This is a genomic window from Pseudomonas sp. TE50-2 (assembly GCF_040813665.1).
Taxonomy (GTDB): Bacteria; Pseudomonadota; Gammaproteobacteria; order Pseudomonadales; family Pseudomonadaceae; genus Aquipseudomonas; species Aquipseudomonas soli.
Window position 1 is genome coordinate 2285001 of sequence record NZ_JBFNXN010000001.1, and the last position, 112446, is coordinate 2397446.

A 112446-nucleotide genomic window follows, 5' to 3' on the forward strand; every position below is an offset into this window, starting at 1 on the left:
ATGAAGCGCCCGCTGCGCATCAGGCCGAGGTCGACCATCGGCCGCGCCTGGCTGCGCTCGACCATCACGAACAGGCCAAGCAGGAACGCGGCGATCAGCAGACGCCCCAACGTGGGGGCGCTGTCCCAACCGACCCGATTGGCGTCGATCAAGGCCCAGATCAGGTAGCCCAGGCCACCGGCGAAAGTCAGGCTGCCCAGTGGATCGAACCGCGCCGCCGAACCGTCACGGGACTCCTCGATACTGCGTACGACCATGAACGCCAGCACGATCACCAGCGGCAGGTTGATATAGAAGATCCAGCGCCAGCCCAAGCTACTGGCGATCAGCCCACCGAGCAGCGGCGCGAAGGTGATGGTCGCGCCCATGCAGGCGCCCCAGAAGGCCCAGGCCCGCATGCGTTCCTGCGGCGTATGGAAGCGGTGGCCGATGGCGGCCAGCGCGGCAGTCAGCAACAACGCGGCACCGATGCCCTTGGCTGCGCGGGCCAGATCAAGGAACAACAGGCTCGGCGCGGCGCCGCACGCCAGCGAGGCTGCGCCGAACAGCGCCAGGCCGAGCAGCAGCATGCGCCGCCTGCCGAAGCGGTCGGCCAGGCTGCCTGCGGGTAGCAGGCAGGCAGCGAACGCCAGCAAGTACGCACTGACCACCCATTCGATGTCGCTGAACGAGCCGGACAGATCGCGGGCAATGCTGGGCAGGCTGACCGCGACGATGTTGGTGTCGAGGATGATCACGGCGCACACCGCCGAGGCGGTGAACAGGGTGAAGCGTGGTGAGGCGGCTGCAGGCATGGCAAGGCTCCGTTATAGAGAGCAGGCAGGTCGTCGCCGCTTTACCGCCACGACGCCAGCCTTGTAGTGTTGCCTCAACCATAACGCCGCAGGGCGCCCGGCTTGTTAGCCAGCACGTCCCGCGTCATTAGCGCCTGGCTAACGAGGCCCCATGGAGATACGTCACTTCCGCTACTTCCTTGCCGTCGCCCGCCACGGCCACTTCACCCGCGCCGCCGAGCAACTGGGGATCGCCCCGCCGACCCTGAGCCGGCAGATCCAGGACATGGAGCGTGAGCTGGGCGTGCGGCTGTTCGAGCGCAGCCAGCGCGAGGTAAGCCTCACCGCCGCCGGCCAGGCCTTGCTCACCGAGGCCGAACAGGCGGTGCAGCAGTTCGACGCCGCGCAGTTGGGTGCACAGCGTGCCGGTCGCGGCGACAGTGGGCGGATCGAACTCGGCTACGTTGCCTCGGCGGCTTACTCCGGCACCCTACAGCAACAGGTCAGTCGGTTTGCCCAGGCTTATCCCGGCATACAGCTGAACATTCGCGAAGTGCCCATGCTCGAGCTCCCCTCTCTTGTCGACGAGGGCCAACTCGACCTCGCCTACTTGCGCTCGCCGATGGAGCTGCCGCAGACCCTGAATGCCATCGCCCTGCATCAGGAAGGTTTCGTCCTGGCGCTACCGGCCAGCTCGCGCCTCAACGAACTGAAGACCATCCCGGCCTCACGCCTGGCCGACGAAACCTTCATCTTGCCCGAGCAGATCTCCGGCACCCTGGCAATTGCCAGCCAGGGCAGTTTCACCCCGCGCCTGGGGCCGCAACCGGGCAGCCTGGTGGCGGTGCTCACCCTGGTGTCACTGGGCCAGGGCGTGGCCGTGGTACCGGCGTCGGTGGTCCAGCGCATCAGTTTGCCCCAGGTCAACTACCGGCCCATCGCCGACGCCCAGGCAAGTTCATGGCTGAGCCTGGTGCACCGCCGCTTCGAAAAGTCGCCCGCAGTGCTGCGCTATATAGAAGGAGTGCGCCAAGGTGCCGAATGATCATCGGGCTCTGCTGGCACTGCTGGCATTGCTCGCCTGCCTGGCCTGGCCCTCGAGGGCCGGCGACGCCATGCAGACGATGGCGCTGGGCAAGCCTGTGCCCTACTCTTTCTTCACCTATGCCAATGCCAGGCTCGATACCCGCCTGCCGGTCCAACACGCAGTGATCGTGCTCCATGGCGTACACCGTGATGCCGACCACTACTATCGCAGCGGCCTGACCCTGCTCGGCAATGCGGGACTCACCCAGGACGACACGCTGCTGCTGGCCCCCCGCTTCTTCAGCGAAGACGATCCCCAGGCAACACCCACTCCGCCCTTATGGGTGAAGAGCCAATGGCTGCAGGGCCACGAGTCCGTGGCTGGACGTTCCGGCATCTCAGCATTTGCCGTGCTCGACGACCTTCTCGCCTACCTTGCCGATCGTCATCGATTTCCACACCTCGGAGACATCACCTTGATCGGCCATTCCGCCGGCGGCCAACTGTTGCAGCGCTACACGCTGCTCGGCACGGGCGACCAGGCGTTGCGCGCCCTCGGCATCCATGTGCGCTACATTGTCGCCAGCCCCTCCACCTACCTGTACCTGGATGCCAACCGCCCCCTTGGCGAAGGCTTCGCCCCTTTACCTGCCGCGCAGTGCGCCGACTACGACCGTTACCGCTATGGCCTGCCAGGCGCACCGGACTACTTCGTCACGCAGCATCTCGATGCCCGCCAGGTGCTCAGCCGCTACGCCGCACGCGACGTGACCTACCTGGTCGGCGAGCGCGACCGCCACCCCCACAGCCGGATCATGGACCGCAGCTGTGCAGCCCAGGCCCAGGGCAGTGACCGGGTCGAGCGGCAACTCAACTACCTGCGCTACGAGGCTTTTCTGGCCCAGCGCTGGTCGATTACGCTCGCGCATCGTCAGTACGTACTGCCGGGCATCGGCCATGACCCCGCCCGCCTGCTGACCGATCCAGGTGTTGCCCAGCTGCTGTTCCCCAGCCACTGACATTCCACCACGCCGCGCAGTACACTCGGGCCCTCCCCCTTTCGGAGACGTCCAAGGTGCATCACGCAGGAAGCGATGAACATCCACCGGCACGTGCCCGAGCTGGCGCAGTCATCTGGCTTACCGGACTCTCAGGCGCGGGAAAGTCGACACTGGCCCAGGCCCTGGCCCGAGAGCTCCATGAGCTTGGACATGGCTGCTACGTGCTCGACGGTGATGTACTGCGCACAGGGCTGAATGCCGACTTGGGTTTCTCGCCCGAGGATCGCCACGAAAACATCCGCCGCACAGCCGAGGTGGCGGCGCTGTTTGCCGATGCCGGGCTGATCTGCATTGCCGCGTTGATCTCGCCCTATCGCGCCGGACGCGCCACCGCGCGCCAAGCCTGCAAGGCGGGCTTCCACGAAGTGCACGTCAAGGCTGATCTGGCCACCTGCGAGGCCCGCGACCCCAAGGGCCTGTATCGCCGTGCCCGGGCGGGAGAGCTGCCGGCCTTCACCGGGATCGATGCGCCCTACGAAGTGCCGGAGCGACCGGAGCTGGTGGTGGAGACGGCACAAGTGCCGCTGCCGATAGCCACGGCGCAACTGTTGGCGTACGTACAGCAGCGGGTACTGCACCAAGCGCAGTAGGCGCGGACTGACCCCGCGCCTGCTGGTTGCACTCAACTGCCCGGGGCGATATCGCCACGCTGCCAGCGTGCCTCGTTGTTGCCCAGGGCCTGGGCAATGTCGGCGAGCTCGCCGGACGGCAGGGTCTGCGGCAGCGGGTCGAGCCCGGCGCTGGCGAACACCTGGCCATAGCTGTTGCGCAGCTCGGCATAGGCCAGGTCGCGGCGCAGATCGGCCTGCAGCGCATTCAGTTCCCCCTGGATCAGCTCCAGCTCGCCAATGCCCTGCGCCTGGTGGCGATTGCGCAGTTGCTCGACGATCTGCTGGTCGAGGGCGACCAGTTGCTGGCTGGTGGCGAACTGGCGGCGAGCTTCGTTGTAATTGGCATTGGCCACGTAGAGCTGGGCCAGGATGGCCATCGACATCGCCTGGCGACGCGCCTCGACCACCTGTTCGCCAGCCTTGGCGACCTCGATGGACGCCGGCCCCGACAGCACGTTGAACAGGTTCCAGGTGACCTTGACGCCATAATCGGCCCAGTGCTGGTTGGTCAGGAAGCTGTTGCTGTCGTAGTGCCCGCCCGCCGAGAACTCCAGCCCCGGCAGCATGCGCAGCATCGACTTGCGTACCTCGGCGGCGCTGATGCGCGCCTGGTAGTCCTGTTCGCGCAACTCGGGGCGCGTGGCCAGGGCCTGCTGCTCCAGCGTTTCGAGGCCTACCTTGAGCTCCGGCACGCTGTAGTCGTCGGTGGCGGCGAGGGTCAGCTCGCTCCCCGGCGGCAGGTTGATCAGCGCCCCCAGTTCAGTCTTGGCCAGCGACAGCGCACGGCGCTGTTCCTCCAACTGGCGGGTAGCCTCGATCAACGAGCGCTGGTAGTTGAGCGCCTGGATCGGGTCGCCAATGCGCTGGTCACCCATGCGCTGGCTGTTGTCCCGCGCCTGCTCGACCCGCACCATCAGCGCGTCGATCTGCTTGAGCAGGCGCTCGGCGGCGACCGCCCGCCAGTAGGCCGAGCGCACGTCCTGGATGATGGTCTGCACCACCTTGCGCCGGCGTTCCTGGACGATCAGGCGCTGATCGCCCTGTTGCTTGGCGCTGACATAGCTGACACCGAAGTCGAGCACGTTCCACACCATGGTCAGGTCGGCCACGTCGCGGTCGCGGTCCTGGGAGGTCGATGGCTCCAGGGACTGGGTATTGGTCAGCACGCTCTGGCTGCTCGAAGCACTGACATTGCTGCGCCCGGCGTAACCGGCCGACAGGGCCATGCGCGGCAGCATGTCGAAGGTGGCCAGGTCGACCTGGCGCTGGGCCAGGGCTTCTTCCATGATCTTGAGGCGTGCCTCCAGGTTGTACTTGACCGCACGGGCCATGGCCTGGTGCAGGGTCAGCGGCCCTTGCAAGGCCTCCTGGCCCTTGAACATGCTGGCAAGGTCCGCCCGCGCCCGCTGCTCGCTGACGCTGCGGTCGATGGGCTGGGTCTTGACCGCGCACCCTGTTACCGCCAGTGCCAGTACGCTTACCGCAAAAATCCTCGATGCTCTGCTCATCCCTGTCCGCCCCCTTGGTACGGCACTGCTTTTCTTCTAATTGGATTGCTCGCGTGCGCCGGCTCAGGCCTGCGGCACGGGTACCTCGACCTGCCCCAACGCCTGCGCCAGTTGCCTGGCCTGGTGTTGCTCCCCCTCCCGGAAGGCCTGCAACTGCTGCCCAAGGGTCGGCGCCCCGGTCAGGCCCTTGCCCGCCCCCGCCTCTGCCCCCTGGCGGAATGGTTTGCCTCCGCTCAGTTCATACTGGCCACCGTCATCCGGCAGCGTCTTGTCGAAGATGTTGGCCAGGCTGCTGGCCCCGAAGACATTGGCGTCACCGCCACCAAAGCCGAGGAAACCGGCCCCCGAACCATTGCCGATACCGCTGTCGGCGTGCTGGCCGGCGAATACCTGGGCCAGGTAGCTGGGCGCCAGCGCACCGTTCTGGATGAACAGATTGCCCAAGGTCGGCAGCCCGCCGCCAACTGTCGGCACTTCGAACAACGGCTGTGGCAGCAGCGGCGACTGGAACGGCGCCGTTACCGGCAACGGTGCGATCACCACTGGCGTGCCTGGGCTGGCCTGGCCCGGGCGCGCCGGTGGGTAGGCGCGGAATTCCGGATCACCGTCGGTCGACTGCAATGTCACGCTTTGCCCGGCGAAGCCGCCGACCAGGGCGTTGCCTGCGCCATCGCGAATGCCCGTGCCACTGGCCTTGAGCCCAAGGGCCAGGCCACCACTGCCCGCCACCCCTGCAACATTGACCTGCCAGGTATGGCCGTCAAGGCGTACCAGCGACTGCAGCGTGCCGCTGGCGTTGCCACTGGCCAGCAGTTCGAAGTCGCCCAGGTCCACACCACTGACGTCCTCGCTGAAGGTCACGGTGAAGGACTGGCTGCCCGGCGTCGGCGACGGATTCGCCACGATCGAGACCACGCCGGGTGGCGTGCTGTCGACAATGACCCCGTGGCTGTCGCCAATATTGTTCAGCCCCGGTGTCAGTTGATTGCCGGCCGCATCGTGCAGGCTCGCGCCATTGGCCGACAGGCCGAGCACCTGGATGCCGTCGGCATCGTTGTCGCCGGCCTGGATCTGGTACTGGAACACCAGCGTCGGCGTGCCTGAGCCGGCGACGAAATCGGCGTAAACCGTGCGCCCGCCGACATCCAGGGCAAGCCGCGGCACGCCGTCGACCAGCACCGCTTCGCTGGTATTGACCACGAAGGTGAGCACATCGCCCGTGTTATAGGGGACGCCGACCGGCACGCCGACACTGCTCACCGTGGGGGCGTCGCGGTCGATGTTGTATGTGGCGCCGGTCAGGCCACCGACCAGTGCGTTACCGGCCACATCAGTGATACCCGTGGCACTGCCATTGAGGTTCAGGCCCAGAGTGCCGGTGCCGTGCACGCCACTGACGGTGATGATATAGACTCCACCGCCCAGCGCTTGCAGGCCGCTGAGCGTGCCGCTGGCCGAGCCGGTGCCGACCAGGCTGAAATCGCTGAGGTCGACGCCATTGACCTGCTCGTTGAAGGTCACGGTGAAGCGCACGCTCTGGGCGTTGCTCGGCGACGGGTCGAGGGTGACGATGCCGACCGCGCTCGGCGCCTGGGTATCGACCAGCACCTGGTGGGTATCGGCCACGCCATTCAGGGTCAGGTCCATGGCGTTGCCAGCAGCGTCGACAAGGGTCGCGCCATTGCCGGCAAGGCCGGTCACGGTGATGCCGTCAGCGTCGTTGTCACCGGCCTGGACGATGTACTGGAACACCAGGGTCGAGGTGCCGGCGCCCGCCACCAGTTCGGCAAACACCGTGTGCCCACCGATGTCCAGGGCCAGGCGCGGCGCCCCGGTGACCTGGACCGCTTCGCTGGCGTTGACCACGAACACCAGCGCGTCGCCGGCATTGTAGGAAACCCCCGCTGGGCCACCAACGCTGGTCACGCTGGGAACGCGGGTGTCGATGGCATAGTTGTTGGAGTCGGTACTGCCCACGCCGGCGTTGCCGGAAGACGCCGCGACCACGCCGCTGTTGTCCAGGGTGATCAGGTTGCTGGTGTCCTCGACCCCATTGCCGGGTGTCAGGGTCGCGGTCCAGGTGATGCCGCCATCGCTGCTGCTCAATCCGCTCAAGGTGCCGTTGGCCACCGTCAGGTCGGCCAGGGTGAAGCCGCTCACCGCCTCGCTGAAAGTGATGGTCACCAGGCTCGACTCGCCCGCGCGCAGGGCCGTATCGGCAACCACGACGGTGGCGGTGGGGACGACGGTGTTGACCGTGTAGTTGGCCGATGAAGTGGTACCGGTTCCGCTGTTGCCGGCCAGGTCGGTGTAGCCCGTGTTGTTCAGTACGATCAGGTTGGTGCCATCCTGCACACCGTTGCTCGGTGTGAACACGGCGGTCCAGGTGATACCGCCGTCGGCGCTGGAGAGCGCGCTCAAGGTGCCGTTGGCCACGGTCAGGTCGGCGTTGCTGAAGCCGCTCACCGCCTCGCTGAACGTGATGGTCACCAACGAGGTTTCACCGACACGCAGATCGCTGTCGGCCATGACGATGGTGGCGGTTGGCCGCTGACTGTCGACGGCGTAGTTGTTCGAGTCGGTGGTGCCGGAACCGGCGTTGCCGGCGGCGTCCATCACCCCGCTGTTGTCCAGGGTGATCACGTTGGAGGTGTCGGTGATGCCGGCGGTCGGCGTCAGGGTCGCGGTCCAGGTGATACCACCGTCGCTGCTGCTCAGCCCGCTCAGGGTGCCGTTGGCCACGGTCAGGTCGGCGGTGGTGAAACCGCTTACCGCCTCGCTGAAGGTGATGGTCACCAGCGACGTCTCGCCAATCGCGAGGCTGCTGTCGGCCACCACGATGGTTGCGGTCGGGCGTTGGGTATCGATGGCGTAGTTGTTCGAGTCGGTGGTGCCGACCCCGGCATTGCCACTGCTCGCGCCGACCACGCCGCTGTTGTCGAGGGTGATCAGGTTGCTGCTGTCGGTGATGTTGCTGGTGGGGGTGAAGGTCGCGGTCCAGGTGATGCCGCCATCGCTGCTGGAGACAGCGCTCAAGGTGCCATTGGCCAAGGTCAGGTCGGCATTGCTGAAGCCAGTCACCGCCTCGCTGAAGGTGATGGTCACCAGCGACGTTTCGCCGACCCGCAAGGCGCTGTCGGCGACCACGATGGTGGCCGTGGGGACCACGGTGTCGACCGTGTAGTTGGCCGACGAGGTGGTGCCGACGCCAGCGTTGCCGGCCAGATCGCTGATACCGGTGTTGTTCAAGGTGATCAGGTTGCTGAGGTCGCGCACCCCGGCGTTCGGGGTGAAGGTCGCGGTCCAGGTGATGCCGCCGTCGCTGCTGCTCACGGCGCTCAGGGTGCCGTTGGCAATGGTCAGGTCGGCGTTGCTGAAACCGGTCACCGCCTCGCTGAAGGTGAAGGTCACCGTGGTGGTTTCGCCCGCGGTCAGGGTGGGGTCGGCAATCACGATGGTGGCGGTCGGGCGCTGGCTGTCGATGGCGTAGTTGTTCGAGTCGGTGCTGCCAGTGCCGGCGTTGCCCGCGCTGTCCGTCACGCCGCTGTTGTCGAGGGTGATCAGGTTGCTGGTGTCGGTGATGCCGGCGGTCGGGGTCAGGGTCGCGGTCCAGGTGATACCACCATCGCTGCTGCTTACCGCACTCAGGGTGCCATTGGCGATGGTCAGGTCGGCGTTGCTGAAGCCGGTCACCGCCTCGCTGAAAGTAATGGTCACCAGCGACGTCTGGCCGATGGCCAGGTTGCTGTCGGCCACCACGATGGTCGCGGTCGGGCGTTGGGTGTCGATGGCGTAGTTGTTCGAATCGGTGGTGCCGGAGCCGGCGTTGCCGCTGCTGGCCCCGACCACGCCACTGTTGTCCAGAGTGATCAGGTTGGTCGCATCCTGGATATTGCTGGTTGGCGTGAAGGTGGCCGTCCAGGTGATACCGCCGTCGGCGCTGGATACCGCGCTCAGGGTGCCGTTGGCCACCGTCAGGTCGGCATTGGTGAAACCGCTCACCGCCTCGCTGAACGTGATGGTCACCAGCGAGGTTTCACCGATACGCAGCGCCGCATCGCTTACCACCACGGTGGCCGTGGGTTGCAAGGTGCTGACGCCGTAGTTGTTGGAGTTGGTGGTACCGCTGCCGGCGTTGCCGGCCAGGTCGGTCACCCCAGTGTTGCTCAAGGTGATGACGTTGGTGGCGTCCTGCACGTTCACCGAAGGAGTGAAGGTCGCCGTCCAGGTGATGCCGCCGTCACTGCTGGAAAGCCCGCTCAAGTTACCGTTCGGCGCCGTCAGATCGGCCAGGGTGAAGCCGGTGACCGCCTCGCTGAAGGTAATGGTCACCGTGGTGGTCTCGCCGACGGTGAGATTGTTGTCGGCGACCACGATGGTGGCCGTCGGCCGCTGGGTGTCGATGGTGTAGTTGTTCGAGTCGGTGGTGCCGCTGCCGGCGTTGCCGGCCAGGTCGGCCACCCCGCTGTTGTCCAGGGTGATGAGGTTGCTGGTGTCGGTGATGTTGCTCGACGGGGTGAAGGTGGCCGTCCAGGTGATCCCGCCGTCGCTGCTGGACACCGCGCTCAAGTTGCCGTTGGCCACGGTCACGTCGGCATTGCTGAAGCCAATGACTGCCTCGCTGAAGGTGAAGGTCACCAGCGACGTCTGGCCGATGGCCAGGGTGGGGTTGGCCACCACGATGGTCGCGGTCGGGCGCACGGTGTCGATGGCGTAGTTGTTCGAGTTGGTGGTGCCGCTGCCGGCGTTGCCAGCGGCATCGCTCACCCCGGTGTTGTCCAGGGTGATGAGGTTGGTCGCATCGGTGATGGCGCTGTTCGGGGTGAACGTCGCGGTCCAGGTGATCCCGCCGTCGCTGCTGGAGACGGCGCTCAGGGTGCCGTTGGCCACCGTCAGGTCGGCATTGGTGAAGCCGGTCACGGCCTCGCTGAAGGTGATGGTCACCTGCGACGTTTCACCGATGCTCAGGTTACTGTCGGCCACCACGATGGTCGCGGTCGGGCGCTGGGTGTCGATGGCGTAGTTGTTCGAGTTGGTGGTGCCGCTGCCGGCGTTGCCAGCGGCATCGCTCACCCCGGTGTTGTCCAGGGTGATGAGGTTGGTCGCGTCGCTGATAGCGCTGGTCGGGGTGAACGTCGCGGTCCAGGTGATCCCGCCGTCGCTGCTGGAGACGGCGCTCAGGGTGCCGTTGGCCACCGTCAGGTCGGCATTGGTGAAGCCGGTCACGGCCTCGCTGAACGTGATGGTCACCTGGGACGTCTCACCGATGCTCAGGTTGCTGTCGGCCACTACGATGGTCGCCGTCGGGCGCTGTGTGTCGATGCTGTAGTTGGCCGAACTGGTGGTACCTGCGCCAGCGTTGCCGGCCAGGTCGGTGACGCCGGCGTTGTTCAGGGTGATGACGTTGCTGGCGCTGGTGATGTTGCTGGTCGGAGTGAAGGTGGCGGTCCAGGTCTTGCCGCCATCGCTGCTGGACACCGCGCTCAGGGTACCGTTGGTCACCGTCAGGTCGGCATTGGTGAAGCCGCTCACCACCTCGCTGAAGGTGATGGTCACCGTCGCCGTCTCGCCCACTTTCAGGGCCGTGTCGCTGAGGCTGATGGTGGCGGTGGGCGGCACGGTCTCGTGGATGGCCACCGTGACCGACGCCGCGCTGGAAGTGGCGCCGTCGCCATCGTTGATGGTGACCGACAGGGTACGGGTGGCCTGGCCGATGCTGTTGGCGGCATTGCTGTTGTCGTAGGTAAGGTTGCGCACCACCGCCTGGACCGCTGCGGCCGTGGCATTGCCGTTGAACGTCAGCACCAGGTTGGCGCCGCCCGTGCCGCCGGTGTAAGTGCCGATGGCCACTCCGCCATAGCTGACCGCATTGCCGCTGACGCCGATCTGCCCGGCGCCGGTGCCTTGGTTGCGGATACCCAGCAGATCTTCGCCGGCCACGCCGTTGCCGCTGACCGCCACGGTCAGGTTACCGCCGGCAAAGTCGGCCGAGTCGCTGTCGGTGACCGTGGCGTTGCTGCCGCTGTCGAGCAGCACGGCGCCACTGCCTTGGGTGAAGGTCTGGCTGTCGCCGTTGAGGTTGCCGATCACCGGCGCGGCATTGGGCGGCTGGACCACCACCGAGGCGGTGCGGGTGGTGCTGCCCATGTCGTCGTTGACGCTGACCGTGACATTGCGCGTGCCGCTGGTGTAGGCCCCGGTGCTGTTGCCGTAGGTCACCACGGCGAGGATCGAGCGGTACTGGGCCAGGGTGGCCACGCCGCTGAGCGACAGCACCGTGGTGCCGGAGCCGCTGATGGTAATGCCGTAGCTGGCCGCCGTGGCGATCTGCCCGGCGCTGAGCGAGAGGGTTTCATTGCCGCCGTCGAGCACGCCGCCCAGGGTGAGGGTAGCGCCGCTGACCTGGGTGTCGCCGTCGGTCTGAGTGAGGCTGATGTTCGGCACGATGGCCACCGGGCTGCCGGTGAAGTTGACCGTGCTGTCGTTGCCGCCGCTACCGGTATCCAGGTCGACCACTGGTGGCGCCGAATACAGCACCTCGTAGGCACCGATGTCGACACCGCCGCCACGGGGTCGGTCGAAGCCGCGCAGGTCAGTGGCCGGCGCACCGGTGAGGGTGCCCTGGTCAATGGCGTTGCTGGCGGTGCTGGCCAGGCGATAGTCGCCAGCGGCGGTGTTGACGAAGTTGACCGAGGCACCGATCAGGTTGGTGGTGCTGGTGTAGCCACCGCCGACGCCACCATTGGTGGCGGCATCGAGCTGGGTGCCGTTGACGGTGTTGCCAGTGAAGATGCTGTTCTGCACCGTCACTGTGCCGGCCTGGCCGCTGGCCCAGCCAAGGCCGCCCGAGGTGATGCTGCCGCTGCTGGTGTTGAGGAACACGTTGTTGGCCACAGTGCTGTTGGTGATGCGCACCGTGCCGCCGCTGTTGCCCAGCACGATGATAGCGCCGGCCGCCACCGTGCCGGTGGCGCCGTAGGTGCCGGTGTTGTTGTAGATCGCCACGTTTTCCAAAACATGGTTGTTGGCGCCGCCCAGACGCACCAGGGTCGACATGGAGGTGCCGCCGAGGATGCTGGCATTGTTGTCGTGGATCGTGGTGTTGCGCACCACCACGGTGGACCCCGCCGTGGTCGCTGAGTTGATCACCGTGCCGTAGTTCTCCTGGAAATTGGAGTCTTCGACCGTGATGGAACCGCCAAAGGCGCGGATCGTGCCACCGGCGATGTTGCTGGAGAAATAACGGAAATCCAGGTTGCGCACGGTCAGCACGCCACCACCATTGCTTTGCAGGCCCGACGCGTCCGCAGAGTCGCGTATGCCGTTGTCATTGGCGTCGCCACTGAAGATGATGTCGCCCTTGCCGTCACCGTCGACATCGCCATTGATGGTGATGTTGCTGGTCACGAGCAGCGCCGAGGACGTCGTCCAGCGGATGGTCTGGCCTTTCAGGCTCTGGTGGAACACGATGATGTCGGGGCCACTGCCCGCGGTGGAACCATCCACCGAGGTGTCGGTGTTCGCGGCCTGGATGGCTTCGGCCAGGGTCACCCCGCCATCGCCGGCCGAAATGAGCGAGGCGTCCTTGCTGGTGACGGTGATGGTCGCCAGCGAGGTACTGAACGCCGACAGGTCGCCACGCTGCACGCCCACGCCGCTGGCCACCACCCCGGAGACCGTCTCCAGCGCCCAGTCCTCGCCGGCGCGGTTGCCGGTCGAGTCGGAGGATGCCCCAACGTCGGCGCCGCTGAGCCGGGCCACCTCGTTGACAAACAGTTGGCCATCGCTGCCGGCGCCGGTGTTGCAGGCGAAGAAACGGATGTCACCACCCGGCGCCAGGCTCGCGCCGATGCGGGCGAGGTCCGCGCCATGGCTGGCCAGCTGGTTGGCCCAGATGGCGTTGCCGGCCAGGTAGACATAGCCCTGGTCGCCGTGGCTGATGATGTCGACCGAAGTAACGTCGCTGCGGCCGTTGAGATAATCGGCGATCTGCTTGAAACCGTCCTTGCCGTTCTCCAGCACCACCACCTCGACCCCGGCGGGTAAGCCCGCGATGAGTTTCTGGTAGTCGCTGACGGCCGAGTCGATGAACACCACTTCGTGGTTGCCCGAGGCTGCTGTGACCGACGCGGTGGCCGGTGCCGCCTCGTGGACCGGCTCGTGGCTGGCGCTGTCGCGGGTGCTGGCCGCATCACTGGCGGCGCCGGTGTCCTTGGCCACGGTGGCGGCAGCAGCAGCTTCGACCGCCTGGGCTCCCTGGTCGGCGACCACGCCTACCGAGGCGTCGAACATCATGCGCGGCTCCAGGGCCTGGATGAGGCTCGGGCGGCTCGTGGAAACGTATTGTTTATGGGTGTCCTTGCCGCGTTTCCAGAATGCCATGATGCCCTCGCTCAGCCCTGGGGCTGCTTGTGCGCGCCGTCCTTGCAAATGAGGAAGGCCTGTCCTTGTTGGGAAATCCTGAACGGACGACGGGGCGCCGATGTGCGCCCCGCTGCCCTGCCTGCTGGTTGCCCGGCCTCAGTTACGGGACGGGAAGACCCCTTCAAGCGCGATGATGAAGTTGATGCCCAGGTAAGGGCTCTGGTTCGAGAACGGCAGGTTGCTTCCCGAGGTCGTTGCCGTCTTGGCCGGGACCGTGATGTCGAACGGCTTGAGCGTGGTGTTGGTGGCCGTGGCGGTGTAGATCTTGATCTCAGGCCCCGAGCCTGTGGTGTCGACCGACTTGGCCAGCACCGCACCGGTCGAGGGCGTATCCAGCTCGGCGGTGCCAGTGGTGGCCGGGATGGCGACCGAAACCGTTGCGGCGGGGATGTTCACGACCTGGGGCACCATGTTCGAAAGCGTCAAGGTGGTCGATGTCGTTCCTCCCGCCTCGCCCAGCAAGATGTTGTTCGTCCCTGTCCCTTGCCCCGCATGAACGGGGGCACGGCCACGCAAATCAGGCAAGCCGAAGGTGCTCTGGCCATTACCTCCGTAGGTGGTGCCCAGGATCGCGAACAACGCAGCGTTCTGGTTGATACCTAGAATCTGCCCGTTGCACAAGGCCCAGCCCCGAGGGGCGAAGTTGCCTGCGAACAAGGTGATCTGTCCAATGAATGGCTCACTCATCTACGGCTCTCCTATGACAACACTGCAAGGGCGGGCCCTTTGGCCCGCGGGAAATGACGCGTGTGGCAGGCCCCTTCAGAGCGGCCGTTCGACGTGGAAAACAGCCTCCAGCACCGGTCGCCCCTCGGTATCGGGGCCCACCGGAGTCATCATCAGCAGCCAACCCTCTTTGCCCGGTGGCGACAGGCGGAACACCGCTTGCGGCAGGGCTGTGCCACTCGGCAGGGCGAACTCCGCCGCAAAGCGCTGGTGGCGCGGCGACATGGCCTGGCCCTCGGTCACGGCCAGCAGTTGCGCCTCGAGCGCCTGGTCGTCGCTGACCCACAGCTGGAAGTGGCTGCCGGTGGCCTGTTGCAGTTCGTCGAACGTAGGCATGGCATGCATGGGGCTGATCCTTCAGGCACGAATGGCGGTGGTGAGCGCCGCTCGGCGCATTTTCAGAGAGGGGCCGGTTTCGCCGACCACCTCGAACCCGAGGCGCTGGTAGAGCTGCAAGGCCGGGTTGTGAGGGGTGACATGCAGGCCGGCGCTGAGCCCATCGCCATCGGCTTGCGCCAGCCACTCGCCGATCAATCGGCTGCCGATGCCACGCCCGCACCAGGCGGGCAGCAGGGCCATGTCGATGAACTGCACGTGGCTGTCCGCCCAGTGCAGGTAGGCGCGGCCAATGGACTCGCCCGCTACTTCGATGACGAGGAAGTCGGCGCCGGCGAACTGGGCCTGGTAATAGTCGTGCTGTGCTTGGAACTGCTGGTCGAGGAAGGTATCGATGGCGGCCTGCGGCCACGGCAGCAGGGCCATTTCGGCGGCACGGGTGGTGCCATAGAGTGTGCGCAGGAACGCCCGGTCGGCGTCCACCGTGGGACGGAGGTTCACCTCGAGGATGGACATCGGGTCTGGCTTCCCTGCGTAAGGTTACCCCATGGTGAGGGGCGCACATCCAAGTGAATTGTCCTACACGATCATTCGCAGCGTAGCCGAAGAACAAGGCATATAGCCACTACCCGAGCGTGGTCTTTACGTTTATTTTCTCAAACACCCGTTCGAGGTACTTTGACGCCACTTTCTAGGCATTTCGCAACCGTATGGATTCCAAAGCGTTGTACGGCTGCAGGGCCCATCGGGCGACTGCCGCGCGCACCTCGTCGCTGGCCTCGTCACGCTTGCGCTGGCCATCGGCGCTGAAGTTCATGGCCGGCTGCTTGGCATCGAAGGCCGCGACCGCCTGCAAATCCGCTACTTCGCCTGGCAGGATGCCGAACAGTGGCCCCAGGCGCCCCCAGACAGCATTGGGCAACTCACTGTAGTTCACCACGATGGCGCCTTCGCGTTCGCACAACGCTAGGCCAGCCGCAAGGATCTCGCCAATCATCCGGCAGGTGTATTGCACCGCGCTCATGCCCTGGGCATCGGTCAGCACACTGTCGAGCCCAGAGCCGCCGAGCAGGCCCGGCACCCGGTGCATGCCCGGCTGGCGCAGTTGGGAAACGACGATCTCCAGCGGGTCACGGTAGAGGAACACCCGTGGCACCTGGGGATACAGCGCTGTCAGCAATGGCGCGTCGAAGATGTTCCAGGCATCGAGCTTGATCAGCAGTTGGCGCTCGTCGCCCCGACGACGCTGACCGTAGGCCGAGCACAGCGCCCGCAATGCATCGGCCTGCCAGGCGGCGGCGGACGGGTCCTGGCGCGCGGCGCGCAACAGGTTGTCCAACGGCGGCGGCTCGGACAGCACGATATTTCGCGCTTGGCTGGCCAGCAATTGGGCGATCAGCGTCGAACCACAGCGTGAAGCATGGAACACCAAGGCCGAGGGCGTCAGCCCCGGGCTACGGGCGTGCCAATCGAGCAAAGCCGAGACATCGGTGTCGCGGCGCATAGCCTGGTTGAACGGCAGGCGTAACGCCTGGTCGACGTCATCGCGGAAAAACGGCCGGGCCAGGCGCCTCTCGCCGAACCAGCACCAGTCCACCCGCCATCCGGCGTCGCCCTGCCAGAGACGGATGGGCAGCCAGCCGTGAAAATCCATCGGGGTATTCACACTCGCCATTGATCGCTCCATGCCTGCTTGCCCCGGCGCATGGCGCCCAGGACCTCTGCCTCGGAAAACGCCAGCCCTAGCTCGGCACCAAGGCGCACCGCCTCGGCCACGAAGGCCCGGGGATCCTCCAACGCCTGTAGTTGCGCGGCCAATGTCGGCGCCTCACTCACCTGCTGGCGAAACCGTTCGAATGCCTGCCCGGCCCTGCCAGGCTGCAATGCCGGCGTCTGCGCCAGGCCTTCGTCGATCAGCGCCAGCAGCCAAGGGTCGGCCGCGCAGTCGAGTACCAGGTGGATGCGCTCACCGGGCCCGGGGTTGTTGACCCGGTGGGGGCGCGACAGGTCGATGAACCAGCACTCGCCCGGGCGCATCGGCACTTGCAGGCCATCCACAAGGAACTCCACGCCCGGTGGGCTCAGCAGCGGTATGTGCAAACGCAGGCAGCCGCCTGGGCGCCCGAGGTCGGGGTCACGGTGCTCGTGAATCCTCGCCCCCGCCCCCAGGCGTAACAGGCGGGCGGCGCGCAGCGATGCCTGGAAGGGCGCAAGGGCTTGCTGCCAGGCCGGCTCGCCTTGCCACCAGGCCAGGCTTGTCGGCGCGCCTGTGCCTGGGGCCAGCGGCAACGGCGCGTCCTCCGCGGCGACCAGCGCCACACCGCTCCAGTCACCTTCGTGGTAGCCCCGGTTGAAGTGCGCCTGCCAGGCGTGAGTGTCCAGCCGGGTCAGGGCCTGCAGCAAGGCGGGCAGGTTCGTGGGCAAGGTAAGGCGGGAACACAGTGGCAGAGCAGTCTCGGTCATGCGGGCTCCTTGCGTTGGCATTGTCTTGAACGGTGTTCCTGGCGAAGACGACGGGTCCCTGGAGGGGAAAGGCCGCCTAAAACCCACTCTCACGAACCCCCAACGCCGCCAACCGTCGCCAGGCGGCCCCCAGCAACGACTCGCGCGCGCCGTCCAGTACCACCACCCCACGCAACGGCTGGGCCACATCGGGCACTTCGCCCAGCGGGCTCAAACGCACGCCGTACTGGGCCTGCACCGGCTCCGCACGCTGCTGGCCATCACGCCGCACGGCTACCGGGCCATGGCGGTCGGAGGCCAGCGCTTCGAGTTCCAGCACGGCAACGCCAGTGGCATCCACCTGCTCCACGCGCACCGGCAATGCCGGGCGCGCCGGGTCATCGGCGATGAAGCGCCCTTCGCTGCCGGCCGCCACCCGCCACAGGTCGGCCTCAGCCAGGTAGCCGCGCAAACGCAGCCCCGGCTCGACCACCCGACCCAAGGTCTGTGCCGGACTGACCCATTGCCCCGCTGCCAGGCCGGCCGGCAGGTCTCGCAGCACACCGTCGCGGGGCGCGCGCAGTTGCAGGCGCTCACGCTGGGCGGCAAGGCCGCGGTACTCGGCCACGGCTTCGGCCAGTTGCTGCTCTAGCACCCCAGCGTCCGCCGCCGTCTCGCTGCGCCCGGCCTGGCGGCGCAATAGCAGCTGCAGGATGTCGATCTCGCGGCGCACGATGGACTGGCGCGACGTCAGGTCGGGCGACTCCAGTTCCACCAGCAGCTCGCCCTGGCGAACCGCCTGCCCTTCGCCCACCGGCAAGCTTTTCACCCGTGCCGCCACCGGCGCATGCAGGGCGCTGACGCGGGACGCCTCGAGCATCGCCGGCACGTCCACCGCGCCACGCCAGGGCAGCACCAGCACGGCCAGCAACAAACCCAGCCCGGCCGCCACCCGCAAGGTCTTGCCCGGCGCCGCCTGACCACGGTGCAGCCACCATTGCCGCAACTCCTTGTACACCGGCAAACCGATGAACCAGGCCAGCTCCACCAGCATCAGGAAGATGCCCAGCACCTTGAAGAACAGGTGATATACCGCCAGGGCAATACCGAAGAACAGCACCGCGCGCCACAGCCAGGCGCCATAGCCCCACACCAGCAAACGGCGGCGCATGGTCGGCGACCAGGCTTCCGGGGCCGGCTCGCCATAGCCGAACAGCGCCTCGCGCAGTCGCCAGCGACACAGGGCAAAGGCGCGGTTCTGCAGGTTCTCGACCCGCCACAGGTCGCTGATCAGGAAGTAGCCGTCAAAACGCATGAAGGGGTTGAGATTGACCAGCAAGGTGGTGATCCAGGTGGCGCTGGCCAGCATGAACGCCGCCGTGCGCGCCGGGCCGTCAGGCAGCAGCGACCAGGCCAGCAGCGCCAGTACCGCCAGCAGCAGCTCGGCGAACACCCCACCGGCATCGATCAGCAACCGCGCACGGCGGTCGCTGACGCGCCAGGCATCGCTGACATCGGTGTAGAACATCGGCAACAGCACCATGAACGCCAGGCCCATGCTCTGCACTCGGCACCCGGCCCGCTTGGCCATGAAGGCGTGGCCGAACTCATGGCAGAGCTTGGCGAACCCCAGCGCCACGCCAAAGGCGAGGATGCCGCCGAGGCTGAACAGGTGCGGGAACGTGGCGATGAAGCGCGACCAGTCGCGGATCACCAGGAACACACCCAACGCCAGCACCAACGGCAGGGCGTAGCGCAAGATCCAGCCGCCATGGCGTTCGAGCACCGGCCATGCGCGGTTGAGGAAGGCATCCGGGCGCCACAGTGGAATCCGGAAGAACAGGTACTGGTGCAGCACACGGGTCCACAGGCTCTGCCGGGTGGCGGCGGCCTTGGTCGCATAGCTTTCGCGCTGGCGGGCATCTTCGGCGCCGATCAGGTCGTGCTGGCCGAGAAACAGCAAGAGCTCTTCCAATGCCTGCTCGTCGACGGCCAGGCCAGGCTCGGCATTGGCGGCAGCCAGCACACGTTGCGGGTCACCCAGGCGCCAGTGCTGCAGCAGTCGCACGGCGCCACCGCCCAGCTTGAAGTAACGCCCGCGCAGCGGGTCGGCCAGGGTCCACTGGGGTGCGCCGTCATGCCCGGCCGCCGCCGGCGACAGTTGCAGGTCGGCGCGCAACGCCGGCAGGGTCACAGCCCAAGCCCCTGACGCAACGCAGCCAGCGGGCGACGCAGCAGGTAGTAGACCAACGGAGCGCGCTCGCCATACACCTTGGCGGTACCACGCAAACCGATGCGCGGAGGTGCCTCGTCGAAACCGGCATCCAACCGATAGGCCAGTTGCCCGGCTGCGGTGGCCTGGGCCTCGTAGGCCGCGCGCTCCAGGCGGGCGCCATGGCGATGCAACGGGTCGCTGTCGAGGAACAACGCTACTTCGGCGCCAGGCTGCAAGGCGATGGCATCGCCCACCGGCAGCTCCAGGCGCAGTTCGGCCTGCTGCGGATCGGCCAGTTGCATCAGGCGCTCGCCGGTCTGCACCGGCTTGCCGGTCCAGCGCTCGGCGTCGGCGAACACCGCGATCCCCGCACGCTCGGCGCGAATTTCGCTGCGGCCGAGGAGCTGGCGGGCGTAGTCGAGTTCGGCGCGTTTCTGTTCCACGCGGGCGGCCAGCAGGTCGAGGCGGGCATTGGATTCGGCATCGCTGAAGGCGCGCTGGGTGCTGGCCTTGAGCTCGGCCTCGGCGACCCCGAGGGCGCGCTCGGCGACATCGACCTGGGCCTTGAGGGTGGTGGCGTCGAAGCGCACCAGCAGGTCACCGACGGCGACCGTCTGGTTGGGCTTGACCAGGAACTCGGCGATCACCCCGTCCAGCGGCGCGGCAACCACCCGCCCTGCCCGTGGCACGACCTCGGCCGGGGCCAGCACCGACTGGCGCACCGGCACCAGCAGCACCAATAGCGACAACCCCAAGGCCACCAGCAGGCGCCGCCGTGGCCAACGCAATCGCCAGGGTTTGGCCGGGCCCAAAGCCAGCCAGGCATGGGCGTAGGTCTCCCCCAACTGAGTGAGCAAGGCTTGCTCGGCGGGGTTGAACGCCTGGTCGCGGGCCAGCCACAGCCCGCCGAACACTTTGCCCTGGCGATCGAGCAAGGGCAGCCAGAATGCGTGAGCGGCGGATAACGAGCGCCAGTCTGCCTGGGCCTGGGTGTCCAGCGTCGTCGGATCCACGGCCCCGGCCTGGGCCGCGACGCCGGCAGCCTGGAGCGTGTGAGCGGCGCGTTCGACAAACGCCACGAACGGCGCATGGGCCTCGACCACACTGATGCCGGTCAGTGCCCGGACCTTGCCGGCGATCAGCAGGGCGGCATGGCGAAAACCGAACAAGGCCTGGCCATCGTTGACCATGCCATAGGCCAGCTGCTCGGGACCAGCCGCCTGGCGGGCCTGGCGCTGTAGGCCGAGAAACAGCGCGAAGGCATGCTCGGCCACACCCGTGGCGGCGGCCGTCATGGTTGCGCGGCGAAGTGGGCGGTACCGCTCATGCCGGCCAGTAGCCCCTGGCTGTCACGGGGCAGTTCGCCGATCAGCAGCAACGTCTGGCTGCCCTCGTCGATCCGGGCGCCGACGCGCTTGACCTGTGCCTGCAGCGGCTTGCCGGTTTCATCGGGAACGAACTCGAACGGCTGGCCTTGCTTGAGCTGCCCCAGCCACCGCGAGGGCACCAGCAAGTGGATCTCCAGCGAGCGGTTGTCCACCACCTCGAGCAGCGGCGAGCCACTGGCGACGCTTTCATGGGGCTGGGCCCGGCGCTGCACCACCCGGCCATCGAACGGCGCGCTGACCACGCAGCGCCGGACCTGCACCTGGTACACCTGGGCCTCGGCCTGGGCCTGGGCCTGCTTGGCCTCGGCCAGCGACACCTCGAACTGACCGACCGACTTCAGCGCGGCCAGTTGGCGGTTGTGGTTGAGTTCTTCGCGAGCAGCGCGAACGGCGGCCTGGGCGGCGTTGAGCTGGGCCTGGTAGGCGCTGCAATCGAAGCGCGCCAGGGTGCTGCCCTGCTTGAAGTCCTGGCCATCGGCATAGGGCATCTCGACGATGCGCCCGGCCAGCTCACTGGACAGCACGGCCTGGTCGCGGGCACGCAGTACGCCTCGGGGATTCTGTCCGGCGCTGGACGCTGCGGGAGTATCGAGCAAGGGGTCGGCGGGCGGGTCACCAGCCTGCGCCAGTGGCAGGTGCAACAGACCCAGGGTCAAAGCCAGACGGAAACCGCTAAGCATGTTGCGCACTCCCTTGCGAGCTGATGGCCGGAGTGTAAGACAAAAAATGATGGCACGGATATATCACGCCGATGAAGATCCGGGGACTTGCCGGAGCTCGCAAATCCTCCGGGAAACGTCATGGCAACTCGCAGGCGCGGGCTTGCCGCATTGCGGGCAAGCCCAGCTTCACCTCAACCCGCCGAGCGTGCTGCTGCGGCGCCCCGCACATGTCCTCGGGTGGTGATGATGCCGAGGAACGAGATCACGATCGCCAGGCTCAAGGTGGCGGTGACCTCGGCGCGGTGCTCCTCGGTGAACATCATCACGGTCAATGCGCCACTGATGAACAGGATCACCGCCCAGGTCAGCCAGGGGAACAACCACATGCGGAACTTGAGGTTGGCGTTCTCGCGCTCCAGCCGCCCACGCATGCGCAGTTGCGAAATGGCGATCACCAGGTACACCAGCAAGGCAATGGCGCCGGAGCTGGCCAGCAGGAACTCGAACACGCCCTTGGGTGCGAAGTAGTTGAGGATGGCGATGGCCGCGCCGATCAGGGTGCTGCCGAACACCGCCGCACGCGGCACGCCAACCCGTGAAGTATTCTTCAGCAGCGCCGGCGCATCGCCGCGCTTGGCCAGCGAGTACATCATCCGCGAGGCGATGTAGATCGACGAGTTCATGCAACTGGTCACCGCGATCAGCACCACGAAGTCCACCATCAGCGCGGCATTGGGGATGTTCATGATTTCCAGCGCGCGCTGGTAGGAGCCCACCACCGCCAACTGTGGGTCGTTCCAGGGCACCACCGAGATGATCACGAAGATCGACAGGATATAGAACGTACTGATGCGCCAGATCACCGAACGGGTGGCCTTGGCGATGTTGCGCGCCGGATCGCTGGACTCGGAGGCGGCGATAGTCACCGCCTCGGTGCCGATGAAACTGAACATCACGGTGATGAAGGCACCGACCACCGCCGACCAGCCCTTGGGAGCGAAGCCGCCATGCTCGTCGACCAGCGTGCTCAACCCGCTGACCTCGCGCTCCGGCAACCAGCCTGCCAGTGCGGCAAAACCCAGGCCGATGAAGCCGAGAATCGCGGTGACCTTGAGAATGGCGAACCAGAATTCGAACTCGCCGTACTTGGCCACGCTGAACAGGTTGGTGCAGGCCAGCAACAGCACCGAGGCCAGGGCGAAGATCCAGCTGTCTACCTGGGGGAACCAGGCGTTGAGCACATGCCCCGCGGCCAGCGCCTCGATGGGGATCACCAGTACCCAGAACCACCAGTACAGCCAGCCGATGGTGTAACCGGCCCAACGGCCGATGGCCTGGTCGGCATAGGTGGAGAACGAGCCAGTGTCGGGGTGAGCCACGGCCATTTCGCCGAGCATGCGCATGACCAGCACCACCAGGGTGCCGGCCACGAAATAGGACAGAATGGTGGCGGGCCCGGCAGCCGCGATGGCATGCCCGGAGCCGACGAAAAGTCCCGCGCCGATGATGCCAGCGATGGACAGCATCGTTACGTGACGTGGCTTGAAACCTTGAGCAAGGTTGCCATCAGTTCCCACGGTGTTCATTGGTCTTGTTCTCTTTTTACTGACACAAGGAAGGGACGGGCAGGCGTAGGCGAAACGGTCTCCTCGGCTAAGGGCGGAGTACGTTGCGCACGCTCTGTTACGGCCTTCTCATGCGCCCGGGGCAACGCACCATGGGGATGCGGGCTTCACTTTAAGCTGGGCGCGGCGCGAGCAAAATGCTCGAAAACGTCAGACAACTGTTCGATCACGACACCGCGTGCCCATGCACGTCAGTCAAGCCCCCGGACATGCCTGATTGCGTCAGTCGCGGTCACGCAGGTAATCCAAGTAGAAGTTCACCAACGCGAACACCACGATCACCGTGACGATCATCAGGCCGATCTGCAGATTGCTCATGGCGTTCTCCAATTGGCGATACCAGGGAAAGAAGGGGTCGGCCGCACATCGGGACGTTTGGGTTGCGCAGGCACCACCATGGGACGACGCCCCCGGGCCAGGCGCTTGAGCGCCAGCACCATGAGCACGCCCAGCAGCAGCATCGCCAGCACCAGCACGGCATAGGCCAGCCACCAGGGCACACCCGCGGTCATCATGCTGAACTCGGACATGCCGCCAATGCTGGCGATCAGGTTCAGTGGCAGGAACACTACGTTGATCAGGGTCAGCTTGCGCAGGGTCTCGTTCATCGCGTTGTTGGCCAGGTTGCCGCGAGCGTCCATCAAGCCGGCGAACACCGTCGAGTAGATCTCGGCCTGCTTGTGGCACTGGTTGTTCTCGATGACCAGGTCGTCGATCAGCGCCAGCACCTCAGGGTTGAAGTGGCGCTTCTCGCCATGGGCGCGCAAGCGCGAGAGCACCGCGCCATTGCTGTGGATGGCGTTGATGTAGTGGATCAGGCTCTCGCTGAGGTTGAACATCTGCATCAGGTGGTGGTTTTCCAGCGATTGCTCGAAGCGCTGCTGCAGTTCGCGGGCGACCATCTTGATCACCTTCAGGTGCCCCAGGTAGTGGTGCAGGTTGTCCAGCAGGATGGCCAGCAGCACATCCATCGGATCGTGCAGCGCATGGCGCTGCCCGAGGCCGTCGAGCAGGGAGGCGTCCGGGGCGATCAGCACCAGGTGGCCGTCGACCATCAACATGCCGAACGAGGACACCTGGAAGGCGAAACTGTCGCCCCCGGTGTAGCTCTCCGGGCGTTTCCAGATCAGGAACAGGCCATCGCGGTGCAGTTCGAGGCGCGACACCTCGTCCGGGTCGAGTGCCGAAGCCAGGGCATGGGCGTCCAGGTGGAACCACGCCTGCAACAGTTCACGCTCGGCGCTGTCCGGTTCAACGAACAGCAGCACCTCGCAATCGAGCCCCTTGCGCTTGCGCAACTGGCCATGGGTCAGGCTGTAGCTTTCGATCATGCCAGCACCTCGTTACCAGGCTTGCCCCCGGCGTTTCTGCTCCAGGCGGCGGATGAATTCCTCGAGCACCAGGGTGTAGAGGTCGTCGTGCAGGTAGGCATCCTCTATGCCAGCGTCGAGGTTGGGGTTGTCGTTGACCTCGATCACCACCACCCGGTCACCGACCTGCTTGAGGTCGACCCCGTACAGGCCATCGCCGATCAGGTTGGCCGCCTTCACCGCCAGCTCCACCACCGCCCGCGGCGCCTCGTGCACGGCCAGGGTGCGGCACTCGCCGTTGACCTCGTCGCGCTGGGCCTGGTGGTTGAAGATCTGCCAGTGGCCCTTGGACATGAAGTACTGGCAAGCGAAGATCGGCTTGCGGTTGAGCACGCCGATACGCCAGTCGTACTCGGTGTAGAGGTATTCCTGGGCGAGCAGCAGTACCGAATGCTCGAACAGTTCGGCGGTGGCGGCCTGGAGTTCGCCGGGGTCCTTGACCTTGATCACGCCCCGGGAGAAACAGCCGTCGGGAATCTTCAGCACCAGCGGAAAGCCCAACCGCTCGCCGATGCCTTCCAGGGCCTGAGGGTTGTCGCGATAGAGGATCTCGCTGGCCGGCATGGCCAGGCGATGGCTGCGCAACAGGTCGGTCAGGTAGACCTTGTTGGTGCAGCGCAGGATCGATGCCGGGTCGTCCATTACCACCAGCCCTTCGCTCTCGGCCTTCTTGGCGAAGCGGTAGGTGTGGTTATCGACGCTGGTGGTCTCGCGGATCAGCAACGCGTCGTATTCGGCCAGGCGGGCGTAGTCCTTCTTGCCGATCAGCTCGACGTCGACCCCCAACTGGCGCCCGGCGCGGATGAAGTGTTCCAGTGCCTTGGGGTTGGAAGGCGGCAGCGCTTCGTCAGGGTCATGGAGGATCGCCAGGTCGTAGCGCGCCACCCGGCGCGAGCGTGGCTGGCGCCAGATCCTGCGGCTGAAGCCATCGAGGGCGTTGGCAAACGGGTCCTGCTGGTCTTCACGCAACTTGTGCAGCGCACCAGTCTTGACCCCGGCGATATGCCAGGTACTGGTCTTGCGGAACTCCACCAGCAGGATCGGACACGGGAAACTTTCGAACAGCTGGCGAGCGATGTCCTGCAGCGGTTCCAGATCGGTACGGCCGAAATACAGGGTCAGGGTGAACCCTTCGGTTTCTCCGTAGGGGTGATTGGCCAAGGCACTCTCGAGGCTGCGCGCCATGTCGTCGAGGGCCAATCCGTATAACGACTTTCGGGTTAACTCACTGATACTTCTGACCGAGGGAATAACTTTATGCCCGCGCGCCTCGGCCAACAACGAACAATAGTAACCGTGACCTAGATACTTGTAATTACGGCATAAGTTAATCACTTGTACACGTTTGCCGCTGTCAGCCTCGCGCGGTTCTTCCAAGTACTCCTGGGCCGTCACGACGTCCTCGCTGGGCAGGTAGGAAGCCCAGTCTTCACGCCGCTCCACGATGATTACCAGCTGACTTGACTTGTTATCCAGGGTCAGAGGATAAATAACACCAGTTGTACTTGAGTGTGAACTTTCCCCGGGCCAGCCAGGTAAGGGTTCCTGAAACGATGACATTATTGAAGCCCTGTGTTGGGTAGACACGGTTTCTATTAAGCACGAAGTTTTTCGAATGTCCCGTTTCATTACGCAACTTTTACGGCGGCCCTATGCACATCGAATTTCGCCTGGCAACTGTTGACGACCTGCCGGCCCTGCTGGCGCTGGAGAACCAGTGCTTCGCCCTCGACCGGCTGACCCCGCGCAGCTTCCGCTGGATGCTGTCCCACGCCAACGCCAGCCTGCTGGTGGCGCAACGCGACGGCCAGCTGATGGGTTATGCGCTGTTACTCTTCCACCGCAGCACCTCGCTGGCCCGGCTGTATTCCATCGCCATTGCCGAACAGGCGCGTGGCCATGGCCTTGGCGCGCGCCTGCTGGAACAGGCCGAACGCTGCGCCCTGGAACACGAGCGCGCCTACCTGCGTCTTGAGGTGCGCACCGACAACCCCAAGGCCATCGCCCTGTACGAACGCCATGGCTACCGGCGCTTCGCCCAGGTCGACGACTATTACCAAGACCACACCAGCGCCCTGCGCTACGAAAAGCGCATCCTCCAGCACCCGACGGGCGAGACGCGACCGGTCCCCTACTATGCCCAGACCACCGACTTCACCTGCGGTCCGGCCTGCCTGCTGATGGCCATGGCCGCGCTGCGATCACAGCGCCCGCCGAGTCGCCGCGAGGAACTGCGCCTGTGGCGCGAGGCAACCACCGTGTTCATGACCTCCGGCCACGGCGGCTGCAGCCCCCACGGGCTGGCGCTGGCCGCGTGGCGTCGGGGCTTTCGCGTGCGCCTGCTGCTCAATACCGAAGGGCCGCTGTTTCTCGATGGTGTGCGCCAGCCCGGCAAGAAGGAGGTCATGCGCCTGGTTCATGAGGACTTCTGCGCCGAATTGCAGGACAGCGACGTGGTGATCGCCCGGCAGGCCCCCGACCTGCGCCGGGTACTGGCCGAAGGCGGCCTGGCGCTGGTGCTGATCAGCAACTACCGGCTGACCGGCAGCAAGGCGCCGCATTGGGTGCTGGTCACCGCCTGCGACGACGACTTCGTCTACCTGCACGACCCCGACACCGACCACGCTCGCCACCGGCAGGCCCTGGACTGCCAGCACCTGCCAGTCAGCCACCAGGAGTTCCAGCGCATGAGCCTGTTCGGCGGGCGCAAGTTGCGGGCGGCGGTGGTGGTGTACGCAACGGCGGCGTAAACGAAAAAAGCCCCGGCTGGCCGGGGCGGTGCTGCACAGGCGTCTGCCTACGCCCGACCGGCAACGCCGGTGGCAGCAGGAAATGTTTGCCGGTAAGTGTTTGATCAGCGCACCAGGCAAGGCCGCTTGTTATCGAAAGCCCACCCCGGGATCAGATACTGCATGGCCACGCTGTCATCCCGAGCCCCCAGGCCCATGTTGCGATAGCACTCATGGGCCTGGGCCAACTGGTCCTCGTCCAGCTCGACTCCGAGCCCAGGACGCTCCGGCACGCGCACATGACCATCAACGATGCGCAACGGTTCGCGGGTCAGGCGCTGGCCGTCCTGCCAGATCCAGTGGGTGTCGATCGCGGTGATCTCGCCGGGCGCGGCCGCCGCCACCTGGGTGAACATCGCCAGCGAAATATCGAAGTGATTGTTCGAGTGCGAGCCCCAGGTCAGCCCCCAGTCATGGCACATCTGCGCCACCCGAACCGATCCCTGCAAGGTCCAGAAATGCGGGTCGGCCAAAGGAATGTCCACCGCCTGTGACTGGATCGCATGGCCCATCTGCCGCCAGTCGGTGGCGATCATGTTGGTGGCGGTGGGCAGCCCGGTGGCACGACGGAACTCAGCCATGATCTCTCGCCCGGAATAGCCGTTCTCGGCTCCGCAAGGGTCTTCGGCATAGGCCAGCACGGCGTGCTTGTCGCGGCACAAGGCGATGGCCTCCTTGAGTGACCAGGCGCCATTGGGGTCGAGGGTGATGCGCGCCTCGGGGAAGCGCTCGGCCAGCGCCGTGACCGCCTCCATCTCCTCCTCGCCGCGCAGCACGCCGCCCTTGAGCTTGAAGTCGTTGAAGCCATAGCGGGCCTGGGCCGCCTCGGCCAGGCGCACCACTGCTTCCGGGGTCAGAGCCTGCTCATGGCGCAGCCGGAACCAGTTGTCGTCGGCATCGGCCTCGTTGCGATATGCAAGGTCGGTGCGACGACGATCACCGATGTAGAACAGGTAGCCCAGCATCTTGACCGCCTCGCGCTGTTGGCCCTCGCCCAACAGCGCGGCCATGGGCACGCCCAGGTACTGTCCGAGCAGGTCGAGCAGGGCCGACTCGATGGCAGTGACGGCGTGCACGGTGATGCGCAGGTCGAAGGTCTGCAACCCGCGCCCACCCGCATCACGGTTGGCAAAAGCCTGACGCATGGCGTTGAGCACGCGCTGGTAGTGCCCGATGGGCTGGCCGACCACCAGGGCGCGGGCGTCCTCGAGGGTCTGGCGAATCTTCTCGCCGCCGGGCACCTCGCCCAGGCCGGTGTTGCCGGCACTGTCGCGCAATACCACGACGTTGCGGGTGAAGAATGGGCCATGGGCGCCACTGAGGTTGAGCAGCATGCTGTCGTGTCCGGCCACCGGGATCACGCGCAGGTCGGTGACCACTGGCGTGCCGAGGTGAGCCTGCGGGGTTGTCTGCATGTTCATGAAATCTCTCTCGGGGTCAGTTGGCCGAAGCGGCCTTGAGGTCAGGGGAAGCCACGCCCTTGGGGCGCATGCGTACGAAGAACACCGCGATGGCGGCCAGCACCGAGGTCACCGCCAGGCCGTACAGGCCGCCCTGGATCGATCCGGTCTGTTGCTCGAGCAAACCGAAGGTGGTCGGCGCGACGAAGCCGCCGAGGTTGCCCACCGAGTTGATCAGGGCGATCACCGCCGCGGCGATGCGTGCATCCAGGTAGCCCTGAGGGATCGGCCAGAACAGCGACGACGCGGCCTTGAAACCGATGGCGGCGAAGCACACCGCGACGAAAGCGAACACCGGCCCGCCGGTGGTGGACATGAACATGCCGCAGGCGGCCACCAGCAATGCCGCGGCGACCCAGGCCTGCTGGAACCGCCAGCGCTTGGCGCAGGCGGCGAAGACATACATGGCGATGATCGAGATCAGCCAGGGAATCGAGTTGAAGAATCCGACCTGCAGGTCGCTCATCTCGCCCATGCGCTTGATGATGCTCGGCAGCCAGAAAGTGGCAGCATAGATGGTCAGCTGGATGCAGAAGTAGATCAGGCAGAACAGCACAATCTGCCGGTCCTTGAGCAGGCGCCAGGCCGAGACCTTGGCCACGCCGCCGGCCTCGCGTTCGCGCTGCTCCAGGTCGATGGCGGCCACCAGCGCGTCTTGCTCTTCGCGGCTCAGCCACTTGGCGTCGTGGGGTTTGGAGTCGAGCCAGAAGAACACGAAGAAGCACAGCATCACCGAGGCCATGCCCTCGATGAACAGCATCCATTGCCAGCCGTGCAGGCCCATGCCCTGGATCTGCATCAGCGCCCCGGCCAAAGGCCCGGAGATCAGCGAGGCGAAGGCCGAACCGCTGAGGAAGATGGCGATGGCCTTGCCACGCTCGGCGGCCGGCAGCCAGCGGGTGAAGTAGTAGATAACCCCGGGGAAGAAGCCGGCCTCGGCGACTCCGAGCAGAAAACGCAGCACGTAGAACTGGGTTTCGGTCTGCACGAAAGCCATGGCGGTGGCCACCAGCCCCCAGGTGAACATGATACGGGTCAGCCACAGGCGCGCGCCGACCCGCTGCAGGAGCATGTTCGACGGTACTTCGAACAGGGCATAGCCGATGAAGAACAGGCCGGCGCCGAAGCCATAGGCCGCCGCGCTGATGCCCAGGTCGCTCTCCAGGTGCGGGCGGACAAAGCCGATATTGACGCGGTCGAGGTAGTTGACGATGAACATGATGACGAACAGTGGCAGGACATGGCGCTTGACCTTGGCCACGGCGCTGGCGAGCGCGTGCGCAGACGGATCTGGGGTGTCGTTCATGGGGGGCTCCCACTCATTGTTTTTATTGGGGACTGGTGAAGGACAGAGAGTTGTCTGACCTCCAGGTGCGAAGAAGCATATTCCCGAGGCAGTTGTACGACAACGGCAATTTTTCTTATAAATCGCAAAATACAAGCTATTTACTGAATAAAATCGGCAAAAAACTCACAAACCAGGACTTTGAAGCTGGCAATAAGCAGCCAATTTCCAGATCAAAAAAATCTTTGCACGCAACTTGTCATACAAGTAGATTGACGGTGTTCGTGCAGTCTCAATGGCAATCGCCAGGCAAGCCCACATCACCTGAGAACCTCTGATGTCCCGCGCCCACGACCTGGTCTCTCGCCTGACCCAGCAGATCCTCCTCGGTACCTACGCACCAGGCGACCGGCTTCCCTCGGAAAATACCCTGGTGCGCGATCACGCCATCAGCCGCACCGTGGTCCGCGAGGCGCTGTCGAAACTCCAGGCCTCGGGCCTGGTGGAAACACGCCACGGTATCGGCACCTTCGTCATCGAACGCCAGGCCCAGTCAGGGCTGCGGGTGGCCCCGGAAAGCGCGGCCAGCGTGCGCGACCTGCTGGAGTTGCGCCTCGGCCTGGAGGGCCAGGCTGCCGCCCTCGCCGCCCTGCGCCGCGACGAGCGCCAGCTGGCGCAGATGCGCCAGGCGCTGGACGACTACCAGGACCTGGCCGCCGCCGGCGACAGCTGCATCGAAGCCGACCGGCGCTTTCACCTGCTGATCGCCGAGGCCACCGGGAACCTGTATTTCGGCGAGATGATGGCGCACCTGGGTAAGGCGCTGATCCCCCGCAATCGCATCGCCCAGGCCGAGCGTGCCGGGGCCAGGCTGGCCAGGCACGCGTACCTCGCGAACCTGGAACACGAGGCGATCCTCAATGCCATCCGCCGGCAAGACCCGGACGCGGCGCGGGCAGCCATGTGCCTGCATCTGTCCAACAGCCGGGATCGACTGGTGCCGGACTGACGCCAGGCACCTAAGGGGGTACAAACCCTTACAACTTTTCATCCACGCTACGGTTAACGTTCACCTTCACTTCACGGACAGGTATGGACGCCATGGCAATCATCCTCGACGACCCCGCGCTCGCGCAGGTCGAGCGCTACCACGACAACCCGCATCTGCGCGCCGAACTCAACGCCCTCACCCACCAGACCTATGGCTTCGACTTCGAAGCCTGGTACCAGGCCGGTTTCTGGCAAGCCGACAACCAGCCGTGCTCACTGGTTCGCTACGGAAAGATGCTGGCCAACGCCTCGGCCAACCTGCTCGACTTCACCCTCGGTGGCCAACATCTGCGCTGCGTTCAGATCGGCACGGTGATGACTACGCCCGAAGCACGGGGCCGTGGCTACAGCCGTTATCTGGTGGAAGTGCTGGTGGAGCGCTGGGCAGGCCAATGCGACCTGCTGTACCTGTTCGCCAACAGCACCGTACCCGATCTCTATCCCAAGTTCGGTTTTCGCCGAGTGGTCGAACACGAGTACTACCAACCCTGGGCTGCGCAGCCACGGGCCACGACCTTCCACCCGGTGAACATGGACGATGGCGAACAACGTCAACGCTTCATCGATGCGCTGGAAAAGAGTTGTCCACAGGCGCGATTGAGCCTGGTGCCGAATGTGCCGCTGACGATGTTCTATTGCGATGGGCCATACCGGGAGGCGGTGTTCCATTCCTCATTGCACGAGGCCTATGTGGTGATCGAACATGATGGCGAGCGGATGGTGCTGGTGGATGTGTTCTGCGAACGCGAACTGGTGCTGGCCGATGTGCTGGCTGAACTGGTCACGGCAACGACCCGGGAGGTGGTGCTGGGGTTTGCGCCGCTACATGGCGATGGCTTCGCTACTCGAGTTGTGGATAACGATGATGCGCTGTTCGTCTGGGGCGCGGCACCCACCAGTGTCGATGGACAGGCGCTGATGTTTCCACTGCTGTCCCATACCTGACTGGGTCCCCCGCCAAACAGCGCACCGTCTCTTCACAGGGCCCTCAGACCTTCACCAGGTCAGGCAGATCTTGCCGAAATGCCGGTTGCTCTCCTGGTACCGGAACGCCTCGACCATCTGCTCCAGTTCGAAATGCTTGTCCACCACCGGCCGCAGACCGTTGGCGTCGATGGCGCGGACCATCGCCTGCTGCTGGGCGCGGCTGCCCACCAGCACGCCCTGCAGGCGGATCTGCCGCACCAGCGCCTGCACCAACGGCAACTGCCCGGCCACGCCGGTGAGAATGCCGATCAACGACACGTGGCCACCGATGCGCGCAGCGATCATCGACTGCTCCAGGGTGGCCGGGCCGCCAACTTCGATCACATGGTCCACGCCACGGCCGCCGGTGAGTTCACGAACCTTTTCGCCCCAGGCAGGCGTGGCCTTGTAGTTGATCAGGTGATCCGCGCCCAGTGCCTTGAGGCGCTCGAGCTTGGCATCGCTGGACGAGGTGGCAATCACCGTGGCGCCGGCCAGCTTGGCGAACTGCAGGGCGAAGATCGAAACGCCACCGGTGCCCTGCACCAGCACGCTGTCACCGGGCTTGAGGTGGTCGTCGCTCATCAACGCGCGCCAGGCGGTGAGGCCGGCGGTGGTCAGCGTCGCCGACTCGGCATGGCTGTAGCCTTTGGGCGCAAGGGTGAAGGAGGTAGCCCGGGCGGTAACCTGTTCGCGGGCGTAGCCGTCGATGCCATCCCCCGGCACGCTGGCGAAGCCCTCGACCTGGGCCTGGCCGTCGAGCCAGTCGGGGAAGAACGTGCTGACCACGGCATCGCCAACCTGGAACTCACTGACCCCGGCCCCCACCGCGATCACTTCACCGGCGCCATCGGCCATCGGGATGCGCCGCTCGCTCGGCCCCCACATGCCACTGACCACGGCAAAGTCGTGGTAGTTGAGGGAGCTGGCGTGCAGGCGCACGGTGATCTCGCCGGCTGCGGGCGCGGCGGTTTCGCAGGTGCCGACCTGGACCTTGTCGTAGCCGCCGCCGGGCAGGACGTAGAGGGCCTTGGTGCTCATGGGATGGGTCTCCATCGTGGGAAAAGGTGCAGTGCAGCTTAGACAGGTCTGGACGATCGCGGGGCAGGCCCGCGACAGGGGCGTCAGCCGAGTAACGCCCTCAACGCCCGGCAATCGGCCGCGTGCCAGTCGGCCAATTGCGGCCAGGGATTGTCCGGCAAGTTGACCAGCACGGTGCGGGTGCCTGCGGCCCGGCCGCAGTCGAGGTCGAAGCGGTAGTCACCGACCATCACCATTGCACCGGGGCTCACACCCCAGGCCCGGGCGATCTGCAACAACCCGTCCGGGCTGGGCTTGGGGGCCGCCTCGTCGCGACCGAGGATATGCTCAACCGGGAAGCAGTCAGCCAGGCCGATGGCCTCGAGGGTCACGTGGGCAAGCTCGCGGGCATTGCGCGTGAGAATGGCCAGCCGGCAGTCGCGGCGAGCCAGTTCGCGCACCAGCTCCACGGCGCCGTCGGCGGCCTTGGAGGCGATTGCCAGGTCACGCTCATGCTCCAGCAGCCAGGCATGCTTGGCCGCCGCCTCCGCTGCCGGCAAGGCTGCCAGGTGGGTGAGGATGTCGTGCTCAGACGGGATATCGAGCGCTTCGCGGATGGCCGCGAAGTCATGCACAGCGACCGTGAGGGTGCCGTCCATGTCGAACACCCAGTGGCGGATGTCGCCCAGGCTCATGCCCAGTCCTTGCGATGGCGAATCAGACCTTCCTGGGTCGACGAGGCCACCAGTTGCCCGGCGCGGTTGAAGATGCTGCCCCGGCAGAAGCCACGGGCATTGCCGGCCCAGGGGCTGTCGGTGGCGTACAGCAGCCAGTCGTCGGCGCGCAGGTCACGGTGGAACCACAGCGAGTGGTCGAGGCTGGCGATCTGCATGTCCTTCTGCCACACCGACTTGCCATGGGGCAGCAAGGCCGTGGTCAGCAGGCCGAAGTCCGAGGCGTACGCCAGCAGGTACTTGTGCAGCGCCGGAATGTCCGGAAGGTTGCCGTCGGCACGGAACCAGGCGTACTTGACCGGATCGCCGGGCTTGGGATTGAACGGGTCGCGCTCGGTGACCGGGCGGATCTCGATGGGCTTGGCGCACAGCACCTTCTCGCGGATACGCTCGGGCAGCTTGTCAGCCATGGCGCTGGCCAGCTCGACCTCGCTGGGCAGGTTCTCCGGGCCGACCACATCGGGCATCTGCGCCTGGTGCACGAAGCCTTCCTCGTCGTACTGGAACGAGGCGCTGCAGGTGAAGATCGGCTGGCCCTTCTGGATCGCCGTGACCCGCCGGGTGCTGAAACTGCCGCCGTCACGCACGCGGTCCACCGAGTACACCACCGGCATGCTGGCATCACCCGGGCGCAGGAAGTAGCCATGCAGCGAATGCACATGGCGCGCGTCCTCGACCGTCTGGCTGGCCGCCGACAACGACTGGCCGAGTACCTGGCCACCGTACAGCTGGCGGAAGCCCAGGTCCTGGCTGCGTCCGCGGAACAGGTTCTCCTCGATGGACTCGAGGCTCAGCAAGTCGACCAGATCGTCGAGTACGTGGCTCATGGGGCTCTCCTGGCAAGGCAATACGGCGCTGTTATGGCGGTAAATGATACAGGGTTTGTCTGTAGTCCCGCCGTACGAATGGCCACCTATTCAGCCGCGCAGGTTCTGTTGCCAGCGGGCGCGGTCGATGCGGTAGAGCACATGAGGGCGCAGCGGATCACCCGGTGGCAGGCGCGGGTGCTCGAAGCTGCCCTCGGGGTCCTGGACCATGCCGATGGCCTGCATCACCTTCTGCGACGGCAAGTTGCCCTCGGTGGTGAACGACACCACCTCGTCCAGATGCAACTGGGCGAAGGCACAGCGCAGGCAGGCCCAGGCCGCCTCGCTGGCGAAGCCCAGCCCCCAGTGCCGGCGGGCCAGGCGCCAGCCGATTTCCACCGCCGGGCCGAAGGGCGCGTCGAAATTGACGTTGAGCAGGCCGGTCATGCCGATGAAGGCGCCGCTGTCCTTGCGCTCCAGGGCCCAGAGGCCGAAACCGTATTCGTTGAAATGACCGCGCACCCGGCCGATCAGCGCGGCCGCCTCGACCCGGGTCATCGGTGCGGGGAAGTAACGCATCACCTGTGGGTCGGCGCACAAGGCGGCGAACTCGCGCAGGTCGTCGTCCTGCCATTGGCGCAGCACCAGGCGCGGGCTTTCCAGTTCGAGGATGGGGGTCATCGGCGCGGCTCCGAAATCACGGTCTGCCAGTGTACAGCGTAGGCCGCGTGCATCGGCCAGCCGATGCTTTTTTCACATCGGCTTCACCGCCCCCCGACAGCCCCCTTCGCACAATGTCGGCACCTACCGCGCACGGCATTGGAGTGACGCATGCCCCCCAGCAACACCCTGCACAACCCGGCCCTGCTGGCCCGCCCCGAACGCCGCCGTTCACGCACCGCGCTCGGCGCCGCCCTAGGCCTGCTTCTGGCACTGGCCGGGGCCAGTACCTGGCTAGCGACGAGGACGCACATCGTGAACCTTGGCAACGAGCAACAACTGAGCGACAGCGGCCTGCTGCAGGACTGGAAGGAAGGCGCGGTGATCGTGATGATCCGCCACGCCGAACGCTGTGACAGCGCCCCGGGCCCCTGCCTGGACGATGCGACCGGCATCACCGTGGCCGGCAGCCAGGCGGCGCAGCGGGTCGGCCAGGGCCTGCGGCAACTGGGGCTGACAGGTGCCGATCTGCTCAGCAGCCCAAAGCTGCGAACCCGCCAGACCGCGCATTTCATCCTTGGCCAGGCCGTGTCCAGCGAAGACTGGCTGGAGCGCTGTGACCGTCCGTTCCCCACCGAGGCCATGGCCCGCAAGCGGCCCGGGCATAACCTGGTACTGGTGACCCACAATGGTTGCATCGATCACTTCGCCCGCCAGCAGCATGTGCCGGGCGGCGAGCGTGAGAGCGGCTACGCCAGTGCGCTGTTCGTGTCGGTGGATGGCAATGGCAAGGCACGGATTCTTGGGCGGATGAACGAGCCGGACTGGCAAAGGGTGCTGGCATCGGCAGGCCAATGAGCGCCACAAGATAACCGCAGCTCAGTGGGAGCGGGCTTGCTCCGCGATTGCGTTGGCGCCGGCGCCACCAATACTGGCAAGATCGGTGTTCGCCCCCAACGCGCCGACACCATGCCCCTGCCGCTGATCTACCACGACGACTACAGCCCCGAGTTCCCGCCGGACCATCGCTTCCCGATGGACAAGTTCCGCCTGCTGCGTGATCACCTGGTAGACAGCGGCCTGACCACCGACGCCGCCCTGCTGCGCCCTGAAATCTGCCCCAACGACATCCTCGCCCTAGCCCATGACCGCGCCTACATCGAGCGCTACATGAACGGCGAACTGTCCCGCGAGGACCAGCGCCGCCTGGGCCTGCCCTGGAGCGAAGCCCTGGCCAGGCGCACCGTGCGCGCCGTGGGCGGTTCACTGCTGGCCGCCGAGCAAGCGCTGCAGCATGGCATCGCCTGCCACCTGGCCGGCGGCACCCATCATGCCCACTACGATCACCCGGCCGGCTTCTGCATCTTCAACGACCTGGCAGTGATCAGCCGTTACCTGCTGGAAGCCGGACGCGTACACCGGGTGCTGATCTTCGACTGCGACGTGCACCAGGGCGACGGTACGGCGCGCATGCTCCACGACACGCCGGAGGCGATCACCGTGTCGCTGCACTGCGAGCAGAACTTCCCGGCGCGCAAGGCCCAGAGCGACTGGGACATCCCCCTGCCCCGCGGCATGCACGACAGCGCCTACCTCAAGGTGGTCGAGGATGCGCTGAACTACCTGCTGCCGTTGTACCAGCCAGACCTTGTGCTGTACGACGCCGGCGTCGATGTGCACAAGGACGACGCCCTGGGCTACCTGCAACTGACTGACGCAGGCCTCGCTGCCCGCGACGAGCATGTGCTGCGTCAATGCCTGGGCCGCGACATCCCGGTGGTGGGGGTGATCGGTGGCGGCTACAGCAAGGACCGCCAGGCCCTGGCCCGGCGCCACGGCATCCTCCACCACAGCGCGGCGCGGGTGCTCGGTTGTGCACAATGACTGTGGAACCGCCTGTGGATAACCTGCGGGAAAGCCGCTCCAGCCCTTTAACTGCCTGAGCTGCAAAGAGTTGGTTGTTTTTTGAGCAGTGCCGCGAGCCGTCCCGCTGGGGTAGAATGCGCGCTCTTTTCCACAGCCTGCCGCCCGCCATGAACGATCCTCGCCCCGCCTCCCGCCCCCTTGTCGCCGTGATCGGTGGCGGCCCTGCTGGCCTGATGGCCGCCGAAGCCCTGGCCAGGCGCGGGATGGCGGTTGAAGTGTTCGACGCCATGCCCTCGGTGGGCCGCAAGTTCCTGCTGGCCGGTGTCGGTGGCATGAACATCACCCATTCCGAGCCCTACCCAGCCTTCGTCGGCCGCTACGGTAAACGCTATGGCGAGATCGACACGCTGCTGCGCGACTTCGACGCCGATGCCCTGCGCCAGTGGATTCATGGCCTGGGCATCGAAACCTTCGTCGGCACCTCGGGTCGCGTATTTCCCCGCGACATGAAGGCCGCGCCGCTGCTGCGTGTCTGGCTCAAGCGCCTGCGCGAGGCCGGGGTGGTTATCCACACCCGCCACCGTTGGCTGGGCTGGACCGACGCTGGCGCCTTGCGGATCAGTTATCCACAGGGCGAACGACACGTGCAGGCAGACGCCGTGGTACTGGCGCTGGGTGGCGGTAGTTGGGCGCGCCTGGGTTCGGACGGCGCCTGGGTACCGCTGCTGGTCGAGCGGGGTGTGGATATCTCAGCGCTGCAACCGAGCAACTGCGGCTTCGAAGTCGAAAGCTGGAGCACGCTGCTCAAGGACAAGTTCGCCGGTGCCCCGCTGAAGAATATTGCCATGAGCGTCCCCGGCGCCGCGCCGCGCAAGGGCGAGTTCATCCTCACCGCTCAGGGAGTGGAGGGCAGCCTGGTGTATGCCTGGTCGGCGGCGCTGCGCGAGGCGATCAACCGCGACGGGCAGGCGACCCTGCTGCTGGACCTGCTGCCGGACCGGCCTGTGGACAAGATTGCCCAGGCCCTGGCCAGGCCGCGTGGATCGCGCTCGATGGCCAAGCATCTGCACGGTCAGCTGGGCATCGACGGGGTGAAAGCAGCGTTGCTGCGCGAACTGACCGACCAGGCGACCTTTGCCGACCCCGCGTGCCTGGCAGCGGCGATCAAGGCGCTGCCGATCGTGCTGGTGCGGACCCGGCCGCTGGACGAGGCGATCAGCAGTGCCGGCGGGGTGCGGTTCGAAGGGTTGGACGACGGACTGATGGTGCGCAACCTGCCTGGGGTGTTCTGCGCGGGGGAGATGCTGGATTGGGAAGCGCCGACGGGTGGGTACCTGCTGACGGCATGCTTCGCTAGTGGGTTGCGGGCGGGAAATGCGGCAGCTGATTGGCTGACGCGCCTGACCTGAGGAATGCCGGGGCTGCTAGGCAGCCCCGAGGATCTCAAGGCTTGGGCTTGCGCGGCTTGCCACCGAACGCCGGTACCTTGCGCACCGCCTTGACCGACGGTGCCGCAGCCCCCGCGCCCTCGCTGTCCATCCAGCGCCCCAGGCCTCGCTTGGCGCTGTTCTCCTTCGGCTTCTTGGGCTTCTTCGGTTTCTTCAGCACCTGGCCACTGGCATCGGTCACCGGCACCCGGTGATCGGGGATGAAATCCGGCTCCTCGTGCCGTGGCAACACCTGGCGGATCAGGGTCTCGATCGTGGCCAGCAATTGCACCTCGTCGGCACACACCAGCGAAATCGCCTCGCCCTTGTTCCCCGCGCGGCCGGTACGGCCTATGCGGTGCACGTAGTCTTCGGCGACGATTGGCAGGTCGAGGTTGACCACCAGCGGCAGGTCGTCGATGTCCAGGCCGCGAGCGGCCACATCGGTAGCCACCAATACCTGGATCTCACGGGTCTTGAAGCTGTCCAGGGCACGCTGGCGGGTGGCCTGCGGGCGGTCGCCGTGGATGCCGTCGGCATTCACGCCCTCGGCCAACAGGCGCTCGACCAGTTGATCGACACCGTTGCGAGTCTTGGCGAACACCAGCACCTGCTTCCAGCGCTGCTTGCGCATCAGGTGGATGAACAGGTCGGCCTTGCGCTTTTTATCCACAGGCACCAGCCACTGCTTGACCGTGGTCGCGGCGGCGTTGCGCGGGCTCACTTCGATGCTCAGCGGATCGTTCAGCGCCAGGCCCGCGAGCAGGCGAATCTGCTCGGAGAAGGTGGCGGAGAACAGCAGTGTCTGGCGCTTGCGCGGCAACGCCGCGTACACCGATTGCAGCTCCTCGGCAAAGCCCAGGTCGAGCATGCGATCGGCTTCGTCGAGCACCAGCGTCTGCACCTGGTTGAACTTCACTGCGTTCTGGCGGAAGAGATCGAGCAAGCGGCCTGGGGTCGCCACCAGCAGGTCGACGCCACGACGCAGGCGCATCATCTGCGGGTTGATGCTGACCCCGCCATACACCGCGTAAGTGCTCAGCGGCAGGTTTTCGGCGTACTCGCGCACGTTGTTGTGCACCTGCTCCGCCAGCTCGCGAGTCGGCACCAGCACCAGCGCGCGGATCGAGTTGCTGGCGACCTTCTCCCCCTCCAGGGCCAGGCGCTGCAGCACCGGCAGGGCGAAGCCGGCGGTCTTGCCAGTGCCGGTCTGGGCGGCGGCCATCAGGTCGCGACCGGCGAGCACGGCGGGGATGGCCTTGGCCTGGATCGGGGTGGGCGTGGTGTAGTCCAGCGTCTGCAAGGTGCGCAGCAGCGGTTCGATCAGGCCGAGTTGGGCGAAATTCATGGCAATACCGTCAGGGGGTTCAGCGAAGGCGGCAAGTTTACCGCAACGCCCTGCCCTACTTGCACATTTCGCCTTTCAGCGGCACTGGCTGCTGCGGCGCCTTGCGCCATTGCGGCAGGCCGATCAGCACCACCGCGCCAATGATCACCGCCATGGCCACGCACTCCTCGGCGCCGATCTGCTCGCCGGCGAAGACGATCCCCAATAGCACCGCCACCGCCGGGTTGACGTAGGCGTAGCTGGTCGCTGCCGCTGGACGCACGTGCTTGAGCAGGTACATGTAGGAACTGAACGCCAGGATCGAGCCGAAGAACACCAGGTAGGCCAGCGCCCCCCAACCGGCGGCCGTGGGCATCTCGGTCAGGCGCTCACCGCTCACGGCGCTGCCGATCAACAAGGCTGCGCCGCCCACCAGCATCTCCGCGGCACTGGCCATGGCGCCCTGGGGCAGCGGCAGGCTCTTGCTCCACACCGAGCCGAAGGCCCAGGCCGCCGCGGCGAACAGGATCAGCGCCGCGCCCATGGGGCTGGCCTGCAGGTTCGAGCCCAGGTTGAGCATGCCGATGCCGACCAGCCCGAGGACGATCCCCGCCCATTCCAGGCGCGAGTTGCGATGACCGAAGAACAGCCCGAACACCAGGGTGAACAGCGGCACCGTGGCCACCGCCAGCGCCGCCACGCCCGAGGCGACCCCGGCGTGTTCGGCCAGGGTCACGCCACCGTTGCCGCAACTGAGCAGGAGAAAGCCGATGGCGCCGGCGGCGCGCCACTGCGGCCAGGTCGGCGCCGGCGCGCCGCGCCAGCGCAGGAAGCCATACAGCAGGCTGCCGGCAATCACGAAACGCACCCCGGCCATCAGCATCGGCGGCCAGGACTCCACGCCAATACGAATGAACAGGTAGGTCGAGCCCCACACCAGGTACAAGGCAAGGAAGGCTCCGATGAGCAACAGCGGGAAGCGGCGGGCGGTGGACATGGCAGGGCTCGAAATCCGTTTACGGGTGGATTAGTTTAGAAAGGCCATCGCGCAAACTTAAGTTACAAAACACGTTTAAAACACCGAAACACTTTGCAATACACGGTTATGCAGACGCTTCACCGTCGATTGCAAGGTCACCTGGAATCGCCATGGACAAGTACGATCGCATGCTTCTCGCCGCGCTGCTGGAAAACGGCCGGGCCACCTACGCGCAGCTGGCGCGCCAGGTCAATCTCTCCGCCCCGGCGGTGGCCGAGCGGGTGGCCAAGCTGGAGGCCAGCGGTGTTATCAGCGGCTACACGGCCAAGGTCGACCTGGAAAAAATCGGCCTGCCGATCCAGTGCGTGATGGAACTGCGGCTGGCCAGCCATGGCAACCAGCAGGCCTACGAGGCCTTGGAGAAGATCCCTGAACTCACCGAATGCCACCGAGTGACCGGTGACCCGTGCGTGATCATGCAAGCGGCGGTCACGTCCATGGGCGAGTTGGAGGCGCTGATCAACCGCGTGTCGCAGCTGGGCTTCACCAAGACCTCGATCATCCTGTCCAGCGCGGTGGCGCGAAGGGTGCCGCTGGGGCATCTGGGGGGCAACGGCAAAAAAACCTGAGCCTGGGTTCAGTGACGCAGCAGCAGCCTGCCCTCGATCGGCACGTAGCGGCTTGCGGCGCGGATTACCGACAACGCCGTCAACCCCGGCACGCCGTACACGACGGTTTCCACGCCATGGCGTTGCATCGCCCGCTCCAGCAACAGGTCGAAATCACCGTCGCCAGAGGCCAGCACTACCTGGTCGACCCGTGCCGCCGCCTCGATCACATCGAGGGTGATGCCCACGTCCCAGTCACCCTTGGCCGAACCGTCGGCACGTTGGATGAACGGCTTGAGGCGCACCTCGAAACCGAGGTTGCGCAGGATCTGCTGGAACTGCTGCTGCTTGCTGTCGCCGCGGTCGATGGCATAGGCCACCGCTTCGACGATCTGGCCCTCGCGGCTGACGTCGGCCCACAGCGCGGCGTAGTTGAAATGGCAGCCATGGCCTTGGCGAACCGTGTAGTAGAGGTTCTGTACATCGGCGAACAGCGCGATTTTCTTCACCGGGAGCCTCTCTCTGGCGGTGGCAGACAATCGCGGGGCAAGCCCGCCCCCACGCTTCGGCAGGAGCGGGCTTGCCCCGCAATCAGACGCTGCAGTATGCCAGAGCCCTCAGACGTAGTCGTCGTCCGAGAAGAAGCCGCCATCGTCGCCGCCGCTGTAGTCGGTATCGGCGAACCCGCCCTGGTCATTGCCCCAGCCACCGTTGTCGGCCACCTGGCGCTGACTGTCCTGATCGTTCCAGCCGCCAGCGTCGCTGGCCGGCGCCGGCTCTTCCTTGATCACCTCGACGATTTCTTCAGGCTGCGAGTTGTGGTTGAACAGGCTGCTGATACCTTGGGCCAGCAGCACGCCACCAGCCACCCCCGCAGCAGTCTGCATTGCCCCGCCGAGGAAGCTGCTGGCACCGCTGCGCGCCGGAGCAGGCACCGCACCGAAACCCTGTTGCGATGGCGGCGGGGTGTAAGCCTGCGGCGCCGGCTCACGCCAGCCTCCCGTGGAAGTCGAAGCCGCTGCAACCGGCCGCTGCGGCTCCGGGCTGCGCGCTCCCGCGCCGAAGATGCTGGAAAGAAAACCGCCGCCGCTGCCACTGGGGCGGCTTGCCTCCAGTTGCGCCCGCGCTTGCTTGAGCTCGGCCTCGAGCTGCTTGTTCTGTTCGTCCAGGCGCTTGATCGCCGCTTCCTGCACCAGGATCGCCTGGGCCATGTAGTACGGCGCCGCCGGCTGCTGGCGCAGGTGCTCCTCGATGCGCGCCTGGGCCTGGACATCGCGCGGCTGGGCCGGGTCTTCGGCTTGCTTGAGACGGCCGAACAGGCCATCGATCAGGGTTTGTTCTTCAGTGTTCATCGGGACAACCTCGTGCGCTGAACAGGGCATCGGACAGCGTCAAAGATGGGGGGCCGGGCGCGACGATTCAATTGCCCCGGCCATGAAACTTTTTTCAGCAAGCGGGCGGTCTGGGCTAAAGTTACGCCCTGCTTTTTCCGCCATGCGATGTTGACCGATGAATCCGTTGAGCGTTCTGCGCGACTCCCTGTACTTCTTCCGCCGTCACCTGACGAGCATCCTCCAGCTGTGCCTGCCGTTGGTGGTACTCGAGGCCCTCGGCACCCAGCTGCTCTACAACCAGCTGGGCGAACAGGCCTCGCCGGCCTACGGCATGCTGGTCAGCCTGCTGTTCTATCCGCTGTACAGCGCCGCGCTGATCCTCTACCTCGACACCCGCAGCAATGGCCAGGACACCGCCAAGCGCGACCTGTTTGCCCGCGCCCTGCAGCTGTGGCCGATGCTGGCCCTGCTGATCGTGATCAGCTCGCTGCTGATCATGGCGGGCCTGGCGCTGTTCATCTTCCCCGGCGTGTGGATCATGGTGAACCTGGTGTTCGCCGAGTACCTGCTGGTGCTGCGCGGCCTGCCGGTGATCGAGGCGATGCGCACCAGCGCGCGCATGACCACCGGGCACTTCCTGCGCATCATGGTGTGCATGCTCTCGGTGCTGGCGCCGCTGTGGCTGATCGACGGCCTGCTGCTGCAGCTGTTCCCCAAGCCGCAGGCCGGAGTACAACTGGCGCTGGACAGCCTCAGCGGCTTCCTGCAGCTGTTCAGCACCGTGGTGCTGTACCGCTTGTTCATGCTGCTGGACAGTGAAACGGGCGCCTGACGCCAGCCAGGAACCCTTTCAATCTGCCCTTCTCGCCTGCGGATGCTTACCGTGAGTTGCGCCTCGTTACCGGAAGGCGCAACTCACTTTGCCTTCAGGAGAATGCCATGAGCGCAGATCAACCTGCCAAGCCGTGGGCAGACGGCCGATCATTTCTTGCAACAATCCACCTTCGGAAGAATGGAAGATGGGCACCTGTCCATATCCATGAAAACCACTACGATTTCAGCTTCGACGTGAATGTGCGAAATGACACAGGCTGGCTTCAAGTGGGTGGCGATGAACAGGCAGAAGTCTTTCTGTTCCGTTACCACTCCAAAGGCCCCAACCGCCTGCACTTCCTGATTTCATCGGCAATCAACAGCGCACGGCAGTTGGCTACCGACTCCAGTGGACATTTGGGCCTTTACACCAATACCTCTGCTGCAAACTTCTGGAAGCTGCAACCCTTGACGTGGAGCAGCGATCAAGTGCGCTGTCGGTTCCGTGACAACCTGGGCCACCAGGTCAAGACCGTGGCCAGTGACAAGTCCAGCAGTCTTTATCTGACAACTGGCGCCGGTGAAACACACGAGTACCTGATAGTGCGAGCAATCTAGGCTTTCCTGGGTTTGGCCCGCGCCGTAGCCTCGGCCACCAGCGGATCGTCCGGCCAGTAATGCTTGGGATAGCGCCCTTTCAAGTCTTTCTTCACCTCGGCGTAGGTGGTGCGCCAGAAGTTGGCCAGGTCCTGGGTCACTTGCACGGGCCGACGTGCTGGCGACAGCAGGTGCAGCTTGACCTGCTGCCGCCCATTGGCGATGCGCGGAGTATCGGCCAGGCCGAACAGCTCCTGCAGGCGCACGGCCAGGATCGGTGGTTGCTCGCTGTAGTCCAGGCGGATGCTTGAGCCCGAAGGCACGGCCAAGTGCGACGGCGCGAACTCGTCCAGACGCTGGGGCAGCGGCCAGGGCAGCAGGTTGCGCAGGATCGAGGACAGATCCAGGTTGGCGAAATGGCTCAGCCGCGACACCTTGCCCAGGTAGGGTTGCAGCCAGTCTTCCAGGCTGGCCAGCAAGGCGTCGTCGCCCAGATCGGGCCACTCGCTGTGGCCGTCCTTTTCCAGATCCAGCTGACGCAGCAGCGCGACGCGGGCCTGCCACTGGCGCAGTTCCGGGGTCCAGGTCAGCAGGTTCAGACCTTTGCGCCGAACCAGGCCGAGCAACGCCTTGGCCCGCGCCTCGTCGTCCAGCCCAGGCAACGGTTCACGGCTGAGCACCAGCTCGCCGACCTTGCGCTGGCGCTCGGCGCGCAACACCTGTTCGCGTTCGTCCCAGTCGAGCAGGTCGAGTTGCTCGACCTGCTCGGCCAGCACTCCGTCGAACAAAGCCGGGTCGAACTCTGCAGCCAGGTAGATGCGTTCCTCGCGCTGCCCCTGCCGGCTGCCCAGGTCGGCAATCACCAGCCAGGGGCTTTTCATCAGCACATCGGCTTCGGCGAACAGCGCCGCCCGGCCATTGGCCAGGCGGTATTCGCCGCCACCTTCGCGACGTTGTTGCGCCACCCGGTCGGGGTAGGCCAGCGCCAGCACCGCGCCCAGCCAGCGTGGATGGTCGGGGTCGGCGACCGGGCTGCGCGGTTTGCCACGCAGCTGGCCACGGTATTGCCGGGCCAACTGCCGCGCACGCTGCACACCACCCTGCCCACCTCGCGCGGCCCGGCTTTCACCGCTGAGCAAAGCCAGCCGGCTATGCAGGTCGGCACCACCACCACGCTGGATGTCGCGCTCGCCCAGCAACGCTGCGACATCGCACGCCAGCTCGGCCAACCCGAGATCCTGACCGCGCAGCAGCAAATGGGCGATGCGTGGATGCGCAGGCAGCTCGGCCATGGCCTGGCCATGGGCGCTCAGATTGTCGCGGCAACCTGGCTTGAAGGCGCCGAGCCGGGTCAGCAGGTCCTGGGCTTGACCATAGGCTGCGGCAGGTGGCTGGTCGAGCCAGCCGAGCTGCTCCGGCGGCACTCCCCAACGCGCCAGCTGCAGGGCCAGTCCGGCCAGATCGGCCTGGAGGATCTCGGCACTGCCGTGGGCCGCCAACTGGTCATGCTGCGCCTCGGACCACAGCCGATAGCACACGCCAGGCTCGAGGCGCCCGGCACGACCGGCGCGCTGGGTGGCGCTGGCCCGGGAGATGCGCTGGGTGTCCAGGCGGGTCATGCCGCTGCCGGGGTCGAAGCGTGGCACCCGCGCAAGCCCTGCGTCGATCACCACGCGCACACCGTCGATGGTCAGGCTGGTTTCGGCAATGTTGGTGGCCAGCACCACCTTGCGCTGGCCCTTGGGCGCCGGCTCGATGGCGGCGCGCTGGGCACTCAGCTCAAGCTCGCCGTGCAGCGGGCAGAGCAGGATCTGCGGACGCTCGCCCACGGCCTCCTGCAGAGCCTGGTACACGCGGCGGATCTCGGCCTGCCCGGGAAGGAATACCAACAGACTGCCGGATTCGTCGGCCAGGGCCTGGAGCACGCAGTCGACCACCCGCGGTTCGACGAACTCGCCAGGCTGGAACGGCCGGCCCCAGCGGATATCCACCGGGTGCATGCGTCCCTGACTGCTGATGATCGGTGCATCGTCGAGCAGGCGCGACAGGCGCTCACCCTCCAAGGTCGCCGACATGAGCAGAATCTTCAGCGGCGGCTCATCACGCAGCAGCGCCCGACCGTTGAGGCTCAGGGCCAGGGCCAGGTCGGCATCCAGGCTGCGCTCGTGGAACTCGTCGAAGATCACCAGGCCCACGCCTTCAAGCGCAGGATCGCTTTGCAGACGGCGGGTGAGAATGCCTTCGGTGACCACTTCGATGCGCGTGTTCGGGCCGACCTTGCTGTCGAGACGGATGCGATAACCCACGGTTTCGCCGACCTTCTCGCCCAGCTCGCAGGCCAAGCGTTCGGCGGCGGCGCGGGCGGCCAGGCGCCTGGGCTCGAGCATGAGGATGGTCTGCCCGGCCAGCCAGGGCTCGTCGAGCAGCGCCAGCGGTACGCGGGTGGTCTTGCCGGCGCCGGGTGGCGCCTCGAGCACCGCTTCGTCACGTTCGGCCAGGGCCTGGCGCAGGTCGGACAGTACGGCATCGATCGGTAATGAAATCATGGTGGTCCTCGGACAATCGTCCGAGTATAACGGCGAACCGAGGCAGCCCTATCATGGTCTTAACCTCAGGCGCGCGGCGATTGCCGCGCCCTTGATCGTCGTTACCTTTCGGAGATTCACATGCGCATCCCCTCCCGCGTCATCGGTGGCGCCCTCATCGCCACCTTGCTGACCCAGCTGACGGCCTGCGGCACCCTGTTCTACCCTGACCGTCGCGGCCAGATCGAAGGCAAGATCGATCCGGTAGTCGCGGCGCTGGATGCCATCGGTATCCTGTTCTATGTCATTCCCGGCCTGATCGCCTTCGGTATCGACTTCGCCACCGGCGCCATCTACTACCCTGGGGGCACCACGGCCCATGTCGACCCGACCAAGCTCAAGCCGGCGATCAATGCCAACGGCCAGGTCGACAGGGCCAAGCTGCAGGCTATCCTGGAGAGCGAACTGGGCCAGCGCCTGCCATTGAACGACCCACGCCTGATCCAGCACCGTGGCAGTGTCGAACAACTGGCCAGCTACGGCTTGGTGCCCGCCGCCTGATCCGACCACGGACGATCCACTGCGCATGACCGTCACCGCCGAACACCAACGCCTGCTGCGCCTGGCCACCCGTGCCTCGCTGAGCGTCGCCTGCATCCTGGTGCTGAGCAAGGCCGTGGCCTGGTGGCTGAGCGGCTCGGTCAGCCTGCTGGCCGGGCTGACCGACTCGGCGCTGGATGCCGCCGCCTCCTTTCTCAACCTGCTTGCCGTTCACTACGCCTTGCGCCCCGCCGACGACGATCACCGCTTCGGCCACGGCAAGGCCGAAGCCCTGGCCGGCATGGCCCAGGCGCTGTTCATCGGGGTCAGTGCGGTGCTGATCGGGGTGCAGGCGGTTGATCGGCTGAAGTCGCCGGAGCCTTTGGGCGACACCGCCGCCGGCATCGCGGTGATGCTGCTGTCGCTGATAATGACCCTCGCATTGCTGGCATTCCAGCGCAAGGTCATCCGCGCGACCGGCTCCACGGCCGTGCGCGCCGACTCGCTGCACTACCGCTCCGACCTGCTGCTCAACGCCAGCATCCTCCTGGCGCTGCTGCTGGCCCGCTTCGGCTGGCCGCAGCTCGATGCCCTGTTCGGCCTGGGCATCGCCCTGTACATCCTGTGGAGCGCGCTGCAGATCGCCCGCGAGAGCACGGCGATCCTGATGGACAAGGAACTGCCTGCCGATGTCGGCGAGCGCATGCTCGAAGTGGTGCTGGCGATTCCCGGGGTAAAGGGGGTGCATGACCTGCGCACGCGGGTGTCCGGCAGCCAGTGGTTCGTGCAGCTGCATCTGGAGTTGCCCGGCGAAATGCCGCTGCACGCCGCCCATGAATTATGCGTGCAGGCTTCGCAGGTCATTCGCCAGCGCTATCCGCGGGCCGATGTGATGGTTCACGCCGACCCGGTGTAGCCCGCCATCGCGAATGCCCCGTCAATTGACGCTGTAGCCGCGCCCACTCAGGCACGCGCCCAATGCCCGCCTATAGTTGTCCGCCACATTGGCCGGAGGCGCATAGGTCGCCGTCGCCGGATCGAACCCCGACTGGCTCACCGCCCAGCGGTGGCACTGGTAGCGGTCCTGCTCCTGCTGCTCCGGCCCCTGGCCGTACATCGGGTAGGCGATCACATCATAGCCACTGCCCTGCTGCTGCGGTGCAGGCGCGACGCTGGGCGGGTTGACCACCACGTACTCGCGGCTGTCGGCGAGGTACTGGTAGTAGGTGTCGGCCACCAGGAAGAACAACGCACCGCTCAACCACACCTCGCGGGCATAGGGCGGCAGATAGCCGACCCGCACACCGTAAGGCGGCGTGACCACCACGTAGCCGCCGCCATGGGGCCGGTACCAATAACCGCCGGAGTAGAAGTAGTCCTGTCCACGGTAAGGCACCTTCCAGTAGCGGTCCGGGAAGCGATCGACAGTGTGCCCGGGGTGATACTGCGGCCCTGGCCCCCAGCCATTGCCATGACCATCGGGCCGTCCCGACCAATCGCCGCCGGGGCGCTGACCCGGACCACCCGCCTCCCAGTGACGGTTGTCACCGTAACGCCGGGGAATGTCCTGGTAGTAGCCCTGGCGCGGCGGTTGCGTCTGGCGCACTTCATCACGTGAATTGAGCGGCGATCCGCGCCGTTCACCACCGCCCTGCTCCTGCTGGCCGCCATGACCGTCATGCCCGTCTCCGGGGCCCTCGGCCATAGCGCCCAGGCTGATGCCCAGGCCCAGCAAACCAACACCTGCCAACCGCCAGATGCGCGAACTCATGTTGTTCCTCTCGATGAAAACGCCTGCTTTACCGTACGCAGTCTACTGCGCAGACCGCGACCGGCAGATGAAATAGCCGACAGCCTAGCGCGCCAGCAAGCCACGCAGCATCAACTCCAGGGCGACCAGGGCCTGGCCGAGGCGGGAATCGCCGTCCTCCGCCTGGGCGATCCAGACCGCCGCCTCCGACAGGCTGCCATGTACCAGGGTCGCCAACGCCCAGGGATCGGCCTCGGCAACCACACCTTGCTGGACCAGCCCGCTGAGCATCCGCTGCAGTGATGCGATGCAATGCTGCTGCGCCTCAGGCGAGGCCGCACCCAGGACGGCGCGCGCGTCACGCAGGACAATGCGCTGGATCTCCGGCTCGCGGGCCATGCGCAGGTAGGCCTCGCAACGCTGGCAGAAGCCTTGCCAGGGGTCATCGCAGGATGCGGAGATGGCCAGCAGACGTGCATCCATCTCACCATCGATCTGTGCCACCACGGCCGCCAGCAGGCCCTGCTTGTCGCCGAAATGGTGGTAGAGCGCACCACGGGTAAGCCCGGCGCGAGCGGTCAGGTCATCCATGGACGCCTGTGCGTAGCCTTGTTCGCTGAAGACCTGGCGGGCCATTGCCAACAAGGCGGCGCGGGTTTCTTCCATCTCGGCGCGGGTGCGACGAACCATGGCCTCTCCTTTACGTACAATCCGTATGAATATTTACATTCAGCTCGTATGAATATTTAATCATACGCACTGTACGTATTATCCACGCCCTGCCTTGCCGCCAGCAAGCGGGCCGCCTCACGGAGGAAGCGACATGCCCAACCCTTATGCACACTTGTTCGTCCCGACCGGAACCCTCGGGTTCACCTTGGCCGGCCTGCTGGCCCGCCTGCCGTTGCCCATGACCGGTATCGGCATCATCACGCTGGTGGCGCAATGGCGCGGCAGCTATGCCCTGGCCGGGGCGGTGTCGGCCTGCTTCGTGCTCACCTATGCCCTGTTGTCGCCACAGGTATCACGCCTGGTGGATCGCCTGGGCCAGCGCCGCGTGCTGCCGCCGGCCAGCCTGCTGAGCGTGCTCGGGCTGCTGCTGATGGCTGCCTGCGCCTGGTGGCGCAGCGCCGACTGGCTGCTGTTCGTCGCCGCCCTGCTGGCCGGCTGCATGCCGAGCATGTCAGCGATGGTCCGGGCGCGCTGGACCCACCTGTACCGCGGCCAGCCGCAACTGCAGACTGCCTACTCGCTGGAAACCGTACTCGATGAAGTCAGCTTCATTGCCGGCCCACCGCTGGCCGTCGGGCTCAGCGTGGCGCTGTGGCCCCAGACCGGGTTGCTGGCCGCTGCCGCGTTACTGCTGCTGGGTACCCTGGCGTTGACCCTGCAGACCGGCAGCGAACCACCGGTGGCCGCTGCCGAAACCTCGTCCAGGCGTGACCTGCCGGCATGGCGATGCGCAGGGGTGCCTCAGCTGACGCTGCTGATGGTGGCAATGGGCATGATCGTCGGCACCGTGGACATCGTCAGCGTCGCCTTCGCCAACGAACAAGGGCAACCGGCTGCCGCCAGCCTGGTGTTGTCGGCCTATGCCGTGGGCTCCTGCGTTTCCGGGCTGCTGTTCGGCACCCTGCGCTGGCGGATGTCGCTGCCCCGTCAGTTGCTGGTCGGCGCACTCGCCACCACCCTCAGCACCCTGCCGCTGCTCCTGGTCGGCAATATCGCCCTGCTCGCGGCGGCAGTGTTACTGGCCGGGGTGTTCTTCGCCCCGACCATGATCGTGGCCATGGCCCTGGTCGAGCGTAGCGTGCCAGAGCGCCAGCTGACCGAGGGCCTGACCTGGCTGCTCGCCGGGCTGAATGTCGGCGTGGCCATCGGCGCGGCAGGCGCTGGCCAATGGGTAGACGCCACGACAACACACAGCGGCTTCATGATTGCCGTGATCGGCGGCTTGCTGGTGCTGCTGGCGGCGCTCGCCGTGGCGGGTCGTCGCCAGGCCAGGCCTGTGCAATCTTCAGCACAATAAAAAAGGGAGGCCTTGCGGCCTCCCTTCGGGAATTGTCGTCCGTGCTCGGCACTTGTGGCACCGGCTCACCTCGCGCCGTCTTCTGGACAGTGCGTAGCCCGGGGGCCTGGCGGATCCTGTTGGATGGCTGGCCGCGACCGCCCGCCTAGGGCGCGTCGCCGTGGACTGATGTCCGGGCAGTGATTCTGTTGATAAAGATAGGGCAGACGCTGGGGCAGAGGATTGCGAAGATTGCTCTGTTAAATAGGGCTTGCGCAATTTTTCACTCAGGATCGATAATTCGCCGCAATCTGAACAGAAAAGGCCCTTTCCATGAGCAAGCTCGACCGCTACGACCTGAGCATCCTCGCTGAATTGCAGCGCGATGCGCGCATCTCCAACCAGGAACTGGCCGAGCGCATCGGCTTGTCGCCTTCCCCGTGCTCACGTCGGGTCAAGCAGCTTGAAGACGACGGTTATATCTCGCGCCAGGTAGCGCTGCTGGATCGCAAGAAACTCGGCCTGAGCCTTACGGCCTATGTGCTGATCGGCATGGACCGGCACACCCCCGAACGTTTCGAAACCTTCGAGGCGGCGATCCGCAGCCTGCCCCAGGTCCTCGAGTGCAGCCTGGTCACCGGAATGGACGCCGACTACCAGCTCAAGGTGGTGGTGCCGGACATGGACCATTACCAGAAACTGCTGCTGGGCAGCCTGACCCGTATCGAAGGGGTGACCAGTGTGCGCTCCAGCTTCGTGCTCAACCAGGTACTGGCCAGCACTGAGCTGCCATTGACCCACCTGCGTTGAATCCCTGCGCGCCCGGCGTATGATCGGGCTTTGTGCTTGCCTGGAGTAAACCGATGGATCCCGCCGTATTCGAAGAATGGATGATGATCATCCTCGTCACCGTGCTGATCGCCTTCATGGGCTTCATCGTCTGGGACCTGGCGAAGAAGTCCAAGGCCGGCCGCTTCGGCACGCTGATCCTGTTCTTCGTGCTGGGCCTTGGCGTGCTGGCGTTCATCATTAAAAGCGTGGTGGTGGGGTTCCTGGAAGGGGTCTGACAACCCCACCTGGGGCGGCGACTACAGCTTCGCCGCCACTTCCCGCCAACATCCCTGCTGCAACCCTTCGATCGTCCAGTCACCGATACGCACCCGCACCAGACGCAAGGTCGGCAGCCCCACCGCCGCCGTCATCCGCCGCACCTGGCGGTTGCGCCCTTCACGGATCACCAGCTCCAGCCAGGCAGTCGGCACGCTCTTGCGAAAACGTACCGGTGGATTGCGCGGCCACAACTCGGGTTCCTCGAGCAGACGTGCCTGCGCCGGTAGCGTGGGCCCGTCGTTGAGTTGGACGCCCTCGCGCAGGCGCTGCAACTGCTCCTCGCTCGGCTCGCCCTCCACCTGCACCCAGTAGGTCTTGGCCAGCTTGTGCTTGGGGTCGGCGATCCGCGCCTGCAGGCGCCCGTCGTTGGTCAGCAACAGCAGGCCTTCGCTGTCGCGGTCCAGGCGCCCGGCCGGGTAGATGCCGGGGATGTCGATGAAATCCTTGAGCGTGGCGCGCCCCTCACCGTCGCTGAACTGGGTGAGCACATCGAACGGTTTGTTGAACAGGATCAGGCGCGGCTCGGCCGGCGGCGCCTTGGGCTGGCGACGCGGGCCGGTGGGTCGCGCCGCAGGGCGACGCGGGGTGCTACGGGGTGGCAGGGGCATGAATCCTCAGCGGAACGGCGGCTCATCGAAGCTGCGCAGTTTACGCGAGTGCAGCGAGTTGAGCTCGGTGCGCAGCAGGTCGAGGGCGGCGATGCCGATCTTCAGGTGCTGGCTGACCGCGCGGTTGTAGAAGGCGTTGGCCGACCCCGGCAGCTTGATCTCGCTGTGCAGCGGCTTGTCGGAGACGCACAGCAAGGTGCCGTAGGGGACGCGCAGGCGATAGCCCTGGGCGGCGATGGTACCGCTTTCCATGTCCACCGCCACGGCACGGGACAGGTTGATAAGCGGGCGCTCCTGGGCCCAGCGCAGCTCCCAGTTGCGGTCGTCGTAGGTGAGCACGGTGCCGGTACGCAGGCGCTTCTTCAACTGCTCGCCACGCTCGCCAGTGACCTGCGCGGCCGCCTCTTGCAACGCCAACTGCACCTCGGCCAGGGCCGGGATCGGGATGTTCGGCGGCACTACCCGGTCGAGGATGCCGTCGCGGCGCATGTAGGCATGCGCCAGCACATAGTCGCCGATGGTCTGCGACTGGCGCAGGCCGCCGCAGTGACCAATCATCAGCCAGCAGTGCGGACGCAGCACCGCCAGGTGGTCGGTGATGTTCTTGGCGTTGGACGGGCCGACGCCGATGTTGACCAGGGTCACGCCATCGCCGTCGGCGGCAATCAGGTGGTAGGCCGGCATCTGGTAGCGGTGCCAGACCACGCTGGCAACCAGGGCCTGGGCCTCGCCGTTGTCCATGCCTTTCTCGATGACCACGTTGCCCGGCAAAACCATGCGTACGAAGCGTGGATCCTCGCGCAGTTGCTCAAGGCCATGGGCGATGAACTGGTCGACGTAGCGGTGGTAGTTGGTCAGCAGGATCCATGGCTGCATGTGCCGCCAGTCGCTGCCGGTGTAGTGCACCAGGCGGCGCAGGGAGAAGTCCACGCGGGCGGCGTCGAACAGCGCCAGCGGCAGGGTCTCGGCACTTTCCCAGTCGTACAGGCCATCGGCGGTGTTGTCGGTGGCCGCCGACAGGTCGGTGCTGGGGAAAACGCGTGCCAGCTGGGCCGCGGTGATGCCGCTGCCCGCCAGCTCATCGCCCTGGTCGACCACGTAGGGGTACGGGATGTTCTGTTCGCTGACACCGACTTCCACGGTCACTGTGTAGTCGTGCATCAACGGGCGCAGCTGTTCGAGCAGATAGCCACGAAACGCCGCGGGCTGGGTGACGGTGACGCTGTAGGTACCATCCACCTGGACCTTGGCGTAGGCGCGGGTGGTCGCGGCGACTTCGCCCTGGCTGGAATAGATGAGGCGCAGGGCCGGGTAGCGAAACAGCGCGCGTTCTTCGTCACCGGGCTCGGTGCGGTCTTTCAGGTAGCGCTTGAGGGCCTGGCTCAGGGCACCGGTGGCCTGTTCATGCAAGGCCGCCAGACGGTCGACGGCCTGTTCGGGGGTTTCAACGACTACAAACGCTTGGCTCACGCTGGGCTTCCTGTCTTATGGAATGCATGACAACCATCTTGCCTGCGTTGCAGGGTAAAAACACCCCCGCGATGGCGTTACCCGGCCCACGCCGGCGTGGCCCTGGCCACCAGCGCCGCAGCATCCACCCCGCGCGGCAACGCACCATACACCCGCCCGCCAGCGCCCAGCCGACTGCCGATGAACGCATCGCTCACCGTGGCGTTGCCCGCCTCCAGCAACAGCTTGGCCTGCAGCGCCACGGCGATGTCCTCGGTCAGCTGCCGGGCGCGGTACTGGATATCACCGGTATCGGCGAAGGCGCCTTTGAGGTTGCCGATGAACGCCGCCAGGCGTGGGTCGCCATGCCCGTCCCCGAGCTCAGTGAAAAGTGCCTCCAGCACACCCGGCTCCTTCGACAAGGCGCGCAGCACGTCCAGGCACTGCACATTGCCCGAGCCCTCCCAGGTCGAGTTGACCGGCGCCTCGCGGTACAGCCGCGGGAGGATGCTGTCCTCGACGTAGCCGGCGCCGCCCAGGCACTCGGCGGCCTCGTTGATCATCCCGGGGGCGCGCTTGCAGATCCAGTACTTGCCCACGGCTGTCACCAGGCGGGCAAAATGTGCCTGCTGCGGGTCGTCGAGCCGATCAAGCGCCTGGCCCATGCGCAGGCTCAGGGCCAATGCGGCCTCGCTTTCCAGGGCCAGGTCGGCGAGCACGTTCTGCATCAAGGGCTGCTCGGCCAGCACGCGCCCACCGACCTTGCGGTGGGCGCAGTGATGCGCGGCCTGGGTCAAGGCCTGGCGCATCAAGGCGCTGGAGCCGACCATGCAATCGAAGCGGGTCATGGCCACCATCTCGATGATGGTCGGCACGCCGCGCCCCTCCTCGCCCACCATCCAGGCCAGGGCACCACGGAACTCCACTTCGCTGGAAGCGTTGGAACAGTTGCCCAGCTTGTTCTTCAGGCGCTGGATGTAGAACTGGTTGCGGTTGTCGTCAGGGCGGTGGCGCGGCAACAGGAAGCAGCTCAGGCCCTTGTCGGTCTGCGCCAGGGTAAGGAAGGCATCGCACATCGGTGCCGAGCAGAACCATTTATGCCCCACCAGTTCATAGGGCTGGCCCGGCCCGGGCGCGCCGACCGGGTAAGCGCGGGTGGTGTTGGCGCGCACATCGGTACCGCCCTGCTTCTCGGTCATGGCCATGCCGATCGTGACGCCGGTCTTGTGCCGGTCGCCGACATTGCGCGGGTCGTACTCGCGGGCAAGGACCTTGGGCAGCCAGTAGCCGGCCAGCTCAGGTTGCAGGCGCAAGGCCGGCACGGCGGCGAAGGTCATGGTCAGCGGGCAGCCGGTACCGGCTTCGGCCTGGCTGTGCAGGTAGGTCATCGAGGCCCGGGCCACGTGGGCACCGTCTCGTGGCTCCGCCCACGGCAACGAGGGCAGGCCATGCTCGACGGCAGTACGCATCAACTGGTGATACGCGGGATGGAATTCCACCAGGTCGATGCGGTGGCCATAGCGGTCATGGCTGCTGAACTCGGGCTTGTGGGCATTGGCCAGGAAACCCGCCGCCATCAGCGGGCCACCGGCCAGGGCGCCGTAGGCGTCGATCCGCGACTCGGCCCAGCCGGCACCGAAGCGCCGCGACCACTCCTGCAAGGGCTGGTCGAGGCGGTAGAGGTTGGCACCGTCGAGGGACGGCGGCTGGTTGGTGACTTCGTGGGTTTCCGCGAACTGGTGCAGGTTCATCGTGGGCCTCCTGGATCCGGTCATGCCTGGATAACCCAGTGAAGCACCGCGGGCCGGTCAGTCAAAGTGACAAAACGGACTACATCGGGGGCACCTCTGTTCAGAAGCGGTCCAGGCTCGAGGCGGCACGCGCCGGTGGAGCCTGCACCCGTGCCACCGCCAGGGGCAGCGTCAGCTCGAATCGACTGCCCAGCCCCTGCGTGGATTCATGGGACAACTTGGCGCCGATCAACTCGCTCAACTGGCGGCAGATGGACAGGCCGATCCCCAATCCGCCATAGCGCCGGGTCATCGAACCGTCCACCTGGAAGAAGCGCTGGTACAGCACCGCCTGGTCCAGATCGTCGAAACCGATGCCACTGTCGCTGACCGTGAGGCTCAGGGCCAGGCTGTCAGGTCCGGTACGCCGGCCACGGGCCTGCACGGTAACGCCGCCCTGGTGGGTGAACTTCAGCCCGTTGTCCACCAGGCACGCCAGGCAGCGGGCGAGCTTCTGCGCATCGCCGACCAGGCTGTCGGGCAGGTCGGCGGGGATGTCCAGGCTCAGGTACAGGCCCTTGGCCAGCGCCTGGCTGGCATAACCGGCCCGCAGTTCCTGGAGCAGGCGCCGCAGGCTGAACGCCATGCCATGGTTGCGCAGGCGCCCGGCCTGCAGTTCGGTGAGGATGAGGATATCGTCGACCATCGCCATCATGTCCTGGGCCGAGCCGGTGGCGGTACGATGGTACTGAGCCTGCTCGGCGCTCATGGGCAGGGTGTGCAGCAGCTCCAGCGAACCGATCACGCCGTTCATCGGCGTGCGCAGTTCGTGGGTCACGGTGGCGAGGAACTCGTCCTTGAGCCGGTTGCTGCGGGCCAGTTGCAGGTTCAACTGCTCAAGGGTGCGCCCGGTGTCACGCAGGGCCTGAGCCTGCTGCTCACGCAAACTGTTGATGCGGTCGGCCAGGGCCAGCGACAACAGCGCCACCTCCAGCGCAGCGCCCAACTGACTGGCGTACATGGTGATGAACAGGTTGGGCAGGTACCCCAGCACCATCAAGGTGTTGACCAGCCCGCCGACGAGGAAGGCCGTCCAGGCGATGATGAACCAGCGCGCCACGCGCAAGCCGCGCCACCAGGCATACAACCCCGCACTGAAGATGCTCACGGTGAACAACAACGCCAGCAGCGTGGCCATGCGCAGCGCCACGCCGTAACGCAGGGTCACCGCCAGCACCATCACCAGCGCGCCGCCAGCCATCAACCCCTTCAGCAGGCGGTCGAGCCCACGGCTGAGGTTGCCCAGTTGCAGGAAGTGACGGGCGAACTGGCAGCCGAACAGCCCGGCGGCGCCGATGAAAAATGGCGTGGCGGCGTTGGCCCACCAGGGGCTGTCGGGCCAGAAGTAGGCGATGCCAGCACCATTGACCGAGACCTGATAAAGGCCGAACGAAGCGATGTAGAGGATGTAGTACAGGTAGCTGACATCACACACGCTGAGGTAGAGAAACAGGTTGTACACCAGCATTACCAGCAGCACGCCGTAGATCATGCCCAGCACATACAGACGCGTGGGCTGGTCTTCCAGATAGGCCTGGGCCGACCACAATGTCAGCGGCGCCTGGATCGAACCCTGGCTGTGCAGGCGCAGGTAGGCGGTCGTCGCCTGGCCGGGGCGCAGTGGCAGTTCGAACAGGTAGTTGTTCTGGCGGATCTGCCGGCTGGCATAGGGCAGGGCATCACCCGTGCGCTGGGCCAGCCGATAAGTGCCCTGGGCGTCCGGCAGATAGAGTTCCAGATGATCCAGCGGCGGGTAGGCAAGCTCCAGCAACCACTGGCGTGGTGCTGGCGAAGACGTGGCTGCATAGGCGAGATCGACACGGAGCCAGAAAACGGAGGTCGAATAGCCGGCGTTGAGCACCTCGTCGTGATGGGCATGAAAGCGTCCGGCGAATGCGGCGGTACTGACCTGGGCGATGCTGGCGCTGCCATCGTGGTCTTCATAGACCTGCATGTAGCGACCCAGCGGCAAGCGCCCGGTGGCGTCGTCGAATTCGACCGCTCCGGCCAGCAGGGGCAAGCAGCCCAGAAGCACAATCAGCAAATAGCGCATACAGCCCCAGCATGGCCTGTCCGGTCGCGTCGCGGTTGCCTCCCTTCCCTTTGAGACGACGTGATCCGGCAGAACCCGTTCATCGAGTTATCCGAGCACTCTAGCATAGCCTCCAGCACTGCTCAGCAGCTACTGAGAATTTCAATGCAGAGGCTCTAGAACGCACATTTCAGAATATTCAACAAAACCAACCTGACCACTTGATCAGCAATTCTCTCGCCGCGACCGAACCGCACAAAAAGGTTTGGTGATAAGCTCGCCGACCATGAATACCTACAGCTCCCGCCCCGTTGTCCTCTGTCTCTCCGGCCACGACCCCAGTGGTGGCGCCGGGCTGCAGGCAGATATCGAAGCCCTGATCGCCCAGGGTTGTCACGCCGCACCCGCCGTGACCGCCCTGACCGTGCAGGATACCGTCAACGTTTCCGACTTCCGCGTGCTTGACCGCGAGTGGGTGCTGGCCCAGGCCAACGCCGTGCTGGCCGACTCCACGGTGGCCGCAGTGAAGCTGGGCATGCTCGGTTCGATCGAGATGGTCGACACCGTCGCCGAACTGCTGGCCGCCCACCCGCACCTGCCACTGGTCTGCGACCCGGTGCTGCGCGCCGGTGGCGGTGGTCGCCTGGGCAAGGACGAGGTCGGCTACGCGCTGCGCGAACGCCTGCTGCCGCTGGCCACCATCGCCACGCCGAACCTGCCGGAAGCACGCATTCTGGCGGAACTGCCCGAAGGCACCGCGGACGAGTGCGCCGAAAAACTGCTGCCGTTCTGTAGACACCTGTTGATTACCGGCGGTCACGGCGACGAGGTTGAAATCCACAACCGCCTGTACAGCCGCGACGGTCAGCAGCACACCTGGACCTGCCAACGCCTGCCGGGGAGCTACCACGGCTCGGGCTGCACCCTGGCCAGCGCCCTTGCCGGCCGCCTGGCCCTGGGCGAAGCATTGACCAGCGCCGTGCGCAGCGCCCTGGACTACACCTGGCGCACCCTGCGCGACGCAGAACAGCTGGGCAAGGGCCAGTACGTGCCGCGCCGCCTGCCCCTGGATTTCTGTTCCTGACACGAGGCCATCCGATGAAGCTCCGCGGTCTGTACGCGATCACCGACAGCCAGCTGCTGGCCGGCCGTTTCCTCTCCCACGTTGAAGCGGCGCTGGAAGGTGGCGTTCGTCTGCTGCAATACCGCGACAAGAGCGACGATACCGCCCACAGACTGCGCGAGGCCGAAGCGCTGAAGACGCTCTGTGAGCGTTACGGCACCGAGCTGATCATCAACGACGACGCCGAACTGGCTGCCCGCCTGGGCGTTGGCGTGCACCTTGGCCAGACCGATGGCCCGCTCACGCCGGCCCGCGCCCTGCTCGGCCGCCAGGCGATCATCGGCTCGACCTGCCACGCCAGCCTCGACCTCGCGCAGCAGGCCGCCGACGAGGGCGCCAGCTATGTCGCCTTCGGTCGCTTCTTCAATTCCGTCACCAAACCGGGCGCGCCCGCTGCCAGCGTCGAGCTGCTGGAGCAGGCCCGCGCCCAGGTCAAGCTGCCGATCGCGGTGATCGGCGGCATCACCCTCGACAACGCCGCCCCGCTGGTCGCCCATGGCGCCGACCTGCTGGCGGTGATCCACGGCTTGTTCGGTGCCGACAGCGCGCAGGAAGTCACCCGCCGCGCCCGCGCCTTCAATGCCCTGTTCGCTTGCTGATTTCGAGAGAAGATCCCATGTCCCGTTCCGAAGCCCTGTTCGCCCAAGCCCAGAAACACATCCCCGGTGGCGTCAACTCGCCGGTGCGCGCCTTCAAGAGCGTCGGCGGCACCCCGCTGTTCTTCAAGCACGCCGAAGGCGCCTACGTCATCGATGAAGACGACAAGCGCTATGTCGACTATGTCGGTTCCTGGGGCCCGATGATCCTCGGCCATGCCCATCCGGACGTGCTGGACTCCGTACGCAAGCAGTTGGAGCACGGTTTGTCCTACGGCGCGCCGACCGCCATGGAAACCGAGATGGCCGACCTGGTCTGCTCGATCGTGCCGTCGATGGAGATGGTGCGCATGGTCAGCTCCGGCACCGAAGCGACCATGAGCGCCATCCGCCTGGCCCGTGGCTACACCGGCCGTGACGCCATCATCAAGTTCGAAGGCTGCTACCACGGTCACTCCGACAGCCTGCTGGTCAAGGCCGGCTCTGGCCTGCTGACCCAGGGCGTGCCAAGCTCGGCCGGGGTGCCGGCGGACTTCGCCAAGCACACCCTGACCCTGCCGTTCAACGACATCGCCGCCGTCGAGAAGACCCTGGCCGACGTCGGCCAGACCGTGGCCTGCATCATCGTCGAGCCGGTGGCCGGCAACATGAACTGCGTGCCGCCGGCGCCGGGCTTCCTCGAAGGCCTGCGCGCATTGTGCGACAAGCACGGCGTGGTACTGATCTTCGACGAGGTGATGACCGGCTTCCGCGTCTCCCTCGGCGGTGCCCAAGGCCACTATGGCATCACCCCCGACCTGTCGACCTTCGGCAAGATCGTCGGCGGCGGCATGCCGGTCGGCTGCTTCGGTGGCAAGCGCGAGATCATGGGCTGCATCGCCCCGCTGGGCCCGGTCTACCAGGCCGGTACCCTGTCGGGCAATCCGTTGGCCATGGCCGCCGGCCTGACCACCCTGAAGCTGATCAGCCGCCCGGGCTTCCATGACGAGCTGAGTGCCTTCACCAGCCGCATGCTCGATGGCCTGCAACAGCGCGCCGACGCTGCGGGTATCCCGTTCGTAACCACCCAGGCGGGCGCCATGTTCGGCCTGTACTTCAGCGGCGCCGACGACATCGTCACCTTCGACGACGTGATGGCCAGCGATGCCGAACGCTTCAAGCGCTTCTTCCACCTGATGCTCGAAGGCGGCGTGTACCTGGCGCCAAGCGCCTTCGAGGCGGGCTTCACCTCCATCGCCCATGGCGACAAGGAGCTGCAGATCACCCTGGATGCGGCCGAGCGGGCATTTGCCAAGCTGAAGTAAGGGCGTCAGCCTGCTCCCACGACAGATAAGGCGTGGGAGCGGGCTTGCCCCGCGATGAGAACGCTACAGGCGACAAATGAGCAAAGCGTTAACCCCGTCACACCCTTGCCCTGCTTACCCCGTTGTAGAAATTCGCGTAAATCTTTGTAAGGTAGGCGCTGCTTATCCCATAATGTGCCACCAGAGACATTGGCCGTAGCTTTGCAGAGGTAAGTCGATCCCCATGAACCGCACCGGCCGCGCCCTTACCCTGGGCTGCCTGTTGCTTCTTCAGCCCCTGCTGGCCTTGGCGGAGGGCGGTAATTCGTTGCTGATTCCAACGACGGGCCGCTGCGCCCTCGATACCGCGCCCGAAGACCTGCCCAATGCCCTGAAGGCCTGCGAGCAGACCGCGCAGACAGGGGACGCCGAAGCGCAGTACGAGCTGGGCGAGTTCTACTACAGCGGCACACCGCGTCAACTCGACAACGCGCTCAAATGGTTCGAGAAAGCCTCGCTGCAAGGCCAGGCGCAAGCACAGTACCGCCTCGGCTCGATGTTCTTCCACGGTGAAGGGGTCAAGGCCAACAACGTGCAAGCCTACATCCTGCTCAAGATCGCCGCGGTCAACGGTGCCGAAGACGCCCTGGACATGGCCGACGAAGTCACCGAGCAAATGCCCCGCGACGAGCTCGAACACGCCACCCAGGTACTCGGCCAGATCTTCCGCAAATACCTGCTGGAACTGCAGAACGCCGAAGGACGCACGCCCTTCTCCCCGCTTCCCTGAACCGTTGCCCGGCCCGGCGCTGGCCCCGGCATCATCGATTCGTCAACTTGCCCTGCCATGCTTGACGCACGGATCGGACGCTTCCCAGCGACCCTTGATCGTTTCAGTGCTTTCGCCACTGCCACTCAAGGGTTATTCTTGAGTTCACATTCATTGCCGTCGAGCGGCTAAAAACGACCTTGAACGCACCCATACAACCCCATCGCTTCATCCTCGAACCCTTCGAGGCCCACCGTTTCGCCAACCTGTGCGGCCAGTTCGACGAGCACCTGCGCCTGATCGAACAACGCCTGGCCATCGAGATCCGCAACCGCGGCAATCAGTTCGAACTGATCGGCGAACCCAAGACCACCTCTGCCGCCGAACAACTGCTGCGCCGCCTCTATCGCGAGACCAAGGCCACCGACCTGTCGCCGGAAACGGTCCACCTCTACCTCCAGGAATCGGCGGTAGAGAGCCTCGAGAACCCGGCCGTCAACGAAGTCAGCGTCTCGCTGCGCACGCGCAAGGGCAACATCCGCCCGCGCGGCGTCAACCAGCAGCGCTACGTCAAGGAAATCCTGGCCAACGACATCAACTTCGGCATCGGCCCGGCCGGTACCGGCAAGACGTACTTGGCCGTGGCCTGCGCGGTCGATGCGCTGGAGCGTGAACAGGTGCGCCGTATCCTGCTGGTGCGCCCGGCGGTCGAGGCCGGCGAAAAGCTCGGTTTCCTGCCCGGCGACCTGGCCCAGAAGATCGACCCGTACCTGCGCCCGCTCTACGACGCGCTCTACGAGATGCTTGGCTTCGAGCACGTGGCCAAGCTGATCGAGCGCCAGGTGATCGAGATCGCGCCGCTGGCCTACATGCGCGGCCGCACCCTGAACAACAGCTTCATCATCCTCGACGAGAGTCAGAACACCACGCTCGAACAGATGAAGATGTTCCTCACCCGCATCGGCTTTGGCTCGACCGCGGTGATCACCGGTGACATCACCCAGGTCGACCTGCCCCGCGGCACCAAGTCGGGCCTGGCCCATGTGATCGAGGTGCTCAAGGACGTGCCAGGCATCAGCTTCACCCATTTCCAGCCCAAGGACGTGGTACGCCACCCGTTGGTGCAGCGTATCGTCGAAGCCTACGACCGCTTCGAAGCCCGTCAGTCCAAGCCCGAGGCACCCGGCAAAGATGCTTGAACTCGACCTGCAACGGGCCACGGACGCCGCTGCCCCCGATGACGCCGCCTTCCGCCGATGGTGCGAACTTGCCCTGCGCCAGCGCAGCGCCGACTCGGAAATGACCATCCGCCTGGTCGACGCCGCCGAAGGCCGCGAGCTGAACCACACCTACCGGCACAAGGACTACGCCACCAACGTGCTGTCCTTCCCCGCCGACGTCCCCGACGAGCTGCTCGACATCCCGTTGCTGGGCGACCTGGTGATCTGCGTGCCGGTGGTCGAGCGCGAGGCCGCCGAACAGGGCAAGTCCCTGGAGGCGCACTGGGCGCACCTGGTCATCCACGGCTGCCTGCACCTGCTCGGCTACGACCACATCGAAGACGATGAGGCCGAGGAAATGGAGGCGCTGGAACGACAATTGCTGGCGGAACTGGGTCATCCGGACCCTTACGCCGACGACGAAACCGAAACAATCACACACTGATACTGCAAGGATCACGAGTAACCGCCATGAGCGAAGACCGATCGAGCAACGGGCAAAAGTCCTGGTTGGGTAAGCTGACCCAGGCTTTTGCCCATGAGCCGAAAAACCGCCAGGAGCTCCTCGAGCTGCTGCGCGAAGCCCATCAGAACAAGCTGCTCGACAGCGAAGCGCTGACCATCGTCGAAGGTGCCATCCAGGTCGCCGACCTGCAGGTGCGCGACATCATGGTGCCGCGTTCGCAGATGATCAGCATCAAGGCCAACCAGTCGCCCCGCGAGTTCCTGCCGGCAGTGATCGATGCCGCGCACTCGCGCTACCCGGTGATTGGCGAGAGCCACGACGATGTGCTCGGCATCCTGCTCGCCAAGGACCTGCTGCCGCTGATCCTCAAGGAGAACGGCGACAGCTTCAACATCAAGGACCTGCTGCGCCCGGCCACCTTCGTGCCCGAGTCCAAGCGCCTGAACGTGCTGCTGCGCGAGTTCCGCGCCAACCACAACCACATGGCCATCGTCATCGACGAATACGGCGGCGTGGCGGGGCTGGTGACCATCGAGGACGTGCTCGAGCAGATCGTCGGCGATATCGAGGACGAGCATGACGTCGAGGAAGACAGCTACATCAAGCCGCTGCCCAGCGGCGACTTCCTGGTCAAGGCACTGACCCCGATCGAGAACTTCAACGAGTTCTTCGACAGCGAGTTCTCCGATGACGAGTTCGATACGGTCGGCGGCCTGGTGATGAGTGCGTTCGGCCATTTGCCCAAACGTAACGAAACCACCGAGATCGGCGGCTACCGCTTCCGCATTCTCAATGCCGACAGCCGCCGGATACACTTGCTGCGCCTGACACCGATCAACCGTTAAGGACGAACATGCGCTGGATCACCCGCCCCGGCTGGCCCGGTAACCTGCTGGCCATGGCGGCCGGCGCCTCCACCCTGCTGGCCCTGGCCCCCTTCGACATCTGGCCGTTGGCCCTGCTGTCCCTCGCGCTGTTCTATGCAGGGCTGCGCGAACTGAGCCCGCGCCAGGCCCTGGGCCGGGGCTGGTGTTTCGGCTTCGGCCTCTACGGTGCCGGCACCTGGTGGATCTACGTCAGCATGAACACCTACGGTGGCGCCTCGCCGCTGCTGGCGATCCTGCTGCTACTGGCATTCTTCGCCTGCCTGGCCTTCTTCTTCGCCCTGCCCGCCTGGCTTTGGGCACGCTGGCTGCGCCGCGACGAGGCGCCGCTGGCCGACGCCTTGTGCTTTGCCGCCCTGTGGTTGCTGCAAGAGGCCTTCCGGGGCTGGTTCCTCACCGGTTTCCCGTGGCTCTACGCAGGTTACAGCCAGCTCGACGGCCCCCTCGCAGGCCTCGCGCCACTGGGCGGCGTGTGGCTGATCTCGTTCGCCCTGGCGCTTACCGCCGCCCTGCTGTGCAACCTCCATCGCCTGCGCCAGCGCCGCTCGTTCCTGGCCATTGGTGTCGTGTTGCTGGTGGCGCCATGGATCATCGGCCTGGCCCTGAAGGATCACGCCTGGACCAAGCCGGCAGGCGATCCGCTGAAGGTCGCGGCCCTGCAAGGCAACGTCGAGCAGGACCTGAAGTGGGACCCGGCGCACGTCAATGCGCAACTGGCGCTGTACCGCGACATGAGCTTCAGCTCGAAACCCGTCGACCTGCTGATCTGGCCGGAAACCGCCGTGCCGGTGCTCAAGGACCAGGCCCAGGGCTACATCGACATGATGGGTGCCTTCGCCGCCGAACGGCATTCGGCGCTGATCACCGGGGTGCCGGTACGGCAGATGGTTCACCACCAACGCCGCTACTTCAACGGCATCACTGTGGCCGGCGAAGGCGACGGCACCTACCTCAAGCAGAAGCTGGTGCCCTTCGGTGAGTATGTGCCCTTGCAGGACATGCTGCGCGGCCTGATCGAGTTCTTCAACTTGCCGATGTCGGATTTCGCCCGTGGTCCCGCGGACCAGCCACTGCTGCAGGCCAAGGGGTACCAGGTCGCCCCGTACATCTGCTACGAAGTGGTCTATCCCGAGTTCGCTGCGAGCCTGGCCGCACGCAGCGACCTGCTGCTGACCATCAGCAACGACACCTGGTTCGGCACCTCGATCGGCCCGCTGCAACACCTGCAGATGGCCCAGATGCGCGCGCTGGAGGCCGGCCGCTGGATGATCCGCGCCACCAACAACGGCGTGACCGCGCTGATCGACCCATTCGGCAGGATCACCACGCAGGTCCCGCAGTTCCAGCGGGCCGTGCTGTATGGCGAGGTGGTACCGATGCAACAACTGACGCCGTACCTGCAATGGCGCTCGTGGCCGCTGGCGATCGTCTGCGTGCTGCTGCTGGGCTGGGCGTTGCTGGCCGGGCGCATTGCGCGGACCGTCTGAAGCATCCCTTGGGCCGCGTAGCGGCCCAAGTCTTAGTAGAACAGGCGATACCCCACTAACCCCGCCACCTCGTTGAGCAACTGCCCGCTCTGCCACATTGCCCGACTTTCTGGCAGCAATCCCGCGAACGGCCGCGCATGATCCCTCCCCAGGAACCCCACCGGTGCCGGCACCACTTCGAACCCGGCCCGCTCGAAACTCCAGCGCGAGCGCTGCATGTGCCAGGCCTGTGTCACCACCACCACCCGCTTTTTACCCAGTGGCTGCAAGATCTTGGCACTGAGCTCAGCGTTTTCCCAAGTGGTTCGGCTGGCTTCTTCTCTCCAGGACACCTTCACGTCGAAATCGGCTTGCAGGCGGTCAGCCATCAACTGGGCCTCGCTGGGCGGAGTGCCATAGTGCAGGCCGCCACTGGTCAAAACCGGCAACCCCGAGGCCTTCGCCAACTGGGCGCCATAGCGCATGCGCTCCAATGCCAGGAAGGTGGGCTGATCCGCGCCACCCCAAGCCGGATCTCCACGTTCGCGTCCAGCGCCCAGCACCACGATGGCGTCGGCCCTGGTCGCCAGCTTCGACCAGTCATCGACGCCCAGCGCTGGCTCAGTCTCGAGCACTCGCGCACCTTGCTGTACGACCAGAGGCAGGCTCATCAACCACAAGCCGCCCAGCCCCAAAACAAAACAGCCTGCCGCCAGGCGTGGACGGCGACGGCGCCACCACCAGGCGGCCAGCAGCAACAAGAACAGGACGCCGGGCGGCATCAACCATTGTTTGATGAAAAAGCGCAGCGGCATCACAGACCTCCATGGAAGGCGTGCAGCCTAAGAGGATCGGCGCCGGACCTCAAGGGCAACCGGCGCCGATCGATGCGTGCATTGCGAAAACCGGCGCGTCGCCGCGCCTGCAACCCTGAACGGCTATCGGGACGGCAATGTCCTGGAGCTGGCTGCGGCGCCGGGGCGCCTGCGGTCCTTGAGCCAGACGATCCTGGCCGAGGACGGCTCCGGTTGCGGGTAGGCACCGGCACTGGCAAATCGGCCTTCCGGGAGGGATTCCAGGTAGGCTTTGATCACCTCGAACTCGGCATGGCTCAGGCCACGCAACTCCAGTTCGGCAGGCATCTCGTCGCGCAATCGCACGGAGGTTCTGGCCACTTCCAGTGCCAGGCCCAGGCGGTCGATCAGGCGTTCGTATAGCTCCGGTTTGCTTGCGGTTAGTTGCGACTCTCCCATCCGTTCACCTCATTGAAGGTAAGAATATCTCCCCCCACAAATGAGCTTAGCGTCACTCGTAAAAGCGGCCGGGCGCTGCGACCAACGGCCCGCGCGGCGGGCGATGCAATCAGGGTTTCCCACGATGCGCGGCGCTCATGTATGCTACGGCGTTCACTCTTGCAGATCCCGGAGTGCCGGACGCAGCGAGGTCGAGCTGCCTGGAACATGTCTCTTATCTCTCAATACAAAGTAGCCATGCACGAACAATACACGCCCCGTGATGTAGAAGCCGCCGCCCAGAATGCCTGGGACGAGCAACAATCGTTTGCTGTCACCGAACAGCCAGGCAAAGACACCTACTATTGCCTATCGATGTTCCCGTACCCGAGCGGCAAGCTACACATGGGCCACGTGCGCAACTACACCATCGGTGACGTGATCGCCCGCTACCAGCGCATGCTGGGCAAGAACGTCCTGCAACCGATGGGCTGGGACGCCTTCGGCATGCCGGCGGAAAACGCCGCGATGAAGAACAACGTCGCCCCGGCCAAGTGGACCTACGAGAACATCGATTACATGAAGACCCAGCTCAAGAGCCTGGGGCTGGCCATCGACTGGTCGCGTGAAGTCACCACCTGCAAGCCGGACTACTACCGCTGGGAGCAGTGGCTGTTCACCCGCCTGTTCGAAAAAGGCATCATCTACCGCAAGAACGGCACCGTGAACTGGGACCCGGCGGACCAGACCGTACTGGCCAACGAGCAGGTCATCGACGGCCGCGGCTGGCGTTCGGGCGCGCTGATCGAGAAGCGCGAAATTCCGATGTACTACTTCCGCATCACCGACTACGCCGACGAGCTGCTGGAAAGCCTCGACGAGCTGCCGGGCTGGCCCGAGCAGGTCAAGACCATGCAGCGCAACTGGATCGGCAAGTCCCGCGGCATGGAAGTGCAGTTCCCCTATGACCAGGCGAGCATCGGTCATGCGGGCACCCTGAAAGTCTTCACCACCCGTCCGGACACCCTGATGGGCGCCACCTACGTGGCCGTCGCCGCCGAACACCCGCTGGCAACCCAGGCCGCCCAGGGCAACCCGGCGCTGCAGGCGTTCATCGACGAGTGCAAGAGCGGCAGCGTCGCCGAGGCCGACATGGCCACGCAGGAGAAGAAGGGCATGGCCACTTCCCTGTTCGTCGAGCACCCGCTGACCGGCGAGAAGCTGCCGGTATGGGTCGCCAACTACGTGCTGATGCACTACGGCGATGGCGCGGTCATGGCCGTGCCGGCGCACGACGAGCGCGACTTCGAATTCGCCCACAAGTACAACCTGCCGGTCAAGGCGGTGGTGCGCACCAGCGTCGGCGACGAAGTCGGCAGCGAATGGCTGGCCGCCTACGGCGAGCATGGCCAGCTGATCAACTCCGGCGAATTCGACGGCCTGGATTTCCAGGGCGCCTTCGACGCCATCGAGGCCGCGCTGATCCGCAAGGACCTCGGCAAGTCGCGCACCCAGTTCCGTCTGCGCGACTGGGGCATCAGCCGCCAGCGCTACTGGGGCTGCCCGATCCCGATCATCCACTGCCCGTCCTGCGGCGACGTGCCGGTGCCGGAAGACCAGCTGCCGGTCACCCTGCCGGAAAACGTGGTACCGGACGGTGCCGGTTCGCCCCTGGCGCGCATGCCCGAGTTCTACGAGTGCACCTGCCCGAAATGCGGCACCGCGGCCAAGCGCGAAACCGACACCATGGACACCTTCGTCGAGTCGTCCTGGTACTTCGCCCGCTACGCCTCGCCGAACTACGACAAGGGCCTGGTGGATCCGAAAGCCGCCAACCACTGGCTGCCGGTAGACCAGTACATCGGCGGCATCGAGCACGCCATCCTGCACCTGCTGTATGCGCGCTTCTTCCACAAGCTGATGCGCGACGAAGGCCTGGTCACCTCCAACGAGCCGTTCAAGAACCTGCTGACCCAGGGCATGGTCGTCGCCGAAACCTACTACCGCGTCGCCAGCAACGGCGGCAAGGACTGGTTCAACCCGGCCGACGTCGAGATCGAGCGTGACGCCAAGGCCAAGATCATCGGCGCGCGCCTGAAGACCGACGGCCTGCCGGTGGAAATCGGCGGCACCGAGAAGATGTCGAAGTCGAAGAACAACGGCGTTGACCCGCAGTCGATGATCGAGCAGTACGGCGCCGATACCTGCCGCCTGTTCATGATGTTCGCCTCGCCACCCGACATGAGCCTGGAATGGTCCGACTCCGGCGTCGAAGGCGCCAGCCGCTTCCTGCGCCGCGTCTGGCGCCTGGCCCAGGCCCACGTGGCCCAAGGCCTGCCGGGCTCGTTGGACATCGCCGCCCTGAGCGACGAGCAGAAAGTCATCCGCCGTGCCGTCCATGCCGCGATCAAGCAGGCCAGCACCGACGTGGGCCAGTACCACAAGTTCAACACCGCCATCGCTCAGGTGATGACCGTGATGAACGTGCTCGAGAAGGCGCCACAGGCCACCGCTCAAGACCGCGCCCTGCTGCAGGAGGGCCTCGAGGCCGTGACCCTGCTGCTGGCACCGATCACCCCGCACATCTCCCATGAGCTGTGGAAAGCACTGGGCCACGACCAGGCGGCGATCGACGCGGCCTGGCCGACGGTCGACGAGAACGCACTGGTGCAGGACACCGTGACCCTGGTGGTTCAGGTCAACGGCAAGCTCCGCGGTCAGGTGGAAATGCCGGCTGCCGCCAGCCGCGAGGAAGTCGAGGCCGCCGCTCGCAACAACGAGAACGTCCTGCGCTTTACCGACGGCCTGACCATCCGCAAGGTCATCGTCGTTCCGGGCAAACTGGTCAACATCGTCGCCAACTGATGGCAACGCCCGCCTGCACACCCTGCAAGCGGGCGTAATCGGTCCACGAGGGAGCAACACACATGATCAAACGCAATCTGCTGGTAATGGGCCTGGCTGTGCTGCTCAGCGCCTGCGGTTTCCAGCTGCGCGGCACCGGCACCAATGAACTGAGCATCAAGGAACTGGACCTCGGCGCCCGCAACCAGTACGGCGCCACTGTCATGCAGCTGCGTCGGACCCTGGAAAGCAGCGGTGTGAAGGTCTACGCCGGCGCACCGTACAAACTGGTACTGACCAACGAGCAGGAATCCCAGCGTGCCGCCACCTACAGCGGCGGCAACCGTTCGGCAGAGTACGAGCTGACCACCGTGTTGAGCTACGCGATTGAAGGCCAGAACGACAGCGTGCTGCTGGAAGACAAGCTGCAAGTACAGAAGTACTACGTCTACAACGGCAACAACGTCAACGGTTCCGGCCAGGAAGCAAACCAGGTTCGCGAGGAAATGCGCCGCGATCTGGTACAAGGCATGATGGCCCGGCTGCAGCAGCTGACTCCGGCGCGCCTGCAAGACCTGCAGCACAAGGCCGACGAGCGCGCCAAGGCTGAAGCCCGTGCCCTCCAGGAAGCCCAGCGTATCCAGGACGAGACGCCGCAGCAGTCGCCAATCGAAGTCCCGGCACCCTGAGCCTGAACGGGGCACCCTTAGGTGCCCCGCCCTTCGCCATGAAGCTCTCCCCCGCCCAACTCAACAAGCACCTGCAAGGCCAGCTGGCGCCCGTCTACATCGTCAGCGGCGATGACCCGCTGCTGTGCCAGGAGGCCGCCGACGCCATCCGCGGCGCCGCGCGCCAGCAGGGCTACGACGAACGCCAGGTGTTCAGCGCCGATGCCAACTTCGACTGGGGCAACCTGCTGCTGGCCGGGGCCAGCCTGTCGTTGTTCGCCCAGCGCCGGCTGCTGGAGCTGCGCCTGCCCTCGGGCAAGCCCGGCGACAAAGGCGCTGCCGCGCTGATGGAATACTGCGCCAACCCGGCCGAGGACACGCTGCTGCTGATCAGCCTGCCCAAGCTCGATGGCAGCGCGCAGAAAACCAAGTGGGGCAAGGCCTTGATCGAAGGCGCGTACTGCCAGTTCATCCAGATCTGGCCGGTGGACGCCCAGCAACTACCGCAATGGATCAACCAGCGCCTTTCCCAGGCCGGCCTGTCGGCCCAGCGTGACGCCATCGACCTGATCGCCGCCCGCGTCGAGGGCAACCTGCTGGCTGCCGCCCAGGAGATCGAGAAGCTCAAGTTGCTCGCCGAGGGCAACCAGATCACCGTCGAAACCGTCCAGGCCGCTGTCGCCGACAGCGCCCGCTTCGATGTGTTCGGGTTGGTCGATGCCATTCTCAATGGCGAAGCGGCTCATGCCCTGCGCATGCTCGAAGGACTGCGTGGCGAAGGTGTCGAGCCGCCGGTCATTCTCTGGGCCCTTGCCCGCGAACTGCGCCTGCTGGCCGGCCTCGCGCAGCAGTTCAGCCAGGGCGTGCCGCTGGACAAGGCCTTCAGCCAGGCGCGCCCGCCGGTGTGGGACAAGCGCCGCCCACTGGTGAGCAAGGCCCTGCAGCGCCTCTCTGCACAGCGCTGGGCCATGCTGCTGCAGGATGCCCAGCGTATCGATGCACAGATCAAGGGCCAGGCCGAGGGCTCGCCGTGGACCAGTCTGGCGCGCCTGTCGCTGCTCATGGCCGGACAGCGCCTGGCGCTGCCCGCCGAATAAAGCGCCCCACCGCCATAAACACAATCAATTGGCTCACATAGCGCTACAGGCCTAAAGTGCGCCCGCAATCCACCCAGACCGGGAACCCGCCATGAGCAAGAAGCCGAAAAAGCACGGCCCCAACAAGGCCAAGTCGATCATCGCCCAACCACTGTTCCGCTGCCGCCAGGAACAGGCAGGAAAAGGCAAAGGCAGCTACCGCCGCGAAGCCTTCCAATCGAGAGATTGGGAGGCTTCCTGCTTTATGGCCGCCTGAAAAGGCATGAAATGCGCAGGCATGGTATGGTCGGCACCTGACCTGCAATTCTGGATCTGTGCATGCCCTCTCGTCTCACTCTCCGCTGGCAACCCCGCCAGCTGATCGCGGCCACAAGCTTCATCCTGCTCGTCGCCTGCGCCGAGAAACCCACCGCCGCCGATGCCCTGCCGCTGGCACCCGCCCAGCCCGCACCCGTCGTTACGCTGCCCGGCACCACGCCCGATAGCAGCAGCGAAATCCAGCCCCTGCAGACCTTCGCCCAATGGCAGGCCGGTTTCCGCGAGCAAGCCCTGCAAGCCGGGATCAGCGCCAGTCTGTTCGACCGTGCCTTCCTCGGCGTCACCCCGGACATGGACGTGATCAAGGCTGACCGCAGCCAGCCGGAGTTCACCCGCCCGGTCTGGGAATACCTGGACGGTGCCCTGTCGCCGCTGCGCGTACGCAACGGCAAGAAACTGCTCGAACAGAATGCCGAGCTGCTGGCACGCATCGAGCAACGCTACGGCGTCGACCGCCAGGTGCTGGTCTCGGTGTGGGGCATGGAGAGCAACTTCGGCCAGTTCCAGGGCAGCAAGTCGGTGATCCGTTCGCTGGCCACCCTGGCCTATGAAGGCCGCCGCCCACAGTTTGCCCAGGACCAGCTGATCGCCGCCCTGCAGATCCTGCAAAACGGCGACATCCAGCCTGACGCGATGCGCGGCTCCTGGGCCGGCGCCATGGGCCAGACCCAGTTCATCCCGACCACCTACCTCACCCACGCGGTGGATTTCGACGGTGATGGTCGCCGTGACATTTGGAACAGCACCGCCGATGCGCTGGCCTCCACCGCGCACTACCTGCAGGCCTCCGGCTGGAAGCGTGGCCAGCCTTGGGGCTTCGAGGTACAGGTACCTGCCGGCTTCGACTGGTGGCTGGCCGATGGCAGCCAGCGCAAGAGCGTCAGCGAATGGTTGCAGCTGGGCGTGAAACTGCCCGCCGGCACCGCATTGCCCGCAGGCAGCAACCAGCTGTCCGCTGCCCTGCTGCTGCCCGCCGGTGCCCGTGGGCCGGCGTTCCTGGTGCTGGACAACTTCCGCGCGATCCTCAAGTACAACAACTCGTCCTCCTACGCGCTGGCGGTGAGCCTGCTGGGGGATCGCTTCTACGGTTGGGGGTTCATTGCCGGCAGCTGGCCGAAAGAAGACCTGCCGCTGAGCCGCAGCGAACGTATCGAGCTGCAGACCTTGCTCAACGCCAGTGGCCATGAGGCGGGCAATCCCGACGGGATCATCGGCGCCAATACCCGCAAGGCCATTCGCAATGCGCAGCAGGCGCAGGGCTGGCCGGCGGATGGTTATCCGACGCACAAGCTGCTCGACAGCCTGCGTCGCTAGAACGTACCGGGGCCGCAAAGCGGCCCCGACTGTTTCAGGCGTTGAACAAGGCCTGTTCGAGCACCAGCCGCTTCTCTCCCGCGTCGAGCCTTACCCGTGCCCCCAACGGCAGGCACACATTCGGGTCACAATGCCCGCTACGCCACCCCGCCAGCACCGGCACCCCGAGCGGGCCGAAGGTATCCAGCAGCAAGGGCGTCATGGCCGCGACCGTGATCCCGGCAAAATCCCCCACCAGTACACCACGCACGCCCGCGAGCTTGCCGGCCAGGCGCAATTGGGTCAGCAGGCGGTCGACACGATAGAGCGGCTCGTTGACGTCCTCGATGAACAGGATACTGCCCTGGGTATCGACTTCGCCCAAGGTCGCCAATGTTGCCCCAAGCACCGACAGGTTGCCGCCAACCAACCTGCCACTGGCCACGCCGGGAATGACTCCGGTCAGCGCAAAATCCGCCGGATGGGCAATCTCGTCCCCCGCCACTACCTGCCCGCCAAGCTGGTCGAACAATGAGCGCACGGTCGGCTCCAGCTTCGCTCCCAGCAAGTCGGCATTGAGCATCGCCCCATGGAAAGTCACCAACCCCGCATGCCGGTTGATCGCCGTATGCAACGCTGTGATATCGCTGTAGCCCACCAGTGGTTTGGGGTGACGGCGGATCAAGTCGAAGTCGATACGGTCCAGCAGGCGCATGCTGCCGTAGCCCCCACGCATGCATAGGATCGCGTCGATGTCCGGGGCGCGGAACGCGTCATGCAGGTCTCGCAGGCGCTGCTCGTCGCTGCCCGCCAGGTAGCCGTCCGCCTGCAGCACCCCGGGGTAGATCCGGCACTGGTGGCCACGCTTCTCGAACCATTGGCGAGCCTTGTCGGTATCCAGCCGCGCCGGGCCAGCCGGGGCGATGATGGCGAAACGGGCGTTGCCAGGCAGTGCCTTGGGCAACAGGGGTTCAGCGGTCTCCAGGCAATTCATCGCGCCACTCCTTGCAGCTCGTCGCTTGAAACATGCAGCTCAAAAAAAATGCCGATGCCGCCTTCCGGCGCGCATCGGCATATCCCGCTCAAGCCCGACTCAGAGCTTGATCTTGGCTTCGTGAGCCTGCTGGTCGGCATGGTACGACGAGCGTACCAGAGGACCGGAGGCGACGTTCTTGAAGCCCATCTTGTAACCTTCCTCGGCGAACCAGGCGAAGGTGTCCGGGTGCACGAAGCGCTGTACCGGCAAGTGGTTGCGCGACGGCTGCAGGTACTGGCCGAGAGTGAGCATGTCGATATCGTGCTCGCGCATGCGGTGCATCACCTCGATGACCTCCTCGTCGGTCTCGCCCAGGCCCAGCATCAGGCCGGACTTGGTCGGTACGTGAGGGACCATCTGCTTGAACTTCTGCAGCAGGTCCAGCGACCAGTCGTAGTCCGAGCCCGGGCGTGCGGCCTTGTACAGGCGCGGCACTGTCTCGAGGTTGTGGTTGAACACGTCCGGCGGGGTCTGCGCGGTGATTTCCAGCGCCACGTCCATACGGCCGCGATAGTCCGGCACCAAGGTCTCAAGCTGCACGCCCGGCGACAGCGCGCGGATCTCGCGGATGCAATCGGCGAAATGCTGGGCACCGCCATCACGCAAATCGTCGCGGTCCACCGAAGTGATCACCACGTACTTCAGGCGCAGGTCGGCGATGGCCACGGCCAGGTTCTTCGGCTCGTCCAGATCCAGCGGCTTCGGCCGGCCGTGACCGACGTCGCAGAACGGGCAGCGGCGGGTGCAGATGTCGCCCATGATCATGAAGGTGGCGGTACCGCCAGAGAAGCACTCACCCAGGTTCGGGCAGGAGGCTTCTTCGCATACGCTGTGCAGCTTGTGCTTGCGCAGCAGTTGCTTGATGCGGTCGACTTCCGGGGAAACCGGAATGCGCACGCGGATCCAGTCGGGCTTTTTCGGCAGCTCTTCGGTGGGGATGATCTTCACCGGGATACGTGCCACTTTGTCGGCGCCACGCAGCTTCACGCCAGCTTCCACTTTTTTAGGAGCAGGGCGCGGGGTGACGTCTTGCGTCGGGATCAGGTTCGGCACGGCTTCTTGCACAGTTGTCATAATCAGTCGATTCCGCCCGTCAGGGTCGTCTGCTCAGCATAGTCGAGGTGCTTGACCAGCTGTCCGCGCAGCCTTGTCCTGACCTCAATGAGTTCGATCGGACCTGCCAGGTCGCGCAGCTGGGTCATGGCCAGCCCCGCATACCCACAGGGGTTGATTCGGCGGAATGGCGCAAGGTCCATGTCCACGTTCAGGGCAAGGCCGTGGAATGAACGGCCATTGCGGATTCGAAGGCCAAGGGACGCGATCTTCGCGCCATCGACATAGACGCCCGGAGCGTCGGGTTTGGCCACCGCCTGCACGCCATAGCTGGCGAGCAGGTCGATGAGGGTCTGCTCGATGCGGCTGACCAGCTCGCGCACGCCGATACTCAGGCGGCGCACATCCAGCAGCAGGTAGGCCACCAGCTGGCCGGGGCCATGGTAAGTGACCTGGCCGCCGCGGTCGGTCTGCACCACCGGTATCTCGCCGGGGATCAGCAGGTGCTCGGCCTTGCCGGCCTGGCCCTGGGTGAACACCGGGGGATGCTCGACCAGCCAGACTTCGTCCAGGCTGTCCGGGCCGCGCTGCTCGGTAAAGCGACGCATGGCCTCCAGCACCGGTTCATAGGGCTGCAGGCCAAGATCGCGAAAACCGAGGCAAGCGGGCATCACAGCACCATTTTCACGATGCCGGTAGCGCGCAAGGCGCTGTTGATGTCGTGCAGCTGGTCCTCACCGGTGGCAACGATATGCAGTTGCACCGTGGTGTACTTGCCTTCCTTGCTCTGGCGTTCGGCCAGCGTCGAGAGGTCGACCTTGGCGTACTTGCTGAGAATCTCGATTACCGTGTCCTTGAAACCGACAACGGTGTCACCGATCACCTTGATCGGGTAATCCTCGCAGGGGAATTCGATCTTGTGCGACTTGACGTCTTCTTCGCTCATGGCGGAAACGGCCTCGTAAGCCGTGGCAGCAGCGCCCCCGCCTGGTTCACGGGGGCGTGCAAGTCACGTATCAGTTGAACAAACCGTAGAAGAACAGGCGGATGCTGTCCCACATGCGGCCGAAGAAACCTGCTTCCTCGACGCCGTCCAGGGCGATGAGGTCGGCACTGTGAACCACTTTCTCATCCAGTTTGACTTCCACTTTGCCGATCACGTCACCTTTGGCGATGGGCGCGGTCAGTTGCGGGTTCATGGTCATCGAAGCCTGGAGGCGTTTCAATTGGCCTTTAGGCATGGTCATGGTCAGGTCGTTGGCCAGGCCGGCTTTCACCTGGTTGGTCGCGCCTTTCCATACCGGAGCTTGGGTCAGCTCGGTGCCCTTCTGGTAGAAGGTCTGGGTTTCGAAGAAGCGGAAACCGTAGGTCAGCAGCTTCTGGGTCTCGGCGGCCCGCGATTGCTCGCTGTTGGTGCCGAATACCACGGCGATCAGGCGCTGGCCGTCACGCACGGCCGAGGCAACCATGCAGTAGCCGGCTTCGTCGGTGTGGCCGGTCTTCAGGCCGTCGACGGTCTTGTCGCGCCACAGCAGCAGGTTGCGGTTAGGCTGCTTGATGTTGTTCCAGAAGAACTCTTTCTGCGAATAGATGGCGTAGTGCGCCGGATCTTCGTTGATGATCGCGCGCGCCAGCAGGGCCATGTCGTGGGCCGAGGAGTAGTGCTCCGGGTTCGGCAGGCCGGTGGGGTTCATGAAGTGGCTGTTGGCCATGCCCAGGTCGGTGGCGGTCTTGTTCATCATGTCGGCGAAGGCATCTTCGCTGCCGGCGATGTGCTCGGACAGGGCGACCGATGCATCGTTGCCGGACTGGATGATGATGCCGTGCAGCAGGTCGCTGACGGTCACCTGGCTGCCGACCTTGATGAACATGCGCGAACCGCCGGTGCGCCAGGCGTTCTCGCTGACGGTCACCGGGTCGTTCTCGCCAATCTGGCCACGACGGATGTCCAGGGTGGCGATGTAGGCGGTCATCAGCTTGGTCAGGCTGGCTGGCGGCAGGCGCTCGTCACCGTTGTTCTCGACCAGCACGTTGCCGCTGGACGCGTCCATGAGTACATAGGACTTGGCGGCCAGTTGCGGTGGTGCCGGCATCATCTGCTCCGCTGCGAAGGCAGCAGGCGTGATCAGCAGCAGAACAGGCAGGCAAAGTCGTTTGGCAAGGTTGGTGATGTTCATCCGTCTCTCGTAAATCGCTAATGGTCTGATGTTCCGTGGGCAAGTTCGTTTGCCCAGCGCCCCGTCAGTCTAGTTTTATGGCCTGTGGCCTGGCCCAAAAAGTGCGGCGTAATGCCGCTGCGGGCAAAAGCGGCATTGTACATACCTGCGACCGGCAATTCATGAACAAACCGACAGGTCGGTGTGCTGATTCATTGCGGGGCATGCCCGCTCCCACGCCGTTCGGACCACCTGGCATGGGCGCGGGTTCGCTGCGCGATGCCGCTCAGTCAGTCACGACTTTCGCCTGGCCGAGATTGGCCAGGCGAATGCTGTCCTGTGCCTGCTGGATCTCGCCCTGGCTGCTGATCGGTCCCAGGCGTACACGGTGCAGGGTCTGCTGGTTGCGCACGACGGAGCTGATGAATACCGGCGCACTGACCATGGTGCTCAGCTTCGAGCGCAGCAATTCGGCGGCGTCCGGGTTGGCGAACGCGCCCACTTGCAGGATGCTGCCGCCGCTGGCGTTCGGCACATTGTTGCCGCCCACCTGCACCGGCACCACCGGCGCCGCGTGCTGCTGCGGCGGCGGGGTCCACTGCTCGACGCGCCCGGTGCTGGCGGCGATCGGCTGGGCCTGGGCCACCTGCGGCTCCTTGAGCACCATCGGCGGCTGCTGGCCACGCTGGGCCCACCATTGCTGCGGGTCGATGCCCTCGACGCGCACGTGCGCGGTGCCGCTTTCGGCATAGCCGAGCTTCTTCGCAGCAGCGTAGGACAGGTCGATGATACGGTCGGAATAGAACGGGCCACGGTCGTTGACCCGTAGGATCACGCTGCGCCCGTTGGCCAGGTTGGTCACCCGCACGTAGGCCGGCAGCGGCAGGGTCTTGTGCGCCGCGCTCATGCCATAGAGGTCATAGAGCTCGCCGTTGGCGGTGTTCTGGCCATGGAACTTGGTGCCGTACCACGACGCTGTGCCCTCGGCGCGGTAGTTGCGCGAGTCCTGCATCGGGTAGTAGGTCTTGCCCAGCACCGTGTACGGGTTGGCCTTGTAGTTGCCGGTGTGCACGGTCGGGGTGGCGTCGGGGATCTTGTTGACGTCCACGTCCCACCAGGGCGCGCCATCCTTGTGGGCACGGTTGATGTCCAGGCCCGGTTGCGCACGCACGGTGTTGCCGCTCTGCGGGGTGGAGGGCCGGCTCGACGAGCAACTGGCCAGCACCAGGCCGACGGCGACGCAGGTCAGCAGTTTTGCGGCATTTACAGTGAAGAGTTCGCGCATTTACTTGACGCCCCGTGCCAGAACCAGCTGTTCCGAAAGCTGATGCACCGCCATGGCATACATCACGCTGCGGTTGTAGCGAGTGATCGCGTAGAAATTCTTCAGGCCCATCCAGTACTCAGGGCCGTATTCACCTTCCAGGCGGAAGGCGGTGACCGGCAGATCATCGCGCAGCGCATCATGACTCGACCAGCCCAGCGCCCGCAACTGCGCGACCGTCTTCACCGGCTCGATGCCGCTGGTCAGGCCTTCGTCGGCGCGCTCGCCACGCACGGTGGCACGGCTGACCACAGGCTCCCCGGCCACCCAGCCGTGGCGCTTGAAGTAGCTGGCGACACTGCCGATGGCATCGTCCGGGTTGTTCCAGATATTGATGTGCCCGTCGCCGTCGAAGTCCACGGCATAGGCGCGGAAGCTGCTTGGCATGAACTGCGGCAGGCCCATGGCGCCGGCGTAGGAGCCTTTGAGCGTGAGCGGATCGAGCTGCTCTTCCCGAGCCAGCAAGAGGAATTCGCGCAGCTCCTTGCGGAAGAATTCGGCGCGTGGCGGGTAATCGAAGCCCAGCGTGGACAGCGCGTCGATGACGCGATAGTTGCCGGTATTGCGGCCGAAGAAGGTTTCCACCCCGATGATCGAGACAATCACCTGCGCCGGCACGCCGTATTCCTGCTCGGCGCGGGCCAGCACGGCCTCGTGTTGGCGCCAGAAGTCCACGCCACGGGCGATGCGCGCATCGGTGATGAACATCGGGCGGTATTCCTTCCACGGCTTGACCCGTTCGGCCGGCCGCGAGATCGCGTCGAGGATCGCCTGCTTGCGCTGCACCTCGCGAAACACACCCATCAGTTGCTCGCCGGCAAAGCCGTAGTCGCGAGTCATCTCGCCAACGAACTCGGCCACTTGCGGCGAGCCGTCATAGTCACCGGCATTGGCCTGCTGGACTGCGCCGAGCAAACCCAACGCGCCGAACCACGGCGCCAGGCGGGCAGCCCAGCCACGCACTGCTTGCATGAAATTCTTCACCTTTTTCAAACCTGTGCGATCCATTTGCGGTGCGTATGGATCGACATCAGAACGCCAAACGCTGACAGCAGCGTCACCAACGAAGTTCCGCCATAGCTGATAAAGGGCAGCGGCACGCCCACCACGGGCAGAAGGCCGCTGACCATACCGATATTGACGAACACATAAACAAAGAAGGTCATGGTCAGGCTGCCCGCGAGCAGCTTGCCGAACAGGGTCTGGGCCTGGGCGGTGATCATCAGCCCGCGACCGATCAACAGGATGTAGATCAGCAGCAGCAGGCAGATGCCGACCAGGCCGAACTCCTCGCCGAGCACGGCGATGATGAAGTCGGTGTGGCTCTCGGGCAGGAAGTCCAGGTGCGACTGGGTGCCCAGCAGCCAGCCCTTGCCGAATACCCCGCCCGAACCGATCGCCGCCTTCGACTGGATGATGTTCCAGCCGGTGCCCAGCGGGTCGCTTTCCGGGTCGAGGAAGGTCAGCACGCGCTGCTTCTGGTAGTCGTGCATGACGAAGAACCACATCGCCACCGCCACCGGCACCGCCGCCGCGATCACGCTGACGATCCAGCGCCAACGCAGCCCGCCCATGAACAGCACGAAGGCGCCGGAGGCGAGGATCAGCAGCGCCGTGCCAAGGTCGGGCTGGCGCACAATGAGAATGAACGGCACGCCGATCAGGATCAGGCTGATCGCCACATGCTTGAGGTGCGGCGGCAAGGTGCGCTTGGACAGGTACCAGGCGATGGTCGCCGGCATGATGATCTTCATGAATTCCGAGGGCTGGAAGCGGATCACCCCGGGAATGTTGATCCACCGCGTGGCGCCCATGGCGTTGTGACCCATGACATCCACCACGATCAGCAGGAACACCCCTGCCAGGTACGCCAGTGGCACCCAGCGCGCCATGAAGCGCGGCTCGAGCTGGGCGATGATGAACATCGACACCAGGCCGATGCCGAACGAACTGGCCTGTTTCATCAGCAGGTCCCAGTTCTTGCCGCTGGCCGAATACAGCACGAACAGGCTGCCGGCGGCGAGCGTCAGCAGGATAATCAGCAAGGGGCCGTCGATATGGATGCGCTGCAGGAAGCTGGCGCGCCTGCGCATCACGTCCTCGCTGGAGAGCATGCGGTCGAAGTTGTTCTTCACGGGGCCGATTCCTGGGCGACTGTGGCGGGGGCGAACTCGGGCTTGAGCCGGCCATTCTCGTCAAGCAGCCAGGCATCCATGACCTGACGTACCACGGGGGCAGCGACGCCGGAGCCGGACTCGCCGTTCTCGACCATCACCGAGACCACGATCCTGGGGTCGTCGGCCGGGGCGAAGGCGACAAACAGGGCGTGGTCGCGGTGGCGTTCCTGGAGTTTGTTGCGGTCGTACTTCTCGCCCTGCTTGATCGCCACTACCTGGGCGGTACCGCTCTTGCCGGCGATGCGGTACTGCGAGCCGATTGCGGCCTTGCGGGCGGTGCCGCGGGCGCCGTGCATCACCTGCTCCATGCCATGGGTGACCCGCGCCCAGTCGGACTTGTCGCGCAGTACGATGTTTTCCATGGGGTTCTCGTCCACCGGCGGTTGGCCTTCGATGGTCTTGGCCAGGTGCGGGCGGTTCCACACGCCCTTGTTGGCGATCAGCGCGGTGGCCTGGGCCAACTGCAGCGGCGTGGTCTGCATATAGCCCTGGCCGATACCGAGAATCAGCGTTTCGCCGGGGAACCAGGCCTGGCGGCGGGTGGCGCGCTTCCACTCGCGGGACGGCATCAAGCCGGGCGACTCTTCGAACATGTCCAGGGCGACCTTCTGCCCGATACCGAACTTGTTCATGTAGCTGGACAGCCGATCGATGCCCATCTTGTGCGCAAGATCATAGAAATACGTATCGTTTGACCGCATGATCGCCACATCCAGGTCAACCCAGCCATCGCCGGTGCGGTTCCAGTTGCGGTATTTGTGATCGTAGTTGGGCAGTTGGTAGTAACCCGGGTCGAACACCCGGCTGCCCGCCGTCACCACGCCACTGTCGAGCCCGGCGATCGCCACCGCCGGCTTGATGGTCGAGCCCGGCGGGTAGAGGCCGCGCAGCACGCGGTTGAACAGCGGCCGGTCGATCGAGTCGCGCAGTTCGGCGTAGGCCTTGAAACCGATGCCGGTAACGAACAGGTTGGGGTCGAAACTCGGCTGGCTGACCATCGCCAGCACCTCGCCGGTGCGCGGGTCGAGGGCGACGATGGCGCCACGGCGCCCGCCCAACGCCTGCTCGGCGGCTTCCTGCAGCTTGATGTCGAGGCTCAGGACAATATCCTTGCCCGGCTTCGGATCGGTGCGTTTTAGCACCCGCAGCACCCGGCCCCGAGCGTTGGTCTCGACTTCCTCGTAGCCCACCTGACCATGCAGTTCGTCTTCGTAGAAGCGCTCGATGCCGGTCTTGCCGATATGGTGGGTGCCGCTGTAGTTCACCGGGTCGAGGGTCTTGAGTTCCTTCTCGTTGATGCGCCCGACATAGCCCACCGAATGGGCGAAGTGCGCGCCCTGGGGATAGTGGCGAACCAGCTGCGCCGCCACCTCTACCCCAGGCAGGCGGAACTGGTTGACCGCGATACGGGCGATCTGCTCTTCGTTGAGCTCGAACAGGATCGGTACCGGCTCGAACGGCCGGCGCCCCTGCTTCATGCGCTTTTCGAACAGGGCACGGTCGTCAGGGGTGAGCTCGAGCACCTCGACGATCACGTCCAGCACATCCTGCCATTTACCCGCGTTGCCAGCGCGTTCGCGGGTCATCACCAGGCTGAAGCTGGGGCGGTTGTCGGCCACCACCACGCCGTTGCGGTCGAAGATCAGCCCGCGTGTCGGCGGGATCGGCTGCACATGCACCCGGTTGTTCTCCGACAGCGTCGAGTGATAGTCGTACTGGATGACCTGCAGGTAATACAGCCGGGCGATCAATACGCAGACGAGCAGCACCACCGCCACGGCGCCCACGACGACGCGGTTGCGCACCAGGCGGGCGTCTTTCTCGTGGTCCTTGAGGCGGATCTGCTGCGGCATCGGACAGGCTTACAGGTTCATTTGTGGTAGGGATGCCCGGACAACACGGTCCAGGCGCGGTAGATCTGCTCGCCGATGAGTATCCTTACCAACGGGTGCGGCAACGTCAGCGGCGACAACGACCAGCGCTGCTCGCTGCGTGCGCAGACTTCCGGCGCCAGCCCTTCCGGGCCGCCCACCATCAGGTTGACCGTACGCGCATCCAGGCGCCAACGGTCCAGCTCGCCCGCCAGTTGCTCGGTACTCCAGGGCTTGCCATGGACCTCGAGGGTGACGATGCGTTCCCCAGGCTGCACCTTGCTCAGCATCGCCTCGCCCTCCTGACGGATCAGGCGGGCGACATCGGCGTTCTTGCCGCGGGTATTCAGCGGGATTTCCACCAGCTCCAGCGCAAGCTCCGGGGGCAGGCGCTTGGCATATTCATGCCAGCCTTCCTCGACCCACTTGGGCATGCGCGAGCCGACCGCGATCAGGCGCAGACGCACGACGCTTCCTTATTCCCGGTCCTTGAGCTTGTCGGAGTACTCGTGAGCGTGCTCCGGGCTGTGGTGCTTGCCGTCGTTGGCGCGGCTCTGCTCGGCGCCCAGCCACAGGCGTTCCAGGTCGTAGAACTGGCGGGCGGCGGCGGTCATCATGTGCACGATGACGTCATTCAGGTCCAGCAGTACCCAGTCGCTGTCACCCTTGCCTTCTTCGCCCAGTGGCTGTGCGCCCTTGGCCTTGACCGCTTCACGGACCTTTTCCAGCATCGCGTTGATCTGACGGTTGGAAGTACCGGTGGCGATGATCATGTAGTCGGTCAGGCTGTGCTTTTCACGCACGTCGATGACCTGGATGTCCTGGGCCTTGACGTCTTCCAGCGCGGCCTTGGTCAGTTCGACCAGTTCTTCGCCGCTGATGCCGTTGATTTTCTGCTTGGTCATATAAAACTCGTTCAACTCATTGATTGAGGCGCCCATGGGCGCCGTCAGTTGGACGCACGATACAGGTCGTGCGCCTCGATGTAGGCCAGTACTGCGTCCGGCACCAGGAACCGCACCGACTTGCCGCTGGCCAGCAGCTGTCGGATCTGCGTGGCGGACACCGCGAGCGGGGTCTGCCAGACGAACGAAATGTGCCCCGCCGGGCCGGACATGGCGGTGGGATCGCTCTCCGAGCGCGCCGCCAGCAGGTTGCGCAACTCGTCAGGGGGTTCGACATCGGCATCCGGGCGTTGCAGCACCAGGATGTGACAGTGTTGCAGCAGCTCTTCCCAGCGATGCCAGCTGGGCAGGCCGCAGAATGCGTCCCAGCCCAGCACCAGGAACAACTGGTCGTGCGCGTTCAGTTCGCCGCGGATCGACTCCAGCGTGTCGATGGTGTACGACGGTTTGTCGCGGGCCAGCTCGCGGGCATCCACGCTCAGACGCTCGACGCCCTGCACGGCGCCGCGCACCATGGCCAGGCGGTCCTGCGCGGCCACCAGCGGAGTGTCGCGGTGCGGCGGCCGGGCGTTGGGCAGCAGGCGCAGTTCGTCCAGGCACATGAATTCGGCCACTTCCAGCGCACTGCGCAGGTGACCGATATGCACCGGGTCGAAGGTGCCGCCGAGAATGCCGACGCGCCGGACTGCGACAGGGTTGCTCAACTCAGCACGGCTCCTGGCCGCGCAGCTGGCCATCGCCGATCACCACGTACTTCTCGCAGGTCAGGCCTTCCAGGCCGACCGGGCCGCGGGCATGCAGCTTGTCGGTGGAGATACCGATTTCCGCGCCCAGACCGTATTCGAAGCCGTCGGCGAAGCAGGTCGGGGTGTTGAGCATGACCGACGCCGAGTCGACCTCGGCCATGAAGCGCCGGGCCTGGCCCTGGTGCTCGGTGATGATCGAATCGGTGTGGTGCGAGCCATAGTGGTTGATGTGCTCGATGGCCTGTTCCAGGCCGTCGACCACGCGAATCGACAGGATCGCGTCAAGATACTCGGTGTGCCAGTCGTCTTCGCTGGCCGGCTTGGCGTCGATGAACGCCCGGGTGCGCTCGCAACCGCGCAGTTCGACGCCCTTGTCCTGGAAACGGCGGGCCATTTCCGGCAGGAAGCGCTCGGCCACCGACTGGTCCACCAGCAGCGTCTCCATGGCGCCGCAGATACCGTAACGGTAGGTCTTGGCGTTGAAGGCAACGCGCCAGGCCTTGTCCAGGTCGGCGTGGGCATCGACGAAGATGTGGCAGATACCGTCCAGGTGCTTGATCACCGGTACCCGGGCATCGCGGCTGATGCGTTCGATCAGGCCGCGGCCGCCACGAGGCACGATGACATCGACGAATTCCGGCATGCTGATCAGCGCGCCCACGGCTTCGCGGTCGGTGGTCTCGACCACCTGCACCACTGCCGGCGGCAGGCCGGCCTCGGCCAGGCCACGCTGGATGCAGGTGGCGATGGCACGGTTGGAATGGATGGCTTCGGAGCCACCGCGCAGGATGGTGGCGTTGCCCGACTTCAGGCACAGGCTGGCGGCGTCGATGGTCACGTTGGGGCGCGACTCGTAGATGATACCGATCACCCCCAGCGGCACGCGCATCTTGCCGACCTGGATCCCCGACGGGCGGTAACTCATGTCGCGGAGGGCGCCGACCGGGTCCGGCAGGCTGGCCACCTGACGCAGGCCGGTGATCATGCCGTCGATGCGCGCCGGGGTCAGCGCCAGGCGCTCGAGCAGCGCGGGTTCCAGGCCGTTCTTGCGGCCATTGGCCAGGTCCTGTTCGTTGGCTGCGGTGAGCGCGTCGCGGGCCGCGTCGAGAGCGTCGGCGGCGGCCTGCAGGGCGCGGTTCTTCTGCGCGGTGCTGGCACGGCCGATCACCCGCGAGGCCTCACGGGCGGCGCGACCCAGGCGGGTCATGTAGTCAAGAACGGACTCGGTCATGGGTTCGGTGTCTTGGCAAAGGGGAAATCGGCTGATTATAACTGGAGCGCTCGGGTACGCCCAGCGGCGGGTGGCGGATGGTAGAAAATGGTTGCCGCCGATACGTAGGAAAGATGTAACCACCCGTATCGAAAATTACATCGCCATGATCGCGGGGGACGCCCGCTGCCACGCCCGGCGCGCCGTCCAGGCTTTAACGCGGGAGCGGGCGTGCCCCGTGATGGGGTCAATCTGATTCAGCCTCGATTAAGCCATTCATTGCTATCATCCCCGCCTTCACAGCCACGAACCGCCCGTATGTCCGCCCCAGCCCCCTGCCCGGCCCGCGCCCTGCCCGACAGTTTCTTCGATCGCGATGCGCAGACCCTCGCCCGCGACCTGCTGGGCAAGGTCATCCGTCACCGCCAGGGCGACCTCTGGCTGGCGGCGCGCATCATCGAAACCGAGGCCTACTACCTCACCGACAAGGGCAGCCATGCGTCCCTGGGCTTCACCGAGAAGCGCAAGGCGCTGTTCCTCGATGGCGGCCATATCTACATGTACTACGCCCGCGGCGGCGACTCACTGAACTTCAGCGCCCAGGGCCCGGGTAACGCGGTGCTGATCAAGTCCGCCTATCCCTGGATCGACGCCATCTCCGACGCCAACAGCCTGGCCCGGATGCAACTGAACAACCCCGACGCCAGCGGCAACCTGCGCCCTCCCGAGCGCCTGTGCAACGGCCAGACCCTGCTGTGCCGCGCCATGGGCCTGAAGGTGCCGCACTGGGATGCCCGACGTTTCGACCCCGAGCGCCTGTACGTCGAGGATTGCGGCATCGCGGTACCCCGGGTGATCCAGACCACCCGCCTGGGCATACCCCATGGCCGCGACGAACATTTGCCCTACCGCTTCGTCGATGCCGATTACGCCCGCCACTGCACCCGAAACCCGCTGCGACGAGGCCAGGTCGAAGGGCAAGACTTCTTCATGCTTGAACAAGGAAACTGAACCATGGGCCAATGGCTGGACAGCCTGACCACCTGGCTTGGCGCCAACCCCCAGTGGCTGGGACTGGCAATCTTCATCGTGGCCTGCGTCGAATGCCTGGCCATCGCCGGCATCATCGTGCCCGGCACCGTGCTGCTGTTCGCGGTCGCCGTGCTGGCCGGCAGCGGCACCTTCAGCCTGGGCGAAACGTTATTGCTGGGTTTCCTCGGTGGCATGCTCGGCGACGCAATCTCCTACGCCATCGGCAAGTACTTCCACCAGAACATCCGCCGCCTGCCGTTGCTGCGCAGCCACCCGGAGTGGATCGGCAGCGCCGAGGCGTACTTCCAGCGCTATGGTATCGCCAGCCTGCTGGTCGGCCGCTTCATCGGCCCGCTGCGGCCGATGCTGCCGATGGTCGCCGGCATGTTCGACATGCCGCTGCCGCGCTTCATCGCGGTAAGCCTGGTGGCTGGCGCCGGCTGGTCGGTGGCCTACCTGCTGCCCGGCTGGGCCACCGGCGCGGCAATGCGCCTGCCACTGCCGGAAGGCTTCTGGCTGGACGCGGGGATTGTCATGGGCACCCTGGCGGTGCTGATCGGCCTGAGCCTGAGCACCAGCATCCGCGATCAACGCCACGGCACCCGCCTGATCGCCGCCCTCAGTGGCCTGGCGGTAGCCGCGCTGTTCATCGGCTGGCGCTACTTGAGCGAATTCGACCAGGGCGTGATGACCCTGGTGCAGGAACACCGCAGCCAGGCCATCGACGGTGCCGTGGTGGTAATTACCCGCCTGGGCGACTTCCGTACCCAGTTCTTCCTCGGTGGCCTGCTCACGGGCCTGTTGCTGCTGGCCCGGCAATGGCGCCATGCACTGTTCGCCGGGGCGACGCTGATCGGTACAGCCCTGGCCAACGGCACGCTGAAATGGTTGTTCGCCCGCGCCCGCCCCGAGGTGCTGACCGACCCGCTGACCAGCTACAGCATGCCCAGCGGGCATAGCTCGGCATCGTTCGCCTTCTTCCTGGTGCTGGCAGTGCTGGCCGGGCGCGGCCAGCCGCCGCGCATGCGCCTGACCTGGGTGCTGCTGGGATGCATTCCGGCCCTGGCCATCGCGCTGTCGCGGGTATACCTGGGCGCGCACTGGCCGACCGATATCCTTGCTGGCGCGCTGCTGGCATGCTGCGTGTGCGCGCTGAGCCTGACCCTGGTGCAATATCGCCAGCCGCTTACGGCGCTGCCGCAGCGGGTATGGTGGCTGGTATTGCCAGCGTGCATCGCGTTGCTGACGTTCTTTGCCCTGCACGCGCTGCCCAAGGCGTTGCTGCGTTACCAATACTGACGGCCATCACTGGGCAGCCCGCTCCTACCGAACATCGGAGCGGGCCTGGATGGTTCAGGCGAACAATTCGCCCTGGATCCGCTCCAGCAACGCCTGGATCGCCTCCAGCCTCAACTGCGGCGAGTCGATGGCCAGCAGGTCGAGCTTGTCCTCCTCCACGAACGGCAGCAGGTAGGCCAACTGGTTGGCCAACGCCTGTCGCCCGTCGACATCCCGCGGCATGTCCAGCGCCTCGACCATAGGGTGTTCGCCCAGGGCCAGCAGCAGCGCCAGCAGGTCATCGTCCTGCTCCTGCAGCGGGCCGTCCGCCAGCTCCGACAGCCACTGCACCTCGCCGATCATCAACTGGTCCTTCTGCACCTCGGTGCGCTCGACACGAAAACGCCGCACGCCTTCGACGCGAATACCCAGCAGGCCGTTGTCCTGCTGCACGAAGTCGCGGATCAACGCCTCGCAGCCGACCGACGCCACCACCGGCGCCGCCTTGCCCACCTGCTCGCCTTCCAGGATGCATACCACGCCGAAGCCTTCACCCTGCTTCATGCAACGGCCGATCATGTCCAGGTAGCGCGCCTCGAAGATCTGCAGATCGAGCAGGCAACCGGGGAACAGCACGGTATTGAGGGGAAACAGCGGTAATGTCATCTCGATTCCTCAAGCCACCAGGCTGACCGCCAACGGCAGGAACACCGCCGTGGCCACCCCCATAAGGCTCATCGCCAGCGCGGCGAAGGCGCCGCATTCGTCACTTTCCTGCAAGGCCACCGACGTGCCCACCGCGTGAGCGGTGACGCCCAGCGCCATGCCCCGGGCCTCGGGGCTGAGCACGCCGAAGCGGCTCAGCAGCGCCGGGCCGAAGATCGCGCCGATCACCCCGGTGATCAGCACGAACACCGCGGCCAAGGCCGCCACACCACCAATCTGCTCAGCTACCAGCATGGCGATCGGCGAAGTGACCGACTTTGGCGCCATGGTCATCAGGATCATGTGCTCGGCGCCAAACCACCAGCCCAGCGCCAGGCAGGCCACGGTGGCGAACAGGCCTCCGATTACCAGCGTAGTAAATGTCGGCCAGAACAGCTGGCGGATCCGCCGCAGGTTCAGGTAGAGCGGCACCGCCAGGGCCACGGTGGCCGGGCCCAGGAGGATGTTCATGATCTCGGTGCTCTTGCGGTACTCGGCGTAGTCGATGCCGCAGACAAGCAGGATGCCGATCACCACCAGCATCGACACCAGCACCGGTTGCAGGAAGATCCAGCGGGTCTTTTCATAACCTGCCAGCACCAACTGGTAGGCGGCCAGCGTGATGCCGATACCGAACAGTGGATGATGGATGACCGCGTCGAGCGCGCCGTGCCAATCGAGGGTCATGGCTGCTCCTCGTGCCTGCCCTGGCGCTGGATGAGCTTCTGCATCAGCACGCCGACGAACACCAGGGTCGCCAGGCAGGAGATCAACAGCGCCCCGACGATGGCCCAGAAGTCGGCGGCGATGTCCCTGGCATAGACCATCACCCCCACCGCCGGCGGCACCAGCAGCAGCGGCAGGTAGCGCAGCAGGCTGCCGGCGGCCTCGTTGAGCGGCTGGCCGACTTCGCCACGAACCATCAGGAACACCAGCAGCAGCAACAGGCCGATGATGGGCCCGGGCAGGATGTGCAGGAACAAGTGGTTGATCGCCGTTCCCAGCAACTGGAACAGCACCAGCCAGGTCAGACCACGCAACAGCATAGGGACCTCCGTCAGAACATGGCGGCCATTATAAGCACGCTAAGCAATTGCCTATAAGGCGATATTCGGCGAAAAGCGGACAACTTGACTGAAACGGTGCTGCGTGCTGATCTTGAACATTCGTACCAAATGACAATCTGGAGATGTCGCGATGCCCTATGTACCCGTTACAGAGCTTTCGCAGTACGTTGGCAAGGAGCTGGGCCGTTCCCAATGGCTGAAGATCGACCAACAACGCATCAACCTGTTCGCCGAAGCCACCGGCGATTTCCAGTTCATCCATGTCGATCCGGTGAAAGCGGCCAAGACCCCGTTCGGCAGCACTATCGCCCATGGTTTCCTTACCCTGTCGCTGATCCCCAAGTTGATGGAAGACATCCTCGTGCTGCCCGAGGGGTTGAAGATGGTGGTCAACTATGGCCTGGACAGCGTGCGCTTCATCCAGCCGGTAAAGGTCGACAGCCAGGTACGACTCAAGGTCGACCTGACCGACGCCACCGAGAAGAAGCCCGGGCAATGGCTGCTCAAGGCCACGGTCACCCTTGAAATCGAAGGCGAAGAGAAACCGGCCTACATCGCCGAACCACTGTCACTCTGCTTCGTCTGACCCCCACACCGCGCCTGGAGCAGACGCACGGGGCGCGCAGCGCCCCAATTCACGGCCTGGCGTATTCTGCGGCATACTCGGCGCATCGTTTTCCCCGGAAGCCGCCATGCGCCCCCTGCTCCCCCTGACCCTGATCCTGCTGCTCGCCGCCTGTGGCGAAGGCGAATCCCTGTCTCCGCCGGACGCGCGCCTGCCCGATGGTGGCCGCTACCGTGGCCAGGTGGTGAACGGCTTGCTGCAGGGCGAGGGGCGCATCGACTACCCCAACGGCAGCTGGTACGCCGGCAGCTTCAAGGATGGCCAGTGGCACGGCCAGGGTGAATGGCACGGCAGCAACGGCGAGGTCTACCGTGGCCAGTTCAGTGAAGGCCTGTTCCAGGGGCTGGGCGACCTGACCACGCCCGGCAGCCACTACGCCGGCACCTTCAAGCATGGCCGCCGGGATGGCGAAGGCACCCTCAAGCAAAACGACCAGACCTACCGCGGCCAGTTCAAGGACGACCAGTACGAAGGCGCGGGGCAGCTGGAGCTGGCTGACGGCAGCCGCTACCAGGGCCTGTTCGCCAAGGGCAAACCGAACGGTGCCGGGGTGCGCAGCGATGCCAGTGGCAACCAGTTCAGCGGCCACTTCATCGATGGCCAGCTACAGGGTGCCGGCACCTACGACAGCGCCGACGGCGAACAGTACATCGGCGAGTTCAAGGACAATCGCCTCGAGGGCCGTGGCCGCTACGAGAGCGCCGACGGCGACGTCTGGATCGGCGACTTCAAGGACGGATCGCTGGCCGGCCAGGGCGAACTGCTGGGTAGCGATGGCAGCCGCTACAAGGGTGGCTTCCGTGACTGGCGCTTCGCGGGCACCGGCACCTTGCAACTGGCCGACGGTAGCCAGTATGTCGGCGGTTTCGCCGACGATGCCTACCACGGGCGTGGCAAGCTGACCCACCCGGACGGTCGCAGCGAAGCCGGTACCTGGGTCAACGGCGTGCGCGTGCGCGACGCCCAGGGCAAGCTTTTGCCCGACCCGCTCGACCTGGCCCTGCTCAACCAGGGCAAACTGCTGGCCAATGCGCTGGCCAAGGTGCCGGCGTCAGTTCCGCCGGTGCAGTTGTACAGCCTGGTGGTGGCCGGCGACGGCCAGCAGAGCGTGTTCCTGCGCGAGGCCGACTACGTCAGCAACATGCTCAAAGTGCGTTTCGGCGCCCATGGCCAGATCACCCTGGTCAACCATCGCGACCATCTGGCCGACCGGCCCATGGCCACCCGCGAGAATATTACCCGCGCTGCCCGCACCTTGGCCGAGCGCAGCGGCCCCGAAGACCTGATATTCATCTACCTGACCAGCCATGGCAGCCACGACCACCAACTGGTGCTCGACCAGCCACGCCTGCAACTGGCCGACCTCTCCGCCGACGAGCTGGCCAGCGCCCTCGCCCCGTTGAAGGACCGCGACAAGGTGATCGTCATCTCCGCCTGCTACTCCGGTGGCTACATCGCCCCGCTCAAGGACGACCGCACCCTGGTCATGACCGCCGCCCGGCCTGACAGGGTGTCATTCGGCTGCTCGGAAGAGGCCGACTTCACCTACTTCGGCGACGCCCTGTTCGCCCAGGCACTGAACCAGACCGACGATCTGAAACAGGCGTTTGAACTGGCGCGGCAAAGCGTTGCCGAACGAGAACGAAGGGAAGGTTTCGAAGCCTCTGAGCCGCAGCTCTGGGCGCCGCCGGCGGTGATCAGCCACTGGCAGCGCCTGCGCCGCCAACAAGCCGAGCAAGCCCTGCGCAATGAAGCCCAGCCAGCTTCGGGGGATCAGGCAAAAAACCCTGGTGCCCACTAAGCTGTGTAGTAACGAGGGAGACACACCATGTACCTGACGCCTCAGCATGTCCTGCTTGCCGGTGCCACGGGTCTGACAGGTGAACACCTGCTCGACCGCCTGCTCAACGAGCCCACCATCAGCCGCGTGCTGGCGCCGACCCGCCGCCCGCTGGCCGAGCACCCGCACCTGGAAAACCCGGTGGGTGATCCGGCCATGTTTCTCCCGCAACTGGCCGGCCGTGTCGACATCGCCTTCTGCTGCCTGGGCACCACCCTCAAGCAGGCCGGCTCCGAGACGGCCTTCCGCGCCGTGGACCTGGACATGGTCGTGGCCTTCAGCAAGCGCGCCCGGGAGTTGGGCGCCCGCCACCTGCTGGTGATCAGCGCCCTGGGCGCCGATGCGAAGTCATCGATCTTCTACAACCGGGTCAAGGGCGAGATGGAGGAAGCCCTAAAGCAGCAGGATTGGCCGCAATTGACCATCGTGCGGCCTTCACTGTTGCTGGGCGAGCGAATCGAGCCACGGCTGGGTGAGCGCATGGCCGCTCCGTTCGCCCGCCTGATACCGGGCAAGTACCGCGGCATCGAGGCTTGCACCCTGGCCCGGGCGCTGTGGCGCCTGGCGTTGGAGGAGGAGGATGGGATTCGCGTGGTCGAGTCGGACGAGTTGCGCAAGCTGGGGAAGAAATAGTCAATCCTGAGCCGCCCCAATCGCCGGCAAGCCGGCTCCCACAGGTGATTGCGTAACCCTGTGGCCGGCTTGCCGGCGATTGGGCTGCGCAGCAGCCCTTGGTTATCAAAGACCGCCCGTGGCGTTGAACCCCACCCCCGCCGCCGTCAATAACGACAATGGCAGCAGCAAGGTATCAAGCAACGCGCTCCCAGGCAGGTCCAGCCCCGGATAGGCCGGCGCCTCGGCGCCGAACCGGTCTTCTGGGCAGCACCCGCCATTGATCACGTACAGGTCAAGCCGTGTCCCGGCATACACCACCGGCGCCCCGGGCTTGTTGGCATCCAGGGTACGTACCGTGGCGCAGCCACCGAGCTGGGCCAGCACCAGCAACCCCAGCACAAACCGCCTCAATCATCGACCCCATGATGATGCTCGCCCCAGCGCGGCAGCATGTCCTGCGGGATATTCAGCAGGTTCAGGATGCGTGCCACGACGAAGTCGACCAGGTCGTCGATGGTCTGCGGCTGGTGATAGAAGCCCGGCGCCGCCGGCAGGATCACCGCACCCATCTGCGACAGCTTGAGCATGTTCTCCAGGTGGATGGTCGAGAATGGTGCCTCGCGCGGAACCACGATCAACTGACGACGCTCCTTGAGGGTCACGTCGGCCGCCCGCTCGATCAGGTTGTTGCAGGCACCGGTGGCAATCGCCGACAGGGTGCCGGTGGAACACGGCACTACCACCATCGCCGCTGGCGCGCCGGAGCCCGAAGCCACCGGCGACATCCAGTCTTCCTTGCCATACACGCGGATCTGCCCGTCGGCCGCGCCGGTGTACTCGGTCAGGAACGCCTGCATGGCCTGGGGCTTGGCTGGCAACACCACGTCGGTCTCTGTAGCCATTACCAGTTGCGCGGCCTTGGAGATGAGGAAATGCACCTCGCGGTCCTCGCGCACCAGGCAATCGAGCAGGCGCAGGCCATACTGCGCCCCGGAGGCGCCGGTCATGGCCAGGGTGATGCGTTCCGGTCCGCTCACTTCAGGGCCTCGGCCAGCTTGCCGTGCAGGCCGCCGAAGCCGCCGTTGCTCATGATCACCACATGGGTACCTGGACGGGCCTGGCCCTTGATGCGCTCGATGATCGCCTCGAGGCTGTCGGCTACGACACTTGGCACCTTGCACTGCGCGGCGGTGCCTGCCAGGTCCCAGCCCAGGTTGGGCGGTGCGTACCAGATCACCTGGTCGGCGTCGTTGACGCTTTCCGGCAGGCCGTCGCGGTGCGCGCCCAGCTTCATGGAGTTGGAGCGCGGCTCGATCACCGCAATCACCGGGGCCTCGCCTACGCGCTTGCGCAGGCCATCGAGGGTGGTGGCGATGGCGGTCGGGTGGTGGGCAAAGTCGTCATAGATGGTCACGCCCTGAACCTCGGCAACCAGTTCCATGCGGCGCTTGACGCTCTTGAACGCGCTCAGGCCTTCGATACCCATGGCCGGCGCCACGCCGACATGGCGAGCGGCGGCCAGGGTGGCCAGGGCGTTGGCGACGTTGTGCTGGCCGGTCAGCGCCCAGTCCACCACGCCTTGCGCCTGGCCCTCGAACAGCACTTCGAAGCGCGAGCCATCGGCACTGAGCAGGCGCGCCTGCCACTGGCCACCCTCGCCCGTGGTCTGCACCGGGGTCCAGCAGCCCATGCCGATGACCCGTTCCAGCGCCTGCTCGGTGGTCGGGTGAATGACCAGGCCCTCACTGGGAATGGTGCGAACCAAGTGGTGGAACTGCCGCTCGATGGACGCAAGGTCAGGGAAGATGTCCGCGTGATCGAACTCGAGGTTGTTGAGGATCGCGGTGCGCGGGTGGTAGTGCACGAACTTGGAGCGCTTGTCGAAGAAGGCGCTGTCGTACTCGTCGGCCTCGACCACGAAGAACGGCGTATTGCCCAGGCGCGCCGACACCGAGAAGTTCTGCGGCACGCCGCCGATCAGGAAGCCCGGGCTCATGCCGGCGTGTTCCAGCACCCAGGCCAGCATGCTGCTGGTAGTGGTCTTGCCATGGGTGCCGGCCACGGCCAATACCCAGCGCCCCTGCAGCACATGGTCGGCCAGCCACTGCGGGCCCGATACGTACGGCAGGCCCTTGTTCAGCACGTACTCCACCGCCGGGTTGCCCCGCGACATGGCGTTGCCGATCACCACCAGATCCGGTGCCGGCTCCAGCTGGGCCGGATCGTAGCCTTGGGTCAGCTCGATGCCCTGGGCTTCGAGCTGGGTGCTCATCGGCGGATACACGTTGGCGTCGGAGCCGGTGACACGGTGGCCAAGGTCCTTGGCCAGCACCGCCAGCGAACCCATGAAAGTGCCGCAAATACCGAGAATATGAATGTGCATGATCGACCTCGCAAAACGTCGAGGCAGGGTAGCCCAGGGCGAGGGAAATCGCACCCGCTGTTTCGCTCAGCAGGCCTTGGCTATGCCATGTTTGCGCAGTTTTCGATACAAGGTATTGCGGCTGATGCCCAGGTGCTCGGCGACGCGGGTCATGTGCCAGTGGTTTGCCTCCAGGGCGCTGAGCAATGCCTGGCGTTCGGCATCGCCAAGACAGACACGACCATCGTGGGAGCGGCGGTGCGCCGATGCGACTTGCCCCGCGATGGCGTTGCCAGGGCCCGCTCCCACATTGCGCACCATTTGCGGGAGGTCCGGATACTCGATCCGCCCCTCCTCGCACAACGCCACCAGCGTGCGCAGCACATTGCGCAACTGCCGCACGTTCCCTGGCCAGGCAAAGTCCAGCAACGCCTGTCGTGCCTTAGGTTCGATTTCGATGACCTGCCCTTCGCCCTCCTGCGCCAGCAGGAAGTCCAGCAACTGTGCCTTGTCGCTGCGCTCGCGCAGCGCCGGCAGAGCCACCTCCAGGCCATTGAGGCGGTAATAGAGGTCTTCGCGGAACCCGCCTTGCGCCACCCGCTCCAGCAAGTCACGGTGGGTGGCGCTGATGATCCGCACATCCACCGCCTGCGGCTCACCACCGATCGGCACCACCTGGCGCTCCTCCAGCACCCGTAGCAAGCGAGTCTGCAGCGCCAACGGCATGTCGCCGATCTCGTCCAGCAGCAAGGTGCCGCCATCGGCCTGCAACAGCTTGCCGCGCATGCCTTCCTTACGCGCACCAGTGAAGCTGCCGCCGCGATAGCCGAACAGCTCGCTCTCGATCAGGCTCTCCGGGATCGATGCGCAATTGATCGCCACGAACGGCTTGTCACGGCGTGCGCTGGCCTGGTGCACCGCCTGGGCGAAAGCCTCCTTGCCGCAACCGGTTTCGCCGCGCAACAGCAGCGGCACGTCACGCTCGAACACCCGCACGGCTCGACGGAAGTCCTCGCGCAAGGCCGGATCGAGCAGGCAGATACCCGGCGCAGCGGTCTGGGGCAAGGCCACCGGCACCGACCACACCGGCGCCCGTGCCTGGCCGCGCAGGCTGGCGAATACCTGGCGACCGTCGCGGGTGTGCAGCGGCCAGGCAGTACTGCCCTGGAGAGTGGCGCGGCTGAACATTTCGTCGTGGCTGCAGGCGAAGAACCTGTCCAATGGCTTGCCCAGCACTCCACCGCGGATCGTTCCCAGCAGGTTCAACGCACTTTGATTGGCGGCGCAGATCCGCCCGTCACCATCGAAGGCCAGCAGGCCCTCGCTGAACAGCCCGACCGACTCGGCCTGCAAGTGGAAACGCAGTAGCCATTGCTGCTCGAAGTGGCGCAGGAAGTAGCAGCTCTCGATCATCTTCGCCGACAGGTTGACCAACGCCATGGTGTGAAACTGACTCTGGCGCGAGACATCGGGCCGCGCCGACGACACATCGAGTACCGCCAGCAACTCGCCGTGTGGGTCGAATACCGGGCTGGCCGAGCAGGTCAGCCCGGTATGGCGGCCACGAAAGTGCTCGTCCTGGTGAATGGTCAGGGCCTGGCGCTCGACCAGGCAGGTACCGATACCGTTGGTGCCCTCGCGGGCCTCGCTCCAGTCGGCGCCGAGCCACAGCCCGGCACGCTCGAAGATGCGCCGCTCGCTGGGCGCGGTGACGCAGTTGAGGATCACCCCGCGAGCATCGGTCAGCAGCACCGCGTGCCCGGCGCCGGACAACTGCTGGTGCAGGCTGTTCATCTCGTTGTCGGCGATCTGCAGCACCTGGCGCAGGCGCTCGCGGCTCTCCAGCAGGCGGCCGTGTTCGAGCACCACCGGTGCCTGGACCCGCGCGGGATCGAGGTGGTAGTCCTCCAGGCAACGCAGCCAGGAGCGGGCGATGGACGGGTCGCTGCCCGGCCCGCTGGTCTGGCCTTGGGCGACCGTGAGCACTTGCTGGGCATGGCGGCTGAACGGATTGCTCTGCATTTCTTGTTGTTCTCCGCAGATAGAGCGTGCCGTCAGCATCCTCCAGGCGTGAACGCTTTGCAACGTTGCACCGACCCTGCGGTCACGGCCTGTGTCGCAAAGGGTACAAAGTGTCACCCTGGCCGTGCCGAGGCTGGTACAGGTCATTTCGATAGCCGCGCCGTCCTTGACCCAAGTCATTGATACACAAGGGCCTCCAGGCACTGGCCCGACCTTTGCTCTACGCTTGGTAACTCCGCAACAATCACAACGACCAGGAGACACATCATGCGTTATGCACATCCCGGCACCGAAGGCGCGAAGGTCAACTTCAAGAGCCGCTACGGCAACTACATCGGTGGTGAGTTCGTGGCGCCGGTGAAGGGGCAGTATTTCGAGAACACCTCCCCGGTCAACGGCAAGCTGATCGCCGAGTTCCCCCGCTCCACCGCCGAAGACGTCGAAAAGGCCCTCGACGCGGCCCACGCCGCCGCCGATGCCTGGGGCCGCACTTCGGTGCAGGACCGTTCCAACGTCCTGCTGCGCATCGCCGACCGCATCGAACAGAACCTCGAGCTGCTGGCCATCACCGAAACCTGGGACAACGGCAAGCCGATCCGCGAAACCCTCAACGCCGACATCCCGCTGGCGGTCGATCACTTCCGCTACTTCGCCGGCTGCATTCGCGCCCAGGAAGGCGGCGCAGCCGAGATCAACGAAACCACCGTGGCCTACCACATCCATGAGCCGCTGGGCGTGGTCGGGCAGATCATTCCGTGGAACTTCCCGCTGCTGATGGCCGCCTGGAAGCTCGCCCCGGCCCTGGCCGCCGGCAACTGCGTGGTGCTCAAGCCCGCCGAACAGACCCCGCTGGGTATCAGCGTGCTGATGGAACTGATCGGCGACCTGCTGCCCAAGGGCGTGCTCAACGTGGTGCAAGGCTACGGCCGTGAAGCGGGCGAGGCCCTGGCCACCAGCAAGCGCATCGCCAAGATCGCTTTCACCGGCTCCACTCCGGTGGGCGCGCACATCATGAAATGCGCCGCCGAGAACATCATCCCCTCCACCGTCGAACTGGGCGGCAAGTCGCCGAACGTGTACTTCGAGGACATCATGCAGGCCGAGCCGAGCTTCATCGACAAGGCGGCCGAAGGCATGGTGCTGGCGTTCTTCAACCAGGGCGAAGTGTGCACCTGCCCTTCGCGTGCCCTGGTGCAGGAATCGATCTACCCGCAGTTCATGGAAGTGGTGATGAAGAAGGTGCTGCAGATCAAGCGCGGCGACCCACTGGACACCGACACCATGGTCGGCGCCCAGGCCTCGCAGCAGCAGTTCGAGAAGATCCAGTCCTACCTCAAGATCGCCCAGGAAGAGGGCGCCGAGCTGCTTACCGGCGGCAAGGTGGAGCAACTCGAAGGCGCGCTGGCCAGCGGTTACTACATCCAGCCGACCCTGCTCAAGGGCAACAACAAGATGCGCGTGTTCCAGGAGGAGATCTTCGGCCCGGTGGTCAGCGTCACCACCTTCAAGGACGAGGCCGAGGCCCTGGCGATTGCCAACGACACCGAGTTCGGCCTCGGCGCCGGCGTGTGGACCCGCGACATCAACCGCGCCTATCGCATGGGCCGCGGCATCAAGGCCGGCCGCGTGTGGACCAACTGCTACCACCTGTACCCGGCGCATGCCGCGTTCGGTGGCTACAAGAAGTCCGGCGTCGGCCGTGAAACCCACAAGATGATGCTCGACCACTACCAGCAGACCAAGAACCTGCTGGTGAGCTACGACATCAACCCGCTGGGCTTCTTCTAAGTTCGGCTCATCGCGGGGCGACCCGACTTGCCCCGCGATGAGGCCTGTCAGACCAGCGCTGCTCGCGTGCACGAGCCGCTCTGGCCCGCTTCCTGCAAAACGAATCACCAGTAGCCGGCAGTCCCTCCGGCAACCTAAGAAAAACAACAGGTGAACCCTATGCCAAGCGATCATTCCGGCAGCGCGCCGGCGAGTTCCTCCGTCGACTTCGAAAAGGTCGGCTCGGACTATTTCCAGCAACGTGAACTGAAGAAAGGCGCCGCCGGCTGGGTCCTGCTGGTGGGCCTGGGCGTGGCCTATGTGATCTCCGGCGACTACGCCGGCTGGAACTTCGGCCTGGCACAAGGCGGCTGGGGCGGCATGTTCCTCGCCACCCTGCTGATGGCCACCATGTACCTGTGCATGTGCTTCTCCCTGGCGGAACTGTCGTCGATGATCCCCACCGCCGGCGGCGGCTACGGCTTCGCCCGCAGCGCCTTCGGCCCCTGGGGCGGCTTCCTCACCGGCACGGCGATCCTCATCGAGTACGCCATCGCGCCCGCAGCCATCGCCGTGTTCATCGGTGCCTACTGCCAGTCGCTGTTCGGCATCGGCGGCTGGATGATCTACCTGGCCTTCTACATCGTGTTCATCGGCATCCACATCTTCGGGGTCGGCGAGGCGCTGAAGCTGATGTTCATCATCACCGCGGTTGCCGCCATCGCCCTGGCCGTGTTCCTGATCGGCATGGTGCCGCATTTCGATGCAGCGAACCTGTTCGACATCGCCAAGACCGACGCCGTCGGCGCCAGCAGCTTCCTGCCGTTCGGCTATGTCGGCGTCTGGGCGGCGATTCCCTATGCGATCTGGTTCTTCCTCGCGGTCGAAGGCGTGCCACTGGCCGCCGAAGAGACCAAGAACCCGAAGCGTGACCTGCCCCGTGGCCTGATCGGCGCGATGCTGGTGCTGCTGGCCTTCGCCTTGCTGATCCTGGTGGTCGGCCCCGGTGGCGCCGGTTCCGAAGCCCTCAAGGCCTCGGGCAACCCGCTGGTCGAGGCGCTGTCGAAGGCCTACGGCGGTTCGACCTGGATGGGCGGCTTCGTCAACCTGGTGGGCCTGGCCGGCCTGATCGCCAGCTTCTTCTCGATCATCTATGCCTATTCGCGGCAGATCTTCGCACTTTCCCGCGCCGGCTACCTGCCACGCAAACTGTCCGAGACCAACAAGAGCAAGGCCCCGGTACTGGCCCTGGTGATCCCCGGGATCATCGGCTTCGCCCTGTCGCTGACCGGCCAGGGCGACCTGCTGATCCTGGTGGCGGTGTTCGGCGCCACGCTGTCCTACGTGCTGATGATGGCCGCGCACATCACCCTGCGTATCCGTCGCCCGAAAATGGAGCGTCCGTACCGCACCCCCGGCGGCATCTTCACCTCGAGCGTGGCCCTGGTACTGGCCTGCATCGCCGTGGTCGCCGGCTTCCTGGTCGACCCGCGGGTGGTGATTGGCGCCGCGGTGATCTATGCAGTATTAATTGCCTACTTTGCGTTCTACAGCCGCCACCACCTGGTGGCCGGTACACCGGAAGAGGAATTCGCCGCGATCCAGAAGGCCGAAGAGGCCCTGCACTGATTGCCGACTTGCGCCGCAGGCCAGCCCTGCGGCGCCCTGGAGATTCTGTATGGCAAGTTTCACGCATACCGTGGGCCACCAGGTCTACCGCTTCGACAGCCTCAAGGAGGTGATGGCCAAGGCCAGCCCGGCACGCTCGGGCGACTACCTGGCCGGCGTCGCCGCCAGCAACGACGGCGAACGGGTGGCCGCACAGATGGCCTTGGCCAACATCCCGCTCAAGCACTTTCTCAGTGAAGCGCTGATCCCCTATGAACAGGACGAAGTCACCCGCCTGATCATCGACACCCACGATGCCGCGGCCTTCGCCGCGGTCAGCCACCTGACCGTCGGCGGCTTGCGCGACTGGCTGCTCAGCGACCAGGCCGACGAACACAGCCTCAGGGCCCTGGCCCCCGGCCTGACCCCGGAAATGGCCGCGGCGGTGTCGAAGATCATGCGCGTGCAGGACCTGGTGCTGGTGGCGCAGAAGATCCGCGTGGTCACCGCGTTCCGCGGCACCATGGGGCTGCGCGGGCGGCTGTCGACCCGCCTGCAGCCCAACCATCCCACCGACGAGCCGGCCGGTATCGCCGCGAGCATTCTCGACGGCCTGCTGTACGGCAACGGCGATGCGATGATCGGCATCAACCCGGCCACTGACAGCATCGCCTCGATCTGCGCGCTGCTGGAAATGCTCGATGCAATCATCCAGCGTTACGACATCCCCACCCAGTCCTGCGTGCTGACCCACGTCACCACCTCGATCGAGGCGATCAACCGCGGCGTGCCGCTGGACCTGGTGTTCCAGTCCATCGCCGGCACCGAAGCGGCCAACGCCGGCTTCGGCATCAACCTCAACGTGTTGCAGGAGGGCTACGAGGCCGGCCTGTCACTCAAGCGCGGCACGGTCGGGCAGAACCTGATGTACTTCGAGACCGGCCAGGGCAGCGCCCTGTCGGCCAACGCCCACCACGGCGTCGACCAGCAGACCTGCGAAACCCGCGCCTATGCGGTGGCCCGGCACTTCAAGCCGTTCCTGGTCAACACCGTGGTCGGCTTCATCGGCCCGGAGTACCTGTACAACGGCAAGCAGATCATCCGCGCCGGCCTCGAGGACCACTTCTGCGGCAAGCTGCTGGGCGTGCCGATGGGCTGCGACATCTGCTACACCAACCACGCCGAAGCCGACCAGGACGACATGGACACCCTGCTGACCCTGCTGGGCGTGGCCGGGATCAATTTCATCATGGGCATCCCCGGCTCCGACGACATCATGCTCAACTACCAGACCACCTCGTTCCACGACGCGCTCTATGCCCGCCAGACCCTGGGCCTCAAGCCCGGGCCGGAATTCGAGGCGTGGCTGGAACGTACCGGTATCTTCACCCAGGCCGATGGCCGCATCCGCTTCGGCGACAACCTGCCGGCGGCCTTCCGCCAGGCCCTGGCACAGCTGGCCTAGAGGTGAGCATGGAACGACACACCCCCACCCCCGACAACCCCTGGCTGGCCCTGCGCAACCTGACACCGGCACGCATCGCCCTGGGCCGCACCGGCATCAGCCTGCCGACCGGCGCCCAACTGGACTTCCAGTTCGCCCATGCCCAGGCCCGCGACGCCGTGCACCTGCCCTTCGACCACGTCGGCCTGCGCCAGCAGCTCAGCGACCGCGGGCGCGACAGCCTGCTGCTGCACAGCGCCGCCAGCGACCGCCACCAGTACCTGCAACGCCCGGACCTGGGCCGGCGCCTGCACGAGGACTCGGCCCAGTGCCTGCGCGAGCACGCCCAAGCCAACCCCGGCGGCGTCGACCTGGCGATCGTCGTGGCCGATGGCCTGTCGGCGCTGGCCGTGCACCGCCACACCCTGCCCTTCCTGAGCCGCTTCGAGGAACAGGCCGCCGCCGATGGCTGGAGCAGCGCCCCGGTGATCCTGGTGGAGCAAGGCCGGGTCGCGGTGGCCGACGAAGTGGGCGAACTGCTCGGCGCGCGGATGACGGTGATGCTGATCGGCGAACGCCCGGGCCTGAGTTCACCCGACAGCCTGGGCCTGTACTTCACCTACGCGCCGAAGGTCGGCCTGACCGACGCCTACCGCAACTGCATCTCCAATGTGCGCCTGGAAGGCCTGAGCTACGGCATGGCCGCTCATCGCCTGCTGTACCTGATGCGCGAGGCCTGCAGGCGCCAGCTGTCGGGGGTGAATCTGAAGGACGAAGCCGAGGTCCATAGTATCGACAGCGAAGATTCTGCCGGGAAAAGCGGAAACTTCCTGCTCGGTGAAGGGTAAAAAACATGTCACCGAAGGCGGATTGCGCTTCTAGCCTGCTTTAGGCAGCATGCCAGTGGACGCTGCTGGCAATCCGCCGTATTCCCAATGGACTCAGAGGCCCGCCCATGCGCATCATCCAGGCAACCTTGGAACACCTTGACCTGCTCACCCCGCTGTTCGTGAAATACCGCGAGTTCTATGGGCAACTGCCTTACCCGGACAGTTCGCGGGCCTTCCTCGAGAAGCGCCTCAAGCGCAAGGAGTCGATCATCTACCTGGCCCTGCCGGATGATGCCGATGACCGCCTGATGGGCTTCTGCCAGCTCTACCCGAGCTTCTCTTCGCTGTCGCTCAAGCGCGTGTGGATCCTCAACGATATCTATGTGGCCGAAGACTCGCGGCGCATGCTGGTAGCCGACAACCTGATGCGCGAGGCCAAGAAAATGGCCAAGAAATCCAACGCCGTGCGCATGCGCGTGTCCACCAGCAGCGACAACGAGGTGGCGCGCAAGACCTATGAGTCCATGGGCTTTCGCAAGGACACCGAGTTCGAGAACTACATCCTGCCGATCAGCCAGGATTGAGCAAATCACGTACCGTGGGAGATTCTATGGTTTGCAGCAAGCCAGTTTTCCGCCTTTAGTGACATATTCGTCCTGGTTTTTCATCAGGGCGAATGCCACTCGTGCAAGCTTTCTAGCCAGGATTACCAGCGCCTGTGTCGTTGCTTTACCCGCTTTCCGATATTGTTCGTAGACGTCTTTCCAAGCAGCCGATCGGCTCGCCGCCATGGCGGCGTTATGCAATAGACGCCTGATCTCCGAGCAGCCTCTTTTCGTCAGGCGGCGGCGTCCATTTTTCTGTCCTGAATCACTGACTCGTAGATCCATTCCCAGGAATGCAATGTACGAGTCACTGCTTTTGAACTCGCCCCGCATAAAGGCCATCACCAATGCCGTAGCGGTGAGAAAACCAATGCCCTCTATCGCTTGGCAGCGGGCAACTTGTTCGTGCAGGCCAGCTTCTCGCAGCACTTCCTTAATCTTTTTTTGGATCAGTAGATCCAGCCTGTCTATGGATTTTACAAAGGTTTTGAAGGCGACTTTCAACAAGGCTTCATTAGCCCAGCTCTGCATCATTGCAGTGCGAGCAGTCACCAAGGCCGATCTGCGTCGAAGAAGGCTCTGTAGCTTGCCGTAGACGGCGGGAGGAGGAGTCCAAGGGCGAAGGTCTTCCCCCTCGTTTTTCAAAAACCGGGACAGCAGCCGAGCATCAGAAGGATCCGTTTTCACTCGTCCACCCACGCTTTTCCGGTAGTTGCTCAGCTGGAACCCATCAATGACATACACCTCGAAGCCTAGGCTGTGAGCCAGTTCAACCAGATCGAGGTGATAAACATTAGTCGCCTCAACAGCAATAGCCGTGTTGAGAGGCTGCTGTTTCAGCCATCTTTTGATTTCGAGTTTGGCGTTTTTCAGCCTGATGACCTCATCGCGATCATCGTGATGAATCACCAGTTCAGCTTTCGCGACATCCGCACCCACGATCAGCTTGCCAACCTGCATTGCCATGGGCGCTTCCTCACGTTATGGTTTTTTGGCTTGAAGGGGTTTCACCAAGAGGCGCTGGCTTGCTTCTATCGTCGCTTGCAAACGATGCATTCTTTATCGGCGCTTTGGTGGAAGGGGTGGGGCGATGTCTCCCACGGTCTGTACTGATGCGAACAGTCAGAATCGGGCATTTAGTCCCACCACCCCTTCAAGTCTAACCATACAAGCGGGCTTGTCCCGCGATGGCCCCAGCGCGGGGCAAGCCCGCTCCCACGCACGCGATCACGCAGTCGTAACCCCTCGCTACAAACTCTCCGGGCACGATCTGGACTTCGCCGTATAATCCCCCTCCTGTCATGTGCGAAAAGTTACCGGCACAACCGGTAAACCTCCCCAACCATGGCGCTGTCCGTCATCGCGTGCCCGTGGAAGCGGGTCAAGAACACAGGTGCTGTACATGGATTTCAACCCGCTGGACCTCATCCTGCATCTCGATGCGTACCTCGATCTGCTGGTCAACAACTACGGTCCCTGGATCTACGCCATCCTCTTCGCCGTGATCTTCTGCGAGACCGGCCTGGTGGTCATGCCGTTCCTGCCGGGTGACTCGCTGCTGTTCATCGCCGGCGCCGTGGCCGCAGGTGGCGGGATGGACCCGGTACTGCTGGCCGGCCTGCTGATGGCCGCGGCAATCCTCGGCGACAGCACCAACTACGTGATCGGGCGCACGGCGGGCGAACGCCTGTTCCGCAACCCCAACTCGAAGATCTTCCGCAAGGACTACCTGCAGCGCACCCACGATTTCTACGAGCGCCATGGCGGCAAGACCGTCACCCTGGCGCGCTTCCTGCCGATCCTGCGTACCTTCGCGCCGTTCGTCGCCGGTATTGCCCACATGCACTACCCGCGCTTCCTGGCCTTCAGCGTGGCCGGCTCGCTGCTGTGGGTGGGCGGCCTGGTGACCCTGGGCTACTTCTTCGGCAACGTGCCATTCATCAAGCAACACCTGTCGCTGATGGTGGTGGCGATCATCCTGCTGTCGCTGATACCGATGATCCTTGGCCTGCTGCGCGGTCGCTTCGGTCGCACGGCCAAGGCCCACTGACCTGGGCATGTGGTCGTTCAGCGCCTGGCGGCGCCGGCGCACCCTGGCCCGCTATCCGGTCGATCCACAGCTGTGGCAGGTGATCCGCGATCGCCTGCCGCTGCTCGACGGCATCAGCGACGAAGAAGACCGCTGGTTACGTGACGCCTGCGTGCTGTTCCTGCACGACAAGCACCTGACCACCCTGCCCGGCGTCGAGCTGGACGACGAGCAGCGCCTGTTCCTCGCCGCCCAGGCCCAGTTGCCGCTGCTGCACCTGGGCGAACTGAACTGGTACCAGGGCTTCCACGAGATCATCCTCTACCCCGACGACTTCAAGAGCCCCCAGCGCCACCGCGACAGCAGCGGGGTCGAGCATGTCTGGGACGCCGAGCACAGCGGCGAAGCCTGGCAGCAGGGGCCGGTGATCCTTGCCTGGCCCGGCGTCCTGAGCAGCGGCGACTGGGAGGCCTACAACCTGGTCATCCACGAACTGGCGCACAAGCTGGACATGCTCAACGGCGATGCCAACGGGCTGCCGCCCTTGCACAACGGCATGCGCGTGGAGGACTGGGCCCAAGCCATGCAGCAGGCCTACGACGAGCTGAACCGCCAGCTCGACGCCAACCCCGACGCCGAGACGGCCATCGACCCCTATGCCGCGGAAAACCCAGCCGAGTTCTTCGCCGTCACCAGCGAATACTTCTTCAGCGCTCCCGACCTGCTGCATGAGGCCTACCCGAAGGTCTACCAGCAGCTGTCGCTGTTCTACCGCCAGGATCCGCTGAGCCGCCTGGCGCGTCTGCAGGCCGAGCACCCGGGCTACCGCGCCAGCCACGGCTGAACGCCGCGCATCAGGCCGGGCGTGGCACCCAATGTGGGAATGTGCCTATAATCGCCGCCACTTTTTTGATCAAACACGGGGGCATTGCCCAATGAGCTACAGCAAGATTCCAGCCGGCAAAGACCTGCCGAACGACATCTACGTCGCCATCGAAATCCCGGCCAACCACGCGCCGATCAAGTACGAGATCGACAAGGACAGCGACACCCTGTTCGTCGACCGTTTCATGGCCACCCCGATGTTCTACCCAGCCAACTACGGCTTCATCCCCAACACCCTGGCCGACGACGGTGATCCGCTGGACGTGCTGGTCGTGACCCCGTACCCGGTCGCCCCAGGCTCGGTGATCCGCGCCCGTCCGGTTGGCGTGCTGAACATGACCGACGACGGCGGCGGCGACGCCAAAGTCATCGCCGTTCCTCACGACAAGCTGTCGCAGCTGTATGTCGACGTGAAGGAATACACCGACCTGCCTGCCCTGCTGATCCAGCAGATCGAGCACTTCTTCGCGAACTACAAGGATCTCGAGAAGGGCAAGTGGGTCAAGATCGAAGGCTGGGAAGGCGCCGACGCCGCCCGCGCCGCGATCACCAAGTCGGTCGCAGCCTACAAGGGCTGAACCTGACACGAAGAAAACCCTGCTCCGGCAGGGTTTTTTTATGGGCGCCGGCAGCCACCCGGCAGCGGGCCTGAGGCAGCGTTTTGGCTCTGCAATTGGGGACCGTATCGAATCTTCCTACCGAATCCTAAGCAACCCCCTACAAACCGCCACGTTTCCTACAAATACCCTCGACATCGGGTTGATTTCCACACTGTTCGACGGGCGATAGACTCGCCATCATGAAAACATCCGGTGACCGTCTCAAAGCCCTCCTGCTGGAGTGCAACCTGACCCCTTCCGACTTTGCCGCGCAGCGCAGGATCACGCCGCAGCACGTGAACAACTGGTTCAAACGCGGCGTGCCCCTGGCCCGGCTCGAGGAACTGGCCGACCTGTTCTGCGTACGCAAGCGCTGGCTGCGCAGTGGCGAAGGCCCGAAGCATCCGACCCCGCTTGTCTGCGCACGCCCCGCCTCTTCGGCCACCCCCTTGCCGCCACCACTGCTGGCCCTGGACACTGACATGGCGCATCTGCCCCTGCATCACGTGGAGCAAGGTCGCCTGCAAGCCCTGCCTGGGCACTACCAGCCGCTTCCCCGCCGGGCCTTGGAGGCCGTGCAGGTCTCTGCGGAGAAAGCCATCTGCCTCGGCATGCCGGGCAACAACATGGCTCCCTTGCTGCCCCAAGGCACCCTGCTGGCCATCGACCGCGGCTTTACCCGCATCGTGGAGGGCGAGTGCTATGCGCTGCTGCACAATGGCCGCCTGCGTGTTCAGCGTCTCTCCGTTGGCCAGAACGGTACGCTGTGCCTGCACAGCCATGACCGCCTCAACCACCCCAGCGAACGCTACACCGCCTATCAACGCCGCGTGCAGAAGCTGGAAATCCTCGGCTGGGTGTTCTGGTGGTCATGCCTGCACCCTGCGCGTCCGGGCTGAAACACCTCGCACCACTTTTTGCTGGGCAGGTGCCCCGCACACGGGTATGCTACGCGGCACATCATGCCCCCTGATGGTGCAAGCCGCATTCCAGAGGGCCTGGCGACGCCTCACACAGCCGTCCGCCATCTTTTTCAGGCCATGTTGCCAACCGTTTAAGGCGGTTGCGGCTTATCAAAAATGAGCCAAGACCGTCCCCGAGAAGCCGGCCACAAGCCGGCTTTTTAATGCCTCTCGACAAGCAAGGCCCCCTCAGAATCGCGCCACCATCCCCACCCGCCAGGTCCGTCCAGGTGCCGGCATGAAGCTCTGCGCCAGCGGATCCAGGTAGTAGCGGTCCGTCAGGTTCTGCACCGACACGTTCAGTTCGGTGTGCTCCAGCACTTTGTACTTGAGGAACAGGTCGAACAGCGCCACCGAGCGGTAGTCGATCTGCGGCGTGGTGGCGCCGGTCTGCCAAGGCTTGTCCATCTGCGCGGTGGGCCCCGAGGTATAGGTCATGCGCCCGCCCACGGTCAGCGCCTCGTCGAAGAAACGCAAGCCGGTCAGCAGGTTGGCCGAGAAGCGTGGCGGGTTCTGCGTGTTGGTGTACGAGCCCATGTAGCTGCCCGGCGTGCAGTCAGGGGTGTCGTGGGTACGCTGATACTGATTGGCGCTGGCGCGCAGCTTGCCGGCAAAGGCCGCGTCGCAGGTCTCGGTCATCAGGTAGTAGGTGGCCGACAGGTCGGCGAACACCCGTCCGGCATCGTAGTGCGATTGCAGCTCCAGGCCGCGGGTATGAAAGCTATCGGTGTTGCTGAACGTCATCTGCCCCCACAGCCCCGGGCTTGGGTCGTAGTAGCGGGTGATGTAGTTCTTGATGTCGTTGTCAAACCAGGCCAGCTTGGCCGACGCCTCGTCCCCCGCGGTCAGCAGGTCGCTGCGCAAGGCACTGACGCCGACTTCCCAGCTGCGTGAGCGCTCGGGCTTGAGGTGCTTGCCCGGGGTGACCTGCTGGGTGCCCTGGCTGGTCTCGAACAGCGAAGGCAGGCGCAGGCCCTGGGTGTAGGACGCGTACACGAAAGTGTCGGGGAGGAACTCGACATTGATGCCGAAAGCCGGCGAGAAACCACCGCCGCTGCTCTTGCCCTGAGGGGTGTAGTCGTAGCCGGTGACCACTCGGCTTACACCTTCAGGATGGACCTCCACATTGGTCGCGCCGGACTCGTTGAACGGCACGCCATTGAACGGCTCGTTGCTGTTCTCGAAGACAATGCCGTTGTTCAGGCGCGGGTCGGTGGCGTCGGTGTACTGGCCGTTCTGGTCCGGGAACCACATCATGCTGCCCCAGTGCCCCGGGCTGCTGGCGGTGATCCAGCGCATTTCGCGCTCCTCGCGGCGCGCCTCGGCCAGCACCGTGTTGTCCTTGGTTCGGTAGTGGGCATAGCGGCCGCCGCCCCACAGCGTCACCGTCTCGACGGGCTTGTACTCCAGATTGCCGTTGAAGCTGAATTCCTGACGCGAGGCATCGCGCAACATGCGGTTGGCGTTGATGTCGTGCTGGGTGGCCAGCACGCTCTTCTGCGGCTGCAGATCCTCGAGCTGGAAGGCACCGCCCAGGTCAAGCTTGAAATCGCCATGGGCAGTGGTGAAGCGCGACACGTTGTTCAGGTCGCCGCCAATGCGGCGGTTGTCCTGGCGCGACCAGGCACGATCGGTGCGGAACAACTGCGACTTGGGCGCCATCCAGGCCGCGCTCAAGGTGCTGGTCTTCGAGTCGGTCATCCACAGGTTGCTGGTGAGGTCCACCCACGGATTGCCCTCGGGCAGGTAGTGATAGCGCGCGGTGTAGGTGTCGATCTCGATTTCGCTGGTGGGGTACTGGTAGATGCCGGCGGTGCCGTAGCGGAAGATGTCCGACGGCATGATCTCGCCCATATGCCCATCGAAGCGCCGGTAGCCGAGGTCCAGGGTGTGGTCGTCGGCCAGCCGCCAGGTGGTCTTGAGCAGGTAGGAGTCGGTCTCGGCCGACGAGTTGAGCACTTCCTCGCCGGCATTGTAGGTGTTGGCGACACTGGCCTGCTCCTCGCCCCAGCGATCATAAAGGCGGTAGCGGTCCTGGCCCTTCTTGCCGGAGAAGTAGTTGCCCTGGTTGCGGTGCGCGTAGGCCGCCACCAGGTCGAAGCGCTCGTGGGAATAGGCGAAGGCGGCGCTGCCGGCTTCGGCCTTGGAGCCGAACAGGCTGCCGCGCTCATCACGCGGCGCCGCACTCAGGTCCTCGTCGCGGGAATGGCGGTTGCGGTGCTCGGGTTCGACGCCGTTGTTCCACAGGTTGCCGGTCAGGCGCACGCCGACGTCCTTGCCATCGACCAGAATGTCATCCACGCCGATGGTCTTCATCTCCACCGAGCCGCCAATCGCCCCGGAGCGGGTGCTCGGGCCCTTGTTCACGGTGACGCTGCTGATCAGGTCCGGGTCGATGTAGCTGCGTTGCTGGGTACCGCCGTAGCCGCGGTACACATCCAGCGCCTGCTCCGCGCCATCGACCCTGACTGCGACCCGGCTCTGCCCCTGGATGCCGCGAATGTTGACGTCCAGCGCGCCGCCGTTGCGGCTGTCGCCCACCTGCACGCCGGCCACGCCCTTGAGCATGTCGCCCACCGACACGGTACTGAAGCGGTCGAGATCTTCACGCGACAGGTGCACCGTCGAACGCGGCGCGCGGTAGGTATCACGCTGCGGGTCGACCATTTCACTGGAGGCGACCACGGTCGGTGTCAGCTCGGTTGCCATCGCCGATGCCTGGGCCTGCGGGATGAGGATGTACGCCCCCCGTGAGTTGGGCAGCAGTTGCAGGCCGGTATTGGCCAGCAGGCGCCGGGCGCCCTCCTGCACGGTGTAGCGCCCCTTAAGCGCTGGCGCGGCGCGGCCGCGGGTCAGGTCGGGGTCGTAAGACAGCAACAGCCCCGATTGCTTGGCGAACACGCCCAGCGAGGTGCCCAGCGGCCCCTGGGCGATATCGTAGTCGCGGCGCGTGGCGTCGTCGGGCCGGCTGTTCTCGGTTGCCGCCGGTGCAGCCTGGGCCAGGCTTGCGCCAGAGCCCAGCAAACAGCCGAGCACCGCGCACCGTACGGCGAAGCTGATCGGGGACAAGCGTTGCGATGGGCGCGAAACAGGGGGAAGCCGATAGCTGGCGGGCATGCTTTTCTCGCTCGTGAGGTCAGTGCCCGGCACTCGATGCGGGCTTGCACCCCTTCTGTCGCACGACAGCGAAAAAGGTATATGCGTGCGATTCGCATTTTCACTTGATCTTGTGATTTAGCCAAATCTAGTGATAATTGTTTGCATTTACACCCTTGACCCCGCTGCCCATGACCCTCTTCAAGAACCCGCCCCGGCACATCGAGCACTGCGCCGTGACCACGCTGTACGTCGAACACCACGCCTGGTTGCGCGGCTGGCTGGCATATCGCTTGCGCTCCTGGGGGCGTGGCGTGGCCGATGACCTGGCCCAGGACATTTTCGTGCGCGTGCTGGCCAGCCGTGACACCACCCAGCCTGATACCCTGCGCCAGCCACGTGCCTACCTGGCCCGTATCGCCAATTGCGTGCTGGTCAGCTGGCGTCGGCGGCATTCCCTTGAGCAGGCCTGGCTCGAGGCCCTGGCGTTGGTACCCGAAGTCGAACATCCGTCGCCCGAGCAGCAGAGCGTGATTCTCGAGACCCTGCACGAGATCGATGCCGTGCTCGACAGCCTGCGGCCACGGGTCAGGCAAGCCTTCCTGATGGCAACACTGGACGGCATGAAGCAGAAAGACATCGCCCAGGCACTGAACATCGCCTTGCCGACGGTGAAGAAATACATTCACGAGGGCTACGTCGCCTGCCTGAGTCAGATGCCCGATGAGTGAACAGCCCCCCATCGCCCAGGCCATTCTCGCCCAAGCCGCCGCCTGGCTGCTGTTGATGCAGGAAGGGCCGCTGACGCCGGCACAACAGCTCGAACTGGAGCACTGGCGATACCGCGATGCCGAGCACGAACGCGCCTGGAACCGGGCGCAGCGCCTGCTCACCCGCCTCGGCACCCTGCCGCCCACCCTGGCCCGACAGACGCTGGTGCGCCCGGACAGCAGCCGGCGCACCGTGCTGCGCAGCCTGCTGGTATTGCTGGGCGCGGCACCGCTGGGCTGGTGGGTATGGCGGCGCAACGAAGGTGGCATCGAGTACCTGACCGCCCTGGGCGAACGCCGGGATGTGCTGCTGGCCGACGGCACCCAGGTTTCACTCAACAGCGGCAGCGAGCTGGGTGTGCGCTTCACGGCCGAGCAGCGCCTGCTGCACCTGCGCCGGGGCGAGATATACATCGTCACCGCGGCGGACCCGTCGCGGCCTTTGCGGGTGCGCACCGGGCAAGGCCTCATGCAGGCGTTGGGCACCCGTTTCAGCGTGCGCCAGTTCCCCCAGGAGACCCTGCTCGCGGTCTACGAAGGCGCCGTCCAGGTCCAGCCCGAAGCCGCCGGCGGTGTCATCGTCCAGGCAGGCTCGCAGCTGCGCTTCAGCCGTGATCGATTCGATCCACTGGAGGATGCACGCGACGCCCAGCTGGCCTGGCGCAATGGCCTGCTGGTAATCGACGAGATGCCGTTGTTGCAATGGACCCAGGAACTGATGCGCTACAGCGACCAGCGCCTGGTCTGCGACCCGGCGTTGGCCGAGTTGCGGGTTTCGGGCAGTTTCCCGATCGATGACCTGCCCCTGGCCCTGGCCATGTTGGCCCAGAGCCATAAGCTGCGTACCCGCAGCGAGGCCGGCGGGATA

General features: G+C 65.3%; 101 protein-coding genes (2 of these 101 running past the window's edge). 46 read left to right on the forward strand and 55 right to left on the reverse strand.

All coding sequences use genetic code 11. The annotated features are described in order from the left end of the window. Positions 1–794 carry the 5' portion of an MFS transporter gene (locus tag AAHK21_RS10405; protein ID WP_367857191.1) on the reverse strand. It extends 763 nt beyond the left edge of the window, so only the first 794 of its 1557 coding nucleotides appear in the window; its start codon is at positions 792–794; the stop codon falls past the left edge of the window. Positions 795–945: 151 nt separating this feature from the next. Here AAHK21_RS10405 and AAHK21_RS10410 point away from each other — a divergent pair, with 151 nt between their 5' ends. The 3 genes from AAHK21_RS10410 to cysC are packed head-to-tail and all read left to right on the forward strand — an operon-like array spanning position 946 to position 3450. Continuing rightward, positions 946–1818 (forward strand): LysR family transcriptional regulator, encoded by an 873-nt coding sequence (locus AAHK21_RS10410; protein ID WP_367857192.1) that lies wholly within the window; start codon positions 946–948, stop codon positions 1816–1818. Beyond that, the gene (locus AAHK21_RS10415; RefSeq protein WP_367857193.1) at positions 1808–2818 is read left to right on the forward strand and encodes a hypothetical protein; all 1011 of its coding nucleotides are present in this window, start codon (positions 1808–1810) and stop codon (positions 2816–2818) included. The genes AAHK21_RS10410 and AAHK21_RS10415 overlap by 11 nt, the downstream gene beginning before the upstream one ends. A gap of 56 nt (positions 2819–2874) precedes the next feature. Further along, complete coding sequence (gene cysC / locus AAHK21_RS10420) at positions 2875–3450, forward strand: adenylyl-sulfate kinase (protein WP_367857194.1); 576 nt, start codon at positions 2875–2877, stop codon at positions 3448–3450. 32 nt (positions 3451–3482) lie between these two features. Here cysC and AAHK21_RS10425 read toward each other — a convergent pair whose 3' ends face one another. The 13 genes from AAHK21_RS10425 to AAHK21_RS10485 form a co-directional block, all read right to left on the reverse strand. Continuing rightward, complete coding sequence (locus tag AAHK21_RS10425) at positions 3483–4979, reverse strand: TolC family protein (protein WP_367857195.1); 1497 nt, start codon at positions 4977–4979, stop codon at positions 3483–3485. 63 nt (positions 4980–5042) lie between these two features. Next, the gene (locus AAHK21_RS10430; protein ID WP_367857196.1) at positions 5043–13361 is read right to left on the reverse strand and encodes an Ig-like domain-containing protein; all 8319 of its coding nucleotides are present in this window, start codon (positions 13359–13361) and stop codon (positions 5043–5045) included. Positions 13362–13499: 138 nt separating this feature from the next. Next, positions 13500–14090 (reverse strand): phage tail protein, encoded by a 591-nt coding sequence (locus tag AAHK21_RS10435; RefSeq protein ID WP_367857197.1) that lies wholly within the window; start codon positions 14088–14090, stop codon positions 13500–13502. Between the two features lie 75 nt (positions 14091–14165). Beyond that, on the reverse strand, positions 14166–14474 hold the full coding sequence (locus tag AAHK21_RS10440; protein ID WP_367857198.1) for a hypothetical protein: 309 nt from the start codon (positions 14472–14474) through the stop codon (positions 14166–14168). A 12-nt stretch (positions 14475–14486) separates the two neighbouring features. Beyond that, positions 14487–14981 (reverse strand): GNAT family N-acetyltransferase, encoded by a 495-nt coding sequence (locus AAHK21_RS10445; RefSeq protein WP_367857199.1) that lies wholly within the window; start codon positions 14979–14981, stop codon positions 14487–14489. 175 nt (positions 14982–15156) lie between these two features. After that, complete coding sequence (locus tag AAHK21_RS10450) at positions 15157–16140, reverse strand: sulfotransferase family protein (RefSeq protein ID WP_367857200.1); 984 nt, start codon at positions 16138–16140, stop codon at positions 15157–15159. Beyond that, complete coding sequence (locus AAHK21_RS10455; protein ID WP_367857201.1) at positions 16128–16928, reverse strand: aspartyl/asparaginyl beta-hydroxylase domain-containing protein; 801 nt, start codon at positions 16926–16928, stop codon at positions 16128–16130. The genes AAHK21_RS10450 and AAHK21_RS10455 overlap by 13 nt, the downstream gene beginning before the upstream one ends. 76 nt (positions 16929–17004) lie before the next feature. Then, positions 17005–19101, reverse strand: a complete 2097-nt coding sequence (locus AAHK21_RS10460) for an HlyD family efflux transporter periplasmic adaptor subunit (RefSeq protein ID WP_367857202.1) — start codon at positions 19099–19101, stop codon at positions 17005–17007. Then, positions 19098–20417, reverse strand: coding sequence for an efflux RND transporter periplasmic adaptor subunit (locus tag AAHK21_RS10465; protein WP_367857203.1), 1320 nt, complete (start codon positions 20415–20417; stop codon positions 19098–19100). The genes AAHK21_RS10460 and AAHK21_RS10465 overlap by 4 nt, the downstream gene beginning before the upstream one ends. Further along, positions 20414–21190 carry an efflux RND transporter periplasmic adaptor subunit gene (locus tag AAHK21_RS10470; protein ID WP_367857204.1) on the reverse strand — a complete coding sequence of 259 codons (777 nt, stop codon included), beginning with the start codon at positions 21188–21190 and terminating at the stop codon, positions 20414–20416. Before AAHK21_RS10470 ends, AAHK21_RS10465 begins: the two co-directional genes overlap by 4 nt. Before the next feature lie 173 nt (positions 21191–21363). Beyond that, positions 21364–22758 carry a GABA permease gene (gabP, locus tag AAHK21_RS10475; protein ID WP_367857205.1) on the reverse strand — a complete coding sequence of 465 codons (1395 nt, stop codon included), beginning with the start codon at positions 22756–22758 and terminating at the stop codon, positions 21364–21366. 353 nt (positions 22759–23111) lie between these two features. Further along, positions 23112–24128 carry a magnesium transporter CorA family protein gene (locus AAHK21_RS10480; protein ID WP_263159373.1) on the reverse strand — a complete coding sequence of 339 codons (1017 nt, stop codon included), beginning with the start codon at positions 24126–24128 and terminating at the stop codon, positions 23112–23114. 12 nt (positions 24129–24140) lie between these two features. Further along, a complete protein-coding gene (locus tag AAHK21_RS10485; protein ID WP_367857206.1) occupies positions 24141–25727 on the reverse strand; it encodes a RimK family protein in 1587 nt (528 codons plus the stop codon). A gap of 92 nt (positions 25728–25819) precedes the next feature. On the opposite strand from AAHK21_RS10485, the gene AAHK21_RS10490 reads away from it, so the two are divergent. Beyond that, entirely contained in the window at positions 25820–26917 is a 1098-nt protein-coding gene (locus AAHK21_RS10490) for a peptidase C39 family protein (protein ID WP_367857207.1), read from the forward strand. Between the two features lie 104 nt (positions 26918–27021). Here AAHK21_RS10490 and gudD read toward each other — a convergent pair whose 3' ends face one another. Further along, on the reverse strand, positions 27022–28377 hold the full coding sequence (gene gudD / locus AAHK21_RS10495; protein ID WP_367857208.1) for a glucarate dehydratase: 1356 nt from the start codon (positions 28375–28377) through the stop codon (positions 27022–27024). Between the two features lie 16 nt (positions 28378–28393). Next, the gene (locus AAHK21_RS10500; RefSeq protein ID WP_367857209.1) at positions 28394–29722 is read right to left on the reverse strand and encodes an MFS transporter; all 1329 of its coding nucleotides are present in this window, start codon (positions 29720–29722) and stop codon (positions 28394–28396) included. Between the two features lie 316 nt (positions 29723–30038). Here AAHK21_RS10500 and AAHK21_RS10505 point away from each other — a divergent pair, with 316 nt between their 5' ends. Next, the gene (locus AAHK21_RS10505) at positions 30039–30710 is read left to right on the forward strand and encodes a FadR/GntR family transcriptional regulator (RefSeq protein WP_217868181.1); all 672 of its coding nucleotides are present in this window, start codon (positions 30039–30041) and stop codon (positions 30708–30710) included. A 92-nt stretch (positions 30711–30802) separates the two neighbouring features. Continuing rightward, positions 30803–31696 carry a GNAT family N-acetyltransferase gene (locus tag AAHK21_RS10510; RefSeq protein WP_367857210.1) on the forward strand — a complete coding sequence of 298 codons (894 nt, stop codon included), beginning with the start codon at positions 30803–30805 and terminating at the stop codon, positions 31694–31696. A 51-nt stretch (positions 31697–31747) separates the two neighbouring features. On the opposite strand, the gene AAHK21_RS10515 is transcribed toward AAHK21_RS10510, so the two are convergent. From AAHK21_RS10515 to AAHK21_RS10530, 4 genes are all read right to left on the reverse strand, one after another. After that, complete coding sequence (locus AAHK21_RS10515) at positions 31748–32758, reverse strand: NAD(P)-dependent alcohol dehydrogenase (RefSeq protein WP_023632383.1); 1011 nt, start codon at positions 32756–32758, stop codon at positions 31748–31750. An 83-nt stretch (positions 32759–32841) separates the two neighbouring features. Then, positions 32842–33432 carry an HAD family hydrolase gene (locus tag AAHK21_RS10520; RefSeq protein WP_038707297.1) on the reverse strand — a complete coding sequence of 197 codons (591 nt, stop codon included), beginning with the start codon at positions 33430–33432 and terminating at the stop codon, positions 32842–32844. Beyond that, a complete protein-coding gene (gene tesB / locus AAHK21_RS10525; protein ID WP_367857211.1) occupies positions 33429–34298 on the reverse strand; it encodes an acyl-CoA thioesterase II in 870 nt (289 codons plus the stop codon). Before tesB ends, AAHK21_RS10520 begins: the two co-directional genes overlap by 4 nt. Before the next feature lie 90 nt (positions 34299–34388). Further along, the gene (locus AAHK21_RS10530) at positions 34389–34958 is read right to left on the reverse strand and encodes a GNAT family N-acetyltransferase (RefSeq protein WP_367857212.1); all 570 of its coding nucleotides are present in this window, start codon (positions 34956–34958) and stop codon (positions 34389–34391) included. Positions 34959–35108: 150 nt separating this feature from the next. On the opposite strand from AAHK21_RS10530, the gene AAHK21_RS10535 reads away from it, so the two are divergent. The 3 genes from AAHK21_RS10535 (at position 35109) to AAHK21_RS10545 (ending at position 38212) form a co-directional block, all read left to right on the forward strand. Then, complete coding sequence (locus tag AAHK21_RS10535; RefSeq protein ID WP_367857213.1) at positions 35109–35795, forward strand: histidine phosphatase family protein; 687 nt, start codon at positions 35109–35111, stop codon at positions 35793–35795. A 111-nt stretch (positions 35796–35906) separates the two neighbouring features. Then, a complete protein-coding gene (locus tag AAHK21_RS10540; RefSeq protein WP_367858978.1) occupies positions 35907–36821 on the forward strand; it encodes a histone deacetylase in 915 nt (304 codons plus the stop codon). A gap of 149 nt (positions 36822–36970) precedes the next feature. Beyond that, the gene (locus AAHK21_RS10545; RefSeq protein ID WP_367857214.1) at positions 36971–38212 is read left to right on the forward strand and encodes a TIGR03862 family flavoprotein; all 1242 of its coding nucleotides are present in this window, start codon (positions 36971–36973) and stop codon (positions 38210–38212) included. A gap of 34 nt (positions 38213–38246) precedes the next feature. Here the strand turns inward: AAHK21_RS10545 and AAHK21_RS10550 are convergent, their stop codons facing one another. Both AAHK21_RS10550 and yedA read right to left on the reverse strand, forming a co-directional pair. Next, positions 38247–39578: a DEAD/DEAH box helicase gene (locus AAHK21_RS10550; protein WP_046857252.1), complete on the reverse strand. Its 1332-nt coding sequence runs from the start codon at positions 39576–39578 to the stop codon at positions 38247–38249. A gap of 55 nt (positions 39579–39633) precedes the next feature. Further along, a complete protein-coding gene (yedA, locus tag AAHK21_RS10555; RefSeq protein WP_038707293.1) occupies positions 39634–40554 on the reverse strand; it encodes a drug/metabolite exporter YedA in 921 nt (306 codons plus the stop codon). A gap of 152 nt (positions 40555–40706) precedes the next feature. On the opposite strand from yedA, the gene AAHK21_RS10560 reads away from it, so the two are divergent. Then, entirely contained in the window at positions 40707–41165 is a 459-nt protein-coding gene (locus tag AAHK21_RS10560; RefSeq protein ID WP_023631363.1) for an Lrp/AsnC family transcriptional regulator, read from the forward strand. An 8-nt stretch (positions 41166–41173) separates the two neighbouring features. Here AAHK21_RS10560 and AAHK21_RS10565 read toward each other — a convergent pair whose 3' ends face one another. Next, positions 41174–41653 carry an NYN domain-containing protein gene (locus AAHK21_RS10565; RefSeq protein WP_023631362.1) on the reverse strand — a complete coding sequence of 160 codons (480 nt, stop codon included), beginning with the start codon at positions 41651–41653 and terminating at the stop codon, positions 41174–41176. Between the two features lie 108 nt (positions 41654–41761). Then, entirely contained in the window at positions 41762–42496 is a 735-nt protein-coding gene (locus tag AAHK21_RS10570) for a DUF2076 domain-containing protein (RefSeq protein WP_367857215.1), read from the reverse strand. Between the two features lie 157 nt (positions 42497–42653). Between AAHK21_RS10570 and AAHK21_RS10575 the strand changes: the two genes are divergently transcribed. Further along, the gene (locus AAHK21_RS10575) at positions 42654–43310 is read left to right on the forward strand and encodes a YciC family protein (protein ID WP_367857216.1); all 657 of its coding nucleotides are present in this window, start codon (positions 42654–42656) and stop codon (positions 43308–43310) included. A gap of 107 nt (positions 43311–43417) precedes the next feature. Then, positions 43418–43909: a hypothetical protein gene (locus AAHK21_RS10580; RefSeq protein ID WP_046857256.1), complete on the forward strand. Its 492-nt coding sequence runs from the start codon at positions 43418–43420 to the stop codon at positions 43907–43909. Here the strand turns inward: AAHK21_RS10580 and hrpB are convergent. Further along, positions 43906–46434, reverse strand: a complete 2529-nt coding sequence (gene hrpB / locus AAHK21_RS10585) for an ATP-dependent helicase HrpB (RefSeq protein WP_367857217.1) — start codon at positions 46432–46434, stop codon at positions 43906–43908. The genes AAHK21_RS10580 and hrpB overlap by 4 nt on opposite strands. 120 nt (positions 46435–46554) lie before the next feature. On the opposite strand from hrpB, the gene AAHK21_RS10590 reads away from it, so the two are divergent. Together AAHK21_RS10590 and AAHK21_RS10595 are read left to right on the forward strand one after the other, a co-directional pair. After that, on the forward strand, positions 46555–46974 hold the full coding sequence (locus tag AAHK21_RS10590) for a polyribonucleotide nucleotidyltransferase (protein WP_367857218.1): 420 nt from the start codon (positions 46555–46557) through the stop codon (positions 46972–46974). Positions 46975–46999: 25 nt separating this feature from the next. Continuing rightward, positions 47000–47869, forward strand: coding sequence for a cation diffusion facilitator family transporter (locus AAHK21_RS10595; protein ID WP_367857219.1), 870 nt, complete (start codon positions 47000–47002; stop codon positions 47867–47869). 21 nt (positions 47870–47890) lie between these two features. Here AAHK21_RS10595 and AAHK21_RS10600 read toward each other — a convergent pair whose 3' ends face one another. Then, on the reverse strand, positions 47891–48724 hold the full coding sequence (locus AAHK21_RS10600; RefSeq protein ID WP_046857260.1) for a DUF6515 family protein: 834 nt from the start codon (positions 48722–48724) through the stop codon (positions 47891–47893). An 84-nt stretch (positions 48725–48808) separates the two neighbouring features. Next, positions 48809–49393, reverse strand: coding sequence for a TetR/AcrR family transcriptional regulator (locus AAHK21_RS10605; RefSeq protein ID WP_367857220.1), 585 nt, complete (start codon positions 49391–49393; stop codon positions 48809–48811). A gap of 133 nt (positions 49394–49526) precedes the next feature. Between AAHK21_RS10605 and AAHK21_RS10610 the strand changes: the two genes are divergently transcribed. The 3 genes from AAHK21_RS10610 to AAHK21_RS10620 all read left to right on the forward strand — a co-directional run bounded on the left by AAHK21_RS10610 (position 49527) and on the right by AAHK21_RS10620 (position 51778). Continuing rightward, complete coding sequence (locus AAHK21_RS10610; RefSeq protein ID WP_367857221.1) at positions 49527–50732, forward strand: MFS transporter; 1206 nt, start codon at positions 49527–49529, stop codon at positions 50730–50732. A 312-nt stretch (positions 50733–51044) separates the two neighbouring features. After that, complete coding sequence (locus AAHK21_RS10615; protein WP_011535815.1) at positions 51045–51521, forward strand: Lrp/AsnC family transcriptional regulator; 477 nt, start codon at positions 51045–51047, stop codon at positions 51519–51521. 53 nt (positions 51522–51574) lie between these two features. Next, positions 51575–51778 (forward strand): DUF2788 domain-containing protein, encoded by a 204-nt coding sequence (locus AAHK21_RS10620; RefSeq protein ID WP_023631482.1) that lies wholly within the window; start codon positions 51575–51577, stop codon positions 51776–51778. A gap of 21 nt (positions 51779–51799) precedes the next feature. Here the strand turns inward: AAHK21_RS10620 and AAHK21_RS10625 are convergent, their stop codons facing one another. From AAHK21_RS10625 to AAHK21_RS10640, 4 genes are all read right to left on the reverse strand, one after another. Beyond that, positions 51800–52429 (reverse strand): pseudouridine synthase, encoded by a 630-nt coding sequence (locus AAHK21_RS10625; protein ID WP_367857222.1) that lies wholly within the window; start codon positions 52427–52429, stop codon positions 51800–51802. Positions 52430–52435: 6 nt separating this feature from the next. Beyond that, entirely contained in the window at positions 52436–53899 is a 1464-nt protein-coding gene (amn, locus tag AAHK21_RS10630) for an AMP nucleosidase (protein WP_367857223.1), read from the reverse strand. Positions 53900–53976: 77 nt separating this feature from the next. Beyond that, positions 53977–55629: an acyl-CoA dehydrogenase family protein gene (locus AAHK21_RS10635; RefSeq protein ID WP_367857224.1), complete on the reverse strand. Its 1653-nt coding sequence runs from the start codon at positions 55627–55629 to the stop codon at positions 53977–53979. A 100-nt stretch (positions 55630–55729) separates the two neighbouring features. Further along, positions 55730–57721, reverse strand: a complete 1992-nt coding sequence (locus AAHK21_RS10640; RefSeq protein WP_367857225.1) for a sensor histidine kinase — start codon at positions 57719–57721, stop codon at positions 55730–55732. A gap of 265 nt (positions 57722–57986) precedes the next feature. Here AAHK21_RS10640 and AAHK21_RS10645 point away from each other — a divergent pair, with 265 nt between their 5' ends. The 8 genes from AAHK21_RS10645 to lnt all read left to right on the forward strand — a co-directional run bounded on the left by AAHK21_RS10645 (position 57987) and on the right by lnt (position 65528). Then, positions 57987–58784: a hydroxymethylpyrimidine/phosphomethylpyrimidine kinase gene (locus tag AAHK21_RS10645; RefSeq protein ID WP_038707286.1), complete on the forward strand. Its 798-nt coding sequence runs from the start codon at positions 57987–57989 to the stop codon at positions 58782–58784. Positions 58785–58798: 14 nt separating this feature from the next. Then, positions 58799–59422 (forward strand): thiamine phosphate synthase, encoded by a 624-nt coding sequence (gene thiE / locus AAHK21_RS10650; RefSeq protein ID WP_367857226.1) that lies wholly within the window; start codon positions 58799–58801, stop codon positions 59420–59422. A 17-nt stretch (positions 59423–59439) separates the two neighbouring features. Continuing rightward, positions 59440–60723: a glutamate-1-semialdehyde 2,1-aminomutase gene (gene hemL, locus AAHK21_RS10655; RefSeq protein WP_038707284.1), complete on the forward strand. Its 1284-nt coding sequence runs from the start codon at positions 59440–59442 to the stop codon at positions 60721–60723. 223 nt (positions 60724–60946) lie between these two features. Then, entirely contained in the window at positions 60947–61492 is a 546-nt protein-coding gene (locus AAHK21_RS10660) for a tetratricopeptide repeat protein (RefSeq protein WP_367857227.1), read from the forward strand. A gap of 179 nt (positions 61493–61671) precedes the next feature. Then, positions 61672–62670, forward strand: a complete 999-nt coding sequence (locus AAHK21_RS10665; RefSeq protein ID WP_023630354.1) for a PhoH family protein — start codon at positions 61672–61674, stop codon at positions 62668–62670. Continuing rightward, positions 62663–63136 (forward strand): rRNA maturation RNase YbeY, encoded by a 474-nt coding sequence (gene ybeY, locus AAHK21_RS10670; RefSeq protein ID WP_023630353.1) that lies wholly within the window; start codon positions 62663–62665, stop codon positions 63134–63136. Before AAHK21_RS10665 ends, ybeY begins: the two co-directional genes overlap by 8 nt. 26 nt (positions 63137–63162) lie before the next feature. Further along, positions 63163–64002 carry an HlyC/CorC family transporter gene (locus AAHK21_RS10675; protein WP_023630352.1) on the forward strand — a complete coding sequence of 280 codons (840 nt, stop codon included), beginning with the start codon at positions 63163–63165 and terminating at the stop codon, positions 64000–64002. 8 nt (positions 64003–64010) lie between these two features. After that, on the forward strand, positions 64011–65528 hold the full coding sequence (gene lnt / locus AAHK21_RS10680) for an apolipoprotein N-acyltransferase (protein ID WP_367857228.1): 1518 nt from the start codon (positions 64011–64013) through the stop codon (positions 65526–65528). Positions 65529–65560: 32 nt separating this feature from the next. On the opposite strand, the gene AAHK21_RS10685 is transcribed toward lnt, so the two are convergent. Beyond that, complete coding sequence (locus AAHK21_RS10685; RefSeq protein ID WP_367858979.1) at positions 65561–66322, reverse strand: YdcF family protein; 762 nt, start codon at positions 66320–66322, stop codon at positions 65561–65563. 123 nt (positions 66323–66445) lie between these two features. Then, positions 66446–66760 (reverse strand): hypothetical protein, encoded by a 315-nt coding sequence (locus AAHK21_RS10690; protein WP_367857229.1) that lies wholly within the window; start codon positions 66758–66760, stop codon positions 66446–66448. A 237-nt stretch (positions 66761–66997) separates the two neighbouring features. On the opposite strand from AAHK21_RS10690, the gene leuS reads away from it, so the two are divergent. The 5 genes from leuS (at position 66998) to AAHK21_RS10715 (ending at position 72980) form a co-directional block, all read left to right on the forward strand. Beyond that, on the forward strand, positions 66998–69604 hold the full coding sequence (leuS, locus tag AAHK21_RS10695) for a leucine--tRNA ligase (protein WP_367857230.1): 2607 nt from the start codon (positions 66998–67000) through the stop codon (positions 69602–69604). A gap of 62 nt (positions 69605–69666) precedes the next feature. Further along, positions 69667–70272, forward strand: coding sequence for an LPS assembly lipoprotein LptE (gene lptE, locus AAHK21_RS10700; RefSeq protein WP_367857231.1), 606 nt, complete (start codon positions 69667–69669; stop codon positions 70270–70272). A gap of 38 nt (positions 70273–70310) precedes the next feature. Next, positions 70311–71348 (forward strand): DNA polymerase III subunit delta, encoded by a 1038-nt coding sequence (gene holA, locus AAHK21_RS10705; RefSeq protein WP_367857232.1) that lies wholly within the window; start codon positions 70311–70313, stop codon positions 71346–71348. Between the two features lie 91 nt (positions 71349–71439). Beyond that, positions 71440–71604, forward strand: a complete 165-nt coding sequence (gene arfA, locus AAHK21_RS10710) for an alternative ribosome rescue factor ArfA (protein ID WP_023630277.1) — start codon at positions 71440–71442, stop codon at positions 71602–71604. Positions 71605–71666: 62 nt separating this feature from the next. Continuing rightward, positions 71667–72980 carry a lytic murein transglycosylase gene (locus AAHK21_RS10715; protein WP_046857275.1) on the forward strand — a complete coding sequence of 438 codons (1314 nt, stop codon included), beginning with the start codon at positions 71667–71669 and terminating at the stop codon, positions 72978–72980. Between the two features lie 34 nt (positions 72981–73014). Here the strand turns inward: AAHK21_RS10715 and AAHK21_RS10720 are convergent, their stop codons facing one another. The 13 genes from AAHK21_RS10720 to AAHK21_RS10780 form a co-directional block, all read right to left on the reverse strand. Next, positions 73015–73953, reverse strand: coding sequence for an LD-carboxypeptidase (locus AAHK21_RS10720; protein ID WP_367857233.1), 939 nt, complete (start codon positions 73951–73953; stop codon positions 73015–73017). Positions 73954–74052: 99 nt separating this feature from the next. Then, positions 74053–75069 carry a lipoyl synthase gene (gene lipA, locus AAHK21_RS10725; RefSeq protein WP_102683780.1) on the reverse strand — a complete coding sequence of 339 codons (1017 nt, stop codon included), beginning with the start codon at positions 75067–75069 and terminating at the stop codon, positions 74053–74055. Between the two features lie 2 nt (positions 75070–75071). Then, entirely contained in the window at positions 75072–75719 is a 648-nt protein-coding gene (gene lipB / locus AAHK21_RS10730; RefSeq protein WP_110703220.1) for a lipoyl(octanoyl) transferase LipB, read from the reverse strand. Next, on the reverse strand, positions 75719–75994 hold the full coding sequence (locus AAHK21_RS10735; protein WP_023630272.1) for a DUF493 domain-containing protein: 276 nt from the start codon (positions 75992–75994) through the stop codon (positions 75719–75721). Before AAHK21_RS10735 ends, lipB begins: the two co-directional genes overlap by 1 nt. Before the next feature lie 70 nt (positions 75995–76064). Beyond that, positions 76065–77225, reverse strand: coding sequence for a D-alanyl-D-alanine carboxypeptidase family protein (locus AAHK21_RS10740; RefSeq protein WP_046857279.1), 1161 nt, complete (start codon positions 77223–77225; stop codon positions 76065–76067). A 265-nt stretch (positions 77226–77490) separates the two neighbouring features. Continuing rightward, positions 77491–78489, reverse strand: a complete 999-nt coding sequence (locus AAHK21_RS10745) for a septal ring lytic transglycosylase RlpA family protein (protein ID WP_367857234.1) — start codon at positions 78487–78489, stop codon at positions 77491–77493. Then, entirely contained in the window at positions 78490–79500 is a 1011-nt protein-coding gene (gene mltB, locus AAHK21_RS10750) for a lytic murein transglycosylase B (protein WP_031315361.1), read from the reverse strand. A gap of 17 nt (positions 79501–79517) precedes the next feature. Further along, positions 79518–80621, reverse strand: coding sequence for a rod shape-determining protein RodA (rodA, locus tag AAHK21_RS10755; protein WP_217869727.1), 1104 nt, complete (start codon positions 80619–80621; stop codon positions 79518–79520). Positions 80622–80659: 38 nt separating this feature from the next. After that, positions 80660–82558 (reverse strand): penicillin-binding protein 2, encoded by a 1899-nt coding sequence (gene mrdA / locus AAHK21_RS10760; protein ID WP_046857281.1) that lies wholly within the window; start codon positions 82556–82558, stop codon positions 80660–80662. Between the two features lie 17 nt (positions 82559–82575). Continuing rightward, positions 82576–83043 (reverse strand): 23S rRNA (pseudouridine(1915)-N(3))-methyltransferase RlmH, encoded by a 468-nt coding sequence (gene rlmH, locus AAHK21_RS10765; protein WP_023631106.1) that lies wholly within the window; start codon positions 83041–83043, stop codon positions 82576–82578. Between the two features lie 9 nt (positions 83044–83052). Continuing rightward, on the reverse strand, positions 83053–83481 hold the full coding sequence (rsfS, locus tag AAHK21_RS10770; protein WP_031315360.1) for a ribosome silencing factor: 429 nt from the start codon (positions 83479–83481) through the stop codon (positions 83053–83055). 44 nt (positions 83482–83525) lie between these two features. Then, a complete protein-coding gene (nadD, locus tag AAHK21_RS10775) occupies positions 83526–84218 on the reverse strand; it encodes a nicotinate-nucleotide adenylyltransferase (protein WP_046857282.1) in 693 nt (230 codons plus the stop codon). After that, entirely contained in the window at positions 84187–85458 is a 1272-nt protein-coding gene (locus tag AAHK21_RS10780) for a glutamate-5-semialdehyde dehydrogenase (protein WP_367857235.1), read from the reverse strand. Before AAHK21_RS10780 ends, nadD begins: the two co-directional genes overlap by 32 nt. Positions 85459–85755: 297 nt before the next feature. Between AAHK21_RS10780 and AAHK21_RS10785 the strand changes: the two genes are divergently transcribed. Further along, a complete protein-coding gene (locus AAHK21_RS10785; protein WP_023632403.1) occupies positions 85756–86448 on the forward strand; it encodes a DNA-3-methyladenine glycosylase in 693 nt (230 codons plus the stop codon). 3 nt (positions 86449–86451) lie between these two features. After that, a complete protein-coding gene (locus tag AAHK21_RS10790; protein WP_046857285.1) occupies positions 86452–87768 on the forward strand; it encodes a bifunctional DedA family/phosphatase PAP2 family protein in 1317 nt (438 codons plus the stop codon). 54 nt (positions 87769–87822) lie between these two features. Here the strand turns inward: AAHK21_RS10790 and AAHK21_RS10795 are convergent, their stop codons facing one another. From AAHK21_RS10795 to AAHK21_RS10805, 3 genes are read right to left on the reverse strand one after another with little or no spacing between them, the layout of a single operon-like run. After that, entirely contained in the window at positions 87823–88413 is a 591-nt protein-coding gene (locus AAHK21_RS10795; protein WP_367857236.1) for an LON peptidase substrate-binding domain-containing protein, read from the reverse strand. 9 nt (positions 88414–88422) lie between these two features. Then, positions 88423–89139 carry an LrgB family protein gene (locus tag AAHK21_RS10800; protein ID WP_046857287.1) on the reverse strand — a complete coding sequence of 239 codons (717 nt, stop codon included), beginning with the start codon at positions 89137–89139 and terminating at the stop codon, positions 88423–88425. Next, a complete protein-coding gene (locus tag AAHK21_RS10805) occupies positions 89136–89498 on the reverse strand; it encodes a CidA/LrgA family protein (protein WP_046857288.1) in 363 nt (120 codons plus the stop codon). The genes AAHK21_RS10800 and AAHK21_RS10805 overlap by 4 nt, the downstream gene beginning before the upstream one ends. Positions 89499–89649: 151 nt before the next feature. On the opposite strand from AAHK21_RS10805, the gene AAHK21_RS10810 reads away from it, so the two are divergent. From AAHK21_RS10810 to AAHK21_RS10820, 3 genes are all read left to right on the forward strand, one after another. Continuing rightward, the gene (locus tag AAHK21_RS10810) at positions 89650–90105 is read left to right on the forward strand and encodes a MaoC family dehydratase (protein WP_046857289.1); all 456 of its coding nucleotides are present in this window, start codon (positions 89650–89652) and stop codon (positions 90103–90105) included. A gap of 106 nt (positions 90106–90211) precedes the next feature. After that, the gene (locus AAHK21_RS10815; RefSeq protein WP_367857237.1) at positions 90212–91945 is read left to right on the forward strand and encodes a C13 family peptidase; all 1734 of its coding nucleotides are present in this window, start codon (positions 90212–90214) and stop codon (positions 91943–91945) included. 27 nt (positions 91946–91972) lie between these two features. Further along, complete coding sequence (locus AAHK21_RS10820; protein ID WP_046857291.1) at positions 91973–92617, forward strand: oxidoreductase; 645 nt, start codon at positions 91973–91975, stop codon at positions 92615–92617. 105 nt (positions 92618–92722) lie between these two features. Here AAHK21_RS10820 and AAHK21_RS10825 read toward each other — a convergent pair whose 3' ends face one another. From AAHK21_RS10825 to AAHK21_RS10840, 4 genes are all read right to left on the reverse strand, one after another. Continuing rightward, entirely contained in the window at positions 92723–93010 is a 288-nt protein-coding gene (locus AAHK21_RS10825) for a YceK/YidQ family lipoprotein (protein WP_038707275.1), read from the reverse strand. Further along, positions 93007–93636: a flavin prenyltransferase UbiX gene (gene ubiX / locus AAHK21_RS10830; protein WP_367857238.1), complete on the reverse strand. Its 630-nt coding sequence runs from the start codon at positions 93634–93636 to the stop codon at positions 93007–93009. The genes AAHK21_RS10825 and ubiX overlap by 4 nt, the downstream gene beginning before the upstream one ends. Next, a complete protein-coding gene (gene mpl, locus AAHK21_RS10835; protein ID WP_367857239.1) occupies positions 93633–94982 on the reverse strand; it encodes a UDP-N-acetylmuramate:L-alanyl-gamma-D-glutamyl-meso-diaminopimelate ligase in 1350 nt (449 codons plus the stop codon). The genes ubiX and mpl overlap by 4 nt, the downstream gene beginning before the upstream one ends. 66 nt (positions 94983–95048) lie before the next feature. After that, the gene (locus AAHK21_RS10840; RefSeq protein ID WP_367857240.1) at positions 95049–96983 is read right to left on the reverse strand and encodes a sigma-54-dependent Fis family transcriptional regulator; all 1935 of its coding nucleotides are present in this window, start codon (positions 96981–96983) and stop codon (positions 95049–95051) included. A gap of 267 nt (positions 96984–97250) precedes the next feature. Here AAHK21_RS10840 and AAHK21_RS10845 point away from each other — a divergent pair, with 267 nt between their 5' ends. The 5 genes from AAHK21_RS10845 to AAHK21_RS10865 all read left to right on the forward strand — a co-directional run bounded on the left by AAHK21_RS10845 (position 97251) and on the right by AAHK21_RS10865 (position 103216). Further along, the gene (locus AAHK21_RS10845; protein WP_367857241.1) at positions 97251–98771 is read left to right on the forward strand and encodes an aldehyde dehydrogenase family protein; all 1521 of its coding nucleotides are present in this window, start codon (positions 97251–97253) and stop codon (positions 98769–98771) included. Positions 98772–98930: 159 nt separating this feature from the next. After that, on the forward strand, positions 98931–100379 hold the full coding sequence (gene eat, locus AAHK21_RS10850) for an ethanolamine permease (protein WP_084941828.1): 1449 nt from the start codon (positions 98931–98933) through the stop codon (positions 100377–100379). Positions 100380–100428: 49 nt separating this feature from the next. After that, positions 100429–101823 carry an ethanolamine ammonia-lyase subunit EutB gene (locus AAHK21_RS10855; RefSeq protein WP_038707272.1) on the forward strand — a complete coding sequence of 465 codons (1395 nt, stop codon included), beginning with the start codon at positions 100429–100431 and terminating at the stop codon, positions 101821–101823. Positions 101824–101831: 8 nt separating this feature from the next. After that, positions 101832–102650 carry an ethanolamine ammonia-lyase subunit EutC gene (gene eutC, locus AAHK21_RS10860; protein ID WP_046857298.1) on the forward strand — a complete coding sequence of 273 codons (819 nt, stop codon included), beginning with the start codon at positions 101832–101834 and terminating at the stop codon, positions 102648–102650. A gap of 107 nt (positions 102651–102757) precedes the next feature. After that, positions 102758–103216, forward strand: a complete 459-nt coding sequence (locus AAHK21_RS10865) for an N-acetyltransferase family protein (RefSeq protein WP_367857242.1) — start codon at positions 102758–102760, stop codon at positions 103214–103216. A 24-nt stretch (positions 103217–103240) separates the two neighbouring features. On the opposite strand, the gene AAHK21_RS10870 is transcribed toward AAHK21_RS10865, so the two are convergent. Further along, positions 103241–104203 (reverse strand): IS110 family transposase, encoded by a 963-nt coding sequence (locus AAHK21_RS10870; protein WP_367856008.1) that lies wholly within the window; start codon positions 104201–104203, stop codon positions 103241–103243. Between the two features lie 436 nt (positions 104204–104639). Here AAHK21_RS10870 and AAHK21_RS10875 point away from each other — a divergent pair, with 436 nt between their 5' ends. The 4 genes from AAHK21_RS10875 to AAHK21_RS10890 all read left to right on the forward strand — a co-directional run bounded on the left by AAHK21_RS10875 (position 104640) and on the right by AAHK21_RS10890 (position 107649). After that, positions 104640–105287 (forward strand): DedA family protein, encoded by a 648-nt coding sequence (locus AAHK21_RS10875; RefSeq protein WP_046857914.1) that lies wholly within the window; start codon positions 104640–104642, stop codon positions 105285–105287. A 7-nt stretch (positions 105288–105294) separates the two neighbouring features. Continuing rightward, a complete protein-coding gene (locus AAHK21_RS10880) occupies positions 105295–106110 on the forward strand; it encodes a zinc-dependent peptidase (protein ID WP_367857243.1) in 816 nt (271 codons plus the stop codon). Positions 106111–106201: 91 nt separating this feature from the next. Beyond that, entirely contained in the window at positions 106202–106729 is a 528-nt protein-coding gene (ppa, locus tag AAHK21_RS10885; protein WP_003255365.1) for an inorganic diphosphatase, read from the forward strand. 221 nt (positions 106730–106950) lie between these two features. Beyond that, positions 106951–107649: a helix-turn-helix transcriptional regulator gene (locus AAHK21_RS10890; protein ID WP_367857244.1), complete on the forward strand. Its 699-nt coding sequence runs from the start codon at positions 106951–106953 to the stop codon at positions 107647–107649. Positions 107650–107901: 252 nt separating this feature from the next. Here the strand turns inward: AAHK21_RS10890 and AAHK21_RS10895 are convergent, their stop codons facing one another. Continuing rightward, positions 107902–110829, reverse strand: coding sequence for a TonB-dependent receptor (locus AAHK21_RS10895; RefSeq protein WP_367857245.1), 2928 nt, complete (start codon positions 110827–110829; stop codon positions 107902–107904). A gap of 170 nt (positions 110830–110999) precedes the next feature. On the opposite strand from AAHK21_RS10895, the gene AAHK21_RS10900 reads away from it, so the two are divergent. After that, entirely contained in the window at positions 111000–111539 is a 540-nt protein-coding gene (locus AAHK21_RS10900; RefSeq protein WP_198754411.1) for a sigma-70 family RNA polymerase sigma factor, read from the forward strand. Next, positions 111532–112446, forward strand: the 5' portion of a protein-coding gene (locus tag AAHK21_RS10905) for a FecR domain-containing protein (RefSeq protein WP_367857246.1). 15 nt of this gene lie beyond the right edge of the window; the window shows 915 of its 930 coding nt (coding positions 1–915); its start codon is at positions 111532–111534; the stop codon falls past the right edge of the window. Before AAHK21_RS10900 ends, AAHK21_RS10905 begins: the two co-directional genes overlap by 8 nt.

What these genes read in the sequence shown, in the direction of transcription:
- AAHK21_RS10410 (WP_367857192.1), top strand. Translation starts at nt 946, where the DNA reads ATGGAGATACGTCACTTCCGCTACTTCCTTGCCGTCGCCCGCCACGGC.
- AAHK21_RS10425 (WP_367857195.1), bottom strand. Translation starts at nt 4,979, where the DNA reads ATGAGCAGAGCATCGAGGATTTTTGCGGTAAGCGTACTGGCACTGGCG.
- AAHK21_RS10430 (WP_367857196.1), bottom strand. Translation starts at nt 13,361, where the DNA reads ATGGCATTCTGGAAACGCGGCAAGGACACCCATAAACAATACGTTTCC.
- AAHK21_RS10435 (WP_367857197.1), bottom strand. Translation starts at nt 14,090, where the DNA reads ATGAGTGAGCCATTCATTGGACAGATCACCTTGTTCGCAGGCAACTTC.
- AAHK21_RS10440 (WP_367857198.1), bottom strand. Translation starts at nt 14,474, where the DNA reads ATGCATGCCATGCCTACGTTCGACGAACTGCAACAGGCCACCGGCAGC.
- AAHK21_RS10445 (WP_367857199.1), bottom strand. Translation starts at nt 14,981, where the DNA reads ATGTCCATCCTCGAGGTGAACCTCCGTCCCACGGTGGACGCCGACCGG.
- AAHK21_RS10450 (WP_367857200.1), bottom strand. Translation starts at nt 16,140, where the DNA reads ATGGCGAGTGTGAATACCCCGATGGATTTTCACGGCTGGCTGCCCATC.
- AAHK21_RS10455 (WP_367857201.1), bottom strand. Translation starts at nt 16,928, where the DNA reads ATGACCGAGACTGCTCTGCCACTGTGTTCCCGCCTTACCTTGCCCACG.
- AAHK21_RS10465 (WP_367857203.1), bottom strand. Translation starts at nt 20,417, where the DNA reads ATGACGGCCGCCGCCACGGGTGTGGCCGAGCATGCCTTCGCGCTGTTT.
- AAHK21_RS10470 (WP_367857204.1), bottom strand. Translation starts at nt 21,190, where the DNA reads ATGCTTAGCGGTTTCCGTCTGGCTTTGACCCTGGGTCTGTTGCACCTG.
- gabP (WP_367857205.1), bottom strand. Translation starts at nt 22,758, where the DNA reads ATGAACACCGTGGGAACTGATGGCAACCTTGCTCAAGGTTTCAAGCCA.
- AAHK21_RS10480 (WP_263159373.1), bottom strand. Translation starts at nt 24,128, where the DNA reads ATGATCGAAAGCTACAGCCTGACCCATGGCCAGTTGCGCAAGCGCAAG.
- AAHK21_RS10485 (WP_367857206.1), bottom strand. Translation starts at nt 25,727, where the DNA reads ATGTCATCGTTTCAGGAACCCTTACCTGGCTGGCCCGGGGAAAGTTCA.
- AAHK21_RS10490 (WP_367857207.1), top strand. Translation starts at nt 25,820, where the DNA reads ATGCACATCGAATTTCGCCTGGCAACTGTTGACGACCTGCCGGCCCTG.
- gudD (WP_367857208.1), bottom strand. Translation starts at nt 28,377, where the DNA reads ATGAACATGCAGACAACCCCGCAGGCTCACCTCGGCACGCCAGTGGTC.
- AAHK21_RS10500 (WP_367857209.1), bottom strand. Translation starts at nt 29,722, where the DNA reads ATGAACGACACCCCAGATCCGTCTGCGCACGCGCTCGCCAGCGCCGTG.
- AAHK21_RS10505 (WP_217868181.1), top strand. Translation starts at nt 30,039, where the DNA reads ATGTCCCGCGCCCACGACCTGGTCTCTCGCCTGACCCAGCAGATCCTC.
- AAHK21_RS10510 (WP_367857210.1), top strand. Translation starts at nt 30,803, where the DNA reads ATGGCAATCATCCTCGACGACCCCGCGCTCGCGCAGGTCGAGCGCTAC.
- AAHK21_RS10515 (WP_023632383.1), bottom strand. Translation starts at nt 32,758, where the DNA reads ATGAGCACCAAGGCCCTCTACGTCCTGCCCGGCGGCGGCTACGACAAG.
- AAHK21_RS10520 (WP_038707297.1), bottom strand. Translation starts at nt 33,432, where the DNA reads ATGAGCCTGGGCGACATCCGCCACTGGGTGTTCGACATGGACGGCACC.
- tesB (WP_367857211.1), bottom strand. Translation starts at nt 34,298, where the DNA reads ATGAGCCACGTACTCGACGATCTGGTCGACTTGCTGAGCCTCGAGTCC.
- AAHK21_RS10530 (WP_367857212.1), bottom strand. Translation starts at nt 34,958, where the DNA reads ATGACCCCCATCCTCGAACTGGAAAGCCCGCGCCTGGTGCTGCGCCAA.
- AAHK21_RS10535 (WP_367857213.1), top strand. Translation starts at nt 35,109, where the DNA reads ATGCCCCCCAGCAACACCCTGCACAACCCGGCCCTGCTGGCCCGCCCC.
- AAHK21_RS10540 (WP_367858978.1), top strand. Translation starts at nt 35,907, where the DNA reads ATGCCCCTGCCGCTGATCTACCACGACGACTACAGCCCCGAGTTCCCG.
- AAHK21_RS10545 (WP_367857214.1), top strand. Translation starts at nt 36,971, where the DNA reads ATGAACGATCCTCGCCCCGCCTCCCGCCCCCTTGTCGCCGTGATCGGT.
- AAHK21_RS10550 (WP_046857252.1), bottom strand. Translation starts at nt 39,578, where the DNA reads ATGAATTTCGCCCAACTCGGCCTGATCGAACCGCTGCTGCGCACCTTG.
- yedA (WP_038707293.1), bottom strand. Translation starts at nt 40,554, where the DNA reads ATGTCCACCGCCCGCCGCTTCCCGCTGTTGCTCATCGGAGCCTTCCTT.
- AAHK21_RS10560 (WP_023631363.1), top strand. Translation starts at nt 40,707, where the DNA reads ATGGACAAGTACGATCGCATGCTTCTCGCCGCGCTGCTGGAAAACGGC.
- AAHK21_RS10570 (WP_367857215.1), bottom strand. Translation starts at nt 42,496, where the DNA reads ATGAACACTGAAGAACAAACCCTGATCGATGGCCTGTTCGGCCGTCTC.
- AAHK21_RS10575 (WP_367857216.1), top strand. Translation starts at nt 42,654, where the DNA reads ATGAATCCGTTGAGCGTTCTGCGCGACTCCCTGTACTTCTTCCGCCGT.
- AAHK21_RS10580 (WP_046857256.1), top strand. Translation starts at nt 43,418, where the DNA reads ATGAGCGCAGATCAACCTGCCAAGCCGTGGGCAGACGGCCGATCATTT.
- hrpB (WP_367857217.1), bottom strand. Translation starts at nt 46,434, where the DNA reads ATGATTTCATTACCGATCGATGCCGTACTGTCCGACCTGCGCCAGGCC.
- AAHK21_RS10590 (WP_367857218.1), top strand. Translation starts at nt 46,555, where the DNA reads ATGCGCATCCCCTCCCGCGTCATCGGTGGCGCCCTCATCGCCACCTTG.
- AAHK21_RS10595 (WP_367857219.1), top strand. Translation starts at nt 47,000, where the DNA reads ATGACCGTCACCGCCGAACACCAACGCCTGCTGCGCCTGGCCACCCGT.
- AAHK21_RS10600 (WP_046857260.1), bottom strand. Translation starts at nt 48,724, where the DNA reads ATGAGTTCGCGCATCTGGCGGTTGGCAGGTGTTGGTTTGCTGGGCCTG.
- AAHK21_RS10605 (WP_367857220.1), bottom strand. Translation starts at nt 49,393, where the DNA reads ATGGTTCGTCGCACCCGCGCCGAGATGGAAGAAACCCGCGCCGCCTTG.
- AAHK21_RS10610 (WP_367857221.1), top strand. Translation starts at nt 49,527, where the DNA reads ATGCCCAACCCTTATGCACACTTGTTCGTCCCGACCGGAACCCTCGGG.
- AAHK21_RS10615 (WP_011535815.1), top strand. Translation starts at nt 51,045, where the DNA reads ATGAGCAAGCTCGACCGCTACGACCTGAGCATCCTCGCTGAATTGCAG.
- AAHK21_RS10620 (WP_023631482.1), top strand. Translation starts at nt 51,575, where the DNA reads ATGGATCCCGCCGTATTCGAAGAATGGATGATGATCATCCTCGTCACC.
- AAHK21_RS10625 (WP_367857222.1), bottom strand. Translation starts at nt 52,429, where the DNA reads ATGCCCCTGCCACCCCGTAGCACCCCGCGTCGCCCTGCGGCGCGACCC.
- AAHK21_RS10635 (WP_367857224.1), bottom strand. Translation starts at nt 55,629, where the DNA reads ATGAACCTGCACCAGTTCGCGGAAACCCACGAAGTCACCAACCAGCCG.
- AAHK21_RS10640 (WP_367857225.1), bottom strand. Translation starts at nt 57,721, where the DNA reads ATGCGCTATTTGCTGATTGTGCTTCTGGGCTGCTTGCCCCTGCTGGCC.
- AAHK21_RS10645 (WP_038707286.1), top strand. Translation starts at nt 57,987, where the DNA reads ATGAATACCTACAGCTCCCGCCCCGTTGTCCTCTGTCTCTCCGGCCAC.
- thiE (WP_367857226.1), top strand. Translation starts at nt 58,799, where the DNA reads ATGAAGCTCCGCGGTCTGTACGCGATCACCGACAGCCAGCTGCTGGCC.
- hemL (WP_038707284.1), top strand. Translation starts at nt 59,440, where the DNA reads ATGTCCCGTTCCGAAGCCCTGTTCGCCCAAGCCCAGAAACACATCCCC.
- AAHK21_RS10660 (WP_367857227.1), top strand. Translation starts at nt 60,947, where the DNA reads ATGAACCGCACCGGCCGCGCCCTTACCCTGGGCTGCCTGTTGCTTCTT.
- ybeY (WP_023630353.1), top strand. Translation starts at nt 62,663, where the DNA reads ATGCTTGAACTCGACCTGCAACGGGCCACGGACGCCGCTGCCCCCGAT.
- AAHK21_RS10675 (WP_023630352.1), top strand. Translation starts at nt 63,163, where the DNA reads ATGAGCGAAGACCGATCGAGCAACGGGCAAAAGTCCTGGTTGGGTAAG.
- lnt (WP_367857228.1), top strand. Translation starts at nt 64,011, where the DNA reads ATGCGCTGGATCACCCGCCCCGGCTGGCCCGGTAACCTGCTGGCCATG.
- AAHK21_RS10685 (WP_367858979.1), bottom strand. Translation starts at nt 66,322, where the DNA reads ATGCCGCTGCGCTTTTTCATCAAACAATGGTTGATGCCGCCCGGCGTC.
- AAHK21_RS10690 (WP_367857229.1), bottom strand. Translation starts at nt 66,760, where the DNA reads ATGGGAGAGTCGCAACTAACCGCAAGCAAACCGGAGCTATACGAACGC.
- leuS (WP_367857230.1), top strand. Translation starts at nt 66,998, where the DNA reads ATGCACGAACAATACACGCCCCGTGATGTAGAAGCCGCCGCCCAGAAT.
- lptE (WP_367857231.1), top strand. Translation starts at nt 69,667, where the DNA reads ATGATCAAACGCAATCTGCTGGTAATGGGCCTGGCTGTGCTGCTCAGC.
- holA (WP_367857232.1), top strand. Translation starts at nt 70,311, where the DNA reads ATGAAGCTCTCCCCCGCCCAACTCAACAAGCACCTGCAAGGCCAGCTG.
- arfA (WP_023630277.1), top strand. Translation starts at nt 71,440, where the DNA reads ATGAGCAAGAAGCCGAAAAAGCACGGCCCCAACAAGGCCAAGTCGATC.
- AAHK21_RS10715 (WP_046857275.1), top strand. Translation starts at nt 71,667, where the DNA reads ATGCCCTCTCGTCTCACTCTCCGCTGGCAACCCCGCCAGCTGATCGCG.
- AAHK21_RS10720 (WP_367857233.1), bottom strand. Translation starts at nt 73,953, where the DNA reads ATGAATTGCCTGGAGACCGCTGAACCCCTGTTGCCCAAGGCACTGCCT.
- lipA (WP_102683780.1), bottom strand. Translation starts at nt 75,069, where the DNA reads ATGACAACTGTGCAAGAAGCCGTGCCGAACCTGATCCCGACGCAAGAC.
- lipB (WP_110703220.1), bottom strand. Translation starts at nt 75,719, where the DNA reads ATGCCCGCTTGCCTCGGTTTTCGCGATCTTGGCCTGCAGCCCTATGAA.
- AAHK21_RS10735 (WP_023630272.1), bottom strand. Translation starts at nt 75,994, where the DNA reads ATGAGCGAAGAAGACGTCAAGTCGCACAAGATCGAATTCCCCTGCGAG.
- AAHK21_RS10740 (WP_046857279.1), bottom strand. Translation starts at nt 77,225, where the DNA reads ATGAACATCACCAACCTTGCCAAACGACTTTGCCTGCCTGTTCTGCTG.
- AAHK21_RS10745 (WP_367857234.1), bottom strand. Translation starts at nt 78,489, where the DNA reads ATGCGCGAACTCTTCACTGTAAATGCCGCAAAACTGCTGACCTGCGTC.
- mltB (WP_031315361.1), bottom strand. Translation starts at nt 79,500, where the DNA reads ATGCAAGCAGTGCGTGGCTGGGCTGCCCGCCTGGCGCCGTGGTTCGGC.
- rodA (WP_217869727.1), bottom strand. Translation starts at nt 80,621, where the DNA reads ATGCGCAGGCGCGCCAGCTTCCTGCAGCGCATCCATATCGACGGCCCC.
- mrdA (WP_046857281.1), bottom strand. Translation starts at nt 82,558, where the DNA reads ATGCCGCAGCAGATCCGCCTCAAGGACCACGAGAAAGACGCCCGCCTG.
- rsfS (WP_031315360.1), bottom strand. Translation starts at nt 83,481, where the DNA reads ATGACCAAGCAGAAAATCAACGGCATCAGCGGCGAAGAACTGGTCGAA.
- nadD (WP_046857282.1), bottom strand. Translation starts at nt 84,218, where the DNA reads ATGGCCAGCTGCGCGGCCAGGAGCCGTGCTGAGTTGAGCAACCCTGTC.
- AAHK21_RS10780 (WP_367857235.1), bottom strand. Translation starts at nt 85,458, where the DNA reads ATGACCGAGTCCGTTCTTGACTACATGACCCGCCTGGGTCGCGCCGCC.
- AAHK21_RS10785 (WP_023632403.1), top strand. Translation starts at nt 85,756, where the DNA reads ATGTCCGCCCCAGCCCCCTGCCCGGCCCGCGCCCTGCCCGACAGTTTC.
- AAHK21_RS10790 (WP_046857285.1), top strand. Translation starts at nt 86,452, where the DNA reads ATGGGCCAATGGCTGGACAGCCTGACCACCTGGCTTGGCGCCAACCCC.
- AAHK21_RS10795 (WP_367857236.1), bottom strand. Translation starts at nt 88,413, where the DNA reads ATGACATTACCGCTGTTTCCCCTCAATACCGTGCTGTTCCCCGGTTGC.
- AAHK21_RS10800 (WP_046857287.1), bottom strand. Translation starts at nt 89,139, where the DNA reads ATGACCCTCGATTGGCACGGCGCGCTCGACGCGGTCATCCATCATCCA.
- AAHK21_RS10805 (WP_046857288.1), bottom strand. Translation starts at nt 89,498, where the DNA reads ATGCTGTTGCGTGGTCTGACCTGGCTGGTGCTGTTCCAGTTGCTGGGA.
- AAHK21_RS10810 (WP_046857289.1), top strand. Translation starts at nt 89,650, where the DNA reads ATGCCCTATGTACCCGTTACAGAGCTTTCGCAGTACGTTGGCAAGGAG.
- AAHK21_RS10815 (WP_367857237.1), top strand. Translation starts at nt 90,212, where the DNA reads ATGCGCCCCCTGCTCCCCCTGACCCTGATCCTGCTGCTCGCCGCCTGT.
- AAHK21_RS10820 (WP_046857291.1), top strand. Translation starts at nt 91,973, where the DNA reads ATGTACCTGACGCCTCAGCATGTCCTGCTTGCCGGTGCCACGGGTCTG.
- mpl (WP_367857239.1), bottom strand. Translation starts at nt 94,982, where the DNA reads ATGCACATTCATATTCTCGGTATTTGCGGCACTTTCATGGGTTCGCTG.
- AAHK21_RS10840 (WP_367857240.1), bottom strand. Translation starts at nt 96,983, where the DNA reads ATGCAGAGCAATCCGTTCAGCCGCCATGCCCAGCAAGTGCTCACGGTC.
- AAHK21_RS10845 (WP_367857241.1), top strand. Translation starts at nt 97,251, where the DNA reads ATGCGTTATGCACATCCCGGCACCGAAGGCGCGAAGGTCAACTTCAAG.
- eat (WP_084941828.1), top strand. Translation starts at nt 98,931, where the DNA reads ATGCCAAGCGATCATTCCGGCAGCGCGCCGGCGAGTTCCTCCGTCGAC.
- AAHK21_RS10855 (WP_038707272.1), top strand. Translation starts at nt 100,429, where the DNA reads ATGGCAAGTTTCACGCATACCGTGGGCCACCAGGTCTACCGCTTCGAC.
- eutC (WP_046857298.1), top strand. Translation starts at nt 101,832, where the DNA reads ATGGAACGACACACCCCCACCCCCGACAACCCCTGGCTGGCCCTGCGC.
- AAHK21_RS10865 (WP_367857242.1), top strand. Translation starts at nt 102,758, where the DNA reads ATGCGCATCATCCAGGCAACCTTGGAACACCTTGACCTGCTCACCCCG.
- AAHK21_RS10870 (WP_367856008.1), bottom strand. Translation starts at nt 104,203, where the DNA reads ATGGCAATGCAGGTTGGCAAGCTGATCGTGGGTGCGGATGTCGCGAAA.
- AAHK21_RS10875 (WP_046857914.1), top strand. Translation starts at nt 104,640, where the DNA reads ATGGATTTCAACCCGCTGGACCTCATCCTGCATCTCGATGCGTACCTC.
- AAHK21_RS10880 (WP_367857243.1), top strand. Translation starts at nt 105,295, where the DNA reads ATGTGGTCGTTCAGCGCCTGGCGGCGCCGGCGCACCCTGGCCCGCTAT.
- ppa (WP_003255365.1), top strand. Translation starts at nt 106,202, where the DNA reads ATGAGCTACAGCAAGATTCCAGCCGGCAAAGACCTGCCGAACGACATC.
- AAHK21_RS10890 (WP_367857244.1), top strand. Translation starts at nt 106,951, where the DNA reads ATGAAAACATCCGGTGACCGTCTCAAAGCCCTCCTGCTGGAGTGCAAC.
- AAHK21_RS10895 (WP_367857245.1), bottom strand. Translation starts at nt 110,829, where the DNA reads ATGCCCGCCAGCTATCGGCTTCCCCCTGTTTCGCGCCCATCGCAACGC.
- AAHK21_RS10900 (WP_198754411.1), top strand. Translation starts at nt 111,000, where the DNA reads ATGACCCTCTTCAAGAACCCGCCCCGGCACATCGAGCACTGCGCCGTG.